Source organism: Oribacterium sp. NK2B42, assembly GCF_000424445.1.
Taxonomy (GTDB): domain Bacteria; phylum Bacillota; class Clostridia; order Lachnospirales; family Lachnospiraceae; genus Oribacterium.
Genome location: NZ_AUJX01000009.1, coordinates 1 through 106,610 on the forward strand (window position 1 = coordinate 1; position 106,610 = coordinate 106,610).

Annotated in this window: 92 protein-coding genes, 1 tRNA gene and 3 pseudogenes; 5 read left to right on the plus strand and 91 right to left on the minus strand. The window is 44.8% G+C overall.

Translation table 11 applies throughout. From position 1 onward, the window contains the following. Positions 1–852: 852 nt before the first annotated feature. Entirely contained in the window at positions 853–1,821 is a 969-nt protein-coding gene (locus G625_RS18420; RefSeq protein ID WP_049895721.1) for a hypothetical protein, read from the plus strand. Between the two features lie 169 nt (positions 1,822–1,990). On the opposite strand, the gene G625_RS18425 is transcribed toward G625_RS18420, so the two are convergent. After that, the gene (locus G625_RS18425; protein ID WP_049895723.1) at positions 1,991–2,236 is read right to left on the minus strand and encodes a nucleotidyltransferase domain-containing protein; all 246 of its coding nucleotides are present in this window, start codon (positions 2,234–2,236) and stop codon (positions 1,991–1,993) included. A 69-nt stretch (positions 2,237–2,305) separates the two neighbouring features. Continuing rightward, positions 2,306–3,409, minus strand: a complete 1,104-nt coding sequence (locus tag G625_RS0104925) for an ATP-binding protein (RefSeq protein ID WP_156885034.1) — start codon at positions 3,407–3,409, stop codon at positions 2,306–2,308. A 924-nt stretch (positions 3,410–4,333) separates the two neighbouring features. On the opposite strand from G625_RS0104925, the gene G625_RS0104930 reads away from it, so the two are divergent. After that, entirely contained in the window at positions 4,334–4,759 is a 426-nt protein-coding gene (locus tag G625_RS0104930; RefSeq protein WP_198014861.1) for a hypothetical protein, read from the plus strand. Positions 4,760–4,826: 67 nt separating this feature from the next. Here the strand turns inward: G625_RS0104930 and loaP are convergent, their stop codons facing one another. The 63 genes and pseudogenes from loaP to G625_RS23600 form a co-directional block, all read right to left on the minus strand. Beyond that, positions 4,827–5,402 carry an antiterminator LoaP gene (gene loaP / locus G625_RS21020; RefSeq protein ID WP_049895724.1) on the minus strand — a complete coding sequence of 192 codons (576 nt, stop codon included), beginning with the start codon at positions 5,400–5,402 and terminating at the stop codon, positions 4,827–4,829. 46 nt (positions 5,403–5,448) lie between these two features. Continuing rightward, positions 5,449–6,510, minus strand: coding sequence for a galactitol-1-phosphate 5-dehydrogenase (locus G625_RS0104940; RefSeq protein WP_029200224.1), 1,062 nt, complete (start codon positions 6,508–6,510; stop codon positions 5,449–5,451). A 131-nt stretch (positions 6,511–6,641) separates the two neighbouring features. Next, entirely contained in the window at positions 6,642–7,328 is a 687-nt protein-coding gene (locus tag G625_RS0104945; RefSeq protein WP_029200225.1) for an IspD/TarI family cytidylyltransferase, read from the minus strand. A gap of 161 nt (positions 7,329–7,489) precedes the next feature. Beyond that, positions 7,490–8,167, minus strand: coding sequence for a ribulose-phosphate 3-epimerase (locus G625_RS0104950; protein WP_044931670.1), 678 nt, complete (start codon positions 8,165–8,167; stop codon positions 7,490–7,492). Further along, positions 8,168–9,529 carry a hypothetical protein gene (locus G625_RS0104955; protein ID WP_044931673.1) on the minus strand — a complete coding sequence of 454 codons (1,362 nt, stop codon included), beginning with the start codon at positions 9,527–9,529 and terminating at the stop codon, positions 8,168–8,170. Positions 9,530–9,866: 337 nt separating this feature from the next. Beyond that, positions 9,867–10,595 (minus strand): hypothetical protein, encoded by a 729-nt coding sequence (locus G625_RS0104960; RefSeq protein ID WP_049895726.1) that lies wholly within the window; start codon positions 10,593–10,595, stop codon positions 9,867–9,869. 125 nt (positions 10,596–10,720) lie between these two features. Beyond that, complete coding sequence (locus G625_RS0104965; protein WP_198014862.1) at positions 10,721–11,647, minus strand: C40 family peptidase; 927 nt, start codon at positions 11,645–11,647, stop codon at positions 10,721–10,723. A 95-nt stretch (positions 11,648–11,742) separates the two neighbouring features. Beyond that, a complete protein-coding gene (gene aroD, locus G625_RS0104970; protein ID WP_029200230.1) occupies positions 11,743–12,567 on the minus strand; it encodes a type I 3-dehydroquinate dehydratase in 825 nt (274 codons plus the stop codon). Positions 12,568–12,638: 71 nt separating this feature from the next. Then, a complete protein-coding gene (gene nrdR, locus G625_RS0104975; protein WP_029200231.1) occupies positions 12,639–13,106 on the minus strand; it encodes a transcriptional regulator NrdR in 468 nt (155 codons plus the stop codon). Between the two features lie 49 nt (positions 13,107–13,155). Then, positions 13,156–14,574 carry a DUF975 family protein gene (locus G625_RS0104980; RefSeq protein ID WP_029200232.1) on the minus strand — a complete coding sequence of 473 codons (1,419 nt, stop codon included), beginning with the start codon at positions 14,572–14,574 and terminating at the stop codon, positions 13,156–13,158. A 172-nt stretch (positions 14,575–14,746) separates the two neighbouring features. Continuing rightward, a complete protein-coding gene (locus G625_RS18435) occupies positions 14,747–16,819 on the minus strand; it encodes a methyl-accepting chemotaxis protein (RefSeq protein WP_049895728.1) in 2,073 nt (690 codons plus the stop codon). 27 nt (positions 16,820–16,846) lie between these two features. Then, positions 16,847–18,928 carry a methyl-accepting chemotaxis protein gene (locus tag G625_RS21025; protein WP_049895729.1) on the minus strand — a complete coding sequence of 694 codons (2,082 nt, stop codon included), beginning with the start codon at positions 18,926–18,928 and terminating at the stop codon, positions 16,847–16,849. Positions 18,929–19,219: 291 nt separating this feature from the next. Then, positions 19,220–19,777, minus strand: a complete 558-nt coding sequence (gene nrdG / locus G625_RS0104995) for an anaerobic ribonucleoside-triphosphate reductase activating protein (protein WP_029200233.1) — start codon at positions 19,775–19,777, stop codon at positions 19,220–19,222. A 154-nt stretch (positions 19,778–19,931) separates the two neighbouring features. Then, complete coding sequence (locus tag G625_RS22290) at positions 19,932–20,081, minus strand: hypothetical protein (RefSeq protein WP_156885037.1); 150 nt, start codon at positions 20,079–20,081, stop codon at positions 19,932–19,934. Continuing rightward, entirely contained in the window at positions 20,068–20,850 is a 783-nt protein-coding gene (gene tatC / locus G625_RS0105005) for a twin-arginine translocase subunit TatC (RefSeq protein WP_044931675.1), read from the minus strand. The genes G625_RS22290 and tatC overlap by 14 nt, the downstream gene beginning before the upstream one ends. Beyond that, positions 20,834–21,040 carry a Sec-independent protein translocase subunit TatA/TatB gene (locus G625_RS0105010; protein WP_029200235.1) on the minus strand — a complete coding sequence of 69 codons (207 nt, stop codon included), beginning with the start codon at positions 21,038–21,040 and terminating at the stop codon, positions 20,834–20,836. Before G625_RS0105010 ends, tatC begins: the two co-directional genes overlap by 17 nt. A 126-nt stretch (positions 21,041–21,166) precedes the next feature. Continuing rightward, positions 21,167–21,802 carry a twin-arginine translocase TatA/TatE family subunit gene (locus G625_RS23595; protein ID WP_049895731.1) on the minus strand — a complete coding sequence of 212 codons (636 nt, stop codon included), beginning with the start codon at positions 21,800–21,802 and terminating at the stop codon, positions 21,167–21,169. 617 nt (positions 21,803–22,419) lie between these two features. Beyond that, entirely contained in the window at positions 22,420–24,660 is a 2,241-nt protein-coding gene (gene nrdD / locus G625_RS0105020) for an anaerobic ribonucleoside-triphosphate reductase (protein ID WP_029200236.1), read from the minus strand. A 741-nt stretch (positions 24,661–25,401) separates the two neighbouring features. Next, on the minus strand, positions 25,402–26,358 hold the full coding sequence (locus tag G625_RS0105030; RefSeq protein ID WP_029200238.1) for a MetQ/NlpA family ABC transporter substrate-binding protein: 957 nt from the start codon (positions 26,356–26,358) through the stop codon (positions 25,402–25,404). Positions 26,359–26,446: 88 nt separating this feature from the next. Continuing rightward, positions 26,447–27,109, minus strand: coding sequence for a methionine ABC transporter permease (locus G625_RS0105035; protein ID WP_029200239.1), 663 nt, complete (start codon positions 27,107–27,109; stop codon positions 26,447–26,449). Then, complete coding sequence (locus G625_RS0105040) at positions 27,109–28,134, minus strand: methionine ABC transporter ATP-binding protein (RefSeq protein ID WP_029200240.1); 1,026 nt, start codon at positions 28,132–28,134, stop codon at positions 27,109–27,111. The genes G625_RS0105035 and G625_RS0105040 overlap by 1 nt, the downstream gene beginning before the upstream one ends. Before the next feature lie 202 nt (positions 28,135–28,336). Next, positions 28,337–28,420 (minus strand) — tRNA-Leu (locus tag G625_RS0105045). A gap of 257 nt (positions 28,421–28,677) precedes the next feature. Further along, positions 28,678–30,072, minus strand: a complete 1,395-nt coding sequence (locus G625_RS0105050) for a Sapep family Mn(2+)-dependent dipeptidase (protein ID WP_029200241.1) — start codon at positions 30,070–30,072, stop codon at positions 28,678–28,680. 13 nt (positions 30,073–30,085) lie between these two features. Further along, the gene (locus tag G625_RS0105055) at positions 30,086–31,678 is read right to left on the minus strand and encodes a peptide chain release factor 3 (RefSeq protein WP_029200242.1); all 1,593 of its coding nucleotides are present in this window, start codon (positions 31,676–31,678) and stop codon (positions 30,086–30,088) included. A gap of 231 nt (positions 31,679–31,909) precedes the next feature. Beyond that, positions 31,910–33,196, minus strand: a complete 1,287-nt coding sequence (ftsZ, locus tag G625_RS0105060; RefSeq protein WP_029200243.1) for a cell division protein FtsZ — start codon at positions 33,194–33,196, stop codon at positions 31,910–31,912. A 222-nt stretch (positions 33,197–33,418) separates the two neighbouring features. Next, on the minus strand, positions 33,419–34,222 hold the full coding sequence (locus G625_RS18450) for a cell division protein FtsQ/DivIB (RefSeq protein ID WP_242826594.1): 804 nt from the start codon (positions 34,220–34,222) through the stop codon (positions 33,419–33,421). Between the two features lie 124 nt (positions 34,223–34,346). After that, on the minus strand, positions 34,347–35,474 hold the full coding sequence (locus tag G625_RS0105070; RefSeq protein ID WP_029200244.1) for an FtsW/RodA/SpoVE family cell cycle protein: 1,128 nt from the start codon (positions 35,472–35,474) through the stop codon (positions 34,347–34,349). Positions 35,475–35,509: 35 nt separating this feature from the next. After that, positions 35,510–36,865 (minus strand): UDP-N-acetylmuramoyl-L-alanine--D-glutamate ligase, encoded by a 1,356-nt coding sequence (gene murD, locus G625_RS0105075; RefSeq protein ID WP_029200245.1) that lies wholly within the window; start codon positions 36,863–36,865, stop codon positions 35,510–35,512. Positions 36,866–36,983: 118 nt separating this feature from the next. Next, positions 36,984–37,940, minus strand: coding sequence for a phospho-N-acetylmuramoyl-pentapeptide-transferase (gene mraY, locus G625_RS0105080; RefSeq protein WP_029200246.1), 957 nt, complete (start codon positions 37,938–37,940; stop codon positions 36,984–36,986). A gap of 233 nt (positions 37,941–38,173) precedes the next feature. Continuing rightward, positions 38,174–40,339, minus strand: coding sequence for a peptidoglycan D,D-transpeptidase FtsI family protein (locus G625_RS18455; protein ID WP_242826595.1), 2,166 nt, complete (start codon positions 40,337–40,339; stop codon positions 38,174–38,176). A 79-nt stretch (positions 40,340–40,418) separates the two neighbouring features. Beyond that, positions 40,419–40,949, minus strand: coding sequence for a hypothetical protein (locus G625_RS0105090; protein ID WP_029200247.1), 531 nt, complete (start codon positions 40,947–40,949; stop codon positions 40,419–40,421). A gap of 312 nt (positions 40,950–41,261) precedes the next feature. Then, complete coding sequence (gene rsmH / locus G625_RS0105095; protein WP_029200248.1) at positions 41,262–42,206, minus strand: 16S rRNA (cytosine(1402)-N(4))-methyltransferase RsmH; 945 nt, start codon at positions 42,204–42,206, stop codon at positions 41,262–41,264. After that, positions 42,203–42,631 (minus strand): division/cell wall cluster transcriptional repressor MraZ, encoded by a 429-nt coding sequence (gene mraZ, locus G625_RS0105100; RefSeq protein WP_029200249.1) that lies wholly within the window; start codon positions 42,629–42,631, stop codon positions 42,203–42,205. The genes rsmH and mraZ overlap by 4 nt, the downstream gene beginning before the upstream one ends. Positions 42,632–43,460: 829 nt before the next feature. Further along, positions 43,461–44,558: a redox-regulated ATPase YchF gene (gene ychF, locus G625_RS0105110; RefSeq protein WP_029200251.1), complete on the minus strand. Its 1,098-nt coding sequence runs from the start codon at positions 44,556–44,558 to the stop codon at positions 43,461–43,463. A 211-nt stretch (positions 44,559–44,769) separates the two neighbouring features. Then, positions 44,770–44,922, minus strand: a complete 153-nt coding sequence (locus tag G625_RS23295) for a hypothetical protein (RefSeq protein WP_330364974.1) — start codon at positions 44,920–44,922, stop codon at positions 44,770–44,772. A gap of 53 nt (positions 44,923–44,975) precedes the next feature. Beyond that, positions 44,976–45,374, minus strand: a complete 399-nt coding sequence (locus G625_RS18460; protein ID WP_330364975.1) for a hypothetical protein — start codon at positions 45,372–45,374, stop codon at positions 44,976–44,978. After that, positions 45,367–45,561 (minus strand): hypothetical protein, encoded by a 195-nt coding sequence (locus G625_RS0105120; RefSeq protein ID WP_029200252.1) that lies wholly within the window; start codon positions 45,559–45,561, stop codon positions 45,367–45,369. Before G625_RS0105120 ends, G625_RS18460 begins: the two co-directional genes overlap by 8 nt. 174 nt (positions 45,562–45,735) lie before the next feature. Further along, complete coding sequence (locus G625_RS18465; RefSeq protein WP_049895734.1) at positions 45,736–47,364, minus strand: response regulator; 1,629 nt, start codon at positions 47,362–47,364, stop codon at positions 45,736–45,738. Between the two features lie 3 nt (positions 47,365–47,367). Further along, positions 47,368–48,870, minus strand: a complete 1,503-nt coding sequence (locus G625_RS21035; RefSeq protein ID WP_049895735.1) for a histidine kinase dimerization/phospho-acceptor domain-containing protein — start codon at positions 48,868–48,870, stop codon at positions 47,368–47,370. Between the two features lie 233 nt (positions 48,871–49,103). Further along, positions 49,104–50,456: an MATE family efflux transporter gene (locus G625_RS0105130; RefSeq protein ID WP_029200253.1), complete on the minus strand. Its 1,353-nt coding sequence runs from the start codon at positions 50,454–50,456 to the stop codon at positions 49,104–49,106. A 113-nt stretch (positions 50,457–50,569) separates the two neighbouring features. Next, positions 50,570–51,484 carry a prolipoprotein diacylglyceryl transferase gene (lgt, locus tag G625_RS18470; protein ID WP_044931684.1) on the minus strand — a complete coding sequence of 305 codons (915 nt, stop codon included), beginning with the start codon at positions 51,482–51,484 and terminating at the stop codon, positions 50,570–50,572. Between the two features lie 18 nt (positions 51,485–51,502). Then, positions 51,503–53,098 carry a hypothetical protein gene (locus G625_RS0105140; protein ID WP_198014863.1) on the minus strand — a complete coding sequence of 532 codons (1,596 nt, stop codon included), beginning with the start codon at positions 53,096–53,098 and terminating at the stop codon, positions 51,503–51,505. A gap of 18 nt (positions 53,099–53,116) precedes the next feature. After that, positions 53,117–54,895, minus strand: coding sequence for an MBOAT family O-acyltransferase (locus G625_RS0105145; RefSeq protein ID WP_029200255.1), 1,779 nt, complete (start codon positions 54,893–54,895; stop codon positions 53,117–53,119). 205 nt (positions 54,896–55,100) lie between these two features. Beyond that, entirely contained in the window at positions 55,101–57,080 is a 1,980-nt protein-coding gene (gene ligA / locus G625_RS0105150) for an NAD-dependent DNA ligase LigA (protein ID WP_029200256.1), read from the minus strand. Between the two features lie 12 nt (positions 57,081–57,092). Further along, positions 57,093–57,926: a pseudouridine synthase gene (locus tag G625_RS0105155; protein ID WP_029200257.1), complete on the minus strand. Its 834-nt coding sequence runs from the start codon at positions 57,924–57,926 to the stop codon at positions 57,093–57,095. A gap of 141 nt (positions 57,927–58,067) precedes the next feature. Further along, positions 58,068–59,114 carry a tRNA preQ1(34) S-adenosylmethionine ribosyltransferase-isomerase QueA gene (gene queA / locus G625_RS0105160; protein ID WP_029200258.1) on the minus strand — a complete coding sequence of 349 codons (1,047 nt, stop codon included), beginning with the start codon at positions 59,112–59,114 and terminating at the stop codon, positions 58,068–58,070. A gap of 194 nt (positions 59,115–59,308) precedes the next feature. After that, a complete protein-coding gene (locus tag G625_RS18475) occupies positions 59,309–60,247 on the minus strand; it encodes a hypothetical protein (protein ID WP_049895736.1) in 939 nt (312 codons plus the stop codon). Then, entirely contained in the window at positions 60,240–61,277 is a 1,038-nt protein-coding gene (locus G625_RS0105170; RefSeq protein WP_029200259.1) for an N-acetylmuramoyl-L-alanine amidase family protein, read from the minus strand. Before G625_RS0105170 ends, G625_RS18475 begins: the two co-directional genes overlap by 8 nt. Positions 61,278–61,705: 428 nt before the next feature. Further along, positions 61,706–62,899 (minus strand): elongation factor Tu, encoded by a 1,194-nt coding sequence (gene tuf / locus G625_RS0105175; RefSeq protein WP_029200260.1) that lies wholly within the window; start codon positions 62,897–62,899, stop codon positions 61,706–61,708. Positions 62,900–63,117: 218 nt separating this feature from the next. Continuing rightward, a complete protein-coding gene (gene fusA / locus G625_RS0105180; protein ID WP_029200261.1) occupies positions 63,118–65,238 on the minus strand; it encodes an elongation factor G in 2,121 nt (706 codons plus the stop codon). Between the two features lie 15 nt (positions 65,239–65,253). Further along, positions 65,254–65,724 carry a 30S ribosomal protein S7 gene (rpsG, locus tag G625_RS0105185; RefSeq protein ID WP_029200262.1) on the minus strand — a complete coding sequence of 157 codons (471 nt, stop codon included), beginning with the start codon at positions 65,722–65,724 and terminating at the stop codon, positions 65,254–65,256. A 176-nt stretch (positions 65,725–65,900) separates the two neighbouring features. Beyond that, positions 65,901–66,320, minus strand: coding sequence for a 30S ribosomal protein S12 (gene rpsL, locus G625_RS0105190; RefSeq protein ID WP_029200263.1), 420 nt, complete (start codon positions 66,318–66,320; stop codon positions 65,901–65,903). A 254-nt stretch (positions 66,321–66,574) separates the two neighbouring features. Then, the gene (gene rpoC / locus G625_RS18480) at positions 66,575–70,255 is read right to left on the minus strand and encodes a DNA-directed RNA polymerase subunit beta' (RefSeq protein WP_044931686.1); all 3,681 of its coding nucleotides are present in this window, start codon (positions 70,253–70,255) and stop codon (positions 66,575–66,577) included. Positions 70,256–70,268: 13 nt separating this feature from the next. Then, positions 70,269–74,396, minus strand: coding sequence for a DNA-directed RNA polymerase subunit beta (rpoB, locus tag G625_RS0105200; protein WP_029200264.1), 4,128 nt, complete (start codon positions 74,394–74,396; stop codon positions 70,269–70,271). Between the two features lie 632 nt (positions 74,397–75,028). Then, a complete protein-coding gene (locus tag G625_RS0105205) occupies positions 75,029–75,532 on the minus strand; it encodes a hypothetical protein (RefSeq protein WP_044931690.1) in 504 nt (167 codons plus the stop codon). A gap of 96 nt (positions 75,533–75,628) precedes the next feature. After that, complete coding sequence (locus tag G625_RS0105210; RefSeq protein WP_029200266.1) at positions 75,629–76,039, minus strand: DUF1934 domain-containing protein; 411 nt, start codon at positions 76,037–76,039, stop codon at positions 75,629–75,631. 307 nt (positions 76,040–76,346) lie between these two features. After that, complete coding sequence (locus tag G625_RS0105215) at positions 76,347–77,426, minus strand: D-alanine--D-alanine ligase family protein (protein WP_044931721.1); 1,080 nt, start codon at positions 77,424–77,426, stop codon at positions 76,347–76,349. Between the two features lie 402 nt (positions 77,427–77,828). Further along, the gene (locus G625_RS21040; protein WP_029200268.1) at positions 77,829–79,289 is read right to left on the minus strand and encodes an XRE family transcriptional regulator; all 1,461 of its coding nucleotides are present in this window, start codon (positions 79,287–79,289) and stop codon (positions 77,829–77,831) included. Between the two features lie 292 nt (positions 79,290–79,581). After that, on the minus strand, positions 79,582–79,878 hold the full coding sequence (yajC, locus tag G625_RS0105225; RefSeq protein WP_029200269.1) for a preprotein translocase subunit YajC: 297 nt from the start codon (positions 79,876–79,878) through the stop codon (positions 79,582–79,584). A gap of 658 nt (positions 79,879–80,536) precedes the next feature. Beyond that, entirely contained in the window at positions 80,537–81,268 is a 732-nt protein-coding gene (locus G625_RS21045; RefSeq protein WP_029200270.1) for a hypothetical protein, read from the minus strand. Positions 81,269–81,530: 262 nt separating this feature from the next. Further along, complete coding sequence (locus G625_RS0105235) at positions 81,531–82,505, minus strand: hypothetical protein (protein WP_029200271.1); 975 nt, start codon at positions 82,503–82,505, stop codon at positions 81,531–81,533. A gap of 42 nt (positions 82,506–82,547) precedes the next feature. After that, positions 82,548–83,522 carry a UDP-galactopyranose mutase gene (locus G625_RS0105240; protein ID WP_330364977.1) on the minus strand — a complete coding sequence of 325 codons (975 nt, stop codon included), beginning with the start codon at positions 83,520–83,522 and terminating at the stop codon, positions 82,548–82,550. 159 nt (positions 83,523–83,681) lie between these two features. Then, positions 83,682–83,843, minus strand: a pseudogene (locus G625_RS23600) (NAD(P)-binding protein); the annotation flags it as partial. Between the two features lie 193 nt (positions 83,844–84,036). Here G625_RS23600 and G625_RS0105245 point away from each other — a divergent pair. Together G625_RS0105245 and G625_RS21050 are read left to right on the plus strand one after the other, a co-directional pair. Beyond that, on the plus strand, positions 84,037–85,056 hold the full coding sequence (locus G625_RS0105245) for a diacylglycerol/lipid kinase family protein (protein WP_049895737.1): 1,020 nt from the start codon (positions 84,037–84,039) through the stop codon (positions 85,054–85,056). Positions 85,057–85,330: 274 nt separating this feature from the next. Next, the gene (locus G625_RS21050; protein WP_198014864.1) at positions 85,331–86,179 is read left to right on the plus strand and encodes a hypothetical protein; all 849 of its coding nucleotides are present in this window, start codon (positions 85,331–85,333) and stop codon (positions 86,177–86,179) included. Positions 86,180–86,435: 256 nt separating this feature from the next. Here G625_RS21050 and G625_RS0105255 read toward each other — a convergent pair whose 3' ends face one another. The 24 genes and pseudogenes from G625_RS0105255 to G625_RS0105360 form a co-directional block, all read right to left on the minus strand. Beyond that, on the minus strand, positions 86,436–87,101 hold the full coding sequence (locus G625_RS0105255) for a hypothetical protein (RefSeq protein ID WP_029200275.1): 666 nt from the start codon (positions 87,099–87,101) through the stop codon (positions 86,436–86,438). Between the two features lie 499 nt (positions 87,102–87,600). Continuing rightward, the gene (locus G625_RS0105260; RefSeq protein ID WP_029200276.1) at positions 87,601–88,986 is read right to left on the minus strand and encodes a sugar transferase; all 1,386 of its coding nucleotides are present in this window, start codon (positions 88,984–88,986) and stop codon (positions 87,601–87,603) included. A 307-nt stretch (positions 88,987–89,293) separates the two neighbouring features. Further along, complete coding sequence (gene rd / locus G625_RS21840) at positions 89,294–89,449, minus strand: rubredoxin (protein ID WP_029200277.1); 156 nt, start codon at positions 89,447–89,449, stop codon at positions 89,294–89,296. 20 nt (positions 89,450–89,469) lie between these two features. Next, complete coding sequence (locus G625_RS0105270; protein WP_029200278.1) at positions 89,470–89,808, minus strand: desulfoferrodoxin family protein; 339 nt, start codon at positions 89,806–89,808, stop codon at positions 89,470–89,472. 25 nt (positions 89,809–89,833) lie between these two features. After that, a complete protein-coding gene (rbr, locus tag G625_RS0105275; RefSeq protein ID WP_029200279.1) occupies positions 89,834–90,397 on the minus strand; it encodes a rubrerythrin in 564 nt (187 codons plus the stop codon). Positions 90,398–90,466: 69 nt separating this feature from the next. Further along, positions 90,467–91,552, minus strand: a complete 1,086-nt coding sequence (locus tag G625_RS0105280) for an NAD-dependent epimerase/dehydratase family protein (RefSeq protein ID WP_029200280.1) — start codon at positions 91,550–91,552, stop codon at positions 90,467–90,469. A 12-nt stretch (positions 91,553–91,564) separates the two neighbouring features. Beyond that, a complete protein-coding gene (locus G625_RS0105285; RefSeq protein ID WP_029200281.1) occupies positions 91,565–93,043 on the minus strand; it encodes a nucleotide sugar dehydrogenase in 1,479 nt (492 codons plus the stop codon). Between the two features lie 295 nt (positions 93,044–93,338). Then, the gene (locus G625_RS0105290) at positions 93,339–93,734 is read right to left on the minus strand and encodes an RrF2 family transcriptional regulator (protein ID WP_029200282.1); all 396 of its coding nucleotides are present in this window, start codon (positions 93,732–93,734) and stop codon (positions 93,339–93,341) included. 104 nt (positions 93,735–93,838) lie between these two features. Beyond that, positions 93,839–94,300, minus strand: coding sequence for a Fe-S cluster assembly scaffold protein NifU (nifU, locus tag G625_RS0105295; protein ID WP_029200283.1), 462 nt, complete (start codon positions 94,298–94,300; stop codon positions 93,839–93,841). Then, entirely contained in the window at positions 94,297–95,490 is a 1,194-nt protein-coding gene (nifS, locus tag G625_RS0105300) for a cysteine desulfurase NifS (protein WP_029200284.1), read from the minus strand. Before nifS ends, nifU begins: the two co-directional genes overlap by 4 nt. A 60-nt stretch (positions 95,491–95,550) precedes the next feature. Then, positions 95,551–95,676: a toxin-antitoxin system HicB family antitoxin gene (locus tag G625_RS23605; RefSeq protein ID WP_084152770.1), complete on the minus strand. Its 126-nt coding sequence runs from the start codon at positions 95,674–95,676 to the stop codon at positions 95,551–95,553. A gap of 191 nt (positions 95,677–95,867) precedes the next feature. Continuing rightward, the gene (gene bsh / locus G625_RS0105305; protein ID WP_029200285.1) at positions 95,868–96,857 is read right to left on the minus strand and encodes a choloylglycine hydrolase; all 990 of its coding nucleotides are present in this window, start codon (positions 96,855–96,857) and stop codon (positions 95,868–95,870) included. Between the two features lie 31 nt (positions 96,858–96,888). Beyond that, entirely contained in the window at positions 96,889–96,984 is a 96-nt protein-coding gene (locus G625_RS23610) for a toxin-antitoxin system HicB family antitoxin (protein ID WP_084152771.1), read from the minus strand. 13 nt (positions 96,985–96,997) lie between these two features. Continuing rightward, positions 96,998–97,630, minus strand: coding sequence for a flavin reductase family protein (locus G625_RS23440; protein ID WP_029200293.1), 633 nt, complete (start codon positions 97,628–97,630; stop codon positions 96,998–97,000). A gap of 189 nt (positions 97,631–97,819) precedes the next feature. Beyond that, positions 97,820–98,767 (minus strand): annotated as a pseudogene (locus G625_RS23445) (Rieske 2Fe-2S domain-containing protein); the annotation flags it as partial. Between the two features lie 116 nt (positions 98,768–98,883). Beyond that, a complete protein-coding gene (locus G625_RS22300; RefSeq protein WP_156885038.1) occupies positions 98,884–99,054 on the minus strand; it encodes a hypothetical protein in 171 nt (56 codons plus the stop codon). 53 nt (positions 99,055–99,107) lie between these two features. Next, positions 99,108–99,587 (minus strand): DNA-deoxyinosine glycosylase, encoded by a 480-nt coding sequence (locus G625_RS0105325; protein ID WP_029200286.1) that lies wholly within the window; start codon positions 99,585–99,587, stop codon positions 99,108–99,110. A gap of 177 nt (positions 99,588–99,764) precedes the next feature. Continuing rightward, entirely contained in the window at positions 99,765–100,109 is a 345-nt protein-coding gene (locus G625_RS18505; protein WP_156885039.1) for a hypothetical protein, read from the minus strand. 103 nt (positions 100,110–100,212) lie between these two features. Continuing rightward, positions 100,213–100,693 (minus strand): annotated as a pseudogene (locus tag G625_RS18510) (DUF4869 domain-containing protein). 242 nt (positions 100,694–100,935) lie between these two features. Then, complete coding sequence (locus tag G625_RS0105340; RefSeq protein ID WP_029200287.1) at positions 100,936–101,676, minus strand: hypothetical protein; 741 nt, start codon at positions 101,674–101,676, stop codon at positions 100,936–100,938. A gap of 274 nt (positions 101,677–101,950) precedes the next feature. Beyond that, positions 101,951–102,322 (minus strand): helix-turn-helix domain-containing protein, encoded by a 372-nt coding sequence (locus tag G625_RS18515; RefSeq protein ID WP_044916923.1) that lies wholly within the window; start codon positions 102,320–102,322, stop codon positions 101,951–101,953. A gap of 76 nt (positions 102,323–102,398) precedes the next feature. Beyond that, positions 102,399–102,656 (minus strand): hypothetical protein, encoded by a 258-nt coding sequence (locus G625_RS0105350; RefSeq protein ID WP_029200288.1) that lies wholly within the window; start codon positions 102,654–102,656, stop codon positions 102,399–102,401. 212 nt (positions 102,657–102,868) lie between these two features. Further along, positions 102,869–103,186, minus strand: coding sequence for a type II toxin-antitoxin system RelE/ParE family toxin (locus tag G625_RS0105355; RefSeq protein WP_029200289.1), 318 nt, complete (start codon positions 103,184–103,186; stop codon positions 102,869–102,871). Next, entirely contained in the window at positions 103,183–103,449 is a 267-nt protein-coding gene (locus G625_RS0105360; RefSeq protein WP_029200290.1) for a hypothetical protein, read from the minus strand. The genes G625_RS0105355 and G625_RS0105360 overlap by 4 nt, the downstream gene beginning before the upstream one ends. A gap of 302 nt (positions 103,450–103,751) precedes the next feature. On the opposite strand from G625_RS0105360, the gene G625_RS22305 reads away from it, so the two are divergent. Continuing rightward, positions 103,752–103,910, plus strand: a complete 159-nt coding sequence (locus tag G625_RS22305) for a hypothetical protein (RefSeq protein ID WP_156885040.1) — start codon at positions 103,752–103,754, stop codon at positions 103,908–103,910. Positions 103,911–104,082: 172 nt separating this feature from the next. Here the strand turns inward: G625_RS22305 and G625_RS18520 are convergent, their stop codons facing one another. Together G625_RS18520 and G625_RS0105375 are read right to left on the minus strand one after the other, a co-directional pair. Further along, a complete protein-coding gene (locus tag G625_RS18520) occupies positions 104,083–104,343 on the minus strand; it encodes a hypothetical protein (protein WP_044931698.1) in 261 nt (86 codons plus the stop codon). Positions 104,344–104,455: 112 nt separating this feature from the next. Continuing rightward, positions 104,456–106,063 carry an ATP-binding protein gene (locus G625_RS0105375; protein ID WP_029200291.1) on the minus strand — a complete coding sequence of 536 codons (1,608 nt, stop codon included), beginning with the start codon at positions 106,061–106,063 and terminating at the stop codon, positions 104,456–104,458. Positions 106,064–106,610 lie beyond the last annotated feature (547 nt).

The following is a 106,610-nucleotide window of genomic DNA, read 5'->3' on the forward strand; positions in this document are numbered from 1 at the left end:
ATTGCTATGATTTTTTCTTCCTGTTTTCCCATGACTGTTTCTCCTGAAAAAAGTATAGCAAAAAGCTCGATTTTACGCGAATTTCAAGGATTTGACATTCCGTCAAAATGACATGTGTATAAGCTTATGATTCGTCAGAAACCGAAAAAAATCGGACATGGATTTCCACATTTTCTGACATATGTACCAGAATAAACCGCGAATTGTGGATTACACAGATGATATAGGAGTTAATTTAAAAAATCCGAGAGGCTGTCCACAACAGCGTCTCGGATCCTTTGAAAAATATATTTTTAAATTCAGCGTTTTTAACAATATGAAATAGTAGGGGTGTGAACAGTAACATGGAGAGTGAGTATAAGGATGATGGCACACCTGTTATCATTGACAATGTACAGGATTCATAGTATTATTCATTTGAGAGGAGCAGAATCTGAGGACGGAACAGGCAGCCGTCACGCCCTTGTGGCCTTAAAGAGATGTAGATTGTCACCTACCTATTTTGTTTTCTTATAGAATTTCCGTCTAAGCTATAGGCGGTTTTTTTATTGTCCTGGAACTGGTTTTTGGACTCCGGGTACCAGTATACAGAAATGCACTATGTAGTCTGAATTTAGACGATATGCAAATCTTTCAGGCTGTGATATGATGCTCAGGTCAAAAGACATGCAGTTCTTTTCAATCTCAAAATATCTTATTCTTCATCTTAGCTTTATGCATCATTTTAATAGATTCCAAATTTAAATCCATCCTTTAAAAGTACAAAACCCGATCATTAAAAATGACGGCTGTCTTTTTCGTAATGAAATGAACTGCATATCATTATTTTTCCGGAGGTGCAATTACTATTATATGGGAAAGAAAGATGTTCTTACTAAAATGTATCTTGGGCAGAACGAAATCTTTGCTGATGCCTTTAACTATTATTTGTTTGATGGAAAGCCCTTGATCAAAACATCGGATCTGTCAGAGAAGGATATCACAGAACTATCCGCCATCTATAAAACCGGCAAATTATTTGACAGTCAGAAATTCAGAGATGTTCTGAGGCTTTCTAATATCAAGCGTTATGGGCAAACCACTCTTGTCCTTCTTGGTATTGAAGGTCAGGCAGATGTGCATTATGCAATGCCGGTGAGGGATTATCTGTACGATGCATTAAACTATGCAGCTCAAGTTGACGATATAAAGAGGGATCACGAAAAGGCGAAGGATCTAAGTGGTGCTGAAAAAATATCCGGATTTTCCAAAGAAGATCGTATATTGCCGGTGATCACACTTTGTATATGTTTTGATAACAACGCATGGGACGGTCCCAGGTCTCTTTATGATATGTTTGATGATATTCCGGAGGAAATATTGAAATATGTAAACAACTACAAACTCAATCTTATAACTCCAAATGAAATCAACGATTTTGGGAGATTCAACAGTGAGCTCGGTACCGTTTTAAAATTCATACAGATTTCAGATAACAAAACAGCAACTCGTGATATACTGAACTCAGGTGAATACGAAAATATCAGTACAGATACTGTAAATATGATCAATGAATATACCGGTGCTAAGATTTCTACAGAAAACGCAGAAGGAGGACATGTTAATATGGGTAATGCATGGAAAGAATTAATGGATGATATACGTACAGAAGCTCTTACAGAAGGGCGTACAGAAGGGCGTATTGAAGGTCAATCTAAGGGGGAAGATATGCTCGCCAAGCTTCTAAAGAAGCTTGATCCGGGAAGTGCTGAATTCATTAAGGCTTTAAACGCTACATCCAACGAAAGACAGGAAATGTATATAAAATACGGCATTAAATAACAGCAAACACAAGCAGGGTCGATTTCTGTTACCCTTCAAAACTCAGGACTATAGCATCCAATGCTATAGTCCCTTTGCTTTTAACCTGTAACGATCCTTGCCATATTCTCCCGATCATATCTGTCTTCATTTCGAAGCTGATCACCTGACATTCGGGTGCCTGTCACCCTTAAATGATATCCAACAACTTGTCATACATTGCCTCGTCCTCATTTACGATTATCATGGCAATATCAACGTCGGAATCTTCATCTGCCGTTCCGCGAGCTACAGAACCATACAGTATTATGGATTTTAAATTATTTCCGTATATAGATTTGACTTCATCTACAAACCAATCTTTGATTCCGCTGCAGATTTTGCGCCCGACTATGATGAAAATCGGGTTATAGAAGCTATATTGGGATAGGGACAATTTCTGTCATTCTTCATCATAATCAGGTGCAAATTAAGAGTTTCCGATACTCTTATGGAGGTTTAGCCATCATTCAAACAGCTGCCACTTTTTAATTATCTCAGCAAATCTCGGCAGACAATATATGACTTTTCCATGACCATTTTCTCTGATGAGTCCTTTATCTATCAGCCTGCGTCGATAAACAGCCATTTGATTTGATTTCATATTTAGTTTCTCTCGAATCATAGATACATCTTCTATGCCTTCTGACATGATTATCAGGAATTCTCTGTCCCTATCCGAAAGTTCGCTCCAAAGCTTTGCATAGACATTCCTATCTAACTGATTATCATATTCATCAAGTACTTTTTCCCAAGGCTCACCATCATATTTCCACCTCATATATCCCAGTGCCTGAAATGCAAATGAATACCCTTTTGTAAGTTTGGCCATTTCCACTGCTTCTTCATCACTTATATTGAAGACCTTTTTATAATCCTGAGAAACCAGGTACAGTCCCAATGGTTCCAGTACTATCTTGGGCATTCGATAAAGAAACGTGAGGGTCTTTTCATTTTGCAGGTCGGAAATATTATCATATAGCCCTGTCATCAAGAGGTATATAGGAAGATCCTCACGGATATATATCTGATACTGACTGACAAATGGTCTCACAAACTCATTGTTTACAACCTCATCCAACATTATAAGAACACGTTTTCCTGCTGTTTTTATCAAAGATAGCATTTTCCCGACAGTTACAGCCATATGAACCGGGACATTTTCCTGGTGTATAGAAACTCCTGCAACAGCTATGGATATATTGATATCAGCTTTTGAGAATAAAGGCTTAAGGATAGGATTTTCATAAAGTGCAGACGCTATAGTTTGAAGTATATCTCTTTCCGGATTGACATTGATCATAATCCATCTTGAATAGTCCTTCATCTCTTTAGCTATAGAGGTCATTGCAACTGTTTTCCCGCATCCTCTTACACCCGTAAGAATACACGCCATGTATGGTGGTGTTTCAGAGTTAAATGTTGAAACTATTTCGTCAACCACTTCCGGTCTTGATATATATTGATTGGGTTTAATTCCAAATGCTATTGTGTATGGATTTTGTCCTTTCATTTCTACCTCCATCAAGATATCACCATATCTTTTTGCACGAGTGATGAAAAACAGCACATTATCATCACACCTCACATTTAAGACAATCAGCTTTTATATCCGAAAACATGCTTTATATTCCTTTATATATCTTTATATATCATTATTCCTTTTATATTTCAACACCTAATAATCTAAAACCATTGGGTGCCTGTCACCCTTAAGGTGACCTCTGTTTATCATAGAAATCTCTTATGAGAAATCTTACAAATGGAGGAACTTGCGTATGCTAACCATAAATGACCTAATCACAGTGCTTGCACTGTGTGCGACTTTCTACAGTCTTGGTTACATGCATGGAAAGCATGATTCCAAGACACAAAAATAACCGCCCACAAGCCTCAGAAACTTGAGCGGTTATTTTTTCAATAATCATCAACCTGGGCTAACCGTCTACCGGTAGCACTTCTTTTCAGTTACTATACTACCATCACTGCTCATTATCGTCAAACAGATAATCATTTATCCGGAAGAGCTGTAAAGTCCTTGCTTTATGGAAAAGTCATCCCTTTTCAACAAATCTTGTAAGCTTATACTTTTATTTTCGTCATAAAAAGATTCTTTCATAAGAGGAACAGAATGGCATGCAGAAAAACGCCATGTAGTCTGAATTTAGACGATATGCAAATCTGTCAGGGTGTGATATGATGCTCAGGTCAAAAGACATGCAGTTCTTTTCAATCTCAAAATATCTTATTCTTCATCTTAGCTTTATGCATCATTTTAATAGATTCCAAATTTAAATCCATCCTTTAAAAGTACAAAACCCGATCATTAAAAATGACGGCTGTCTTTTTCGTAATGAAATGAACTGCATATCATTATTTTTCCAAGAAAGATCGTATATTGCCGGTGATCACACTTTGTATATGTTTTGATAACAACGCGTGGGACGGTCCCAGGTCTCTTTATGATATGTTTGGTGATATTCCGGAGGAAATATTGAAATATGTAAACAACTATAAACTCAATCTTATAACTCCAAATGAAATCAACGATTTTGGGAGATTCAACAGTGAGCTAGGAGCAGTCTTAAAATTCATACAGATTTCAGATAATAAAACTGCTACTTGTGATATACTCGATTTAGTTAAATACGAACAAATCAGTACAGATACTGTTAATATGATTAATGAATATACCGGTGCTAAAATTTCGACAGAAAATGCAGAAGGAGGACGTGTTAATATGGGTAATGCCTGGAAGGAATTGATGGAAGATTTACGTGCCGAAGGTCAATCTAATGGTGAAGAAATGCTGGCCAAACTTCTAAAGAAGCTTGACCCCGGAAGTGCTGAATTCAATAAGGCATTGAACGCTACTTCCGTTGAAAGACAGGAAATGTATATAAAATACGGCATTAAGTAATCGAAAATACAAGTGAAGGGCTATGGCATGTTTAGATGCCATAGCCCTTCCATGTTAATCAACCAACCTAAGCCTTCACGATCTTAGCCATCTTCTCTGTATCAAATTCATCGGCGGTCTCAAGCTCATCTTTTGAAACAGACTTCACAATTTCAAGTCCGATGTTTACTTCCACCTCTCGTCCCATCATGGTAACGCAGATGGTGGCTCTTCTTTTATGGCGGTCAAGTTTTCTGATTTCGCCTGTCCAGCCTTTAAAGGAGCCTGAGGTTATCTCGATCATATCGTCTACACGATAGCCTTCCGAATTCCGAACGATATGCTCTTCTCCACCAAGTCTACTGAGGTATTCCTCCTCTTCAGGTTTTATTGGTGTGATTATGTCATCCACCCGGAGCAGCTTCAGAGGATGTTTTTCTTTTCTTAGCCTATAATCAAAATCTTCGGCTTTTTCAGCATTGATATCAACAAATATATATCCCGGAAAAAACGGATTTGTGTCCTTGATCCAGCTGCCTTTTACCTTATATTCCATTTCATTTTCAAAAACGAATACGGGCTCATCTTCTGCTGCCACATCGCATCGGACTTCTTCGGCAGCCTTGTACTCTTTGCCTTTCATTGTCTGGATCACGTACCACATTAACCTTTCCCTCCATGAGTCATGTATCTAATCAGCAGTCAAAAATTCATGGCAGTACCATTATCTTAATGTAGTCTTCTTTCTTATCACGCATAACAAGAAGTCCTTTTTCAAGCTCAGAAAGCTGTAACTCATGGGTTATGAGCTTTTCGGGATGAATGTTCCCTGCCGCAAGACTTTTAAGCACATAATGCCAGTCATCCTTTTCTGCCTCCGGATCATCCCCAAGATAAGAGGAGTTCCAGGTACCTCTTATACGGAGCTGCTTTCTCAGGATCTTCCAGTAGTCCCCCTGGATTAATGTCATATCCCCGGCCGGATTGCCAACCAGGCATAACTGTCCTCCGGCTTTCACCATGCCAAAGCCTTGCTCCGCGGTCTCGTTCCTACCCACACATTCAAAATAAGCATCAGCTCCGAGACCTGAAGTCTTTTCCTTTACCCATGCTTTCGCATCCCCGCTTTTGATGTCAAAATAGTGCTCTTCCGGTAGTCCGATATCAAGAAGTGTCTTTTTCTGGAACTCCTTATTTCCCAGGGCATACACCTTCTTTATTCCTCTATCAAGAAGGAACATTATAAGCAATTGCCCTATGGTTCCCGCGCCGCATACCAGCACACTATCGTCACTATCCAACTCAAGCTGCCTCATGGCATGAACTGCCACCGCCATGGGTTCCAGCATGGCCGCCTGCTCAAAGGAAACATTATCCGGAAGCTCTATGAGATTCCACTTCGGTACTGCTGCGTATTCAGCAAAGCCCCCGTCAGTTCTCGAGCCGAGATAACTGTAGTTCGAACACATCTCATATTTTTTTGACAGACACGCAGGGCACTTCTTGCAGGGTATCAGCGGGAATATCCCCATCCTTTTTCCGATGAGTTCTTTATCCACGGGATCCCCGGTCTTCTCCACCACTCCGGAAAACTCATGTCCTATTATGATAGGCATCTTGTGGGCGCCGTTCTTATAGACTCTCGGCACATCCGAGCCGCAAATGCCGCAGGCCTTCACCTTTACCAGCACCTGATCCGGTGCCAATGCCGGCTCCGGCACATTCTCGTAAAAATTTATATTTCCGACACTATCCAGCTTCCAGGCTTTCATTTCTGTCTCCTCATCAATCAGCGCTGTTTTTGAGCCTTAATATCTGACACACAGATGCACATCTGACCGGCTCTATAAACGTATACTTTTCGAAGTTCATTTTATCCGTATTTCGAAATACAGGTGTCACCTCAGCATTCCGCTCTGAATCTCTCCAGATCTTTCTTAGTTGTGATTTTATAATTATCCTCATCCCCCGGGATAGTCACGATATCCATCCCAGCAAGAAAAGCAGGTTCTGTGGAACCGTTAATGCTCCCCATCCTGCCATCTTCAATCATCTTCTCATTAGCCTTAAGGTATTTTCCGTAAAGAAAAAGCTCCGGAGCCTGCCCCGCCATGATTTCTTTTCGTTCAAGGAGAGCTGCTATTCTTCCGGTCTCATCTACCTTATATACGGTATCCTTCATTGAAAGTACCGGAAGCACTCCGTCATAACCCGTTAAGGCATTACTCATATTATTTATCAAAGCTTCCTTCAGCTTCGGTCTTGCGGCGTCATGAATGAGTACGGAATCGTCAGCATTGGTCTGACCCTTCATACGGAGAAGCCCGTTATATATGGACCACTGTCTGGTCTCACCGGGAAGGGCGAAGCCGGAAAATATGTGCCGGTCGTCATACTTACTGAAGACGTCCGCTATTGCCTCATGCCACTTCTCGCCTGCCACTATGACCATGGACTCTACTTCCCTGCATCGGGTCAATGTCTCGATGCTGTACTCGATGATCATCCTGTCATTCACTTTTAAATATTGTTTCGGGATGTCCTCCCCAAGTCTCGTGCCGGTTCCACCGGACAAAAGAATTGCCCTCATAAAATAGTCCTTTGATTTCTATATGGTAGCGCACTATTCTCTATCCACTTTTTGCTATATACACATTATTTCCTGGGATTCACATTAAAGAACATTCTTTTTCCATTAACTAAAAAACGTCCTTCAATTCTCCTCGCCGGTAAAATATTCAATTAACTTCTTCACTCTTTCCCCGAACAGCAACACTTCAATTTTCTAACGTCAGAAATGATGTCCTTATAGGGTCTGCCTTTTCCAAAAAGAATATTAGTACCCAGGATGAAGCCATCCACTCCCTTCGGTCCATATGTTTCCACCTTGTCATAGGTACAGGCTCCATCCCAATACATCTTGAATTTCATTTCATCTTTAAGCTCCAGAAGTCTGGTTATCTTGAAATCCACATAAGGAAGATACATCTGTCCTGCATTACCGGGGTTCACGCTCATTACCAGGATTTTGTCAACAATTCTCAGCATTTCAAAAACCGTCTCCACACTGGTTCCGGGATTAATGGCTATGCCCGGTATCATCCCGGCATCTATGATATCCTGAAGAGTTGATGAAGGATGGTACTCCGCCTCAGGATGAATGTAGACCGTGTCACCTTTTCTGAGTTTCTTTAGAAACATCTGAATCACGTTTCTTGGGTGCTCTATCATGAGATGTACATCCAGAGGCTTCTCTGTGGATTTAGCGATACAGTCAAGATCATATAATGACATGGCAAAGTTAGGGACATATCTTCCATCCATTATATCGATATGAAAAGAATCTATGTCCGCTTCTTCGAGTGCCTTTACTTCATCATACAAATGTCCGAAATCCGCACACATCATAGATGCATTAAACTCTATCATTTAGTCTCCCCCTTCACTTATTACCATGGCATTCTGTATCATGATCGGCATTTTTATAGCTTTGCACAGTGTCACAAGACTGCTTGGATCACCATAATACGCATCCGCCATCACCAGTGCCCTGTCAAGGTCCGGAGTGTCATCGTAGATGCCGATTTCATTATACTTATAATACTCAACTATCTTATCATAGGCTTCCCGAAGCTGTGGCATCATAGAACTTATCGTTGCCTTGAGAAGCGGATGCGGCCTCCATAAAAGCGCCACCTCTTCTCTGTTCTCATCAAATACCCTGAACACATCCCGGATCTTTTTCAGCATCTGCTCCGGGTTCTGAAGAAACGCCGTGAGACTTGTGTTGTAAACAATGATCTTTTTGCGTATTCCATCAGATTTATAGATGAATTTTTTCCATTCTTCCGGCAGAGTCACATCCTCCATAGTCATGGATTTTATCTTTTCTATCTTTGGAGAGCCGGTACCCTTAATCTTTTTTTCATAATATTCACGATTCTCTTCACCGGCATACATAACCATACATTCGATGTATGCCTTCCGCATATTTTCAGACTGTACGATCACTTCATCTGCATTGAATACCGCAGGAAGCTGAACAAAATGCTTCATTCCTTCAAGAGCACATTTATTATTGCTGTCCGGCTCCTCAAGAACAAAATACGGAATATAAATAAGCTTATCCGTATATTTTTTCAGATTCTTCGAATAAAAGAATGGATGAATGCTTGTTACGAAATTCTTGTCATCATAAGGATTGTGAATATATATCTCGTCCGGATGGTTCGCTTCAAGATTATATTTTTCATAGGAGATCACCGGCACATCCCCGGGAAATTCATCCCCTTCATAGTGCATCTCTCCATAGGAACCGTCCGGGTTAATGTCATAGTACGGAATAGGTATGACCTTAGCCTCCACCTCCGGGTCTGCGTCAGCCTTTTTCCACACAGTTTCCAAAGAATCCCACATGGAAGCTTTGTAGGGAAGAAAGACAACCTCTTTTATTTCCGGGAGGTCATTTTGCATCCTGTAGTTGATCTCAAAAAGACTTTCCCTAAGCTTCTTATAAAGCTTATCCACAACATAGGTTTCGCCATTTACAAGCTGGTTATATATCTGAAAGATCAGCTCACAATATTCTTCCAGAGCCTTCACCGAGGTGGTTCCCTCTCCCTCAGAATCATCGATCCTCTGCCCAACAGCTATGGCGGTATTCTGACAATCCAGAAGGCAGGTGACAGCAGATTCCATATCCCCATTGTTTAGACATTGAACCAGGTTTTCGTGTGCCTCGGAAAGAAGCTCAACAAGTTCCATCAGCTGCTTTTTCAGATGTCTTTTCATGTTGCGGCTCCTCCCTTCCATATTTGTACAACACACCGTCTCGTACTTAATTTCGACTTTACTATATTAAAATATAACATTTTAGGACGTATATGTTGTAGATCAGACCCGGCAGACATCCGGTTTCAGCAGATGGACCATCGATCAAAATCGAACCCCTAAGAGACACCATGGCACTCTTAGGGGTAACAGTTCAGCCTATAGACCGGAGAGTGTGAACCGGGGGGACGGGGTTGGTGGCCCATTTTTCAAAGATAATGGGCTACCAACCCCGTCCCCCCGGTCCACACTCTCCGGTTCTTCAGATGAACTGTTATGTATAAATCAGATTAAAAAATCATGCTCCATGCTGCTTATAATAGTCATCAAACAGCTGATTTGTCGCCTCAAGGGTCTTCTTGCTGATCTCCGGAAGCTCTCCGCCCCATGCCTTGGTAGCCTCGTTATAGCCGGCCGTAACGGCGGATTGAAGATTCTTCATGAGCTCAACATTATCACCTGCAAAGGCTGAAACAAAATCGAAAATTCTCTGGGAAGTGTTCTCTACGCTGAAATAGCCCCCATCGGAAATTGCTTCCTGGGCCGCGGCCTTGGTCTCGGCATCTACGGTATAATTACCGCTGGCAATGAACTTCCAGATACCATCTCCGTCCTGTGTGAGCTGAGCATTGGCCGCACTCCACTGACGGAACTGCTCTCCCAGGGTTCCTGAGGTCATCTTCTGAAGGAACTTCGCCTGGATAGCTTCCTGCTCGTCCTTAAGCTGGGAGATGATCTCGGATCTTTCGGATTCACTTAGCTTTGTGACTCCATACTTGTCGGCCTTTGATACATCGACAGCCGACGATTTCTTTCCGGAAGAACGGCTCTCAGACAAATCGCTGTCTTCCGAGGATTTTGATCTCACAAAGGAATCAACAGATATATTGAGCTCTGCTGCCTCGGTCGAGACATTATCCTGACTCTGCAAAGATGATTTCTGCGACTTCCCTGTCTCTTCGGTCTTCTTCGTAGAGTTTGTGCTTCTTAAAAGCATACTCGATGAATTGTCTATACGGGATAACATCCTTGTCTCCTCCTGTAAACTTATCAATTCTGTTGCAAATGGATAGACTTTCACACTATCCTTTACATGTTAATCGACATTTTCAGGGCAATATATAAATCCTAAATGTTAAAAGACAATTAATTCTAATTCGCTATGAATCTCCCATATGCGTACGGTCGCTTGTAGTCATAGCGGTTAACTTTAATTCCCGCCTTTCGATTTGCGGCATGCACGATCATATAGTTCCCTGCATAGATGGCCACGTGATTTATATAACCGGTCTCATCCGCATAGAAAATAAGGTCCCCCGGCATCACTTCCTTGCCCTTGAGGTACACACAGTTTGCATACTGGTCACGGGAGGTTCTGCCTGTGATAATGCCGAAATGCCGGAACACTTCCTGCACAAATCCCGAACAGTCGCAGCCGTTAGTGAGAGAGGTGCCTCCCCAGACATAGGGATTACCTACAAACTGCATGGCAAAGCTGATAAGTGACTGCCTTGCTCTGGTGGTGTACTCACTTTCATTGGTGAATTGCTGAAGTACATTGTAGTCAGCATTGATATAATTTTGTATGGATACTGTGTCGAGAACCTCTTCCTCCTGCTGTTTTGTCATCACATCCTCGGGGTCGGTCCTCACGGTATCCGAGGTGCTGCCAGCCGGCTTATTGTTAATAAACACAGTGGTCACGGTCTGATTCTTTGCCACAGATCCCGAGGAGCTGCTTTGCTCCGCATCCAGCGGTTTTGGATCCGGGTCGTCTTTTTTCTTTTCGATAACCACTTCACCGGTGATACCGTACTTTACTGTTGTATCGGAGGCATAGCCTGCTGCCTCGGAACCGGTATTGTCATCAGATTTTTCTTCGGCATTCTCCGCCCCGGTTTCTTCTCCGGAAGCATTCCCTTCACCGTCTTCATTTGATCCTTTTGTTTTTGAAGACGAGCCGAATACTTCCTTTGCATCCTCCCCGTTTGCAAGCCTCATAAAGTCATTCACGGTCATGGAGGCATTACCCTCAAACATCTGTCGGGTCCCGGCGGCAAAAACAGGTGTCGCTGCCAACACAGCCACACCTAAGGACAACGCAATAATGCGTATAAGTTTATTCAGTTTATTTGGCTTCTCTAAAATACCGTTATTGTCCAAATTACTATACCTCAGGGGAGCACCTCCATCATCTCAAGTACCTTTTCCATGGGCATCTGGCCCGGGGCGCTGGTTTCTCCAACCGTTGCAAATGTATAGTCCGAACCGAACACCGCTCCGCTCACACGGCTTATCTTTCCCATATCCCCCATGGACATGGTAATCATTTCATGCTGCCCTTTGTCTTCTTCCTTAAACTTCGCAGTAGCATACAAAACCGCTGCCACATCCTTTGGAGTCACCGGCATAAAAGCAGTCTTTAAAATGTCCGCGCCTGAGCTTCTCAGAATCATAAATTTATCTATAATTTCATCCACGCCCGGGGTGAAGGAAAAGTTATGATATGAAGCAATGGTTCTGACTCCGTATTCTTTGGCAAGCGTCAGTATGCGTCCGAAACTGTCCGCAGCTACCGTATCCTCCAGGTCCACGAGGCCAATGTCTCCGCATTTAACAGCATCACTTACAAGCCTCTCATAAACCTCCGGATTATCCGGAAACTCTCCGCCCTGACGCTTTGTCCTGATGGTGAAAAGCAGTTTTTTTCCTTCAAGCGCCTCGGCAAGCTCTTTCAACACCTTCAAAAGATTTTCGGAAGCTTCGTCTACGGAAACCTCCTCAGGTTTTGTGGCAGTATCAATGGAGTAAAGCTCCTTCGCAAGATCAAATCTCCACTCAACACAGTCCGCCTCAGTTTCCGCAATTGCTGCCGCTTCTTTCAATATAGCCTCTTCATCCGCCCCCGTCACAGGAACAATAATTTTGACATTATGCTCGTTCATCTTCAGGTCTCCTCTGTCAACGTCGTTCTCGCTGTCTATATCCAGTGGTATCATGTCAATCTACCCTGCTTCTGTGTCAATGTAATCTTTTATACACTTATTTCTGAAACACAGCTACAATTTGATCACTTCCCGTTTTTCTGAGTTTTCAGCAGCTTGCCTATCTCATCCACAAAGGTATTAACGTCCTTGAATTCTCTATAGACTGAAGCGAACCTTACATATGCTACCTGATCAAGAGCCTTCAGCTTGTTCATAACAAGCTCGCCGATTTCAGAGGTGGTTATCTCGCGGTCTCCCATTGAGAAGATTTCATTCTCGATCTCATCCACAACATTACTGATCTCAGAAGTAGATACCGGTCTCTTGTGACAGCTTCGCAGGATACCTGCCTCGATCTTTGAACGGTCATAAGGGACACGGCTCTGATCTTTTTTGATAACCATCAGAGGAATGGTCTCAAGCTTCTCATAAGTGGTGAACCTCTTTCCGCAGGTCTCACACTGACGTCTTCTTCTGATGGCGGTATTTTCATCAGCCGGTCTTGAATCGATAACCCTTGTATCTTCTGCATTACAAAATGGACACTTCATAATTACCCCCTTATACTCCTCTACGGTGCTCCCCTAAATATAATATGCGTTACTCCTCACCATCTGCATTGTCATTCCGGTTACCATTATGGTGAATGTTGTGGAATGGATCCGGATTATCAATTGTGATGCCATGATCCTTTTTCCACTGCACATATGCAGAATAGGCATCCTCTTCGGTATCGTAGTTTTTCTTTAATCCGTCACCTGATGACGCTTCTGTACTAACCTCAGAAGCACTTCCGGTTTTAACCTCCTCCGATGCTGCTTCTCCTACTTCAGAAGAACTGTAAGTTTTCACTGAATCTATTGCTTTTTGCTGAGCTAATGCCTCTTCCCGGCCTGCATCAAAAGAATTTCCCGCGTCTCTATCTCTTTCATTTAGGAAACTACTAATTTCGTCTACGCTTTCTGTCGTACCGCCATCAGCACCGGAAGCATTTGCATCATTTTCGTTGTATTCGGCAGATGCATCCATCTCATCACTTCCGAAATCCGTGAACTCACTTCTCACTTCCTCGAAGCTTCTCCTGCCGGTTTTAGCCCTCTCTGACTCTGATTCCATCGAACCGGCATCGTCAGACTTATCTGAAGAGGAACTCGCCATCTCCGCCTCAGCTACACCCGGCTTAACTGCATCTGACTTCACTGAATCCGGCTTTGCATCCCCCCTTACATAAACATCCTTCGGAGTACTGATGTAGTCCTGACCATAAGCGCTCAGATAAAAGATACTGAGAGAAGTGTTGAAGTAAGGAATGATCCAGAAACCGGCTATACCAAATGTAATGACCACAAACACAAACCAGCCCAGGAAGCTTAGCTCCAGACACATAAACTTAAACTTTCTTTTCCTCATAAGATGAAATGAAACGCCGATAGCCTTCCATGCGCCCATTTCCGGATGATCGGCAGAGGCGAAACATGACATGCTGAGAAAAAGCGCAACGATATATGTGATAAAAGTTGTTATGGTACTTGTGATTCTGTAATCCGATGAACCTTTGCCGGAAATGATAGCGATAACCGTTTCCGGAACCATGATCAGAAACTGTATGAAATAAATGATGAGAATAACCCAGAAATAATGCTTAAGCTGTTCACCATTCGAGAAGCCCCTGAACACATCGAAAGCCGAAACTCTTCTGCCCTTAGCGATATTAAGGTAAAGCTTCTGACTGCCAAGCATCAGCCCGGAATAAAGATATATTCCCAGAAACAGCAGTGAAGCAATGATGATGCCCGTCCCCACATAAAACAGAAGCTGCAGTCTCTCATTCCTTGCCAGTTCCGGAATCACAAACCTGCCCGTAGAAGGTCCGATGATACCTACAAAAACAACAGAAAACAGCGCCGAACACCAAAGCATCGTGCAGATAAAAACCAAAATCATGGCCCCCGCCGCCGCCAGCTTGTTTCCTCTCAGCTGCCTCTTCGCAAAAGTTTTAATTTGAGTAATAGTCATCATATATGTTAACCCTCCAATCCCTGTCGCTTCAAACATTATACCATATATAGTAGTTGTATTGCATCAACAGATAAGGAAATAACAATACCAAGTACAACAGCGGGCAGCCGGCAGGGCTCATAGTTTAACCCATGAGCCCTGCTGGCTGCCCGCTGTCGTACGTATTATTTCATTACGGTAACTTGAAGTGTTCCACCAGCTCGTATAGCCGCTTCGCCTCATTTGCAAGCTCGATACTTGCGGCAGCGCTCTCCTCAGCGGTTGAAGAGTTGTTCTGTACAACCTCGGAAATCTGTCCGATACCGATACTGATCTGTTCAAGCGCCTTCGCCTGATTCTTTGATGCCTCGGAAATCTGTCCGATCATCTCGTTGGTCTCATCCGCAAAGCCCGAAACCTTTTCAAGGGCATCCGCGGTATCATCAGTGATACCCTTACCATTGTTTACAGCCTCTGTAACCATCTGGATAAGGTCACTTGTGCTCTGAGCCGCTTCCTGACTGCGCTTCGCAAGATTACCTACCTCATCGGCAACAACCGCAAAGCCTTTTCCTGCCTGACCGGCTCTTGCAGCCTCGATGGCAGCATTGAGAGAAAGGATATTGGTCTGGAAAGCGATATTATCGATGATGCTGATGACATCCTGAATCTTGTTGGAAGCCTCCTCGATCTCATCCATGGAAGAGGTAAGCTTGTGCATTTCCTGATTACTCTCGGTAATGGCATCCTTGGTGCGCATGGCAATCTTGCTCGCCTTTTCGGCATTGGCAGCATTGGTCTGCACCTTGTCGTTTACCGAACTGATGGTGGAGCTAAGCTCCTCAACGGAACCCGCCTGCTCGGTGGCACCCTGGGCCAGAGCCTGGGAGCCATCGGAAATCTGTGAAGAATTATCTGAAACCTTTCCCGCGGTAACACTTATATCCTTAAGGGTTCTGCCAAGGGTAGACTTGATGGTATTCATGGAGTCGAGGGCTGTCCTCATATCCCCCACATAATTCCCGGCGCAGGTACTTTCTACAGTGAAATCACCCTGCGACATGGTAGAAAGCATGAATCCGAGATCGTCTATGATCCTCTTGAGATTTTCTGCCATATGCGTAAATGTCCCTGCCAGCTCACCGATCTCATCATTGGGATACCTGTATTTATCATCCACCTCACTAAGCCTGAACTCGCCCACATTCTCCGCTATCCTCATAAGAGGCTTAACCGGAGCGAGGGACCTTCTGACCACAATTGAAGAGATCACCACAAGTGCCGCAACTCCTATGATTCCTATGATGGCAACGATCAAAAGTGACTGGTAAACCGCTGCTCTCACTTCATCTTTATGAACGATACTGGTAAGAACCCAGTTGATATCAGTTCCTGTCATCTTCACCGGCACGAAAATCGCAAAGGAATCCTTTCCGCCGATGTTGTCTTTAACTGATTTAATGAGTCTCTGTCCGCCTGTAACGCTTTCAATGATGGAATCCGAAAAATCAGCCGCCGTGCCAACTGTCTTAGGATCTCCCGAATTTGCCAGATAGGTCTTGTTGGAATCATTAACAGTTACATAGGCACTGTTGTAACCGCCATTGGAGTATTCCAGATTTTCCATGGAACTAAGCTCCACATCACAGTTTGAAACTCCGATAAACTTTCCATTATCCATAATAGGAGTTGAAATCGTGATCAGATGGAGAACCGAACCATCTTCACAGGTCCACTCATAGGGATCTGTTATATGGGTGAGGCCTTTTTCCTTAGCGGGAACGTAATAGTCGGCACCACCATAGCTGTCATAATCATTAAGGATATCCGTTCCCAGACTGCCTCCGCTCTTGTAAACATAGTAGGAAAGTCCGTTCGGTGTGTCCGGGAAGAAAGCATTAGGCTCAAATGCATAGTAGGCAGAAAATACCTTTCCGGAATTAACGGCCTCTTTCATGGCCTCAAGGATAGCCTCCTCGCCCTTTTCTTTTCCCATCTCGCGGTAATTCATTATACTGTCGCCAAGAGAGCTTGCATAAATCTCGATACCGCTGACATATTTCTGTACCGTAACCACGTTCTGATCCGCGATGTTTTCTATCTGGGCCTGAACCATAGTGTCAATGTTTTTGAAGGTCACTATTCCGAAAACAATACACATTATGGCGATAACTACAAATACGGTAATTGCCAGCACCATGGGTATCTGCACTGCAAGGCTCATGTATGGTCTTTTTTTATTTTTATCATTTCTTATATTAGACATACTCTTTTCACCTCTTGATACTTTCCACTACCTGAGTCTGAAGGGCTTTACGATTTCCTTCAGATCATTTGCTTCATTGGCAAGCTCAATGCTGGCTGCCGCGCTTTCCTCAGAGGTTGAGGAATTGGTCTGGACTACTTCTGCTATCTGGCTGATGCCGATGCTTATCTGTTCAAGAGCCTCCGACTGGTTCACAGATGCATCTGAAATCTCTTTGATCATGTCATTGGTCTCATCCGCATAGCCCGAAACTCTTTCCAATGCTTCTGCCGTATCATCGGTGATGCCTTTTCCTCTGTCTACAGCCTCTGTAACCATCTGGATGAGATCGCTGGTACTCTGAGCCGCTTCCTGACTGCGTTTTGCAAGGTTCCCAACCTCATCCGCCACAACTGCAAAGCCTTTTCCTGCCTGACCGGCTCTGGCAGCCTCTATGGCTGCATTAAGTGAAAGAATGTTGGTCTGGAATGCGATATTGTCAATGATGCTGATGACATCCTGAATCTTATTGGAGGCTTCCTCTATAGAATCCATGGATGCTGTAAGCTTGCTCATCTCTTCGTTACTTACAGCAATGGCTTCCTTGGTGCGGAGTGCTATGCTGCTGGCGTTTTCTGCATTGGCCGCATTATGTTTAACCTCTTCGCTTACATCATTAATGGTGCTGCTAAGCTCCTGAACTGAGCCCGCCTGCTCGGTAGCGCCCTGTGCCAATGCCTGTGATCCGTCAGAGATCTGAGATGAATTCACTGCCACCCTCTCAGCAGATTCACTTATATCCTTAAGAGTATTCCCCAGGGTATCCTGAATGGAGTTAATGGAAATCAGGGCATTTTTCATGTCCCCAACATACTTTTCCGGACATGAGCTGTTTGCAGTAAAGTCTCCTTCTGCCATTCCGCCGAGAACCGCACCCACATCCGTAATTATGGCCTTCAGGTTATCAGACATGGAAAGGAAGGTCTCCGCCAGCTTTCCGAATTCATTGTTTGGATAATCATAATCATTCCGGGAGTCAGAAAGCCGGAATTCTCCCACATCCTCCGCAGTTTTCATAAGCGGCTTTATAGGCGCAAGGGAAGAACGGACAACTGTCAAAGCAACAAATCCGAGAACTACGATGCCCACTAAACCTATCACTACGATTATCAGTATAGATGTATAAACCGGGCCATATACTTCCGAGTTATGAACTATATTTGTAAGAACCCAATGAAGATCCGATCCCTCCAGCTGCACCGGAGCAAATACTACAATGGCTGATACTCCGTCAATCTTATCCTGGACATGGGGCTTTATTACTGTTTCTCCACCTATAACACGCTTGACTATTGCTTCATCAAAATCCACAACCTGTCCAACCATTTCAGGTAACTTGGAATGAACAATGTATGTATTATTCTCATCTGTCACAGTCATATAGGAAGTCTTGTAATCGCCGTTTGTATATTCAAGATCCTTTAACGTGTCCGCAAGCATATCGCAGTTTGCGACACCGATGAATCTGCCGTTTTCAACAATTGGAGTACTTAAGGTTATGAGCCAGACTACAGTTCCGTCTGACAGCTCATATTCATACGGATCCGTAAGATGCGTACTGAGGCTTGCCTTGGTAGGTGCATAGTAATCCGCCCCGCCATAGGAATCGTAATCATAAAGGATATCCGTTGCCGTTCCGGTTCCGCTTTTATATACGTAATACGATAATCCTTTATCTGTACCACTGAAAAAAGCATTAGGCTCAAAGGCAAAATAGGCGGAGAAAATCCTGCCGGATTCCACAGCTCTTGTCAGTGCCCCTACTATTGCTGCTTCTCCATCTTCTCTTCCCAGCTTCCTGTAATTCATTACGCCGTCCCCAAGGGTATCAGCATACATCTTCATACCATCCATATATTTCTGGATAGTAAGAACATTTTCCTTTGCAACATTGCTGATCTGTTTCTGTGCAAGCTCATTGATGGATCTCGTAGTTAAGATACCAAAAGCTATGCAAATGATCACAATTACGACAAGAACCGCACCGACAACGACGGTGGGTATGCGGACAGCAAGGCTCACAAATTTACCATTGCCGTTCTCTGTCTTTCTCTTTCCTGATTTACTCATACTGCCTCCTGCCTGGTATGAATTTTTGCATTTCTGCTAAGATTTTTACACTGTCTATTTCTCATATCGGCAGCATTTAGTTTTTATTAAGTCTATATGGGGAATTTATATTTTGATTACAATTTTAATAAAAAATACGCCAGAGCCGGCGGGTATCTATTTAAAACCGGGGCGCGTCGTCGGACGAACCTGAAAAAAGCCACCTTAGTTGTTCTAAGGCGGCTATTTTCGAAACTTTATATTTTAAAATAAATACTCTCCGGCTATATATACATTACATTAAAACAAATTTTACAGATGAGATGTTTTTGAAACTGTGAGGTTGTCTCCCGGGTTCCAAAGGACGATGTGTCCTTCTTTGAGGGACTTTTGGACATCAATGGTTCTCTGGTTTGAGGAACCCTTGTAAAGAAGTGTGATATCCTTAAGCTCCTGTTTGAATTCGCCGTCCACAAGAACGTCGGTTCTTTCAAGGATTTCTCTGGTTTCGGGAACCTGTGACCACATACGTCCCAGCATATCTTCATCAAAGAGGTAACCGGAGAAAATCCAGAGATCCTTTTCCGGATATCTTTCCTTAAATCTTTTTACGAGGGATACAAGCCCTTTTTGGTTCTGAGGCTCAAAGGGTTCTCCGCCTAAAAGCGTAAGACCCTGATAAGCTTCATCGGATAATTCATCCAGAATGCTGTCCTCAACTTCTTTAGTGAATTCTTTTCCATAATCGAAAGACCAGGCAATCCGGTTAAAACACCCCGGACATGCATGAGTACAGCCGGAGACAAAGAGACTGAGTCTGACTCCGGGTCCGTTTGCTATATCAAAATGCTTTATCTCCGCGTAATTCATATTAATACCCATTCCGCCGCCTTTGGTCGGCGGCACAAATAGTGATGAAAACTATTTTTCACACTAATCCTCATTCCGCCGCTTTCAAACGGCAGCACAAATAGTGATGAAAACTATTTTTTACAATAGATCCTGTATATTCTTTGAATCCCAATCAGTCTTTTCGTTTCTCGATTTCGTGTTCATTTGCCCAGACAACTGTCCCTTCAGGAGTCTCAAGTCTGTACATCACAGCCTCTCTGCCTGGGATTCTGTCAATCTTTGCTTTTATGTATACTTCTTCACCAACTTCAAACTTCTCCATCGCCATCCTCCGAAGATTCCTCAGCCGGTTTCTTTTTGAAGACTCCGAATATGGTGCAAAGGATAACGCTGAGCTCGTAAAGAAGGATCATGGGCAGGGCCACCATTACCTGGGATACTACATCCGGCGGTGTAACGATAGCTGCCATGATAAAGATCACAACGATCATTACCTTGCGGGCTTTTTTCATCCACTCTACTTTCAGTATTCCCATCTGAGTGAGAAGTACCGTGACTACAGGGAACTCAAATATCACCGCAAAGATGATAAAAATGGTCATGAGGAAGGAAATATAATTTCCGACACTTATGGCTGCCGCGACGCTTACGCCTTTACTCATATCCAAAAGGAAGTAAAGCATAAACGGAATCAGTACTTTGTAGGCAAAAAGTATTCCCAAAAATCCAAAAACGATTCCGAAGATGATAGCCAGAAGAAAAAACAGCTTTTCGGATTTCCTGAGTCCCGGACTCATAAATGCGTATGCCTCATAGAATATGAGAGGAAGTCCTATAAGTGCCGCAAATATAAGGGAGATAGAGAAAAACTGGATCAGCATCTCCTGAGGTGCCAGATATACAAACTGATATCCCTTGGCTCTTCCGATATCGAGGAGCGCCGACACGATCTTCTCGGCCTGTCCCAGTCCTATGAACATCGCTATCACCAGCACCACTACTATGACGATAATGCGGTTTCTAAGCTCCGTCAGATGACCGCTCAGAGTCATCTCACCTTCGGCCTGCTTTCTTTCAGTCTTTCTTTTCATCAGTTGCTGCCTTTGTCTCGCTTACTGTCTTATCCTTGTCCTTGTTCTCTTCCTCTGAATCAGCTATACCGTCTCTGAAGCTCTTTACAGACTTTCCGAACATCTTTGTAAGCTTGGGAAGCTGTGTAGGTCCAAATACGATTACAACAATTGCAAGTACGATTAATAATTCCTGGGTTCCGATTCTCATGATTTTCTCCTTTTATAAACGCATGTTTTTGCCGTTTATCTCTGACATACGGATGCAGATCTAATTGGCTCCTTTTATAAAACAAAATACTCTTTAATTAACGACTGTAGCAGTTTTTCCGGTTTCTCAGATGACCTGACCTTTCTGTGATGTTTCAGCCTTAGCTGCTTCAGTTTCCGCCGGAGCAGATTTCGAGGATGAACCTTCTTTATTGTCTGTCACATCTGATGCCTCTGAGGAAGCACTGTCAGTCTTCTCTGATATCTCTAAGACATCAGTTGCAGATGCGTCAGCCTGAACATATTTTCCCTCTGTCTTTTCAGCATCCGCTGAAGCTGTCTCAAACTCTTTTTCCTCTTCCTTTTCAGTGTCTGTCACAGCAGATTCTTTTTCTTCAGATTTCTCCTCAGCCTTCTCAGTTCCGGTCTCAACTGACTCAGCCTTCTCTTCAGCCTTTGGCTCCGGCTTCACTGAAGAAGGTTTTCCGATGTCATTCACCGATTTCTTTACATCATCGATATTCTTCTTGATCTCATCTGCCACTTCGGTAACCGGCTGCATAGCTTCCTTTATGGGCTTCTGTGCCTCTTCCAAAGGTTCTATCACCGATTCCCGGATGTCCTTTGTCAGATCGTTTGAAACATTCCTGAATGCTTTGAGTGATTCTCCCAGTTTTTTAGCATATTCAGGAAGCTTATCAGGACCGATGACGATGAGCGCCACAACGAAAATGATGATTAATTCTGAAAATCCTATTTTCATAACTCGATTCCTTGATCTTTCCTTCTATATTTTCTATAACTTGTTTATTATAATTGTTCACACGCATATAATGCAATATCAAATCAAATAAGACACATTTTTCACCTATCAACCGGTAAAAGTAAAAGTTCAGCCGGTGGACCAGGGGGACGGGGTTGGTTCTCGCCGGCAAGACCCATCCCCGGTGGATATGACTCATATCATTAAATATCTCAAGTGGATCAATTATTTTCGAGGTCCTATATGACTCTGATAATGTAATTGCCAAGATAGGTCAATGTTCGCAGGGTGTTTCTATGACCGCATTTGAATCAACCATGAATCAAGTCACCTATAGAGATGAAATTTGTTGACTGCAAACCAGTTGTTTCAGATATAAGTCATTTCATGAGCTTATTATCATTGACCTCTATTCAATAAATCATCCCGAGAGTCAACCATTTAGTTTTTGGCCAAAAGAAAAGCTCCAACCTTCAAAACGAGGTCGGAGCTTTTCCGATTGGGGTGTATGTCTAAAATTTTTTTGATTTAATGGTGGCAAAATTATTTTTCATCGGTTTCAGTTTTAAAAAAATTTTCGTCAAAAAATTTTTTCATTTTTCCTCGTTTAAATTTTTTTACAGATGAAGCACTCTGTCCTTAATCTCCTGGGTACGACCCTGGTTCCAGTACTGTGTGCCTATGTATCCGCAGGTTCTTCTGGCAACGGACATCTTACTCTGATCACGGTTTCCGCAGTTAGGGCACTCCCAGACAAGCTTGCCCATATCGTCCTCTATGATCCTGATCTCGCCGTCATAGCCGCAGCACTCGCAATAATCAGACTTGGTGTTAAGCTCAGCATACATGATGTTATCATAGATGAACTTGATGAGACTGAGTACTGCAGGAATGTTGTTCTGCATGTTGGGAACCTCTACGTAAGAGATAGCTCCTCCCGGTGAAAGCTTCTGGAAATCAGCCTCAAACTTAAGCTTGGTAAATGCATCGATCTCCTCACGAACATTTACGTGATAAGAGTTTGTTACATAGTTGTGATCCGTAACACCCTTGATGATTCCGAATCTCTTCTGAAGAGCCTTGGCAAACTTGTAGGTTGTGGACTCCATCGGTGTGCCGTAAAGTGAGTAGCTGATATTCTCTGCCTTTCTCCACTCTGCGCACTTATCATTCATGTGCTGCATTACCTTCAGGGCAAATGGCTTAGCCTCAGGATCTGTGTGTGACTTTCCTGTCATGCGTACGCACATCTCGTAAAGGCCTGAATATCCGAGAGAAATTGTTGAATAGTTGCCATAAAGGAGTTTGTCGATCTTCTCGCCCTTCTTAAGTCTTGCGAGAGCTCCGTACTGCCAGAGAATAGGTGCAACGTCTGATGTTGTTCCCTTAAGTCTCTCGTGGCGGAGTCTCAATGCCTTGTGGCAGAGTTCAAGTCTCTCATCGAAGATCTTCCAGAACTCATCCATATCTCCGTGAGCTGAACACGCAACGTCTACAAGGTTAATGGTTACAACGCCCTGGTTGAAACGTCCGTAGTACTTGTGCTTTCCTTCTGTATAGGTCTTGCTGTTGGACTTGTTGCCTGCATCGCAGAGCCCTTCTGCAAGTGACTCATTATCCGGTGTAAGGAAGGATCTGCAGCCCATGCAAGGATAAACATCGCCCTTATATTCCTTCATCTTCTTAGCGGAGATGTAATCCGGAACCATTCTCTTGGCTGTGCACTTGGCAGCAAGCTCTGTAAGGTAATAGTATCTTGACTGAGGGTAAACATTATCCTCATCAAGCGTGTAAATGATCTTCGGGAATGCCGGTGTGATCCAGACACCCTTCTCATTCTTAACCCCCTTCATTCTCTGCTTCAGAACTTCCTCGATAACCATCGCAAGGTCATCTCTGGTCTGTCCCTCAGGAACCTCATCGAGATACATGAACATGGTAACGAATGGAGCCTGGCCATTGCAGGTCATGAGAGTGATGAGCTGATACTGTATGGTCTGAACGCCTCTTGTGATCTCCTCGTGAAGACGCTTTTCTACGATCTTTCCGATCTGCTCGGCTGTCATCTGAACGCCGGCCTCAGCATTCTCCTCTTGAACCTGGCTTCTGATCTTCTGACGGGAAATGTCTACGAATGGAGCAAGGTGTGACAATGTAAATGACTGTCCGCCGTACTGGTTGGAAGCAACCTGCGCGATGATCTGAGTTGTGATGTTGCAGGCTGTGTAGAAGCTGTGTGGCTTCTCGATCATGGTCTGTGAAATAACCGTGCCGTTCATCAGCATGTCCTCGAGGTTTACGAGGTCACAGTTATGCTCCTTCTGAGCGAAGTAGTCAGAATCATGGAAGTGGATAATGCCTTCGTCGTGAGCTCTTACCACATCCTCAGGAAGAAGAAGTCTCTTTGTAAGATCCTTGGAAACTTCACCTGCCATGTAATCACGCTGTGTAGAATTGATAACAGGATTCTTGTTGGAATTCTCCTGCTTCAGCTCCTCGTTTGACTGATCGATAAGTGAAAGGATCTCATCATCGGTTGTGTTTGACTTACGTGCGATCTCTCTCTTGTAACGATAACGCACGTACTTCTGAGCAACCTCATAACCACGCATCTCCATGATGCCGGTCTCAACCATATCCTGGATCTCTTCAACCGATACTGCTCTGTTAAGCTTTGCGCACTTTGCGGCAACATTCTCGGAAATGCCCATGATCTGGTACTCATTCATCTGATAAATAGGCTCTACCTCATTGTTTGCCTTACGGATAGCGTTAGAGATCTTTGAAATATCAAACTGAACTTCCTTGCCGTTACGTTTGATAACATTCTGTTTTACGACTTCTGTTAAAACTTCCATATCTGCTCCCCCTTTATTTACATCCACACCGCGGAAAGAATTTCAGACCGGTTCCCTTTAACCCGAACCTCGAAAATCTTTATTATATTTTGTTCCCGGGCCAATGCATCGGCCTCGCGTCTTCTGATGATTTCGTAATTTCATCAGCTTAAGTGCATTTTCAAAAATATATTTCTTCTATAGCATTTTTACCAAATATTGTTTTTCTTGTCTCTAAAAACACTATATCTTGTGTGCAGAAATACTATACTACTATTTCCACCGAATTTAAATACCAAATATCCAAAAGTCAATTTTTTGTAAAAAACGGAGAATTTTAGCAATTTCCACCTAAAAATCCACCCACGATTTCTCTTAGATTACAGGGGTATAAATCAAGTAATATCGCGGTCTCCGTGGCATTCGCCTGTTTCTAAGATGTTTTGTTGAAAATTCCAACTTGATTTTTAGGAACTTAATAAACCTCTTAAATTTTGTCATATATTTGTTTCTGCGTTAAAAATCAAATTGAATCGCAAGTACATACAATCACTAGATGTAGTGATGATATCCTCCCCTATACATATATAGAGAAAGCGTAGATTTGAACAGAGCCGGAGGGCATCAATTTGAATACGTGGAGCGAGAACGAGAAAAATAAAAATCGGACCTCTTAGAGGTCCGATTTTATATTTTTCCGCCGCAGCGACCCGCATTCAAATTGATGCCCTCCGGCTCTGTTCCACCACGTAGTGGTAAATATTACTTCATCGGGATAACTCCACCCTCATAAGTATTTGTGATGTACTCAGAAACCTTCTCAGACTGAAGCACCTCAACAAGCTTCTTAGCCCACTCTGAATCAGCGTCAGAATCTGATACTACAACAACATTGGCATAAGTCTGGGCAGCCTCTGAAGATGCATCCTCCTGAGCAAGCGCATCTGAAGGCTTGAAGCCGGCTTCGATAGCATAGTTACCATTCATGCAGGCAAAATCAACTGACTCGATAGATCTCGGGATCTGAGCAGCCTCAACCTCAAGGATCTCAACATTGTGAGGATTCTCAACGATATCCTGCTTTGTAGCTGTAAGACCTACACCATCCTTAAGAGTGATGATGCCGTTAGCCTGAAGAAGCTGAAGTGCACGAGCCTCATTGGTTGTATCATTAGGAACGGCGATCTGAGCCTTGTCAGCGATGTTTGAAAGATCATTAGCCTTTCCTGCATAGATTCCGAACGGCTCATAGTGGATAGCGCCTACTGATGTAAGGTGTGTGCCGTTCTCAGCATTGAAATCATCAAGATATGGCTGGTGCTGGAAGTAGTTAGCCTGGATCTCGCCCTGATCTGTAGCGAGGTTTGGTTGAACGTAATCATTGTAAACAACGATGTCAAGGTTAATGCCTGCTGCTGCAAGTTCATCCTTTGCCTGCTCGAGGATTTCTGCGTGAGGGCTTGGTGTTGCACCGATTTTAATGTCTACTGCCTCTGCAAGCGGCTCTACGGCACTGCCTGCTTCAGCGGCAGCCTCTGTTTCCTTAGCAGCTTCTGTCTCACCTGCTGTCTCTGTCTCCTTTGGAGCCTCTGTTGCTGCGGCTGTTGAAGCTGCTTCTGTTGCTGCAGCTGTTGTTGCCTTGGTCTCTGATGAGCCGCAGGCTGCAAGTGATGCTGCCGCAAGAACTGCTGCAAAAACTACTGTTAAATTCTTTTTCATAATGTTCCTCCCTTTTACCGATGTCTGGATCGGATGTTTTTTATTTTAAGCCGGGTTTTTTATTAAAACACCGGCAAAAAAATCACTGTCAGTTCCTTGCTCTCTTATCCGTAGCCCTGGAAACTCTCATCCAGAATTCCTGAATGATCTGCACAAGCACCACAAGAATCACAACCGCGATCATCATGATGTCTGTCTTGTAGCGGTAATATCCGTAGTTGAGAGCGATGGCACCGAGTCCGCCGCCGCCTACAAAACCTGCCATAGCCGAATAACTGAGGATGGTTGTGATACAGATTGCGGCCCCCACAAGAAGGCTTGGCTTTGCCTCCGGGATCAGCACCTTGTAAATAATCTGCCAGTTGCTGGCACCCATTGACTTTGCGGCCTCGATAACGCCGGCGCTTACCTCTTTAAGTGAGGATTCCACCATTCTTCCTATGTAAGGTGCGGAAGCAATGATGAGGGGCGGAATGATGGCCTTGGGTCCCAATGTTGTTCCCACCAGGAATTTGGTGAGCGGCAGAACCATTACCAGAAGTATCAGGAATGGAATGGATCGGAAGATATTGATCACCACGCCCAGGGCCGTGTGCACCGGATTGCAGGGTGCGATGCCGTCCTTATCCGTCACCACCAGAATCACTCCCAGAGGGATGCCTATAAGATATGAAATAGCGCTGGAGATGAGTGTCATGTAAATGGTCGCCCAGGTCTCCTCTAAATACATGGAAATTGATGACGCGTCCATCAGTTCACCTCCTCAAACTTTATACTGTTGTCCTTAAGATAATGCAGGAGCTTATCCGCATCCTCTTCTTCACCGGGAAGCTCTACCACCATCTGCCCCACTGCCTGACCTTCAACCTCCTTAGTGTTTGCCAAAAGGATGTTTACCGGTACCTTGCAGGTGAGCACCAGATCCGAAATAATAGGCTGGTGAGCTGAATGGCCGTCAAAAACGATACGTATCTTCCGGTTGGTATCTGCCCCGAAATCCACAGGCTTCACGGAGTCAGCATTACCATCCCCAAGGATAAGCCTGCGGCCGATTTCCGTCTTCGGGTTGCTGAATACCTCCGCCACGGGTCCGCTCTCTGCGATGTGGCTGTGGTCAATGATGGCCACGGAATCGCAGATGGCTTCGATAACCGACATCTGATGGGTAATGACTATGACGGTAACTCCCATCTCCTGATTGATCTGCTTCAAAAGCTCAAGTATCTGAGTTGTGGTCTTCGGGTCCAGGGCCGAGGTCGCCTCATCACAAAGGAGCACCTTCGGATTTGTGGCGAGGGCTCTTGCGATAGCCACTCTCTGCTTCTGACCTCCGGAAAGCTGTGCCGGATAGTTTTTAACTCTGTCTTCGAGACCTACAAGTTTGAGCAGTTCCATGGCTCTCTCCCTGGCCTTCTTTCTGTCCGTCCCTGCGATTTCCAGCGGGAAGGTAACATTATCCAGAAGATTACGCTGATCCAGAAGGTTAAACTGCTGGAAGATCATACCCATGTTTCTTCTGGCTTCGCGAACCTCCCTGTCGGAAAGATCACCGAGGGACTTGCCCTCGAAAATAACTTTACCGCTTGTGGGTATCTCAAGATAGTTTATACATCTTACAAGTGTTGACTTTCCCGCGCCGGAAAGTCCGATGATTCCCTGTATGGAACCCTCCTTTATATCCAAATTAATGTCATCAAGCGCAACAACATCCCCGGAACTTGTGTGGAATACCTTGCCCATGTTGACCAATTGGATGATTACATCACCCTTTGCCATTAAGTTCCTCCAATATATATCGAATATTCAATATGCATAAAATTTTAGTACACGGTTGGGATTTAATCAATTAAATTAAAACGATAATGAGTTATAAAGAGAAGCTATAGCAGAGATTACCGGGATGGCTGTTAAAGAGATTCATTCAGCGCCTAGGCCACGATAAAAAAAAGAGCACCAGAACCAGCCTGTTGCTCTCTACTGCGGAGGATGGGACTTGAACCCACACGTCCTACCGGACACAAGATCCTTAGTCTTGCCTGTCTGCCAATTTCAGCACCTCCGCGCGACTTGTTTAATATACAGTATTTAAATAGAAAAGTCAAGAAGAAATTATCACACCGGCTTGACATCGCCGTTTATTAAATTACGGTCATGAAACCACAAGAATTGTCACTACGATGGCTTCTTAATATTATCCTTAATTGAAATCCCGATACTTCCTCATCAGTAAACTGTGAATAAGTATCGGGATATGTTAAAGGATTCCTGTTTGGAATCTTAGAATGTCTTTTGTAATCTTACGAGCAAAGCTCCTTGATCTTACGAGCAAAGCTCCATGATAGCCTCTGCATACACCTTTGTAGCAATCACGATGTTGTCCAGGTCGAAGAACTCGTCGGCACCGTGCATGCGGGTGTCAACACCCGGAAGGACTGCACCAAAGGCTACGCCGTTCTTTAGTTCGTGAACGTAGGTACCGCCGCCGATGGCCATGGCTTCGCCCTTAAGACCGGTCACTGTCTCATATGACTTGAGGAGCTTCTGAACGAACTCTGAATCAGAAGGCACCACATGAGGAGGAACGATTCCATTGCTGTCAAACTCAAGGTCCAGTGCCTCAATGCTCTTTCCGGCAACGTCCTCACAATTCTCTTTGGTTGCCATAACCGGTGTGCGGCTGTCGAACTTCACATCAAGCTTAGTGGTTGTGATATGGAACATATCAAGGGTGCAGGTAAGGTCGTGGGACTCTTTATCGCACATCTTTATTCCGAGGCCGGAGCCATCTGTAACTCCGTAAGGGAACAGCTTAAGCACATTCTTTATAGCCTTTAACTGCTCACACTCGGGGAGAGGAAGCTTTGCAACCAGCATAAGTGCTGCGATACCGGCATTCTTTCCAAGCTCCGGAGTTGATGCATGAGCAGACTCACCGATAACTGTTATCTCGTTCATACCGGTCTGCTCGCAGGTCACTCCGCACTCCTTTGCGATCTCGTTCATGGGAGCCTCTGCAAGATTCATATCGAGACCCTCAAGTCTGATGACTGCCTTCTGGGGCACAGCATTAACAGCCACCCCTGCTTCAAGTGAAACAAGTCGCGGTAATGTCTCAGACTCGGCAAAGCTCTTTACGATTCCGGCTCTGAACTGTCCTTTTTCTATATTTATAAGAGGAAACTCCGCATCCGGAGAAAATGTCATCTCTGCCTCAGGCTCCACTGCATAGTACTTTTCAATGTCGGTGGAACCGGTCTCCTCATCGCAGCCCATGATGAGACGAACACCCTTCTTAAGAGGGATTCCGCACTCCTTGATGGCGCGCATTGCATAGAGCGCGCAAAGAAGAGGTCCCTTATCATCGGAGGTTCCGCGTCCGTAGATCCTTCCGTCCTTTACTACAGGCTTAAAAGGCTCTGAAACCGTCCAGCCTTCACCTGCGGGAACCACATCACAGTGTGCAAGCATATCAAGGCTTCTCGGAAGCTCCGGATCAAAATCCGCGGTTCCCACATAGCTGTTGTAATTCTTAACTGAAAAACCGTATTTGTCACAAAGATCAATAGCAAAGTTCAGGGCATCAAAAGGACCGTCTCCAAAAGGCTTTCCCTGCTCATAAGACCCCTGTACAGAATTAATAGAAACAAAATCCTTCAGATCCTCTATAAGATTGTCTAAATGTTCCTCTATCCACTTATTTACTGATTCGTTCATATATTTATACCTCTTAGTTCTTTCCAAACTCAGTAAGCCTGAGATCCTTATTTCTGTCAAGCACCATGCCAACAGACCACTCATGTGCGAACAGCAGCAGCGGGCGATCCTTCATATCCTTTACGATCTTCATATCGGAAGTTCCCTGAATCTTGTCAATGTTTATCTCGGTATAGTTCTCAACCCAACGCAGATGCTCGTATGGCAGCATATCGAGCTTAACCTCAACATTGTACTCATTCTTGAGACGGAAGGTGAGAACCTCAAACTGAAGCACACCTACAACGCCGACGATGATCTCTTCCATACCGGTGTTGTACTCCTGGAAGATCTGGATAGCACCCTCCTGGGCGATCTGGGAAATACCCTTCAGGAACTGCTTACGCTTCATGGTGTCCACCTGACGGACTCTTGCGAAGTGCTCCGGTGCGAAGGTCGGTATTCCTTCATAAGCAAACTTCTTATTTGAAAGCTCCAGGGTGTCACCTATGGAGAAAATACCCGGATCGAAAATTCCGATAATGTCTCCGGCGTAGGCCTTTTCAACTATCTTACGCTCATCCGCCATCATCTGGGTAGGCTGGCTGAGCTTCACCTTACGTCCGGTCTGCACGTGATTAACTTCCATTCCGGCATCGAATTCGCCGGAACATATACGCATAAAAGCGACACGATCCCTGTGTTTTGGATCCATATTGGCCTGGATCTTGAAAACAAAGGCTGAGAACTGCTCATCCACTGTATCGATGACACCCTTATCACTGCTTCTGGGAAGAGGTGGTAATGTCATCTTCAGGAAGTGCTCAAGGAAGGTTCTTACACCGAAGTTTGTAAGAGCTGAACCAAAGAATACAGGTGTAAGCTCTCCCTTATTTACTCTTTCCTGATCATAATCGTCAGAGGCTCCGTCAAGAAGCTCCAGATCCTCCTGAAGCTTGTCATAATATTCAAAGCCCACAAGATCCTTTAACTTAGGATCATCCAGTTTTACATCCTGCTCCTCAACAGCCTTGGTGCCGCCGGCATTGGCAGTAAAAAGCTCGACAGTTTCTGTCTCACGGTCGAAGACGCCCTTGAAGTTACGTCCGCAGCCGATTGGCCAGTTAACAGGACAGGTGTGAATGCCGAGAACACTCTCAATCTCATCAAGAAGCTCATAGGGATCACGGGCCTCACGGTCAAACTTATTTACAAAAGTAAAGATCGGAATGTGACGCATTACGCAGACCTTGAAAAGCTTGATGGTCTGGGGCTCAACACCCTTTGCGCCATCGATAACCATGACGGCACTGTCGGCAGCCATAAGTGTACGATAGGTATCCTCTGAGAAATCCTGGTGACCAGGAGTATCAAGGATATTGATACATTTATCTCCGTAATTAAACTGAAGCACTGAAGAAGTAACGGAAATACCTCTCTGCTTCTCTATCTCCATCCAGTCTGAAACTGCGTGCTTGGTCGCCTTACGTCCCTTAACGGTACCTGCAAGGTTGATAGCACCTCCGTAAAGAAGGAACTTCTCTGTTAATGTTGTCTTACCTGCATCCGGGTGTGAAATGATCGCGAACGTACGTCTCTTCTCAATCTCTTCTTTTAAATTTGCCATGTCTTCTCCAAATATAAATGTATCCTTAGGTATCCCGGGCGGATCATATATAACTCTCCACCTTTGATTTCCATTATTTATACATCAAACTATTTTATTCCGCGTTGCATCTTAACATAAAAGAGACTATGCCGTAAAGACATAGTCTCTTATTTTCCCAATATATACCTTTTATATCCTCGTTTTATCGGATACTTCTGTCATTTAATCCATAATAAGATTAAATCAGCTTTATCTCTTGTTTCTCAGGAACTCAGGAATGTTGATTGACAGATCCTTGTTCTGCTGAGGACGGTAGCTTGGCTGAACTGAAGGAGCCGGCTCCATGCTTGGCATAGCCTGCTGCTGAACCTGAGGTGCAACTGAAGGAGTCGGCACAGAAGGTGCAGCCTGATTCTGCATTGTATATCCTACAGACTGAGCCTGTGTGTTGAGAAAGCTTGGAATAGGCTGTCTCTGAGGCTGTACCGCCTGTGTCTGTGGGTGAACAGGAACCGCCTGACGTGGTGCAGCCTGAGGTGCAACTGTCTTCTCCTTAGGAGCATCGAAAACTGATGCAGTTGCATTCTCATCCTGGATACCTGTAGCGATAACTGTGATCTTGCACTCATCCTGTGCGCTCTCATCATACATAGCACCGAAGATGATGTTTGCATTATCACCTGCAAGCTCCTCTACATAAGAAGCTGCCTCGTTTGCCTCAACGAGAGAGATATCACCTGAAATATTAATGATAACATCTGTAGCGCCCTGGATAGTTGTCTCAAGGAGCGGAGATGAAATAGCCATCTTAACAGCCTCAGTAGCCTTCTCATCACCCTTTGCTGCGCCGATACCGACATGAGCGATACCCTTGTCCTTCATAACTGAAGATACATCGGCGAAGTCAAGATTGATAAGACCCGGAACATTGATAAGGTCTGTGATACCCTGAACAGCCTGCTGGAGAACTTCATCTGCCTTCTTAAGTGCATCCGGCATAGTAGTTCTTCTGTCAACGATCTCAAGAAGTCTGTCATTAGGAATAACGATAAGTGTATCAACGGATTCCTTAAGCTGCTCGATACCCTTGATAGCATTCTGCATACGCTGACGAGCTTCAAAACGGAAAGGCTTTGTTACTACACCGACAGTAAGGATACCCATATCCTTTGCAATCTTAGCAATGATAGGAGCTGCACCGGTTCCGGTTCCGCCTCCCATACCGCAGGTAACAAATACCATATCTGCGCCCTGTAAAGCAGAAGTTATATCTTCTGAACTTTCCTCAGCTGCCTTGGCTCCAACCTCAGGTCTGCCTCCGCAGCCAAGTCCCTTTGTAAGCTTTTCACCAATCTGCATTGTAGTTGGTGCCTGACTGAACTGTAAGGCCTGCTTATCTGTATTAACGCCGATGAACTCAACGCCGACAATGCCATCAGTCACCATGCGATTCACCGCGTTATTACCTGCGCCACCAACACCAACAACGATAATTCTTGCAGCTGCCTCTGACTCAGGAAGTTTGATCTCAAGCATAATCTTCCTCCTTCAACACTATATCATCCCATAATGTAGCTTGAAATTGCATGACCACATACGCTTATTTTTCCAAATCTCATCTAGTTCGGTCATACACCCTAATTAAATATACATATTTATTTAACTATTATCAATAGCTTAACAGATTTTAGCACGCCGATACGCGTTTCTATCCTAAGGTTTTTTCACTTATTTCTTACATTTTTATGACAATATTTCTTAATTCGATGATCTGAAAATATAGCTCTCATGATCGGTACTTTCATTGTAATCCGACAGATTAAGCGTACCCTTCATGCCTTCAAGGTTAGGAAGTATATCCTTAAGGGTATATATCTTCATTTCCATATCCTTGTTGCTTCCGAGATATACCTGGATGTCACCCATCTTTAAAGTAGCATTCAGAAGCTCATCATATGCGATCTCGTCACATTTGATCTCATTATCACTGAGAGAACCCGTAAGATTCAGTATGTCATTAAAGACATGCATATTCTGAACCGGAAGCTCTTTGTAGAGAACTATGGATCCGAAGGTAAGTCCCGTTATCCTGGGTATGCCCTCAAGATTCTCTGTTGTGGACTCCACAACTATACCATCCTTATCAAAATACATATGGCTTGACATGTAATCAACATATCCCACTATATTTTTCTCATACACGGTAATGCTTACATCCAGCGGTCCCTCCCAGTTGATATCATATCTCTGGACAAAAGGGATCTGCTTATGCGGCTTTGTCTTGTCCTTCCAGAAACAATAAAATGCATTCGTATCCCATCGATCGGAAAAGACCTTGGACACCATCTCCTCACTGGTGTATTTGTTATTTCCTATAACCTTAATGGTCTTTATCCTGGCACTTGCAAGTATCACTGCCACAAGAAGTATGATGATCACAAATCCTCCGAGGATCATATGCTTTGCTTTCTTTTCCCGCTCGTAGCTGTATTCGTCCTCGTAGCCTTCATCATATTCATCTTCGTAAAAATAATCGTCTTTATCAAATCTATCTTTTTTCATACGTTAAATTATACAAAAACGCGATGTCATTTCAACAACATCGCGTTTATTTCTTTTGCAGACCTGAGGGTTGGACCCGTCCCCCCCGGGTCCAACCAAGTCCACTGTATTCATTTATTCAATATCATGTTTCCAGTCTTATCTGTCTCGACACCGAAAGTGCGATTCCCATCTCTCCCATCAGAATAAGGAGTGAAGTACCTCCGTAGCTTATGAAAGGAAGTGTAACACCGGTGTTCGGAATCGTATTTGTGGCAACGGCAATATTGAGTATTACCTGAAGTGCAACGTGGCACATGATTCCGATGGTAAGCATTGAACCAAAAAGGTCTCTGGCATTTCTTGCATCATCATAGAGTCTGTAGATGATGAAGGCATAGATCAGTATGATGGACACTGCTCCGAAAAGTCCCAGCTCTTCGCAGATGATGGTGAAGATCATATCATTCTGCGCCTCCGGCATGAGGAACTTCTGAACCGATTCACCGAGACCCTTTCCGAAGATTCCTCCGGAGCCTATGGCATAAAGTCCCTGCAATGTCTGGAAGGTTTCATCCGCATAGCTGGAAGGGTCTTTCCAGGCAAAAATTCTCGTAAGCTGATACTCCTGAAGGATGTTCAATCTTTGCAGGAGTCTCGCCACAGGATAGGCAAAAATGTAAACTGCGGTTCCCGCCACACCTGCCGCAATGAAGGGAACCACCTTTTTACTTGATATCCATAACATGAAAAAGGTTATACCCAGGATGATCATAGCCGTTGAAAGATTTGATATGGCAATGAAAACTCCCGGAAGTACTCCCACTGCAGCAACCTGGAAAATGGTTTTCCATTCATGCATATGGTAGATTCTCTTCGTTATCAATGTTGACAGCATGATGATAACCGCAACCTTCGTGACCTCCGAAGGCTGGAATCTGACTCCCGCAAGGTTGATCCATCTTGCGGATCCATGGGAAGCAACTCCGATAACCAGCGTTCCGATCTGAAGCAGGCAGGCAGCCGCAAAGATAGGTATACTGAATTTGGCATACAGATGATAGTCTATAAAGGACACCACCAGCATAAATGCTACGCCGCCCGCTGCAAAGATTGCCTGTCTCTTCAGGAAATACATTGCGTCATTCATGGAATTCTGTGCACTGTAGCCCGATGCCGAGTACATCAGCAGAAGTCCGAATCCTGTGATGAATATGATCGTAGACATCAAACTGAAGTCAAAGAAGTGTTTTATTTTCTTTTTCTTTCCCAAATATTATTCCCCCTCTGACCAATCGAGTCTGCTCTTCAGAGCGCATTCACACATTCCTTGAAGATGCGGCCTCTTTCCTCGAAGTTCTTGAACATACCCCAGGATGCGCAGGCAGGGCTCAGAAGCACGTAGTCTCCGGCCTCGGCATATGCCGCGCTGGCCTTCACTGCCTCTTCCATATCCTCCGCAAATACAACATTGGTGAAACCGTATTTCTTAGCGCAGTCTGCGATAATGTTTCTGGTCTGACCTATGAGTATAAGATATTTAACTCTTCCTTCGAAAAGCTTGCACCAGTCATCAAACGGTATCTCCTTGTCATAACCTCCTCCGATAAGAATCGTAGGTCCCGGCATGGCAAGCAGTGCCTTGATTGCAGCATCAGGATTTGTGCCCTTGGAGTCATTATAATATCTTACTCCGTTTCTTTCTCTCACAAATTCTATACGGTGCTCAACCGGCTTGAAATTCTTAACCGCCTTCAGAATCTTCTTCATGGGAACATCCATATGCATGCATACGGCAATGGCACACATGATATTCTCATAGTTATGCGCTCCCAGAAGATTTGTCTCATGGACATCCAGAAGAACCTCATCGGTTCCGTCATTAACATAATGGATATTCGGTTCTTTATAATATAATCCCTGTTTCAGTATATGTGAAGTACTGAACCAGATAACCTTCGGCTTTAACGACTTTCTCTTTCCAAACTTCTTAAGTTCCGGATCGTCATAATTTAAAACAATATAGTCCTCCTCTGTCTGATTGAGGGCTATATCCTCCTTGACTCTCGCATAATTCTTCATGGTCTTATGCCTGTCAAGGTGATCCGGGGTAATGTTGGTAATGCAGGAAACATGTGGATGGAAATCCATGATCGTCTCCAGCTGGAAGGAGCTTACCTCAAGAACAGTGGCAGAATCATCCTTTGTTTCAAGGGCCTCCGCTGTATAAGGGTTGCCAATGTTTCCGCAAATATGCGTATCCGCGTACTCTTCCTGAAGGATCTCTCCGATGAGAGATACCGTAGTTGTCTTTCCGTTTGTTCCGGTTACCGCACAAAGCTTTCCTTTGCTTGACTGGTATGCCAGCTCTATCTCACCCCAGATAGGGATCTTGGCTGTATCAAGCATTTTCACAAATGGCTTGTCAAGAGGTATTCCCGGACTTATAACCGCAAGATCCACCTGTATGAGATCCGCAGGTTTCAGCTCACCTGCTATAACAGTAACCTGTGCTTTTTTGTCAAAATTTTTCAGGAGCTGCAGCTTATCAAGCTCCGCATTTGAGTCATAGAGGATAACCTCTCCTCCCAGACTAAGGATCTGCTTTGTTGCACAGATCCCGCTCTTTCCCGTGCCCAGCACGAGCACCTTCCGACTTTTCATACTATTCACCCCGCCTAATTTTTCACGCTTAATCTTATCTCATTTTGATGTACAGGAATCCTTCAAGGCATCCTTCAGCCCGCAGGCAGTCAGCATTAAACCCTGATTCACTCACTCTTTACATCCCAAGTGCAGCAATAAGACAAAGCAATATCGTAATTATTGTAAACACTGTCACGACCTTAGTCTCAGACCATCCTCCCAACTCAAAATGGTGGTGTATCGGTGCCATTCGGAAGATACGCTTACCATGAGTTGCCTTAAAATAAGTCACCTGAATAATGACTGACAGTACTTCCACGAGATAAATCAGTGCAAAAAACGGTATAAAAAGCGGGATTTCCATTTCAAATGCAGCCGCCGCCACAAAACCACCTAAAGCGAGAGATCCGGTATCTCCCATGAATATCTTTGCCGGATGACTGTTGTATACCAAAAAGCCGAAAAGGCTGCCGCAAACCGCGCCTGCAATGGGTACAAGTCCTCCATCGCCCTTGAACATGCTGACAAAGGCGATAAACATCGCTATAACTGCCGTAACGGAGCTTGCAAGTCCGTCGATGCCGTCTGTAAAATTGGCACCGTTGTCTGTTCCGAGCACTATAAAAAGAAGTGCAGGAACATAGAGCCATCCCAGATCCAGATAGAAATCCGTAAAGGGAACCCTCATGAGATTTCTGTAATCCGGAGAAAGGTACAGATATATGCCGAAGATCAGAGTGAATACAAACTGGCAGGCAAATTTCTGTTTCGGATTGAAGCCCTCGGACTGGTGCTTAACCACCTTTAAATAATCGTCTATAAAGCCAACGATTGCAAAACCCACTGTAAGAAGCAGTACAGGAAGGATCTTCGGATAACGTACCGCATAAATACCACTTACAATGGTTATGGCCAGTACGAAAACGATACCTCCCATGGTGGGCGTACCCTGCTTTTTAAGATGTGACTCAGGTCCGTCGTCACGAACCTGCTGTCCGAACTTCAGCTTATGAAGCTCGGGTATGGCAAAGGGCATGACAGCTGCAACTATCAGAAAGCCCAAAAATACCGATATTACCAGATCAAGATACATACTAATCTCCATTCCGCCACCTTTGGTCGGCGGCACAAATAGTGATGAAAAGTATTTTTCACACTAACCTCCATGAGTCAAACACAAGTCTGATTTTATCCTGACTTGTATCTGACCCACCAAATAAGTTTGAAATAGCTCCAAACTCTTCACTTTAATTGTTGAAACCCTGAAACCCAGGCATTAGCACAGCCCTTGAGTTCAAGTCTTATTATAATGACATTTCTGCCTGATTAATCTTCTGCTTCCTCAGCTTCTCCCGTCTCCTCACCGCTGTTCGGAACCGCGTCGGGGATCTCGAAGCCCTCATCATCACCGGAGATCACCTCATCGGTAACGGGTGGTGCCTGAGTACGGACGATGGCATTACCCTCTTCATCAGTTTCGGCTGTCTCGGACTCTCCGCCCTCGTTCTCAGCATCTGAACCGGTAGTCACCTGCTCCCCCATAGCTTCATTTGAAATACCCTCTGAACTGTTCGACAGCTTCTTGTTAATGCTGTCTTCCGGATCAGTATCACTTACAGGAGGGATATTCAGGAACTGAAGGGCATCGTTCATGATCTTTCTTTCTATGAAGATCGCAAAAGATGCCGTAGCCTGTGCCTCACCCACAAGATTCGGAGTATCTACTATAACATATACAACAATTTGTGGATCCTCAACCGGCGCAAAGCCAATAAAGGAAACAAGATAGTTCTTTGCGGAACGGGGGATCTTCTCCGCTGTTCCGGTCTTTCCGCCTACGTGATAGCCCTGGATTTTCGCCTTGGTACCGGTACCGCCTTCAACGGTCTGGTACAGAGCCTCCCTCAGGAAATCACTGGTAGACTTTGAACAGGTGGTTCTAAGTATCTCAGGCTTCACATCCTGGATCACTGTGCCGTTTCCGTTAAGAATCTGCTTAACCACATGAGGCTTATAATAATTACCGCCGTTCACGATACTGCAGTAAGCCGCAGCCATCTGAACCATGGTGACGTTGTAGTTCTGACCGAAAGAGTTTGTGGCAAGAGTCGTACGTCCGAGACCCTCTGCCGGATAAACAAGAGTTGAAGTATCAGCTTCAGCAGGAAGATCGATTCCGGTCTTTTCTCCAAAACCGAAAATATGCTGGTACTTAACGAAATTCTCGGCCCCAAGTGCAAATGCTGTGTTCATGAGGTAAACATTACAGGATCTCATAAGACCTGTCTGTGCGTCGATAATGCCGTCACCGTTATGATTATGGCAGCGGATTCTCCAGGTATGGATACCGTCGCTGAGAGCTATGAAGCCTTCACAGTTAAAGGTGGTTGAAGGAGTAATGGCTCTCTCTTCAAGGGCTGCCGCAAGAGTAATGGACTTGGCGGTTGAACCCGGCTCATAGGTATCGGAGATCACAACATTTCTCCATACCTGGTTCCAGGCAACCTGTTTACCAAAGGAAAGGATTTCATCCTCTGAGAAATACTTTCCAACCTCATCCACGGAAATCTTTTCTGCATCGGGATTCTGTCTTTTATAAACTCCCACTGCCTCTTTTCTTCCAAGCTCCATGAGATCAGAGTTTGTGTACTTTGACTCATCCAGCTCTCTCGGATTATTAAGGTCGAACTGGTTGGTGGAACCCATGGCAAGGATCTCACCGGTCTTCGGGTCCATAACGATGGCACCTGCCACCTTGGAACCTACGTCGTCATTCTGCCACTCATTGAGATACTTCTCAAGGGACATCTGAATATTTGTATTGATGGTGGTGACCACAGTCTCACCGTCTGTCGGCTCCTTAAGGACAGACTTGAGCTTTGTATCGTTGTCCAGATACCCGTACTCACGGCCATTGATCCCCATGAGAGTTTCATTATAATACTGCTCCACACCTCCGGTTCCCACAGAACCGTCAGCGCTGGAGAAACCGATGACATTGCAGGCGAGTGAGCCGTAGGGATACATTCGCTTGTACTCGTCCTCAAACCATATGCCTCGGACACGGGCCTTCTCACCCTTTTTCACATAAGTAGCGTTCTGATTTTTGATATACTCTTCAAACCCCGACTTTTCATCATAGGAAAGCTCCTTCTTATACTTAACATAAGACTTGTCAGCCTTCTCTTTGATGAGTGTCCGTAGTTCACCTTCATCATAACTAAAGTAGGATACCAGAGCCTGAATAGTAGGCTCCACATATCTGTCTCCCTCACCGGAATGGATGACCTTGGGATCCAGGATAAGATTATATACCTTCTGGCTTGTGGCAAGCACTGTACCGTTCCTGTCCATGATGTCTCCGCGTCTGAAAGGAATGGTACGGGAGTCATAGGACGCCTGTCTCTGTGAAAGAACTATCTTATTATACTCCTCGCTGTTATTTTTCACCAGCATGTATATCGCCACGATAAGGGCAATTAAAGCTAGCATTATCACACCAAGTGTGACGGCTAGCTTTCTCTGCATAAAAGGGGAAAGAATCTTTCCCCTTTTTACTTTTCTTTCATTATCAGTATTTTGGGATGTTCTCATATTGTCTTACGTACTCGCTTTCAGTCTTATCATATACTATGGTCTGACTGTCATCAGCATAAACCATACCTAACTCCTGAGTTGCAACACGGTAAATCCTGTCAAGATCCAGTGAAGTATCGATACTGTTCTGAAGAGCATCGTTTTCGGACTTAAGCTGATCAAGCTGCTGCTTCATAAGCTCTATGGAATGAATCCTCGTATTTATATTTGTCTGCAGGCGGATGTAAGAAAAGCACATCAAAAGCGTGCACGTAAGAGCAATCGTAAGAGTCGCGATGAATGGTGCATCCATCTCCACTGTCTTGTTTCTGAGTCTCTCCTGCTGGGCTCTGTACTGCTTCTCTCTATCCTGTAATATCTTTTCACGCTCAAGGGCCTTCTGCTGCTTACGCTTTTGACGCAGCGCCTCCTGACGTCTTTCCTGTACCTTACGTACAGTATTTCCATCCACATAAGTTCTGGCTATTCCAGATGTTGTCGCTGCACCCTTACGTACTCGTGCCATAACTACTCCTCCCCAAAATTCCTAACGGCCCCTCTTACCGCATATAACAGGAACTATATAAAAGCCATCCCTGGCTGTGCGACCAATCCATGGCCAAAGGCTGTCCTTCGGCCGGTGCCCTTTGTTTCTGTCTGATGCTAATGTCTGCAAGTTGTAAACTATGCTGTCCGTTTTACAAGTCTCTGTGTTTCCTGTTTCTGTCTGCTGCTGATGTCTGCCTGTTGTAAACCACACTGTCCGTTTTAGTAGTCTCAGTTTTCTTTATCTCTGCCGGATGCTTATGTCTACATGCCGTAAACTCTGCTGTCCGTTTTATGATTCTGTGTGTTTCTCGAAAATTCTGAGCTTTGCGCTCTTGGATCTTGAATTTTCCAAAAGCTCCTGTTCACTTGGAAGTATCGGCTTCCTGGTGATAACTCTGCCTTTTGATTTCCTTCCGCAGGTGCAGATCGGAAACGACCGCGGGCAAACGCACGGCTTCTCGGCTGTGCGGAATTTGTTTTTTACTATTCTGTCCTCTAAAGAATGGAAGGTGATGATGCAAAGTCTTCCGTCCTCCTCAAGGGCATCGATCATCTTGTCTATGGAATCCTCAAGTACATCCAGTTCCCGGTTCAGTTCGATACGTATCGCCTGAAAAGTTCTCTTTGCGGGATGTCCCGAGGTTGCCCTGATCCTTGCGGGAATGGCTCCCGAAATGATCTCTGACAGTTCAAATGTTGTCTCTATGCGCTTCTTCTCACGATACTGACAGATATGCTTTGCGATATTCTGTGCAAATCTGTCCTCCCCGTAGTTTTTGATCATGTGAAAGAGCTGAGACTCAGTGTAATCATTAACAATATCAGCTGCAGTTATGGGATTTCTGTCGTCCATCCTCATGTCCAGCGGCGCATCCGCCCTGTAGCTGAAGCCTCTCTCCGCGGTGTCAAGCTGATAACTTGAAACTCCGAGGTCGAGGTAGATACCATTGACCTTGCTGATTGAAAGATCCTGAAGCACTTTGTCGATGGCTTCGTAGTTGCTTCGAACTATGGTGACCTTGTCCTTGTGGTCCTTCAGTCTTTCTGTTGCTGCCGCTATGGCATCCTTATCCTGATCTATACCGATAAGTCTTCCTTCCGATGATAATCTTTCACAGACAAGTGATGCATGTCCGCCGCCGCCCAGGGTTCCGTCTACATAGATTCCGTCCGGTTTAATGTTAAGTCCATCTACTGTTTCATGTAAAAGAACGGAATAATGTTTAAACATCAGATACCAAGGCCTTCCCAGTCGGCTTCAAGAGCTTCCTCATCATCAAAATTGTACTTTTCGTTGTAAAGATCAGCGTTCCATATCTCAATGTGGTCTCCCACGCCGAGTAATGTAATGTCCTTATCGAGGTTCGCTTTGTCTCTGAGAACCGGTGGAATAAGGATCCTTCCCTGCTTATCTAACTCGCAGGTGTTGGCAGAACCGAGGAGAAATCTTTTAAGGCCTCTGGCCTTCTCATTTGTCATAGGAAGAGCATTTAACTTGTTTTCAAGGATTTCCCACTCCTTAGCTGCATACATGGCAAGACATCCGTCCAAGCTTCTTGTAACCGTGAACTCCGTTCCGAGCTGGTCTCTGAACTTGGCGGGAATAATAAGTCTGCCCTTGGCATCTAGGTTGTGGTGATATTCTCCTGTAAATGACATATCCCTTTCCTACCACTTTCTACCACTTTCTACCACTTCTATAAATATAATGCAATTTTTTACCATGGGTGTCAAGCTAAGATACCGTAATAATGGGGGTAAGATTCCAGAATTTTATAATGATTTTTTATGGGATTTTTATATTAATTTATTCTTTTTTTCTGGGGAATTTTAATTGTATTAATGGGGAGTTTTCGAAAATTTTAGAGATTTTTGGCGGAATTTCGCGAGTTTTTAGGGAGGGATTCCGGGGCGGCGGGTTCGCGGCTTCGCTTCGCGTTTGCCGGTGGGGGAAAGTGGGAAGGTAAGAATAGTATCTTTTTTTGGGGTAAAAATTGCAAAAAAAACGGTGGAGGGAAATCCCAAAACTATGGGATTTCCCTCCACCGTTTTTTGAAATGGTACGGAAAATGGAAGGGACGCGTGACGGCTCACGAAGTAATAAGGAGAAAATGCCATTTAAATGCGCTACGCGCAGGCATTTTCGCTTGATTTCGGCTTACGCCGAAACAGCCTCGTCGCCTGGGGGCATCAGCATTTCTCACGAAACGCTGATAAGGTTCGCAAGCCTAGCCACACATCCCTTCCATTTTCCTCACTTTACGAAAGGCGGTAGTAGAATAGTCTTAAGCATTGCTTTCTTTACTAAAATCGCATTTATGTCAAGAAGTACAAGAAGCAGCAAAGTGCTTTGTACACTTTACTGCTTCTAAGCTTACTTTTTAAACTACAGGAAGTTCGGAATGTAGCAAGGCGCTATACCTCAAATCTCTACTGAGTTCACCCTTATTAATCAAACTCCGGAAATTTCGAAAGAAGGCAAAATGCTTTAGACATTAAATCTAAATTCAACTACATCACCGTCTTGCATGACATATTCCTTGCCTTCCATGCGGACAAGACCTTTTTCACGAGCGGCGGAAGTGGAGCCGCAGTCCAGGAGATCCTGGTAGTTTATGACTTCTGCTTTGATGAAGCCTCTTTCGAAGTCGGAGTGGATCTTGCCGGCTGCCTGAGGGGCTTTGGTTCCCACTTTGATGGTCCAGGCTCTGGTTTCCTTTTCGCCGGCTGTCAGGAAGGACATGAGACCGAGGAGGCTGTAGGATGCGCGGACGATCTTGTCGAGTCCGGACTCTGTCATGCCGAGGCTCTCAAGGTACTCAGCCTTTTCGTCGTCTTCGAGTTCTGCGATTTCTTCTTCGATTCTGGCACTGATTACGAATACTCCGGAGTTGTTGGTTTTTGCATATTCGCGAACCTTCTGGACGTAAGCATTGGAAGCGCCATCGTCAGCAACGGAATCTTCGTCAACATTAGCCGCATAGATTACAGGCTTTCTGGTGAGGAGGTCGAGGGAATCTACGAAGGCGTTCTTGTCGTCGTCACCGGAGTCGTAGGAGATGGCGAGCTTGTCTGACTCGAGGTGTGCGTGAAGCTCCTCGAGAAGTGTGTACTCAGCCTTTGCGTCTTTGTCGTTGTTGGCAAGCTTTTTGGTCTTTGCCATACGTCTGTCAAGAAGGTCAAGATCGGAGAAGATGAGCTCCAGGTTGATGGTCTCTATGTCTCTGATAGGATCAACTGAACCGTCAACGTGCACGATATTGCCGTCGTCGAAGCAGCGAACCACGTGAACGATGGCATCTGTCTCTCTGATGTTTGAAAGGAACTGGTTACCGAGTCCTTCACCCTTTGAAGCTCCCTTTACAAGTCCTGCGATATCCACAAACTGGATAACTGCGGGTGTGATCTTCTGTGAGTTGTAAAGTGCAGCCAGCTTGTCGAGGCGCTCATCCGGTACTGCTACTACGCCGACATTCGGCTCGATGGTACAGAAAGGATAGTTCGCAGACTCAGCTCCTGCCTTTGTTATTGCGTTAAAAAGTGTTGACTTACCAACGTTCGGTAATCCCACGATTCCTAATTTCATAATGTTTTATATCTCCTTAAAAAGTGTTGGTTTTCATTATTTCAGGATAATTCCATTTAAAGAATCTCTGATACAGCGCACCTAGTGTACCATGTCAGGATAAATTTGTACATTAACAACTTTTCATTCTCATCATAATTCTATGGAAGTCGCTATAATATTCTACATAACTCAAAGCGAAATAAAAGGGTATTGAGATTTTTCAGACTTTCTATAAAACCTTCAGGAACTGTACCAGTTTATGGCCTTGTTCTCTTTCAGTCTCTCTGACATCAAAACGTTTAAAGCCATTTTTCTTTTCATAAAACTCCAATAGCTTTTCTTCATTCTCTGCCTCAAGAAAGCAAACCATTCCGCCTGCCATGTACTGTAATTCCTTTATCGTCTCTATGGCAGCCTGTAGTAACTGGGTTCCGGTTATTCTCTCATTACCCCATCCGCAAAATTCTTACCAAGCTGAGCTACAAGATATGCTGATAATGTATAGGTATTGCTTTCCTCATCAAGTTGACTGACTCTGGCAATTCTCCTCTTTATTGTGTTACTGAACTTATCTGCACTCACACTTATGGGCTTAACCGCCAGTGTAAAGTAGCCTACCAGAGAAGCATCTTCATTATGAAAAACGAGATATGTAACCGATTGGTTCTTTTTGGTGAATTCTATAGCATTCGATTTCAAAAAATGTTCAACATCCGTGTTTTTTAAGCAAGAAAAATCGGAGAGGATTTCTGATAAATCTTCCTCTCCGAGATCATTATCGTTTTTTCCTGACAAGTACTCGCGGATGTTAATAACTGTAACATCATCAAGCATTTGATTTATTCCTTTTCTGCATGAATTTTTTAATTTCATCTGCGCCATGCAAATGTCTTACTTTCAGATCAGGTGCCTGAACATTTTCTAACGACTCCTGAAATGATTCTTCAATTGCGTTGGCGAACATCTCTACCTGTTCCTCGCCGGAAACGACAAAATTCTTTGTAATACTTGATGTAGCCATTCGGGACACCTCCTTCTTTAATATCTTTTACCTATATAATACATCGACAGAAATCTGCAATACATTATATCTTTTGATTCGCCGCATCGAAGCCCTGATACAGCGCACCTAGTGTACCATGTCAGAGCAGATTTGTACATCAAGAAATCTCTAGTCTCTATAAGGGCAATGCCATTACGATTCCTTTAATATTTCACTCATCAGTTCCCACTCGAACTCGTCTGCTGCATCAGAGAGTCGCTTCAGGCGGTCTCGTTCCTTTGGCGGGAGGTTGTATCGGGATAATGATTCAAGGATGCCGGTGAGCTCATTGAAGTCGTACTCCTCTACAGCATGCTTCAGGGCTTCGTAGGCTTTCCGGAGTCCTGCCGGATCTATCTCTCCCATGCCTCCGGTTTTTCCTTCCTCAAAGTCATATTCATAGGACATTATCTTCTTTGCAAGAAGGAAAAGTTCCGGTACCTTTTCTTCTATATCTTTAAGATCTCCCGCATCTCCGTCCTTCTCAAGAATAGCACACAGGCGGCTGAGTCTCACGAACCCAACCAGGTAGGAAGAACTCTTGAGAGCATGTACCTTTATGGTGAATCCCTTGATGTCCCGGCTGTCATAAAGACCCTGTATCTCTTCTATCGCAGCGGGGAATCTCTTTATGTATTCCTTAAGGCTCCTCACAAACATCCTGGGGCCGGCACATGCATTGAGAGCATGATAAATGTCCAGCTCTTCATTCATGAAAAGCGAAGCCGGATATGGCGGGCCGACAACATTACCCTTTTCATCCGTTTTGATCTCGGTGGGACCGCCCTCTTCATCCACAGGTTTTGCCGGAACCTCCTTAATATTCACAAGCTCCTTCGGAAGATACTGAACGAGAACCTTCTCAAGAAGCTGGGGATTGATGGGTTTCGTCACATAGTCGTCGAAACCTGCCTTCAGGTATTGCTCACGGGCGCCGGTCATGGCATTGGCAGTAAGGCAGATAACCGGAACCGTTGCCCTCCAGCCTCCAAGCTTTCGGATCTCGTGAAGGGTTTCTATGCCGTCCATCTCAGGCATGCGGTAGTCAAGAAGTATCAGGTCATACCGGTTCTGCTGGATCCATCCGAGACAATCCGCTCCGCTGACTGCCGTGTCAAGCTGCAGCTCCGTTCCGTCCAGCAGTCCTTCCACTACATGAAGATTCATGGGGGCATCGTCCACCACCAGAATCTTTGCCCCAGGGGCGGTAAAGCCCGGCTTGTACACCTGACTCTGTTTCCTGTCCTTACTGATCAGAAGTGCATAACTGCCCACCGGTGACCAGTCCACAACCTCCTGCTTTAAATCGAAGCTGAAAATGGAGCCGACACCGTAGATACTTTCCACCTCCAGATGGCTGTCCATGGCCTCAAGAAGCTTCTGGGTAATGTTTATGCCGAGACCCGTTCCCTCCACGGTACGGTTTCTTTTCTCCTCAATGCGGTCAAAGGCATTGAAAAGCCTGGGGATATCCTCCCGCCTGATGCCGATGCCGCTGTCGATGACATTACACCTGAGCACAACTTCCCCGGCTTCTCTGTCCATCTTTGTAAGAACCGCGCGTACCAGAATGTAGCCATAGTTTGTATACTTAATTGCATTGTTAATTATATTGAGAACGATCTGCTTCAGCCTGATGACATCACCGCGCATGATGCAGGGAATTCTGGGATCCACCTGTACCCTCAGGTCGAGGCCCTTGTCCTGGGCACGTTTTTTAACCATGTTGATGAGATCGTTGAGAGTCGATCTGGAATCATATTCCACCGGGATGATGTTCATCTTTCAGGCTTCGATCTTCGAGAAATCAAGTATGTCGTTCACGAGAGAAAGCAGGATATTTCCGGCATCCTGAATGTTCTCGGCATACTTGCGGGTCTTTGGTTCCTCAGTATCCCTTAGGATCATCTCGTCCATTCCCAGGACAGCATTGATAGGGGTGCGGATCTCATGAGACATGTTGGACAGGAAATCCGACTTTGCCTTGTTGGCCTGCTCTGCAATATGGGCCATCTCGTCGTACTCGTTGGTGGTGACCTCCAGGAAGTTCAGGAGTCGCTCATTAAGGGGCACGATGTTTCGCTTTCCGGAATCGCTTTGAAGCTTAAAAAGCGCATTCTCTACTTCCGTATCCTTCTCGCCCTCTCTCATGGCAACCGCCACCAGGGTTCCGTTCTGTATCTCTCCCCTTCCTTCAAAGCGGTAGATTTCTCCCATTGCGTAATAGTAATTAAGACCCACACAGTTTCTGAGATAGCGTTTTATCTCTTCACCGCTTTTTTCTTTGAGTATCATCTTATGGATATAGCACACAAAGATAAGCAGTCCCTGTGCACCAAGGGCATCGATGGCCTGAGACCCTTCATCTGCTTTTCTGAGAAAGTCCTCGGGGTTTCCGTAACCAAGTCTCAGCTTGTCGCCGTCACTTATACCGCCGTTGTAAAACAGTTCGCCGGAGTCATTGAAATCCATGGGAATGTTTACATACTTGTCACCATTATGGTTTACGATAAGCGGAAATTCCCTCACATTCTGGAGGAAGTATTCATTAAACTCTATCCCCAGGTAGTGTTTGTAAATGTCCACAGGTAATTTATCATCAAGACTTGTGAGGCAGAGATCCGCAAGCTTGTTCTTTTTCGTTATATCGATCCTTGCGGTAAGCTCACGTCCTACAGCCTTCCATGGCAGCTGCTGGTTCACCATGATGTGGAGGTCTTCTCCGAAAAATGCGGCAAGGGCAATGCCTCTGTCCGTCATAGTATCCGTCATGACAAAACCTGACTGATCCTCCGGAAGCTTGAAATCCACCGGGTCTCCCGCAAGGCCGCCGAAGAAGGGCACCTCCGGGAAGGCCTCGGAAACTTTCTCCAGAAAATCTCTTGTGCCGATATCTCCGCCGATGGGCATGATGCAAACGCCCTTCAGATGTTCATGTGAATTGAGGAACTCCTTTACACGGTGGATGATTTCATCTCTGGTTATGGTGTTATAGTCAAGGGTGCAGGTTTCCACCTCCGCCTCATCAAAATAGAAGAAGCTGATCCTTACGGTACATCTTTCTTTATCTCCATCATTTACTGCCTGTGAGCATGCTATCAGTTTGATTCCGGGATAGGCGCTTTTCAGCACTCTGCCCACCTGCTGCATCTGGATATGCGTCGCGTTGGAGCAACTTAAAAAGGCAAAGGTGCTCCTTGCATTCTGGTACAGGGAATACAGCTTTGCGCTTGCAAGTAATTCAAAGGTCTCACTTTCGTCATGTACGATGAAGGTCTTCTGGATCATGGTTTCTCCGTATTCGAGGGCAGCAAAAAACGCCGGACATAATGCAACTTATCCACATTAAATGTCGGCGTTTTGGGTGCGGATATAAATTAACAAGAAGATTCTTACCGTAAAGTGTATGTCAGACAGTGATGGTAATGAAATTAATCCCGCAAATGTTCTCCTTATATACATTTCCGGCTGTCCCGTCCCGATAGTGTATACATATTAATAAATAGCTAAACGTGAACTATTTATTTATTTGGATTCTGTGCAAGTATCCTGGGGAATGTGATGAAAAATATCGTCATGCAGCTTAAAGCCGCAATGATATCCGCCACGGCCTCAGCCCCGTATATGCCCATTACTCCGAACCAGTGAGGAAGGATCATGGCAAGGGGGATAAGCAGGAATATCTTCCTGAGAAGCGCGATAAAAATAGCGGTCCTTGGCTGATTAAGGGCTACAAACGTGGTCTGACAGGCTCTCTGCATCCCAAATATGGTCATGCCCGCCATAAACACCGGCATTACCTTTCCCACAGTGTCTATAAGCATTGCATCACTGGTGAATATTCCGGCAAAAACCTTTGGCATAAGCATGATGCAAAGGGTCACTATAAAGTTCCAGGCTGTCATGACCACGAAGAGTATGCGGAAGCCCTCCCTTAAACGACCGTCATCGCCATTACCGTAGTTGAAGCTAAGTACCGGAGTAGCTCCCTGGCTGAACCCTGTAACCGGCACGGCGCTGAACTGCATTGTACTCTGCATGATAGCCAGGGCGCTTACATATACATCTCCGTAACGTGAAAGGCCTCTGTTCATGATGAGACCTATAAGGCTCTCTGTACTTGCCATTATAAACGGAGAGATGCCCAGTGCCAGCATAGCTGAAAGGATGTCTATTGATGGCCTCAGCCTTGAAAGCCTAAGCCTCAGAAAGGTGCTTTTTGATGTAAGGAACCTGAGTATCCAGCAGGCACTGACTGCCTGTGATATCACCGTAGCAATGGCTGCGCCCCTTACCCCCATGTTAAATCCATAAATCAGAACGGGATCCAGGATGATATTAATGGCAGCTCCTATCACAACAGACAGCATCGCAGTCTTTGGGCATCCCTGGGCATTCACAAAAGGGTTCAGGCCTATGGTTATCATCACAAATACTGTTCCAAGAAGATACACTGAGAGATATTCATGTGCATAGGTAATGGTATTGCCCGAGGCACCTATGGCATAAAGAAGGGGATCCATGAATAAATAAAGCGGCACCGTCAGTAAAAGTGCAAGCACCAAAAGCACCAGCGCACCGTTTCCCAGCATTGCTTCGGCATGATTCTTTTTCCCGGATCCTAAGGATATGGCCGCAAGTGGTGCCCCTCCGCCACCTGCGAACTGGGCAAATGCAGCCACTACTATGATCACGGCATTGCATACACCTATGCCCGCCAGAGCCTTAGATCCTATATCCGGGATATGGCCTATATAGATACGGTCCACGATGCTGTAAAACATATTGACCAGCTGAGCCATAATGGACGGAGCCGCCATTTTTATCATAAGCGGAAGCATAGGCGCATCCGAGAAAGAATTATTTGTTTCCATGAATCAAACCTCTTTTATGATATCCACCAGCCTGGGCATGCATGCCGGAGCAGGAGGGCATCCATTTCGAACCGGGTCGCTTCGGTGGAAAATGGATGCCCTCCTGCTCCTGATTAACTGTTTATCAGGGCTGCTCTCTCTGCCAGGAGTACCTTGTCCGGACCCTGTTTTTTGACTCTGGCAAAATTGTAGAGGAGGAGTCCGGCTCCGAGGATGGCGAGTATGGCGGATAACGCCTGGGATACTGCGATGTTGGTTCCCCAGAGGTAGAGGGAATCCGTGCGAAGTCCTTCGATCCAGAAGCGTCCGATCCCATAGGTGAGAAGGTACTGGAATATGATCTGTCCGGTAAACTTCTTTTTGGGTGCCATCAGGAAGAAGACTATCACCGTGCAAAGATTCCACATGGACTCATAGAAGAATGTGGGATGAACCTGTATGAACATCTCATTTCCTATCTTTACCGCATGCTCCAATACGTCCTGATTCAGCATGTTGGGATTTACGATAGCCTCCTTTATCCTCATGGCAAACAATGAATCGGTATATCCTCCGAAGGCTTCAGTGTTGAAGAAATTGCCCCATCTTCCCACGCTCTGACCCACCAGAAGTCCGAGAACCGCGGAGTCCATCATGGAGAGGACATTAATCTTCCGAAGCTTACAGAAAAGAGTGCAGCCAAGGATCCCCACTGTTATGCCTCCATAGATTGCAAGTCCGCCCTGACGTATATTCAGGATTTCATTAATATGCTGTGAATAATACTCCCACTCAAAGGCAACATAGTAGGCTCTCGCACCCAGGATGGCAAAGACGATGGTGTAAAGTCCCATATCCTGAATGTCATCCACCTTTAGGCCCCGGCGTTTATAGTCATAGCTTGCGATCAGGAATCCCAGGATCATTCCGATGCCGATTATGATCCCGTAAAAAGCTATGCGGAATCCGAAGATGTGTATGTCGTTTTTCAGATGCTCTATTCCAACCCCGAGGTGAGGAAAATATATATCGAAATTATCTGTATTCATTGATGTCCTTTCCGTTTGTCACTGAAGAAATACCTTATCCGCCACCACTTCACCGGTGCCGCGAAGCCTTACTATCATCCTTGCAACAGGTGTAGTAAGGGTTGAAGCATCCGGTTCTGTTCCCAGAGTCTGACCGTCCATATCATAATAGCAGGCCATCTGCCCTGGTTCCAGGATGAAGCCTTCAGAGGCTTCCCGATATTTACCTATAATTATACGGTCGCCGTGCTCCTTTATGAGCTTCCCGCAAACCTCATCCGGCTGATAATGCTCTGTCACCTGAAGCTCTGTTTCATATTCGGGGTAAGCCGAAAGCATGAGGCAGGTCTTGAAATCCGATTGAAGCTTCATGTCTATGTTCAGTGCAGGAATGTAAACCTTCTCGAAATCTTCATTCCAGTTGGCATAGTCTGGATCTTCTCTCTTATCTGTAAAACCGTAAACCCTCTTTAACCATTCCCCCAGGAAGAGGCTGACCTTGTAGGCGCCGTAAGCATTTAGATGGGCATTGGGGTCCACCAGGTCGGTGTCCCAGTCCACCACAGTGGAACTGAGTTTTCCATTATTTGCTGTCGCTCCGGTTCCGTCTGAATCCGCATTCAGCTGCATCTCATCTGTGCCTGCAGCCTGAGCGGTATCCTCTCCGGTTTCGGATGAATTTGCATTCTGCTGCATCTCATTTGTGCCTGCAGCCTGAGCGGAATCCCCTCCGGTTTCGGATAAAATATCAGTTATCATCTGATCTTCGTCGACGCCGGAAATAACATCATTGTCATCTGCAAGTTCCGATGCACCTTCCACATCATACATCATATCAATGACTTCGATGCCCAGCTCCTCCGCCAGCTTCATAACTCTGTTTTCGGCACGCTGGTTTTCAACCGATGCAGGATAGGGCACTCTCATGAAGCAGACCTGAACTCCCGCATCTTCGCATATCTTTACAAAACCTCGGATGTAATTGTCTGCACCTTCGGAGCCTTCCACCATATCATCAGATGGCACTCTGTCGATATCCATGGGCACCGCCACGCCGTATCTTGCCTCGGAGCCATAGTAAGGATTGAAATAATCATCGCTGAAGGACTCCTTGAGAGACTGCTCCGTCACCTCATTCCATCTGCTGTGATACACGGAAAACGGGAAAAGCAGCTCCGTCTTCTCCCCTGTGCTCCTGCCCCGAAGGAGATCCCGGACAGCCTCAATCTTTAACCTGTCCAGGGGGTAAGCATCCAGAGAATAATGCATAAAGCTCACATCCATGAAGGGCTGGTCAAAGGCATACATATCGTAAATGTCAAGTACCGCAAGCTTCGGCTTATGGTACCGGAGGCTCTCACGGAGCACCCAGTAGGACATTCCGAGAGATGCTGCGTGCCCCGCCAGATTATAGCTGGTGATACCGTATTTATCCCAAATCTCCATGGGCTGAAGTCCGCTCAGCACATGGCTGGAACCGTAGAACAGCACATCATATTCTTTTTGTTCAGAAAAAAACTTAATGTATTTTTGCCGGCTCACTGTTCTTTCTGTCACTCTGTTCCCGAGATAAATGCCTCCTGAGACGAAGCACAGAATCAGAATGACAGAAAAAATTCGTTTTAATAATTTCATGCTATGATCCCAATTAAATCAGTATTGAAAATATATAAAGCTTGAAGCGTTGTAAGCATTACCCCAGATCCCGAAGATCAGGATGACCAGTATGAAAAGGGCAAGGATAAGCTCCCGGAGGATCATGGGTCTCTGAAGCACCCATCTCCCCGGGTCACCTCCGTGATACTTGATAAGATCAGCTATAAAAAGGATTCCTGTCGAGATGATCAGAAGCAGGAAATTCTTCATGTCAAGCCCAAAAGAGTAAAGGTACTCGGGACTGAATTGCGATGCCCCGAAGTTACAAAATATCTGCTTCAGCATCAGCACTGCATCCCTAAGTCCCGCTGCCCTGAAAAAGAGCCAGGCAAAATCTATAAGGCAGAAGGTGACGAAGATTCTCAGAAGCTTCAGAGCCGTCATGCCGGGATCTACTAAACCGGACTTTGCTATACCTGACGTTGCTGTAACCTTCTTTGCCGCCAGCCTCACGCTTCCGCCCATGGCAGGATTTTTCTTCAGATCCAGAACCTCCCTGTCAAAGCCGAAAATGCCCAAAACCCGGGTTCTTACAGGAAGCAGAAGGCTTGCCATTATCTGGTAAATTCCATTCAAGGCTCCCCACACAATATAGCTCCACTGGCTTCCATGCCATAGACCGCTAACTATGAAGACTACCATGATATTCAGGTACCGCCTCAAAGCATTACAGCGGTTCCCTCCCAGAGGAAAATACAGATAATCCCTAAACCAGCTTGATAGGGATATATGCCAGCGGCGCCAGAAATCCTGAACCGAAACACTGAAGTAAGGACAGTTGAAATTGTCCATCAGCCGGATGCCAAGCATTTTTGCCGCGCCAATGGCTATGGTGGAGTAGCCGCAAAAATCGCAGTAAATCTCCACAGCATATATCACAGTGGCTGCCACTATGGCTGAGCCATAGATATCGTGATACCCGGCGTAAACATTATTCACAAATATGGCTGCCCTGTCCGCGATCACCAGCTTCAGGAAAAAGCCCCAAAGCATGAGAAGAAAACCCTCCGAGACTCTGTCCCAGTCAAAGCTCCTTGGCTTAAGATACTGTGGAAGCAGCGACGGTGCCCGCCCTATGGGACCGGAAAGAATGGATGGGAAGAAGCTGACGAAAAGGGCGTAATTGATAAAGTTTTTCTCGGCCGGCATCTTTTCCCTGTAAATGTCTATGAGGTACCCGGCCGACTGAAAAAGGAAGAAGGAAATGCCAACGGGCATCACGATGTCGAGCCGGTTCACGGGCATAGTAATGGAAAGTCTTGCCAACAGGCCGGAGACATTGTCCAGCAGGAAGTTCGTGTACTTGAAAAACGCCAGGAGACTGAACACCACGATCAGGGCGAATGTCAGGATTCCCTTCCGTTTCGAAATCCCCTGCTCCATATTGAGGTCGGTTTCTATCCCGCTACTCACCTCGGAATTCACCCGGCTTGCCATGGATATACTGCTTTCCCCTGTTTCATCCTGAGATCCCAAAGTTCCCTGGTAAGGCTTCACATGATTAACATCGGATTCGGAACGAGAGTCATATTTCACTTCTCTGCTCTCCTGCAAATCCTCTCTGTCTTTCTTTGAATATTTCCCCAAAGCAAATCCACATATATATGTGAATACAGTAAACAACAAAAGCAACAACCCGTACCTGGGATTCCAGCTCATGTAGAACCAGTAGCTGGTCAGAAGCAGCCAGAAATTCTGCAGCCCCTTGGGAACTATATAATATATGATCAGCACGATGGGAAAAAATACCAAAAATCCCAAAGAGTTAAAAACCATGCAATTCTCCTGTTATGGCTTGGATTCATTTTCCTGAATCAAAGTCTTGTTATACTTGAGCATTCCGGACGAGTCTAACAATAATCAAATCCCTCAATAAAATAATTCACGTCAAAGAGCAGAGACAGACTACATACCAGCCTTAATACTGTTTTCCGAATCCCCTCTGGGAACTGCTCCTCTGTCTCTGCATACTTCTTAGTAATTACCTTATTCCTAAAATCTCCAGGAACTGCTCCTCTGTCACGATGGGAACCCCCAGCTCTTTCGCTTTCTTGTTCTTGCCGGAGTTTGAAGTAATATCGTTGTTCACGAGGTAAGCGGTTTTCGAGGAAACGGAGCCTGCCGCCCTTCCACCGGCTTTCTCGATAAGGTCCTGAAGCTCCTTACGGTTTGAGAAATGTGTCAGGGAGCCGGTGATAACCACGGACATTCCTTCAAGTGTCTTCGGGGTATCGTCCTCCTGATCCTGCTTTTGAATAGTGAGCTCCTGCAGAAGACCCTCAAGCTCCTCCATTTTTTTCTCATCGCCGAAGTACTTTACGATATTCTCCGCAAGCACCTGTCCGATGCCTTCGATTTCCAGAAGCTCTTCCACCGTAGCCTTACGGAGTCTGTCAATGTCCTGACCGAAGAATCTGCACAGGACCTTGGCATTGGCGAGACCGATACCTGCGATGCCGAGACCGTAGATCAGTCTGTAAAGCTCGGTATTCCTGGAGTTATCGATGGCCTTTGTGAGATTCTCATAGCTTTTCTCGCCGAAGCCCTCCATGGAGACGATGTCATCACGGTATCTGTCGAGATGGAAAACATCGCTGTAGGTATGGATAAATCCGTGGCCGATGAATTTTTCCAGAGTCTGCTCGCTGAGGCCGTCAACGTTAAGGGCATCACGGCTTACAAACAGGGAGAAATTCTTTATCTTCTTGGCAGGGCACTCGGGGTTCCGGCAGTACAGGAACTTAGCCTCGTTGTCCATGCGGATTTCGGTTTCGTGACCACATGCGGGACACATCTTCGGGGACTGAAGTCCGCCGGTTTTTGTGAGATTGTCCGCGATCTGTGGGATGATCATGTTTGCTTTATAAACAGTCACCCTGTCGCCGATTCCCAGATTCATGTCTTCACAATAGGAAATATTGTGAAGGCTTGCCCTGGTAACGGTGGTGCCCTCAAGCTCCACAGGGTCAAAGATGGCCACCGGATTGATAAGCCCGGTACGGCTGGGTGACCACTCAACATCCCTAAGGGTGGTTTCCGCCTGCTCGTCACTCCATTTGAAGGCGATGGCGTTTCTCGGGAACTTTGCGGTACGGCCGAGGCTTAGGCCATAGGCGATGTCTTCATATATAAGTACAAGTCCGTCGGAAGGGAAATCGTTTGTCTTGATCTCTTCAGAGAACCACTTAACGGTATCAGCGATGTTATCCTTTGTGACCTTTTTATAGCCCACCACGTCGAAGCCGAGATTCATCAAAAACTGATACTGGGCTTCTCTGGAATTTCCGAAATCAACCTCTGAGCCGTCCGCCTCCACAGCACTTACCAGTGCAAATGCCATCAGCTCCACATGGCGGCTTTTCGTCACTCTTGCGTCAAGCTGACGTACCGATCCCGAGCAGAGATTTCGCGGGTTCTTGTACTTTGCGTCCGCTTCGGAAATGGTCTCGTTTATTTCATTAAAATGGGAATAGCTGATGATGGCTTCGCCTCTCAGAACCAGTTCACCCTTGAAGCTTATCCTGGTGGGAACATTGTCAAATGCTTTTGCATTCTGAGTAACCACCTCACCTATCTCGCCGTTTCCTCTGGTGACAGCTTTCTCAAGTGCGCCTTCTCTATAGGTAAGAACCACGGTAAGTCCGTCCATCTTCCAGCTGAGAAGACCTTCCTTGTCCTGAAGCCAGGCAGCCAGATCCTCTACGGATTTTGTTTTGTCGAGAGAAAGCATGGGGCTTTTGTGAGCCTCCTTGGGAAGCTCCGACAGAACCTCGTAGCCGACTCTCTGGGTTGGAGAACCGCTGAGTACAACCCCGGTCTCTTCTTCGAGAGCCTGAAGCTCGTCATAGAGACGGTCATACTCGAAGTTGGACATGATTTCATTACCCTCAACATAGTAAACTCTCGCCGCCTCGTTCAGGGTTTTGACCAGGTCCTTCATTCTTTGGTTTGAATCAGCCATACCTTTCCTCCATCACAAATTCTCAATATCATCCGTCACCTCACTGATCTCGATCTCCCTGTACTGCCCGGGCTTCAATCCGTGCAAAGTGAGATCCATGATACGGATCCTCTTAAGCTTCTTAACCTTATAACCGTAAGCCGCGCACATCCTTCTGATCTGGCGGTTCAGTCCCTGGGTAATGACAATATGGAACTCATGCTGCCTTACCTTCGGTGCCAATGTCATGTCCTGCCAAACCTCACAGGGCCGGGTGGTGACATTAAGCTCCTTGAGATAAACTCCGTCCGCAAGCTTGTCCAGGAATTCCTTTGTGAGAGCCTTGTCGGTGGTAACCACATATTCCTTTTCATGATAGTTCCGGGCACGATTAATGCGGTTCACCAAATCTCCCTGGTTGGTCAGAAGTATAAGTCCTTCGGACTCCTTGTCCAGTCTTCCGATGGGGTAGACTCTGGTGTGGTAGTTGATGGCTTCTATAATATTGGTAGCCTTGTCCTTGTCTGAGGTTGTGCAGACCACTCCACGGGGCTTGTAATAGGAAAGAAGCACCGGCTCCGGCTTGTCATAATCCTTGCCGTCCCTGGAAATCTGTTCTCCGTATCTCTCCATCATCTTTGTGGATTCAGTCGCCAGAAGGAAACGCTCCTCAGGATTTTTGGCATTGGCATTTAAGGCATGGGGATTCACACAGGTACCGTCAAGCTCGATGGAATCAGCCTCCGTAACCTGCTGTCCCATCTCCGCCGGCTTCCCGTTCACGGTGATGCGGCCGGCCTCCACCAGACGGTCCGCCTCTCTTCTGGAGCAAACCCCAAGCTCAGATAATCGTTTATTAATTCTCATTTTGACACCTGCTTTTCAGTCGTGCCATTTTTCTTTTCCATAAAAACGGCTTTTATTTACATTCTTCTCATGTATAAACACATGTTGTTTTCAGTTTTCTCTGACATACAGATACAGATCTGATCAGCCATATTTTAATGTTCACCTAAGCTTGTCTTTAAGATCTGCAAAAAAGCAGGCATCACCGAAACTGAAGAAACGGTATCTTTCCTTTACTGCTGTACTGTATGCATTAAGCACATGCTCCCTTCCGGCAAATGCTGACACCAGCATCACAAGTGTGGACTCCGGCAAATGGAAGTTTGTGATGAGTGCATCCATACACTTGAACTTGTAGCCGGGATAGATGAAGATATTGGTCCATCCGGAAGTTGCGGGCATGGTTCCGTCGGGAAGTGCCGCAGACTCAACGGTTCTGCAGGAGGTGGTTCCCGTGCAGATGACTCTGTGTCCCTCCGCGTGGGCCTTGTTTATCTTATCCGCCTCGGACTGCTCCACAACATAGAACTCGCTGTGCATATGGTGCTCCTCGATCTTCTCAGCCTTGACCGGTCTGAAGGTTCCGAGCCCGACATGCAAAGTAACGTGGGCGATCTCTACACCCTTCGCCTTCACTGCCTCCAAAAGCTCTTTGGTCCAATGCAGACCTGCTGTAGGTGCAGCGGCTGAACCGTCATTTTTTGCATAAACGGTATTGTATCTTTCTCTTTCCTTTAACTGGTGGTGAATGTATGGCGGTATAGGCATTTCCCCAAGCTTGTCCAGGACCTCTTCCCAGATTCCCTCAAACTCAAAGCGGATAATGCGGTTTCCGTCATCAATTGTCTCGATGACTTCACCTCTCAGGAGTCCGTCGCCGAAGGATACTCTCGCTCCGTTTCTCATTTTCTTTCCCGGCTTTACGAGGCATTCCCAGTCTGTTGCGGACTTTCTCTGTAAAAGCAGAACCTCCACATGAGCTCCGGTCTCCTCCTTGACACCGTGAAGTCTTGCAGGGATAACCTTTGTGTCATTGATAACCAGGCAGTCTCCCGGCTGAAGGTAATCGATAATGTCATAAAAGTGTTTATGTTCAATGTCTCCGGTATTTTTGTCCATCACCAGAAGTCTTGAGTCTGATCTCTTCTCAAGAGGGTCCTGGGCAATGAGTTCTTCCGGCAGGTCATAGTAAAAATCTTTTGTATCCATCTTTAAATCTCCTTTGTAATGGGATCATCAGCCGATAAAAATTCGACTTCGTCGACGGCTGACGCTACATGCCAGGTTTCCTCCGGAAAACCTGACACAACAGTCTCACGACAAATTCAATATATTATATACTACATGTCAACTTCTTGCCATCAAAAAAAGTGTGGTTCCATTTCGGAACCACACTTTTTCTATTAACTCTGACTTTCCGATTCAGATTCCGCTTCTGTTTCAGCAACGGATTCAGATTCTGTTGCGGGTTCAGTGGCTACCTCGTTACCGTCGATGGCGATGAGGGAAACCTGGCTGTCGATAGCTTCCTGGCTGTCGGTGTAAATACGGCCGCTCTGGAAGGCGTCATAGATTACTGCAAGACGCTCATCACCCGAGATTGCCTGAAGAAGATTTGAGTTTGAAGTATTGATCAGCTCCTGAACCTCTTCATGGCTGGTAATGTATTCATTTACAAACTTTGTCTGATCCGGGCTCAGATTTTCGATGATTTCAAACTGGTTGGAGTCATTTACCTTTACATAACAGTACATGATTCCCGGTGCCAGTGTATCGACTCTTCTGAATTTCACGTCGTAGGTCACGAATACAAGTCTCGAGTTTTCCTCAAGTGCATTCACTGCATACTGTCTGATGTTTGAGTAGGATTCAATGTAGCCTGCCTGAGTCTGAAGCTGGGATTTCAGAAGCTCACTCTGCTCAGGTGTCTGATTGGAAACTCCTGTCATTTCATAAAGAGTATCAACGTCTGCATTGAGACGCGCTTCGAAAAACTTCTCAAAAAATGCTGTCAGATATTCATCGTGATATTCACGGACTATAGTAGGATCTTCAGTCTCCTCTACGGTAGTCTCGGGAACAGCCACAGTTTCGGTCTGGGTCTTCGGAACATTGGCTTCCTTAACCTCAGCAGATGGATCTTTGTCGATTATCACTATGATGACCATCAAAACAAGCACAATAGCGGGAATAACAAGCATTCCCTTCAGCTCATCGATGTCAAAAACATCATTATGCATGGCTGTGTGGCGGCGGCCTTTTCTCATCTCGGTCATTTCCTCCGCCGGTTTTTCCTCAAGTACCTTATTTACATCATTAAGGTCTCTAAGCTTTTTATCCATTTGTTAATGCTCCATCTGCTCCGTAGTAATATCCGTTTACCCAGTTGTTCTGAACCCTGGAACCGTCATGCTGGATATAATAGAATTTGTTATCAACTGTGATAAGTCCCGGTCCCTGAAGAACACCGTCATTGGTATTGAAATAATACCATTTGTTATTGATCATCTGCCAGCCGGTGCACATTTTTCCGTCAGCGCCTGAATATCTCCATCCATTGCTTTCAAGTACCCAGGTATTTACCTCAAGATATCCTGAAGGATTGAAATGATAATAAGCTCCGTCGATAAGTCTCCAGCAGCTTACCGGATAAGTTCCGTCATCATAAAGATACCACATGCCCTGCTGTTCAAACTGCCAGCCTGTTTTAAGATATGTAAAAGCTGATACATACTTTGTATTGGCAACAGTTGAACTGGAGCTGTAAACATTGTTTATTGTAGGATTCATGGAATTGGGATCATTAAGCTTTGCAAGACCCTGGGACGCAATATTTCCTGCAGTCGGGCCATAGGTTGCCGTATTATACAACGTTCCCTGGCTGTTGTAAGCAGTATTTCCTCCGGTGTAATTCTCTGTATAAATCACCGTTCCTGTACCGCTTGGACTAACGTATGAAGTACCGCCACTTGGATCATGGGTTCTGGATTTCACATCATCGCTTGTAACAGTAACCCTGCTGCTGGCTTCAGACCAGGAATGCCATTTATTGTTTACATCCCTCATTCTTACTTTAGCATAGTAGTAGCCCTTACTACTCACGCTGGTATCAACACTTGTATCATCACCGTCAACCGATAAAGTTTTGGCTTTGGTATCAGCACTCTCTTTTTTTGTTGAATCCTTAACCTTGTAAACCTGTACCTGATATTTATCAATTCCGTCAAAATCAGGCGCATTCCAGTTGATAGTAAAATCACATCCGCTCTGTTCTATGCTGACGCCTGTGGGTGTGTCACCCGCAAAAGCCCAAAATGAAAACATGGCACTCATGGCCGCTGTCAGAAAAAATGCTTTCCTAAATAATTTCATACTCTGCTCCTCATCTATAAATGCTTGCTTTACGCCGTTTATTTCTGACACAGATGTCAATCTAATCGGCTCTATAAACAAATGTATTTCGCTGTTTTTCTGCGACATACTGATGTCGACCTAATCGACTCTATAAACAAATGTGTTTTGCCGTTTTTCTGTGGCAAATTGATGTCGACCTTACCGTCTTCATTGTTACTAACCTCCGTATCAAATAATGTAGGGATCTACAGCTTTGATACTTCAGGCTGACTACATTTATACATAGTTGTACGAATATAGTTTACAATATCCCACTACAAGAAAAAAGGCAAAAGTCTTGTCGCTTTCTTTACTTTCCCCTTATTATTTTATAACGCAAAAAAGAACGTAGAGAAAATCTCTACGCTCTTTTAAAAATTCATCTAGTGAAACTAGGAATCGAAGAATTACTCTATGATAGAAACAACTCTTCCAGATCCTACTGTTCTACCACCCTCACGGATAGCGAAACGAAGACCCTCTTCCATAGCTACTGGGTGGATGAGCTCTACAGTCATCTCTGTGTTATCACCAGGCATGCACATCTCTGTACCCTCTGGAAGGTGGCAAACACCAGTAACGTCTGTTGTTCTGAAATAGAACTGAGGTCTGTAGTTTGTGAAGAAAGGTGTATGACGTCCACCTTCATCCTTTGTAAGTACGTAAACCTGAGCAGTGAACTTGCTGTGGCACTTTACTGAACCCGGCTTGCAGAGAACCTGACCTCTCTCGATCTGATCACGGTTGATACCACGAAGGAGAAGACCTACGTTATCACCAGCCTGAGCATCATCAAGAGTCTTACGGAACATCTCGATACCGGTTACAACAGTCTTCTGAGTCTCCTCAGAAATACCTACAACCTCAACTTCATCATTAAGGTGAAGAACACCACGCTCTACACGGCCTGTAGCAACAGTTCCACGACCTGTGATTGTGAATACGTCCTCAACAGGCATAAGGAAAGGCTTATCTGTCTCACGTGCAGGAGCAGGAATGTACTCATCAACCTGCTTCATAAGCTCAAGGATCTTGTCGCCCCACTCACTCTTAGGATCCTCAAGAGCCTTAAGAGCTGAACCCTGAACTACAGGAATCTCATCGCCTGGGAACTCATACTCGTTAAGAAGATCTCTAACCTCCATCTCTACGAGCTCAAGAAGCTCAGGATCGTCAACCATATCGCACTTGTTAAGGAATACAACGATAGCAGGAACACCTACCTGACGAGCAAGAAGGATATGCTCTCTTGTCTGAGCCATAACACCATCAGTTGCAGCAACAACGAGGATAGCACCATCCATCTGAGCAGCACCGGTGATCATGTTCTTTACATAGTCAGCGTGACCCGGGCAGTCAACGTGAGCATAGTGACGATTCTCTGTCTCATACTCAACGTGTGCAGAGTTGATAGTGATTCCTCTTTCTCTCTCTTCAGGAGCCTTATCGATCTGATCGAAAGGAACAGCTGGATCAAGTCCGAGTCTGTCAGCGAGAACTGCTGTGATAGCAGCTGTAAGAGTTGTTTTACCGTGGTCTACGTGACCGATGGTACCGATGTTAACATGTGGCTTAGTTCTTTCGAAATGTGCCTTTGCCATTTTTCAATTCCTCCTGGAAAATGTAATACAACGAATATCATGTCAAGCACCATGCATGCGCTCGCATGCTCCGTGCAGTACATTACGCCAATTGCAAAGTATCTCCCTGCAATCAGCAAACATGATTTTATCATTGTTGGATTATTTTATCAAGTATTTTTGGGCATTCAGATAGTTATCTTAGCCCAAAAATACTGACTTTTTTTAAATATATTTAATTATTTGCCTTTTTTCTCTTTGAGAACAGCTTCCTGAACGTTCTTAGGGCACTTCTCATAGTGATCGAAGAACATTGAGTAGTTTGCACGACCCTGTGTCTTTGAACGAAGGTCAGTTGCATAACCGAACATCTCTGCAAGAGGAACAAAGCTGTTAATCTGCTTGCCTGAAGGGATGTCCTCCATGCTCTCGATACGTCCACGACGAGAATTTACATCGCCGATAACGTTACCCATATACTCTTCAGGAGTTACGATCTCAACCTTCATGATAGGTTCAAGAAGAACAGGATCTGCCTTCTCCATAGCTGTCTTGAATGCGATTGAACCGGCGAACTCGAATGCACGCTCGTTAGAATCGACATCATGGTATGATCCATCGTAAACATTAGCATGGATACCAAGTACAGGATAGCCGGCAAGAATACCTGACTGAGCTGCGTTTCTGATACCCTTCTCGATAGCAGGAATGTACTCCTTAGGGATAGAACCACCGACAACAGTAGACTCAAACTTGAAGGTCTCTTCAGCGTTTGCATCCATCGGCTCGAACTTAACCTTACAATCACCGTACATACCTGAACCACCGGACTGGTGAACATAACGGCCCTGTACATCAACAGCCTTTGTAAATGTCTCCTTGTAAGCAACCTGAGGAGCACCAACATTAGCCTCTACGTGGAACTCACGGAGAAGACGGTCAACAATGATCTCAAGGTGAAGCTCACCCATACCAGAAATGATTGTCTGTCCTGTCTCTTCATCAGTTCTTACACGGAAGGTAGGATCCTCTTCAGCAAGCTTTGCAAGAGCATCTGTCATCTTACCCTGTGAAGCCTTGGTCTTTGGCTCGATAGCAACAGAGATAACAGGCTCAGGGAATTCCATAGACTCAAGAATGATAGGGTGCTGCTCATCACAGATTGTGTCACCTGTTGTAGTTGTCTTGAAACCTACTGCAGCTGCGATATCACCTGAGAATACTTCATCAAGTTCCTGTCTCTTGTTAGCATGCATCTGAAGAAGACGACCAACTCTCTCCTTCTTATCCTTTGTAGAGTTCAGGCAGTAAGAACCGGTCTTAAGTGTACCTGAATATACACGGAAATATGCAAGCTTACCTACGAACGGGTCAGTCATGATCTTGAATGCAAGAGCTGAGAATGGAGCGGAATCTGATGAAGGTCTTGAAGCCTCGTTTCCATCCATATCTGTACCTGTAACATCAGGAACATCTGTAGGAGCCGGGAGATAATCAATAACAGCATCAAGAAGCTTCTGTACGCCCTTGTTTCTGTAAGCTGTACCGCAGAGGCAAGGAATCGCATCACCTGCAATAGTAGCCTTACGAAGAGCCTTCTTCATTTCTTCAATAGTAAGCTCTTCACCCTCAAGGTACTTCTCCATAAGATCCTCATCAAGCTCAGCAATCTGCTCTACCATCTTTGTATGGTACTCTTCAGCCTGATCCTTCATATCATCAGGAACATCTGTGATCTCGATGTCTTCGCCCTTGTCATCTCTATAGTAGTAAGCCTTCATCTCCATAAGGTCGATGAGACCTACATAAGTGTCCTCACGTCCGATAGGAATCTGAACCATAACGCAGTTCTTACCAAGACGATCAATGATAGTCTGAACAGAATGGAAGAAATCAGCACCTACTATATCCATCTTGTTGATGAATGCCATTCTGGGTACATGATATGTATCAGCCTGTCTCCAAACGTTCTCTGACTGTGGCTCAACGCCGGACTTAGCGTCGAACACACCTACAGCACCGTCAAGTACTCTAAGTGAACGCTCAACCTCAACAGTGAAGTCTACGTGACCCGGAGTATCAATGATGTTGATTCTGTACTCAGGAGCACCTTCAATCTTCTTGTGCTGGAACTCCTGTGTCCAGTGGCATGTAGTAGCAGCGGATGTGATAGTGATACCACGCTCCTGCTCCTGCTCCATCCAGTCCATGGTTGCTGTTCCTTCATGTGTGTCACCGATCTTGTGGTTAACACCTGTGTAGAAGAGGATACGCTCTGTCAGTGTAGTCTTACCGGCATCGATATGTGCCATGATACCAATATTTCTTGTATGCTCAAGTGAATATTCTCTGGTAGCCAAAGTGTTTCCCTCCTATCAGAATCTGTAATGTGCGAATGCCTTGTTAGCCTCAGCCATTCTATGCATCTCTTCCTTACGCTTAACAGCTGCACCGGTATTGTTTGCAGCGTCCATGATCTCGTTAGCGAGTCTCTCAGCCTGAGTCTTCTCAGATCTCTTACGTGAGAACTCTGTAAGCCAACGAAGACCAAGTGTCTGACGTCTCTCAGGCTTAACCTCCATAGGTACCTGATATGTGGCACCACCGATACGCTTAGCCTTAACTTCAAGAACAGGCATGATGTTGTTCATAGCCTCTTCAAATACTTCTGTAGCTTCCTTGCCGCTCTTCTCTGCGACGATGTCGAATGCACCATAAACGATCTTCTGTGCAACACCCTTCTTACCATCAAGCATGATGGAATTAACAAGCTTTGTTACAATCTTTGAATTGTAGATTGGGTCTGCGAGAACGTCTCTGTGCAGAGTATGTCCTTTACGTGGCACGTTACTTCCCTCCTTAAAAATTTGTTTTAGATCATCGGTACTCTACGCAACTGCTACTTAAATGTAGTGTTTTGCGAGTTCATGCGGACAAGGACACACCTTATATAAATAATGAGTTCCATTATCCGTCATTTTAACCATGTCTTAATTGCTGAATCTTACTAAGGTAATATAAATTACTTCTTAGCCTTAGGTCTCTTTGCGCCGTACTTTGAACGGGCCTGCATTCTGTTTGCAACGCCGGCTGTGTCCAGTGTTCCACGGATGATATGGTATCTTGTACCAGGAAGATCCTTAACACGGCCACCACGAATCATAACAACAGAGTGCTCCTGAAGGTTATGTCCCTCTCCCGGAATGTATGATGTAACTTCGAAACCGTTTGAAAGTCTTACTCTGGCGATCTTACGAAGAGCTGAGTTAGGCTTCTTAGGTGTAGCTGTCTTAACAGCTGTACATACACCACGCTTCTGAGGAGCGGAAATGTTAGTTGCCACCTTCTTTAAAGAGTTGAATCCTTTCTGAAGTGCAGGTGCGGTAGACTTCTTCTTCTGAGAAGTTCTGCCCTTTCTTACTAACTGGTTAAATGTAGGCATTTGGTTCTCCTTTCGTTAGGTTTATGATATGTGTATTTTTTACTCTGAAATACTAAAACAGAGCGTGCTTTTTACACACGCCTAAGTACTATACTTCAATCAAATTTTCTTGTCAATCGAATTTATATATTTTTTATAGAGCAAAAGGGACCGCAGCAAGCCGCGGTCCCTTTCTACTAATATTATTGTGCATTCGCAGTATCGACTCGGGATTGCAAGCTGACTTGCCACCCCTGTGGTTTCAGTGAAACGCTTTAAAGTACGTTATTCTTCTGGTTCTCGATTCTGTGACGGGCTGCGATTCTCTCAACGCCTTCAGCATCGATGTCAAATGCCTCATCAGGTGTGAAGAGCTGCTCTGTCTCGTCCTCGATATCCTCAATATCCTGTGAAAGCTCTACATTTCTGTAACGCTTCATGCCTGTACCGGCAGGAATGAGCTTACCGATGATAACGTTCTCCTTAAGTCCCACAAGGTTGTCTCTCTTTCCGTTGATGGCAGCCTCGGTAAGAACCTTGGTTGTCTCCTGGAAGGATGCAGCTGACAGGAAGGAATCTGTTGCAAGAGATGCCTTGGTGATACCAAGCATGATTCTTGTTCCCTCTGCCGGCTTCTTGCCTTCTGCGATAAGTCTCTCGTTCTCATCCTCGAAATCAAGACGATCAACGGTTGTACCCGGAATGAAGTGTGAATCACCTGCATCGTTGATTCGTTCCTTCTTCATCATCTGATGAACGATCATCTCGATATGTCTGTCCTGAATCTCAACACCCTGGAGACGGTATACTCTCTGAACTTCAGAGATCATGTAATCCTGTACTGCCTTGGTGCCCTTGATCTTCAGAAGATCATGAGGGTTAATGGAACCTTCTGTAAGTACGTCACCGGCCTCAAGAACCTGACCGTTCTGCACCTTAAGTCTGGAACCGTATGGAATGAGGTATGTCTTTGACTGAGCATTAGCAGAATCAGTAACAACAACCTCTCTCTTCTTAGCGGTTTCCTTGATTTCAACCACACCCGGGATCTCTGTAAGAATTGCAAGTCCCTTAGGTTTACGAGCCTCGAAAAGCTCCTCAACTCTCGGAAGACCCTGTGTGATATCACCACCGGCAACACCACCGGTGTGGAAGGTTCTCATGGTAAGCTGTGTACCAGGCTCACCGATTGACTGAGCAGCGATGATACCAACTGCCTCACCAATCTGAACCGGCTGACCTGTTGCAAGGTTTGAACCGTAGCACTTAGCGCAGACACCATTCTTTGAACGGCATGTAAGTACGGTTCTGATCTTGATGGTCTTTCTGCCCATGTTGTTAAGAGCCTTGATAACACGTGGTGCACGCTTAGGTGTAACCATGTGATCAGCCTTAACGATAGTCTTGCCTGTCTCAGGATCTACGATATCCTCAGCGATGTAACGGCCTGTGATACGATCCTGAAGTGACTCGATCTTCTCCTGTCCGTCAGAAAGCTCTGAAATCTCAAGGAACGGAATCTTGTCCTTATTTGCCGAGCAGTCAAGCTCACGGATGATGAGATCCTGTGTAACGTCAACCATTCGACGTGTAAGATATCCGGAATCGGCTGTACGGAGCGCAGTATCGGAAAGTCCCTTACGGGCACCGTGTGCGGAAATGAAGTACTCCAGTACGTCAAGACCTTCACGGAAGTTTGACTTGATAGGGAGCTCGATGGTACGTCCGGTTGTATCAGCCATGAGTCCACGCATACCTGCAAGCTGCTTGATCTGCTTATCAGATCCACGGGCTCCGGAATCAGCCATCATGAAGATGTTGTTGTACTTATCAAGACCACTGAGAAGGTCATGAGTAAGCTGATCATCGGTCTTCTTCCATGTATCGATAACTTCCTGATATCTCTCTTCCTCTGTTACGAGACCACGACGGTAGTTACGTGCGATCTTATCTACAGTCTTCTGTGCTTCATCAAGGAGCTGCTGCTTTGATGCAGGCACTGTCATATCCGAAATGGAAACGGTCATGGCTGCAATTGTAGACTGCTTGTAGCCCATGGACTTGATGTCATCAAGGCTTAATGCTGTCTGTGTTGCACCGTGAACGTCCATTATCTTTTCAAGGATCTTCTTAAGGTTCTTCTTCTTAACGATCTCATCGATTTCAGGAAGGATCTCATTGCCCGGGATTGAACGGTCAACAAATCCGAGATCCTGAGGGATGATCTCATTAAATATGAGACGACCTACAGTTGTATTGATAACACCTTCAACAGTTCTCTCGGTACCGTCCTCGTTCTTGAGGATCTTCTTGATACGTACCTTGATTCTTGTGTGCATGGTGATGTAGCCATTTTCCTTTGCAAGGATAGCCTCGTTAATGCTCTTGAAGAACATTCCCTCGTTAGGCTCACCCGGTCTCTCCTGTGTGATGTAGTAGATACCAAGTACCATATCCTGTGAAGGAACAGCAACAACACCACCGTCTGAAGGCTTGAGCAGGTTGTTGGGCGCGAGAAGCATGAATCTGCACTCTGCCTGAGCTTCCTGTGTAAGAGGAAGGTGGATAGCCATCTGGTCACCATCGAAGTCAGCATTGAACGCTGCACAAACGAGCGGATGGAGTCTTATCGCCTTACCTTCTACAAGTGTGGGCTCGAATGCCTGGATACCGAGTCTGTGAAGGGTCGGGGCACGGTTAAGCATAACCGGGTGACCCTTGATAACGCCTTCAAGGATATCCCAAACCATAGGATCAAGTCTCTCGACCATCTTCTTGGCATTCTTAATGTTGTGTGCCTTACCTGTATTTACAAGCTCCTTCATTACGAAAGGCTTGAAAAGCTCGAGAGCCATCTCCTTAGGAACACCGCACTGATAGATCTTAAGGTCAGGTCCTACGACGATAACAGAACGTCCTGAGTAGTCAACACGCTTACCGAGAAGGTTCTGTCTGAAACGTCCCTGCTTACCCTTTAACATATCTGAAAGTGACTTCAGAGCTCTGTTTCCGGGACCTGTTACAGGACGTCCGCGACGGCCATTATCGATAAGTGCATCAACAGCTTCCTGAAGCATACGCTTCTCGTTACGTACGATGATCTCAGGTGCGCCAAGCTCGAGAAGACGGGCAAGACGGTTGTTTCTGTTAATGATTCTTCTGTAAAGATCGTTAAGATCCGATGTAGCAAAACGTCCGCCGTCAAGCTGTACCATAGGACGAAGATCAGGCGGGATAACAGGAAGCTCTGTAAGGATCATCCACTCAGGAAGGTTTCCTGATGAGCGGAATGCCTCAACAACCTCAAGTCTCTTTACGATTCTTGCTCTCTTCTGACCGGAAGCATCATCAAGCTCCTGTCTTAATTCTGTATACTCCTTTTCAAGGTCAATGCTCTTAAGGAGCTCAAGTACAGCCTCTGCACCCATTCCTGCACGGAAGGAACCATAGCCATACTGTTCGATCGCATCTCTGTACTCCTTCTCGGAGAGAACCTGCTTGTACTCAAGCTGTGTCTCACCCTTGTCAAGTACGATATAGCTTGCGAAATAGAGAACTCTCTCAAGGACACGGGGGCTGATATCAAGTATCAGACCCATCCTTGAAGGAATACCCTTAAAATACCAGATGTGGGAAACAGGAGCTGCAAGAGCTATATGTCCCATTCTCTCACGTCTTACGGAGGACTTTGTTACCTCAACACCGCAGCGGTCACAAACAACACCCTTATAACGGATCTTCTTGTACTTTCCGCAGTGGCACTCCCAGTCTTTAACCGGTCCAAAGATACGCTCACAGAAAAGTCCATCCTTCTCAGGCTTCAGAGTTCTGTAGTTGATTGTCTCAGGCTTCTTAACTTCGCCGTGAGACCACTCCAGGATCTTCTCCGGAGAGGCAAGGCCGATCTTGATCGAATCAAACTGAACAGGCTCATTTATTTTATCAAGCTGTGCCATGTATTCCTCCTAATTATACTTCATCGTCGTCTGAGAAATCGTCAGACTCCGAAACGATATCTTCACTATCCTCATAGAAATCTTCTTCCTCTGAAGAATCATCCCCGAAACCATCATCCATGAGATCTGCGCCTAATGCTGACACAAGCTCATCATCGCCATCCGAGAACATCTCTACGCCCTGTTGAGACATGCTGTCATCCGCATCAACAAGCTCACCGTTCTTAAATTCCTGAGCAGCGAAGCCGTACTGGCCAAGGTTCTCATTCTTATCGTAACGGTTGTCTCCGCCTGAAAGCAGACGGTGCATATCCTGGTTAGCATCGTAGAGATCCTCTGTAATCTCAATCTCATTCTGCTGATCGTCAAGTACGCGTACGTCGAGACAGAGTGCCTCAAGTTCCTTAAGCATAACCTTGAAGGACTCAGGCACACCCGGAGCAGGGATATTCTGTCCCTTGATGATAGCCTCATAGGTCTTGACACGTCCTGCAACGTCATCGGACTTCATGGTAAGGATCTCCTGAAGTGTGTATGCAGCACCGTAAGCCTCGAGGGCCCAAACTTCCATCTCTCCGAAACGCTGTCCACCGAACTGTGCCTTACCACCAAGTGGCTGCTGTGTAACCAGTGAATACGGACCGGTTGAACGTGCGTGAATCTTATCATCTACAAGGTGATGGAGCTTGAGATAATGCATGAATCCGATAGATGTCTTGCCATCAAACGGAAGTCCTGTACGTCCATCCCGGAGCTGCACCTTACCGTCAGTTCCGATAGGTACACCCTTCCACTCCTCTCTGTGATCGAGATGAGCGCCGAGATACTCATAAACCTCAGGATCAAGCTCTTCCTTGTGTAATTCTGTAAACTCTTCCCATGACTTGTTAACGTAATCGTTTGCAAGGATGAGGGTCTGTCTGATATCAGGCTCTGTAGCACCATCAAAGATAGGTGTTGAAACGTCGATACCGAGAACCTTCGCAGCAAGAGAAAGGTGTAACTCAAGCACCTGTCCGATATTCATTCGGGAAGGCACGCCTAGAGGATTAAGCACGATATCAAGCGGACGTCCGTTAGGAAGGTATGGAAGATCCTCTACAGGGAGAACTCTTGAACATACACCCTTGTTTCCGTGACGGCCGGCCATCTTATCGCCAACACCGATCTTTCTCTTCTGTGCGATATAAATACGAACTGACTCTGAAACTCCCGGAGCGAGCTCGTCTGAATTTTCTCTTGTAAATACCTTGGCATCCACAACAACGCCGTATGCGCCGTGAGGTACCTTTAACGAAGTGTCACGAACTTCTCTTGCCTTCTCACCGAAGATAGCGCGAAGGAGTCTCTCTTCAGCTGTAAGCTCTGTCTCTCCCTTAGGAGTAACCTTACCAACGAGAATGTCACCGGCACGAACCTCAGCACCGATACGGATGATTCCGCGCTCGTCAAGGTTCTTTAATGCATCGTCACCTACACCGGGAACGTCAGAAGTGATCTCCTCAGGTCCGAGCTTGGTGTCGCGGGCTTCACATTCGTACTCTTCAATATGTATAGATGTATAAACATCATTCTGGATGAGCTTCTCTGAAAGGAGAACCGCATCCTCGTAGTTGTAACCTTCCCATGTCATGAATCCGATAAGAGGGTTCTTACCGAGAGCGATCTCACCCTGACAGGTTGAAGGACCATCGGCGATAACATCACCCTTCTTTACATGATCACCTGCAAATACGATAGGCTTCTGGTTGTAGCAGTTGGACTGGTTGGATCTCATGAACTTTGTGAGCTTGTACTCATCAAGAGTTGCATCGGAATCACGACGGATCACGATCTTGTTTGAAGCAGAGATCTCAACTACACCATCATACTTTGCAACGCAGCAAACACCTGAGTCAACGGCAGCCTTTGCGGAAATACCGGTATCAACTGCTGCTCTCTCGGTAACCATAAGAGGCACGGCCTGACGCTGCATGTTTGATCCCATGAGGGCACGGTTAGCGTCATCGTTCTGGAGGAACGGAATCATGGATGTAGCAACCGAGAATACCATCTTGGGTGATACGTCCATCATATCGATAGAGGCCTTAGGGAATGCCTGGGTAGCCTCTCTGAAACGGCCGGAAACATTGTCATGAAGGAAATGTCCGTCTGCATCAAGCGGCTCGTTTGCCTGTGCAACTACGTAGTTATCCTCTTCATCGGCAGCAAGGTATACAACGTCTTTTGTCACCTTAGGATTCTGAGGGTCAGACTTGTCTACCATACGGTATGGAGCCTCTATAAAGCCGTACTCATTGATACGGGCATAGGATGCGAGAGAGTTGATAAGACCGATGTTAGGTCCTTCAGGTGTCTCGATAGGGCACATACGTCCATAGTGTGTATAGTGAACGTCTCGAACCTCAAATCCTGCACGGTCTCTTGAAAGACCGCCCGGTCCGAGGGCTGAAAGTCTACGCTTATGTGTAAGCTCTGAAAGCGGGTTGTTCTGATCCATGAACTGTGACAGCTGTGATGAACCGAAGAACTCCTTAACAGAAGCTGTTACGGGCTTAATGTTTATGAGGCTCTGAGGTGTGATCTCCTCGATATCCTGTGTTGCCATACGCTCGCGGACAACACGCTCCATACGGGAGAGACCGATACGGTACTGATTCTGGAGAAGCTCTCCCACAGCACGGATACGACGGTTTCCGAGATGATCGATATCATCCTTGGTTCCGACCTCTTCCTCAAGATGCATGCAGTAGTTAATGGAAGCAAAGATATCTTCCTTAGTGATGTGCTTCGGAACAAGCTCATGCATATCCTTCATGATGGCTATACGGAGAGCTCTCTGATCGTCAGCATTCTCCTCCATAAGTCTTGCAAGCTCAGGATAGTAAACGAGCTCATCAGGCTTATCCTGGTCGATAAGTGCCTGCTTCTCTTCGAGAGTAAGGGCATCCCAAAGCTTCTTCTCAGCCTCTTCGCTTAATGATGCATGTGTGCGGTCAGCCTGCTTTTCAAAGTACTCCTTAACGTGCTCGTACTCCTTGGCCTCATCGTAATCGATCTCCGAAGCGTCGAAAGTAACGTACTTATCAAGGTCTACCTCCATAGCTGAAAGAACCTTTACCTTACGTGTAGGGCCGTCGATCCATACGTAAGGAACTGCTGCATCCTGGATCTCGATAGCCTTCTGACGGGAGATCTGCTCTCCTGCCTGTGCGATAACTTCACCTGTTGACTCATCGATAACATCCTCAGCGAGAGTATGTCCCTTGATACGGTTCTTGAAGTGAAGCTTCTTATTAAATTTATAACGTCCAACCTTTGCAAGATCGTAACGGCGCGGGTCGAAGAACATGCCGTTAAGAAGTGAGCTTGCCGAATCAACCGAAAGCGGCTCACCCGGTCTTATCTTTCTGTAAAGTTCAAGAAGACCACCCTCGTAGTTCTGAGCCTCAGGTGACTCCTTCTCGAAAGAAGCCATGAGCTTAGGCTCTTCACCGAAGAGGTCAATGATCTCGGCATTGGAGCTGATACCAAGCGCACGGATAAATACAGATACAGGAACCTTACGGGTTCTGTCTACACGTACGAAAAATACGTCATTGGAATCTGTTTCATACTCGATCCATGCACCACGGTTAGGGATAACTGTACATGAGTAAAGCTCTTTACCGATCTTATCGTGATCCTGACCATAGTAAATGCCCGGAGAACGAACGAGCTGTGATACGATAACTCGCTCTGCACCGTTAATAACAAATGAGCCGGTATCTGTCATCAGAGGCAGATCGCCCATAAATATCTCATGTTCGTTGATCTCTTCCTTATCCTTGTTGATAAGACGTACTTTCACCTTGAGAGGTGCTGCGTAAGTCGCATCACGCTCCTTGCACTCCTCGATGTTGTACTTCTTCTCATCTTCGCAGAGCTTGTAGCCTACGAACTCAAGGGAAAGGTGTCCAGCAAAATCCTGGATCGGAGAGATGTCATCAAATGCCTCGCGGAGGCCGTCTGAAAGGAACCACTCGTAGGAATCCTTCTGGACTTCAATCAGGTTTGGCATCTCCAGCACTTCTTCGTGCTGTGCAAATGTCATTCTGATGTTTTTGCCGTTTTTAACGACACGCATCTTGCTTTTTTCCATTGACCGTTCACCCCATTGCGGGAAACCCGCTTGATCTTTGTGATTCATAGAAAGATGTGGATGTTCTCAAAATGTGCATTCATCGTTACGAGCATTGTATTTCGATGTATCAACATTTCAATGAATCTGGTTTAATGTTTCCTATAGTTACATGTATTTTGGAGACCGAAAAATGGGCGCAATATGCCTAGGGCCCCAAAATAGGTATCATATATACTATCGCAGGTAGAGGACTCAAGTCAAGGGGTGCATTTAAAAAAATAATTTTCTCATAAATATACAAAATCTGTGACACTTTTGTGACATTGGTCGTGATAACTTATACATATCAAAAAGAAAAAGCAATGTACTAAACTAAACCAGATAGATGCATAGCATTTTTCATAAACAAATCTCATAATTACTTCCTTATGAAAGCCTCCGACCCACTGCAATGGGTTGGAGGTTTTTCATTGTATCAGGAGGTTGAGCGTGGACGAGAGACCCGGAGCAGCGTGAGGCGAGGGAGAAGAAGTGATGTGGCGAACCCGGGCAGGTCGGTGTGTGACGTAGAAATGAGGCGAAGCGCTTGGGCAGATTGGAGAATCAAAAAAGCGGCTCACCGGGAAGTGAACCGCTTTGTATGATCTGTATTATTTCTTCGACTCATTGAGCTGCTGCTCTGCCTTTTTTCTGAGACCTGCCAGGAAGCCCTTCTTCTCTGGTGCCTTGGGAATTGCGCCACCGCGAACGGAAAGAATCTTACGGATATAGATTCCGGCAACAGCCACCTTACACTCTTTGTGTAAAGGGATCTGATCAAACACGCTCGGATCAGCCATAAGTGTCATGATCTGTGGACCAACCTTTGCCTTAACAACTGGAAGCTTGCTGAGCTTTAAGTAAACCGGAGTCTGCTCCTCAACCTGCTTGGGAAGTCCCGCTGCCACAGCTTCCTTTATGGACATCTTCTTTTTATCGATAACGAGAAGTGTTACGTTCTGAGTATTGGCATCGATCATAGGCTGCTGTTCTGCCTGCTGCTGACTCATCTTACGTCCGAAATAGTAAAGAACTCCCAGAATAACAAGAAGTATCAGGAGTATGATGAGAAGCACTTTTCCTACAGCACCCATTTCTATAGCCATTAAAAACATATATAAAATCCTCAACTTTCAAAAAATTACATGGTGGCGGATAAACCGCCGAAGCTAATATTACTATTTGAACTGTCAAAATGCAAGGAAAAAACATTATGCCTTCGCAATCCTGATCTCTATCTCATTTTCCGAAACCGGATTACCGTACTGTGTGATGCTGTAGGAAAGAAATATGTTCATCACAAGTTCCGCATGAACCCGGTCGATCTCGACGCGCTTTGTGTCAAAGCCAAGCTCCATGTAGCCCATGGGGGTTTCGTAATTCATTATGTGTTTTGTGTTTTCCTTATAGCGGAAAGCATTATCATGCTTCCAGTTCCTGACAACTGTCACTTCTTTTCCGGCTGTGTCCACGCGCATTTCATTGTGAACGCCGTCCTGAAAGTAGGTCAGGATCTGTGTGCCGTCCCCGACTTCTCTTAAGATGCCGTCTGAAACCGTATCAAAAATATCTGTATCGCCATCCACTGTCTGGCGTGATTTCATCTCTATTCTGACCCTCATTTTTCCTCCTTAAGACTTTATAATCAAAAACCCCGGTCAACGACCGGGGCTATCTGAAATCTTAAACATTTAAAAGGATAAAGGATTGTGTATTTCGTACATTTATTATGTGAATACTATAGCACCGGCTGCACGAAAGTGTTTGAAGGAATCCAAAAGTAAAAGTTAAGAATTTCTTAGGGTCGTTAACCCTTTGTAGTCGGTCACGAAGATGCAAATGGTATTTAAACCAATTCAAACGACGCATCAACCTTGAGTTGCCGGGCATGTAAGTGCAACCAGCAAATAAACCTTTTCATGCAACGCATCAGCCCTGGGTTGTTGGGCGGGTAAATGCCGTATCTATGAGGGCCTGCACAAGTCGCGGCTTGTCGATTCCCTTTACTTCCCAAAGCATCGGATACATGGAGATGGCAGTGAATCCGGGAAGAGTGTTGAGCTCGTTGAAAACCGGACCGTTCTCTGTAAGGAAGAAATCGATTCTTGCAAGGGAGAATCCGTCAACTGCATCGAACACTACCTTTGCGGCTCTGCGGATGAGTTCCCGGTCGTCTTCATTAATATCTGGGTCAGTATCGGTTTCGGACTGCGGATTGTTGTACTTCGCATCGTAGTCGTAGAAATCTGCTGCTGCCTTTATCTCGCCGACACCACTGGCCTTGATGTTTCCGTCAATGTCTCTGAACACGGCGCACTCAACTTCGCGGCCAACGATGGTCTCCTCGATGAGAACCTTGTAGTCAACCTCGTAGGCTTTTTTAATGCCGTCGATGAGCTGCTCGCGGTTGTAAGCCTTGGTCACGCCGCAGCTGGAGCCGGCGCTGGAGGGCTTGACGAAAACGGGATATTCAAATGCTTTCTCAACACGGCGAACACATTCGTCCATATCTTTGATCTCATTGCCAACAACGGAAACATACTCGGCCTGACGAACGCCAACCTTCTTGAGGGGCTCGTTGCAGATGATCTTGGTGTAAAGCTTGTCCATGGAAACTGCGCTGGCAAGAACACCGCAGCCCACATAAGGAATTCTGGCAAGCTCAAATAGTCCCTGAATAGTTCCGTCCTCACCGTTTTTTCCGTGAAGGGCCGGGAAGATAACATCGATCTTTCTGAGGGAAATATTTCCGGCCTTATCCTTTATAAGAAGGGAATGGAGCTTTGCATCCGGAAGAAGGCAGGCTTTGATGCCGGATTTGTACCAGCTGCCATCTATGATTCGGTCGAGAGACTCGGCCATGAGCCACTCTCCTTCTTTGGTGATGCCCACCAGGAGCACGTCGTATTTTTCTTTATTTATGTTCTTAACAATGTTCACTACGGATTTGCAGGAGACCTCATGTTCTGTGGATCTTCCTCCAAAAACCGCCATTAGAGTCTTCTTCATATCTTGAATGGCATCCGGCCGTAACATTGAGACCGGAGCGTTCCTTTCTATAGGGTAATGTTTAAACAGATTTTACTACAATGTTGCGTCAATGCAAGACGGAGTTTCTGCCGGAGGCATCTATAAAGACACATCATGGCTAAATATAAATAAAAAAAGTGCGCTGAGATCATGTAGGAGAAAGGCTCAGATCTCAGCGCTTGGAGAAAAAGAGGTTTTAGGTATATTCTCAGTTGTCAGAATCTTTTCAGATCATAACAACCAATAATCAATTTAGTTTACTTCTTCAGCCGGCCCAGCTCGCCGCGCTTTAACTTGAAGAGTATGTCTTTTTTCAGTTAATTAGTTTCAGCCGGCTCAATTCGTCTCGCTTCAACTTGAAATGAACGTCTTTCTTGATCATTATTTCAGCCAGCCCAGCTCGCCGCGTTTTAGTTTGAAGAGCATGTCTTTCTTTTTGTCATAGATGGAAAGAAGGACTCTCACCTGTTCAGGTGTACGGTTGGAGCTTGCCAGAACCTTGCTGAGCTCATCATTAGTCAGAAGCTTATCCATTTCCACAATAGAAGGGTCCTTGACCAGCCTCAGCAGGCCGAATTCATTTTCAGCAAAGCTGTCTACCGGAATGTTATTGAGCTCGAGGGTTCCGTGATTCATATCGAGATCGTAAAACATGGAATTTCCCGAATCAAAGATGGGAGCCATCTTCACGAACTTCAGGGACTCTGCATCTCTCAGCACTCCGAAGTTGTCATAGTTCCTGTCAGTGTTGCTAATGATAAAATCTGTCAGGATCTGGTAATCCAGAAATGCTTCTACCTGTTTCCTGGGGATACCGCCGTCCTCACAGGCACTTACAAAAATGTCGTAGTCCGATGCACCTTTATGCGTCCTCCTTCCGGCCTCTATAAGTTCTCTCGCAGAGACAAACTCAAGGTTCTCAGAGGTGAATGCTTCGGCACTGACTCCGATTTTCTTACCGTAGCCGTAATCTATAGTGTAGAACTCGTAATCCACAAAGTCGAACTTCTGCTGTTTTCTGTGGATATAAGCACCAACAACTTCATTGAAAATCTGCTGGGTTTTGTTGCCCTCTGTGCCCTTGACGAGAAATCTCTTCCCTTCCACGCAAACCCAGGATTTGGGAACATTACCCTTGGTGGACCCGCTTGGGAACAGTTCCTTGGTGATAGCAAAATCCTCATCCACGGGAAGTCCGGTGAAATGGCTCGCGCCCACAACATCGTCGAACTCATTCTTATAAAGACTTACGTCGTCCCACCTCAAACTGCTGCCCCGGGGTTTAAGCCAGTAGTCATCATTGAGGGACAGTCCCATGTTCCTCAGAAGGTATGCCTGAGGGGTCAGGAATCCGAGCTTTTCCAATGTAGACGCCAGGTTCCCCTGTGTCACAGGCACTGCTCTATGGTGCCACCATGCCTTCAGGAATCGGTCCTCCCCGACCGTTCCCAAAGGCATAAAATGCTGATCCATCACGCGGGCAACTTCAACGATCGCGCCCGTCACTGATTCAAGTACAAGATCGGCAACCTCCCGGTCTTTGTGCATCAGAATGAAGGAACCCTCACTCCTTGCACTCAGTACTTTTGATCTTGAATTCTCGTCCGATACCATCTCTTTAAGCTCACTTGGCTTTAAGGAACCCAGATCGAAATCCGAGATAAGATCCTCCATGGTGCAGCCCAATGCCCCGGCCATCTTCAGGATCGTCTCCGCCTTTGCCGAACTAAGCTCTTTATGACCCTGCTCATAGTCCTGTATGGAGCGGAAGGATATCCCCGTCATATCCGCAAGCTCTTTTCGACTTATTCCTTTCAGCTCTCTAAGAGTCTTAAGATTCATTGCCACCGCCTTAAATCACTAAATCTATCTAAGTCCTATGTTACGCTATTTGACGTATAGTAACAATCAATTACGTTTTACGTATTTATTACGAATTTCGGTCACGCCGCAAGGGTGATGCCACCGGGGACGGTTCTCGCCGGCAGGGTCGCTTGTCGCCGGCAGAGTCGGTTGTCGACTAAGAGAACCATCCCCGGTGGATAAACAGGTGGATCAAACAAAGGCGGGCAACATGCGGATCGATCCGCGTGCTGCTCGCCTTTGTTTTTTATTATTCTATTGTAAAAAGATTTTATTTCTTATCGCCGCTTGAAGAGCCTGAATTTGGCTTCTCGATCTGAACGATAGCAACCTTCTGCATAGGGATACGGCAGTTCTTATTGTTACCGAACTCTACGATAACGGTATCATCTGTCATATCAATGATAACTCCGTAAAAACCTGAGCTTGTAAGAACCGTATCTCCCACAGCTACAGAAGCAAGAAGCTCCTGCTGCTTTTTACGTTCCTGCTGTGAAGGTCTGACACCAATAAAATAAAACATTGCAACGATTGCAACTACATAAATTATCCAGCCCACTGCGTTCATAAAACATCCTCCGTAGTTTTAAATATATAACTCACAAGGAGAAATTCTATCATAGTGCCGGGTAAATATCCAGTGGATTTCTCATTTAATGATTTAGTAGCCGGTCAGAAAATGTAGCCGCTCTGCCGGGTGTGCCCCGGAAAGGAGTTAGTGGGTCAATCAGGAAAAATGACCCACCGGCTCCGTCCCATGGGTACATCAACCGCGACATGACATGGATCGGAGCCGTTCGAAATTTCTTAATTTTTTCTTTCGGTTGTGACACTTTTGTGATGAACAGTGAGTTATATTATAGTCAACAAAGATAAATCCGAGGTAAGAATGACGCCAACTTCTTATTTCGACGATACTTGTGAATACTATTAATTGAAAAGCGGGATTCCATCAATTTCCGCTTCAATTCCCTTCATTAGTAATTAACTCCCTTCCGAATAGCAGGATGATCGATAACGGTCATTCTGCTATTCGATTTAGAAAAACTCCCCTGCTTTCGCAAGGGAGTCATCATCATTTTCTGTAAAGACTAATAAAACAAATCCATTAAATCTTATTACAAATATTCTGTTTTCTTCTCATCCATCAACGCTGCCTTAGAAAGCCTTCATAGATGTCATAGGGATAAATATCTGATGGGCTTAATCAAAAGCGTGCCGGATTATCAATCCTCTCCCGTACCGTCTGAAGCCTGTCCATCAGGGCCCGGAACTAAAACAGTTGAAGTATCTGTAAGAGGTGCTACTGAATTCGAAACAGCTCCTGCAGGAACGCTGGGACCATTGGTATCGTAGCTTGTCTTGCTCATATCAGGTCCGTCATCCTCTTCTGTGTTTACACCAATGCCTGCGGCACCCTCAGTTATTGTCTTCTTGATATGCTTGTTCACTACGAGATCGCTTGAATTGATATGCGTCGAGAGCTGACCAACCTTTAAGACCTTGTCCTCCGTTGTTATGTTTGTCTTGATACCATTGATGGCATCAACTGCGCTCTTGCTTGCCTTGTTATTGCTCTCAGCGATCATCTGTGCTGTCTTTGCTGCAGCATCAACAATTGCATTGGTATCAAGATTCTCTAAAGCCGTACGTGCTACAGCGACACCGTTCTGGATCCATGATCCGTCTGCTGCGGTTGTGTAGCCATCAGGTGTTGTTGTGCTTGAATAAACATAACCGTTCTCATCAAAGCCATAGCAAAGGAACTGTCCGTCTCCATCTGCATCAATCCACTGCCAAACACTCTTAGGAAATGTTCCGTCGTCGTTCTTGTACCAGATGCCCTTTTCATCCTGGATAAACTGTCCTGCAACAGCTGTTCCTGCAAACATTGAAACACTGAGTGCCGCGATTGTTGCGGTTGCTACTATTTTTTTAATCAAGTTCATTTTCTTCATTTTTTCTCTCCATAAAATTCGGCTTTGTTTTAGCAAATAACCTTTACGTAGACATACTATACCACGTATTTTCCAAAAGAGTATGACATTTTCAATTGTGAAAATATTAAAGTTTTTTGTATTTAATTTTATAGTGAATTTAGAATTTTGGAAAAATGAGCGTATATTCTCGCGTGATTCAGCGACATTCGTAAAACCAAGATTAATATATCATAACAAAACTCTATCTTTCTTTTTAAAAAACGGCGAAAAACGCACATTATTAAGTCTTCGAAAGATGATCCGTCATCATGGTCACGAAGTCGTCCATGTAGGCCTGGCCGTCGGTGTCGTACTCGAAGAAGCTGATCGCGAGGATGGACCGTTCGTCGGCATTCCACAGAAGTTCCAGGCAGGCGGTGACAGCTTTGTCGTCGCGTTGTCCCCTGAACACGGATTCGCGCAGCTTAAAATCGCCGATGGTGAAGCTGGTGCGGGTCCGTTCCTGATAGAAGCCCTCCAGATCCTTCCGGTAAGCGTCGAGGATCCTGTCCTGATAGTCCTTGTAATTGTCGGCGGTCAGCTCCTCGCCGTCTCCCTCAGTGAAGCTCATGAAGCTGATCTGCGGGTAGGAGGAGTTGCTGAAGACATAGAAATGGTCGTAACCCAGGTCATCCGTCTGGTAGTAATTGTAGTACCCGGGGACCAATGCTTTTATCCCGGCTTTTGCATTGTAATAAAATCCTAAGTCCCCGTCGTGGTATCTTTCCTCTCCCACGTCACTTGTCAGGTTGTGAATGGCGCCTTCGTCGTGGATCAGCTGCACGTGACCGTAATCCGTGGTGAACCCGATCAGGTCATCGGGATTGATAGTCAGAATCTCCTCGTGGGGCTCGGTGTCACCGCCCGGCTTACCGTCACCTGCACCTTTTCCTTCGCTAATGTTTCCGGCGGTGGCGATGTCACTTCCGGTTATCCCATTTTCCCCGGACGCATCATGGGCACCGTTTTCGCTCAAACTGTCCAGCAACATATCCGAACCGTCCTCTTCCCCGGGAATGGTGCCGGTAATGACTTCAACGCGGCGCTCCTGTGAAGCGGCGGTTGATGATTGTTTTTTATCGGAAGATTTTCCTTTTGAATTGGATTTGCCGCAGGCGCTGAGGAGGACGAAGGCCACAGAAGCCAAAGCAATCGCAGCAACTCTCAGCACTTTTCTTTTGATTTTTGGAGCTGCACCCCCGTCCCCATAGCCCATAACAATACTATCTCCATTTCTCACTTATTTCTTTGATGTTAGTTATTTTCCAAGTTCTCTCTCGCACATGTCGAGTGCGGAAGCAATAACCTTGTCCATGTCGTAGTATTTGTACTCGCCGAGGCGGCCGCCGAAGATCACGCCGGTTTCTGCGTCTGCAAGTTTCTTGTACTCCTCGTAAAGCTTGCCGTTCTTCTCGTCGTTGACAGGGTAGTAAGGCTCGTCGCCGGGCTTCCACTCGCTGGAAAACTCGCGGGAGATCACGGTCTTCGGGATGTCATTACCCTCATCGTCCTTACCAAACTCAAACCACTTATGCTCAATGATCCTGGTCCAGGGAGTCTCACGGTCAGTGTAGTTGACGGCAGCATTACCCTGGAAATTCGGTTTGTCAAGGAGTTCATTCTCGAACCTGACCGAACGGTACTCAAGGTAGCCGAGCTTATAGCCGAAATATGCATCAATGGCGCCGGTGTAAACCACTTTGTCGGCGATGGATCTCAGGTCTTTTCTGGGTGCGCCGGACTCATCGAAGAAATCCACTCCAACGTGAACCTCGATGCTTCCTGATCCGACATTCGCCCCGCTCTTGCCGGAATTCCCGCAGACCGAAACATCGGCAGCAGCAGTCTTGTTCTGACCGAAATCTTTTCCGATCTGAACATCGGCAGCTACAGCAGCTGCGTTCTTGCCAAAATCCTCGCCGGTCTGAACTACGGCACCACCAAGCATGGCGGCAACCATCTTTGTGTAGCCTCCGACAGGAATGCCCTGGTAGAGAGCATTGAAATAGTTGTTATCAAAGGTGAGCCGCACCGGAAGGCGCTTAATGATAAAAGCCGGAAGTTCGGTGCAGGGGCGGCCCCACTGCTTCTCGGTGTAGCCCTTAATGAGCTTCTCGTAAATGTCTGTGCCCACCAGGGAAATGGCCTGCTCCTCGAGGTTTTTGGGCTCGGTAATGTCGGCCTCGCGGCGCTGGGACTCGATCTTCTCTGCAGCCTCCTCGGGAGTTACCACGCCCCACATCTTATTGAAGGTGTACATGTTGAAGGGAAGGGAGTAGAGCTCGCCGTGGAAATTGGCAACCGGGGAGTTGGTGAAGCGATTGAACGTAGCGAATTTCTGTACGTAGTCCCAGACTTTTCCGTCGTTTGTGTGGAAGATGTGGGCACCGTATTTGTGGACATGGATCTTCTCTACGTCTTCGGTGTAGACATTACCCGCAATGTTCGGGCGCCGGTCGATGACCAGGACTTTTTTGCCGGCGGATGCGGCTTCGTGGGCGAAGACTGCGCCGTAAAGGCCGGCGCCGACTACCAGATAATCATATTTTGACATGGGTTAGTTCTCCTTATTCATGTTATTTTAGCTCATAGTATAGCACAAGGAAGGGGAATTTACACCTGTGCCGGGCGAGCAGTGTTACTATACAGGGTTTTCATTTCATGAAGTTGCCTTTTTTATCATAAAACATCTATAATGATAGATATACACAAGAAGATCGTTCCGACATGCAAGTGAGGTAACAAGTATGGGCAATGGATCAGAATCAAAAGAAACCAGTTCAAAAATTAACGAATCCAATTCAACCAGCCTGACCAAAATTCCGCAGGTTACTGAAAATCAATGGAAGAAGCCGCTTAGGAAGGCGCTTGTTCTGGTGAATCAGAATGCGGGGACGGGGAATGCAAGAGACAAGGTGTTCCGGCTCATAAGTGAGCTTGTGAAGCTTGACTATGAGGTGATAACCTACCCCATCATTCCGGCCAAGAATATCACTTCCGAGAACATCATCAGGGAATATAAAAAAAAGGTGAAGCTTGTGGCCTGCATCGGCGGCGACGGGACGCTCAATCATGTGGTGAATGCCCTCATGGAGGCAACCGACAAGGGGAAAACCAGCATTCCGGTGCTTTACATTCCAAGCGGCACCACCAATGACTATGCAAAGACTCTCGGTCTCAGCGGGGATGTGACAAAGATCATCCACGGAGTGAAGAAAAGCAGAGTTTACCGCCTGGACATAGGCTCCTTCGAGGATAAATACTTTAATTACGTTGCTGCCTTCGGGGCTTTTACCAATGTGAGTTATGCTACGCCTCAGGATCAGAAAAATCTTCTCGGTTATCTTGCTTATCTCATCAATGGTGTAGCATCTGCTCCGGCTTCCCTTCAGTCACGCCATCATCTAAAGGTAATCCACGACGGAGCCTCCGAGGAAGGGGACTATATCTTTGGAGCTGTTTCCAATGCAACCTCCGTGGGCGGCTTCAAAACTCCGGCTCTTGCCGATGCTTCCCTTAGCGACGGTCTTTTCGAGGTCATCCTCATCAAGGCACCGGATGCCCTTCCGGATATCGGCGAGATCCTCATGGCAGCCGGCGATGGTAATTTTGACAATCCTCATATAAAGATCTTCCGTACCGGTGAAGTGACCTTCATATCAGACAGTGACATGGACTGGACCCTTGACGGGGAATACGGCGGCGCAAGGAAAGAAGTTACTGTTTCGGTCATTCCGAAGGCCATCAGGATATATGCGGAGGATTGACCACTAACTCCGGCCTGACTTCCCGTATGCCCTTCAGATCCCCGGAATCTTTTCAGAATATTGTAATCCGAAAGCAACGAAGCTCATGCTTCGTTGCTTTTTGTTCTTCAAATCCTAAAATAACTCTAAAACCCTCTACAAAAACCTTAAGACTTTGAAAACTAAATTTCATCTTATTCCGGGGGCGAAAATGTTATATTTGGTCTGAAAAAAAGCGAAATATCATTAAGATAAAATTATGAAAAAAAGATCAGAGTTCAGCGAGGAAACTGTTATGAGAAATCGAAAATTGTTTAACTTTATAAGAACCGGCATCGCTTGCATTTCGGTGAGTGCCGCCTGCACTCTCACCGGGCTTGCGGGGCACTGGATGGCGAATGAGACCGGCTACTGGTATGTTCATGACGACGGAACCTACCCTCAGAACGCCTGGGAATGGATAGACAATGACGGAGACGGGATATATTTGTGCTACGCCTTCGACGAAAGGGGATACCTCTACACCAATACAGTGACCCCGGACGGTTATGTGGTGGGACCTGACGGTTCCTGGTACTCAGGAATTGTGCCCATGACAAGAGCATTTATCCATGGAGCCTCCATCGTTCCCACATCCATGGGCACCAATGTTAATACCGCTAATGATTCCTACGTTTATTCGGCGGATGGTATGCAGCTGATCACACAGAGGTATTCAACTCCGAAAAAGAAGGGGTCAGGCAGCTCTGATGATACCTCGACTTCTACGTCAACGAAATCATCAAAGAGCTCAAGTTCAAGCAATTCTAAATCATCGAAGTCAACTATAAGTACCGGTGTTTCATCATCGGAAATTGTTGCAACGATATATAAAACAGCAAAATCCAACACAGGTTCAGGTTCGTCTGCTTCAGACGATGCCTCAGCAAATGCAGGCAGTTCGACATCAAGTACGTACTCTGAGCCTGATGTTAATAACACCAGTAATGATTCCTTTGGTCCCGGCGGAAACATTCCTAAGAACTATTCATCCCAGACCGTTTCTCCTACAGCAGACACCAGGGAATATGCTCCCAAGAGCAACGTAATCGAGCGCGATGGATATGAGGATGAAGACCAGAGTGATGACGAGGAAGAGGAATGATCAGAAACGAAGGAACAGCATCAACAAAATATTCTTAATTTCGTAATGGAGTTTGACTTACACAAAATATCAATCACAAAAGAAATCCACCGTAGACGGTTCTCCTGTGGGAACCATCTACGGTGGATTATTTTACAGTTTTATCGTTGTAATACCAAGCAGGCATGTCCGTTGAAGGTGCCGGAAACTCAAAATACGTTATACTAAGTAACTCAGAGCCTGCTGAGCTATTACGGCTTGATCCCCCTTGCGAAAATCAGTCAAAGAGCAGGATTCCTGCGACCTGCTTTTTTAGGCCTTTCAGCTTTTGAAGCTGGGTGCTGAGATTCTTCTTGGAGGTATTTCGGTCAGCAGCGAGGAGTGTGTACTTTACATCGCGGATGGCATTGATGGCTGCGGCGTCTGTAATGATGTCACCTGCTGCCTTTACGGTTTCGTCACCGTTTATAGTATTTACAGACCTTGCGATGTTGCTGAGGGCGTCGGGATCGATCCTTCCGATAAGGGAAATCTCCTTTATATCCTCATCCTTGAAGGCTGCCACAAATGTTTTTATATTGGCAGCGGCTACTTCGTAGAACTTATCTTTATCCGGAAGTGCATCCCCGTAAGATAGCTTGTAAAGCATGCTGTCGATAGCATTGGCGCGAAGTTCTGAATTGCCTGCTCCAGCGGTACCGGCAAACTTGGGTCCGGCGATAGCATTGGACTTGCCAAGGGACTTATAGTCGCCGAAGATGCGGAGACCGAAGAGATAAGTGATCTCACCGGCATTAGTGATCTTATCTTCAACGATTGCCTTAAATACGATAAAGCCTGCGGCTAAGAAGAAACCCAGGATCAGGCCAATGATCCCGAACTTTACACCTGACTTAAGAGCCTGGGATCTTGTGATGCCGTTTCCGCCACTACTGCCGCTCACCTTATTATCGGCAAGAGCTGTGTAACTGTTGTAGAAAGCTGCGATCTGATTAGCAGAAACGATTATTGCCTTTTGATTGACTTAATCTCTTTATGGCATCATCTGAGTCATGTGATGATCTGTGTGTGAATGACTTAAGTTCTGGTTTCCGTTATCTGAGTCATACATAGGACTAAGCCTGAATGACTCAAATTTGGGTTTCCGTTATCTGAGTCAACATTTTTTGAATTCCTGTCTGACCGCAATTTAAAATAATCCTAAATGGGTCAAACATGTAGTTGTGAATCATTGACTTAAACATAGTTTTTACGTTAATGAGTCAGTCGAGTCCTTTTTCTGATATGACCTAAAATTGCATTATGGGACATTAGGTCAAACATGAGTACTTATCATGTTGACTGCAAATACAGAAAACAGCAAAGAAGTCAACCAGCGGTACCGAATTGTCCTAAAAACCTAATTAACTTTGTTCTTCATTAAACAAGGGTCGGCTGAACTGTTACGACTGATCCTCATCCTTGCTGCTTTCCAGTGCTGTGATCTGGTCTTCGGAAATGCCTTCCGAGCTTTCGGGGATAAAGACGATCTTCAGGGTGTAGAAAATGATCCTGAGGTCAAAAAGCACTGACCTCTGGGAGATGTAGAGCAGATCCAGCTTCAGTTTATCCAGAGGAGTGGTGTTGTACTTGCCGTAAACCTGGGCGTATCCGGTGAGGCCTGCCTTAACCTTGAGCCTTAGGCTGAATTCCGGGATTTCTTTCTCGTACTGCTCTGCTATCTCAGGGCGTTCGGGTCTCGGACCGACTACGGACATATCGTTCTTCAGGATGTTGAAGAGCTGAGGGAGTTCGTCGATCCGGAGTTTTCTGATAACCTTTCCCACAGGGGTGATTCTGTCGTCGTTTTTACTGGCGAGACGGGCGACGCCATTTTCAGAATCCACCTTCATGCTTCTGAACTTATAAATGTCAAAAACTCTGCCATCCTTAGTGAGGCGCTTCTGGCTGTAAAGGACCGGACCTCCGTCATGGGTTTTTATGAGAATGCTCGTGATGATGAGGATGGGGGACAGAAGCATTATCCCGAGGAGGGCTATGATGACATCGGCGGTGCGCTTGACTCCGGCATAGTACCAGGCCTCCGGCATTTTCCTGTTCCTGAGATACGGGGTATCGAAGGTGTGGGATACCTCGTGGCTAAGTTTCAGTAGGTCAGACATATCCATGGACATATGCATATCTTTATGATGAGCATCACAGAAGATCGTCACTTTTTTTTCCAATTCCCCGGAAACATCGCAAAGGTAAATGTCTTTGCATTTTCTCAGTGTCCTGAAAATGATCTCCGGATCCGTCGTGTCCTCAAAGGTTCCCAGGATCTGGTAACGGTATTTTTTCTCCTTCATCTTTTTCAGTAGTCTGTGATAGTCCTGTGAACCGTAAACGATCATTATCTTTCGCGGTTCATCGAATCTTGCATAGAGACGGTTACAGACAAAGGTCACAAGACCTATAGTTGAAAACTGAAGCACGAAGCCGAGAAGGAAGAATCTCAGGCTTATGCGGCTGAAGTTGTGGAACCAGAAGAAGGTAGCCACGAAAAGGCAGAAGTCACCGATGCTGAAGGAAAGCATTTGTGAAAAAGCCAGCTCCTGGAGTCGGTAAAGGCCGATCTTGTGAGCGTCGTACATCTTTGCGAAGAAGAGATATACCACAGAAAACATGATTCCGACCAAGGTAAGGGTTCTGTAGCCGAAGAATCCCTCCACCCAACCGGGGGCAACGTTCCAATACCATATCAGCGCCGCTGTAACGAATGCTATAACCAGACTTATGAGGGTATAGACCTCTTTTATTATGTTTTTGAATCGTTCTTTTTTCGTCATATTACCCTTCGTCCAGTCCTTGGTTTTGTTAGCGCCATATGTAACTTATTCCGGTTTCAGAAACGGTATATCATATTTGGAAACCATATACAGCGGCTTATATCTTTTATCACGTTAGTATACAGCCTCTTTTTGACTTATGCAAATCTATAGGAGAGAATCCTTACCGATTCCTTTTAACAGTCGTAACAGTTAAACCGGATGCCCGCCGGCTCGACCCAGCCTGTGCCACGGCTAAACTGTTACTAACCATCAAAGATGTGCAGAAAAAAGGCAGGTGCCGCTGCACCTGCCTCAGAAACTCTTCTTACTGTGGTGAGAACTGATCCTTACCCACACCACATAAAGGACAAACATAGTCCTCAGGAACGTCTTCCCACTTTGTTCCTGCTGCTACTCCGTTATCAGGGTCTCCGTTCTCTTCATCATAGATAAAACCGCAAACATTACAAACGTACATCATATCTTAACCTCCCGGATTCATCAAACAGTTGCCTTCCACAAACCGTGGAGATTGCAGTACTCATAGGCTGCAACAACCTTCTCGTTTACCTCGAAAACAGCTTCCGGCTTCATGCCCGGCTTCAGATAATGGATCTGGAAGCCACACTCTGTTTCAAGAAGAACCCATCCGATAAAATGCTCCGGCAGCATGGGGTGCTCAACTGATCCAACACATACTGTAACAGTATTGCCATCCTGACTGATGACAGGAACATGCTTTTCGTTGGCTGCATCAGTTGTATTGGCAACCAGCTCTTCACCTACCGATAAGCTCTTGTCTGAAATCACGACCTGATCTTCGAGTTTGTAAAATTTCATTTCTCTGTACCTCCTTGCGATAATATTAATAATTCTCGGGCTTCAGCTGGAAATAATCTCTCGGGTGATTGCATACGGGGCAGACCTCCGGAGCTTCTTTTCCGATGACGATGTGTCCGCAGTTACTGCACTGCCATACGCAGTCGCCGTCACGGGAGAATACAAGCTTATCTTCAACGTTCTTAAGAAGCTTTCTGTACCTCTCTTCATGTTCCTTTTCAATGGCAGCGACGCCCTCAAAAAGCTCAGCTATTTCATCAAAGCCCTCTTCTCTTGCTTTCTTTGCGAATGAAGGATACATTTCCTTCCACTCGTAGCCCTCACCATCTGCTGCTTCCTTCAGGCAGTCAACAGTGCTTCCGATGCCGGTCAATATCTTGTACCAGATTTCAGCATGCTCCTTCTCATTGGCTGCTGTCTCTGCGAAAATATTGGAAATCTGGACAAAGCCCTCCTTCTTTGCTTTTGAGGCGAAGAAGGTATACTTGTTTCTTGCCTCCGATTCTCCGGCGAAAGCAGCCTGAAGGTTCTTTTCAGTCTCTGTGCCCTTCAGGTCCTCTGCTCTGCATCTCCATTTGTTATCTGCCATGGTGCAATCTCCTTTCTGTATATACACGCAACAAAATATTTATATAGGTACAGTATATCATATGTAGCTTCAACCATAAAACTCTTTATACCACTCTGCGAACTTCCTAAGCCCTTTCCTGATGCCAATGGCCGGCCTGAAGCCATAGTCTCTTTCCAAGGCTTCACTGTCCGCATAAGTCACAGGCACATCCCCGGGCTGCATGGGTACAAGCTCCTTGTGGGCTTCAAAATCATAATCAGCCGGCAGGACTCCCGCACGGATCAGCTCCTCCTGAAGCACGGTGATATAATCAAGAAGATTCTCCGGAGTGCCGCCTCCGATGTTGTAAACCGCATAGGGCGAAACAGGCAGTCCATCCTCGCCAACTGCCTTCTCAGGCGCTCCCTGCATTACCCTCAGAACTCCCTCAACGATGTCATCAATATAGGTAAAATCACGTTTACAATTACCGAAGTTGAAGATCTTTATATTCTTCCCGGCACGAAGATTGTCAGTGGCACTGAAATAGAACATATCCGTTCTTCCCGCAGGACCGTAAACCGTAAAAAACCTGAGCCCAGTCGAAGGAATATTGTAAAGCTTGCTATAAGAATGAGCCAGAAGCTCGTTGCTCTTTTTTGTAGCCGCATACAGAGAAACCGGGTTATCCACCTTGTCATCCGTACTGAAAGGAACCTTTTTGTTTCCGCCATATACGGAAGAGCTTGATGCATATACCAGATGCTCAACTCCGGCCTCACCGCCATCATAGGAATGACGGCAGGCCTCCAGGATATTGTAAAATCCAATGATATTACTGTTAATATAGGTGTCCGGATGATCAATGGAGTACCTGACGCCTGCCTGAGCCGCAAGGTTTACAACAACAGAGGGTTTATATTCTGTAAATACATCTGACACCGCCTTGCTGTCCGAAAGATCCGCCTTGACAAAAACCCACGTGTTTCCGGTTTCATCCGCAGCCTTCCCAACCTCCTTAAGCCGCCACTCCTTAAGTTCAACCGGATTATAATCTGTTATACAGTCAAAACCCACTACTGTAACATCAGCAAAATCCCTTAGAACCCTGATGGCAAGATTCGAACCTATAAAACCGGCCGCCCCGGTGATAAGTATTGTTTTTCCGTTTAAATCTATCTTTTCCTTAGTCATAATCTGTCACCGTCAATCCCTTCCAAAAAGATCCCTTGTATAGACCTTATCCTTCACGTCATCAAGGCACTCATTATATCTGTTTGCAATGATGGCGCCGCTTCTCTTTTTAAACTCCGAAAGGTCATTTACAACCTCAGAGCCGAAAAAGGTCGTTCCATCCGGAAGTGTAGGCTCAAATACTATTACCTTTGCACCCTTTGCCTTGATCCTTTTCATGATACCCTGAATAGATGACTGCCTGAAGTTGTCGGAATTGGATTTCATGGTGAGGCGGTAAACCCCCACAACTACCTCATGCTCCTTATCAGGGTCAAACCCCTCGGAGTTTCCATAAGCTCCCGCGATATCGAGCACTCGGTCGGCAATGAAGTCCTTACGGGTCCTGTTGGACTCCACGATGGCCTCGATCAGATTCTCCGGAACATCCTTATAGTTTGCAAGAAGCTGCTTTGTATCCTTCGGCAGGCAATATCCGCCATAGCCAAAGGAAGGATTGTTGTAATGCGTACCGATCCTTGGATCCAGGCTTACACCATCGATGATGTCCTTTGTATTAAGTCCCTTTGATTCCGCATAGGTATCAAGCTCATTAAAATAGGAAACACGAAGCGCAAGATAAGTATTGGCAAAAAGCTTTACAGCCTCAGCTTCCGTGAGACCCATGAAGAGGGTGCTTATGCCCTTCTTGATGGCACCCTCCTGAAGAAGTGCCGCAAAAGTATGGGCTGCCTCAACCAGTCGTTCATTACCCTTGTCAGTTCCGACGATGATCCTGGAAGGATACAGATTGTCATAAAGAGCTTTTGACTCACGAAGGAATTCCGGGCTGAAGATAATGTTTTCGGTGTTATATTTTTTTCTTACCGACTCGGTGTAGCCAACCGGAATGGTGGATTTGATGACCATGATGGCATCGGGATTCACCTTGAGCACCAGTTCTATCACCGCTTCAACAGCGCTTGTATCAAAGAAATTCTTCTTTGCATCATAGTTTGTAGGCGCCGCAATGATAACAAAATCCGCATCCCTGTAAGCTGCCTCTCCGTCAAGAGTCGCCGTAAGGTCAAGCTTCTTTTCCGCCAGATACTTCTCTATATATTCATCCCGGATCGGGGATTTCCTGTTATTGATAAGCTCTACCTTCTCAGGGATGATATCTACCGCAGTAACACGGTTATGCTGTGCCAGCAGTGTGGCAATGGAAAGCCCCACATAGCCTGTACCCGCCACCGCGATATTCATAGGAGATCTCGCCTCTAAGTTCATGGAACCATCATGATCCAGAAAAACCTCCGTAGGGTCAAAGCCCAGGACAGACCCCATCTTTTCAAGCTGCTGTATGGAGGGTACATACTCCATGGACTCAATATGGCTTAACATGGCGCGATTAATGCCTGTTGCGTCCGCAAGCTGCTGCTGTGTCATTTTCTTCTCTTTACGCCCGGAGTTCACAAGCTCCGCAAGCTTTTCCTGTGATAATGTCTTCATACTGTACACTCTCCTTATTGTGTTATTTAAAATAACAAAAACAGTTTTCTATAAAAGTAAAGTCAGTATAAGACATCGCCAAAAGTTTTGCAATATATTTTACATTTTTATGCGTGTAATCACCCTGAACAACGAAAGTCGGCAGGATAATGTTATTTATAATAACATTATCCCGCCGAATCTGTTGCCATATTAAAATAAATATACAAAATAGATAGTTTTTATCAGAATATTTTTTCAAAAAACCACCGGAGACGGTCCTCACAGTCGGGAACTGTCTCCGGTGGTTCATTTTTTACATTAGATCCCTAAGTGTCTTCGATTCAAGATAATCCTTTATGACCTTGTCCAGGCCCTCCCAGAATCCAATTGTCCTGCAGCTTGACCTTCTTTCACATTCAGCCGCCCCTTTGGTAAGGCAGCTTACAGGCTCAAGCTCCTTTTCGGTAAGCTCCAGAATCTCGCTGATCCTGTATTCTTCAGGCTTTCTCGTCAGACGGTATCCGCCGCCTTTGCCCTGCAGCCCCACTATAAGTCCGTTTTTTGTCAGGGGCGGTAAGATCTGCTCCAGATATTTCAGGGACAGCCCCTGTCTCTCCGCCACATCCTTCATGGGCACATAACCGTCCCCCTGGGTCAGTGCTATGTCCACCATAACCCTTAACGCATAACGTCCTCTTGTTGAAATCATAAAAGTCCTCCGATATCAAAACTTACGCTTTATTTTAAACCAATGCCGCCGGCGCAGGCATCGCCCTGCACAGATTCAATAAAGCGTCAGTCCCTGCCGGCGCTTTATTCTCCCTGCATCTTGTAGAACTCCTCCGTCTCGTCGATGTCATTGACAGGCGGTTTAAGTCCCTCTATCTTTATATCATTTTTTTCGGCATAATCCCATAATGCAGCGTGAATTGCCTGTTCGGCAAGAAGAGAACAGTGTACTTTCACAGGTGGAAGTCCGTCCAGGGCCTCCATAACTGCCTTGTTGGTGACCTCGAGAGCCTCCTGCACAGTCTTTCCCTTGACAAGCTCTGTAGCCATGGAGCTGGTGGCTATAGCAGCACCGCAGCCGAAGGTCTTGAACTTGGCCTCCCTAACCACCTGGTTCTCGTCGATATCGAGATACATTCTCATAATGTCTCCGCACTTGGCATTACCAACTGTACCCACACCTGCTGCATCCTCTATCTCTCCCACATTTCTCGGATTTGAAAAATGATCCATTACCTTTTTACTGTATTCTGTTACCTGGCTCATACGCCGGCCTCCTTATTCTTCTTAACAAAATCCTCGTACAGTGGTGACATCATTCTGAGTCTTCCCACTATCTCCTTTAAGCTTTCCACAACATAGTCGATGTCTTCCTCGGTGGTATCCTTTGATAAAGTCAGTCTCAGGGAACCGTGTGCTATCTCATGCGGAAGTCCGATGGCCAGAAGCACATGAGACGGATCCAGGCTTCCGGAGGTACATGCAGATCCGGAGGATGCACAGATGCCCTTCTGGTCAAGCAGGATGAGCAGTGACTCTCCCTCGATGAATCTAAAGCAGAAATTCACGTTGTTGGACAGTCTGTTTGTGAGATCTCCGTTAACACGTGTATATGGAATCCCTGCTGTCACACCTGCGATCAGCTTGTCCCTGAGTCTGCTCTCATAAGCCACGGTCTTTTCCATATCTTTTACCGCAAGCTCTGCAGCCTTGGCGAAGCCGATAATGCCGGCGGCATTGGTGGTACCCGCACGCTTTCCGGATTCCTGTGCGCCGCCGTGGATCAGATTTGTGATCTTTACGCCTTTTCTTATGTAAAGAAAGCCGATACCCTTGGGACCGTTTATCTTGTGTCCGCTTGCTGACATAAGATCAATGTTCATTTCATTAACATCTATCGGAAGATGTCCGAAGGCCTGAACCGCATCTGTGTGGAAATAAATGCCGTGCTCATGGGCTATCCTGCCGATTTCCTTTACAGGCTCAACAGTACCGATCTCATTGTTTGCAAACATAACCGAAATAAGAACGGTTGTTGGTCTGATGGCCTTCCTGAGGTCAGAGACATTGACGAGACCTTTATCATCCACAGGAAGATAGGTGACCTCGAAGCCCCTCTTCTCCAGAAATTCGCAGGTATGAAGAACCGCATGATGCTCGATCTGAGTGGTGATAATGTGATTGCCCTTTTCACGGAGAGCATCAGCAACACCCTTTATGGCCCAGTTATCCGACTCACTGCCTCCGCTGGTAAAAAATATCTCATTTTCCTTTGCTCCTATGACCTTTCCGATGGCTTTCCTGGCTTCAGCCACTTTTTCTGCTATCTTTCCGGAAAACTCATAAGCACTCGATGGATTTCCAAACTGCTCACAAAAATACGGCTTCATGGCGTCAAACACTTCCTGAGTGACCCGTGTAGTCGCAGCATTATCCATATAAATATATTTAGACATGATCTAAGTTCCTTTCGCCTAGTTATATGGTAGGTATTATAGTTATAATTTCCTACTTAGTCAATAGGTTTTATCGATGATACAGGGTGCATCCTCAATAAAACTGTTTAAGCTTTGATTATGTGAGATAGCATAAATGGCTGCACGTCTGTGAATGTTATGCTGCTCATCATGTCTCTTTGGCAGACGTGAGAGGCATTATTATCAAAATTTCTGACGGAATCTGGTAAAAATGTCGACGATAGTCTTTTCATGAGTATGGATGAATTATGTTCTCCTATGCGGCTTTCTGGTTTTCCAATCTGTTTCCCATCTATCCGAATCAGGTATATATGCTGTGATCAGATATATCATTTCATCATTTATACTTGCGAAGGCTAATTCTCCCACCTTATCTGCTGCCCTTTAACAAGCTCATATATCACAACATGAACGCCGTCCAGATCCTCATGATACATATCCACAGCAGTTATCTGACTGTTCTCATAGGTCGTATAGTAATAAATCCCCTTATCGGTATTACAGCATGAGCTGTAAATGGTGTATTCACAAACCGGTGAACCATCATCATTCTTCCCCAGCCGGCAGCAGCCCTTTTGCTGTTCAACAGAACCCAGTATCTTAAAGAACTGTGAAACACTTGCAGACTCATCATCTGTCGTGTACGAATTAAGCCTTGTAAACGCAACCTTGACAAACCTTGAGGCAGAAGAAAGATCTCCGGGGATCCCTATGCCGCCCATGCCACGGCTATATCGTTTCATGGCGATATCACCCGCAAAAACGTTCTCAGGTTCAGAAGCAGAACAACTCATATAATCCGAAAGATGAGTAAGCTGATAATCAAATGCAGGATTGTTCGTCATCACCTTCGCCGGATTATCATATATATGCCCGCCGGATACAGTCTGCTCAAATACGATACACTCCTTCGAGTCCGCAATCATCCAATGTAAAGGTGACGGGGGAAGCTTTTCGCTGAAGGCATCCGAAGTTATGTTGATCTTAGACAGCAGTTTCTTCGCATCTCCCACTGTTTTACAATTGGACATAATCCATGGAATCAGTTCAAATGAAGCAACATTGTCCTTCCCATCCATCGGACTGTTATAATGTGCATTTTCCGGAAAATTCAGTCCTGCGATACTGACACCATATTCATTGGAAGCCTCGTAATACAGCGGATAATCATTCACAACATAAGCCATGCCGATCATTGCCGGATGCTCTTTGATGACACCCAGGTGCCGGAAATAAAACTGCTTTTTCCTTGGTGTCACCGTAACTGTCTCATGATAGGAAAATTCAAGATCCAGGTTTCTTCCAAAATAATGATTTTTCGTCTTATATGATACCGCTGTACACATGGTATTCCCTCCTCTTTTACTTAATGTTGGCTCATACACGCGCCAATTTTTCCTCAACCGCATCCTCAATAAAACTGTTTAAGCTTTGATTATGTGAGATAGCATAAGTGGCTGCGCGTCTGTGAATGTTATGCTGCTCATCATCTTATTATCTTTTCAAAATCTGCTTTTGGATGCTTGCATATCGGACAAATGAAATCATCCGGCAGCTCTTCCCCTTCCCATTCGTATCCACAGATGGTACATCTCCATACAGTCTTCCCTGTTGCTGTTTTTCCAACAGGCTGGGGCTTAGGTTTGATGTTCTTCTGATAATACTCATAGGTGCAGGAAGCAGCATCCGACAGCACCTCCATCATGACCGGTTCACATATAAACAAGGTATGGGAGCCTAGATCCACGGATTCTTTCACTTCCAATGAGAAGTAAGCATTGGTTCCCTTTGTTATATAAGGAATATCATTTTCCGCAATCCTGTAATCCTTCGCATTGAAGCTCTCGTCAAACTTATCAACATCTCTTCCGGATTGAAAACCGAAGTGTTTGAAAAGCTCGAACTCCGCTTCTGTACTTATGACAGAAACATTGCAGCGACCTGTTTCTTTCAGCATGTCATGGGTGTAATTTGCCTTGTTTACCGCAATTGAAATCCGGTTAGGCGAAGATGCCACCTGAATCGCAGTATTGATGATACAGCCATTGGTCTTTTTGCCATTCTTCACAGTACATACAAAAAGACCATAAGAAAGCCTGTACATTGCCTTGGTATTCATCTCAGCTTTTCTGCCAGGTTCATTGCCATCAGTTACAATGTTGTTTTCAGACATAATCACATCTCCTTTCTGAAAACTCAATTTCCTCAAAAACTCATGATCAAAAGTTCCGGCTCCAACATTTGATTTATCATCAGAAGAAGCCGATGCATAAGCATCATACTTCACTGTACTTTCCTTCTGAAGTTCAGCCCTTCTCCTTCTGTATTCAAGTATGGGCAGATCCGACGCCAAAAGACATTCTCCTATGAACATTCCGGTTTTCTTCGGAAGCTCAGTCTCTACGATCCGTTTATCCTGCCGTTCAACGATTCTGTTGGCAATACTTCCTAATATGGCTATCACCCTGTCTATAGCCTTAATTCCCGTAAATCTGTTGTAGAATCTCAATGCGATAATTGCATGTTCATCGTCAACCGGTATAAAAAATGCAAGTATCATCAGCTTATCGGTGACATGATTAAGCCACATATTGGGAAACTTAAATGTCAGATTTGTACTTTTTAGCACGCTCTCTTCAGAAGATTTAGGAGTCTGTCCCACATCATCTTCATTGTCGGCACTGGTCTCAAGTGTGTTTCTGTCAATCCATACCACCTTCGGTCCGTTACACAGTGTTTTATTTCCACGTCCAATGGTATCACGATGAACAAATGCAAGATGCGAAACATCAAGCTGATTCTCTATGACCCTCGAGTAGTCAACAGACCAAAAGTCCTCCATATGATCATAGCTGTAGGATGAATCCTTAATCACATCAAATACATCCGGATCTTTATCAGGTTCTCCCTCACCATACCATACAAAGATGATACCACCTATCTCCCTTGTATGATAATGTCTCATATGAAATCTTGAATGGTCATAAACCGAAGCTCTTCCTTCAGCCGGAACATACACACATTTACCATTAATATCATATTCTATGCCGTGAAACGGACACTTGATATGTTCATTACTGATCCAGCCTTTTTCAAGAGAGGCTTTCCTGTGCGCGCACCTACTGTTAAGACAGCCTATCTCTCCACTCTCTGTCCTGAAAAAAACTATATCCTCACCGAATCTCCTGACGCCTATAATCTTTCCCTTCCTGAGTTGATGAGATGAAAGAACTGCATACCATTGATTTTTAATCATATGTAATCCTCCATTTTGTAAAGCCTATTGTTTAATGACTACTGCCTTTCATACCATCTTATGATGGCTTTTCCCCTTTAACCTCTGATACATTTTAATTGAATCTATCAACAACGCTACATTATCTCCAAAATAATCTCTGTAAAATTTTGAACTATTATCATATTTTCTTTTATCAATCCCGTCCTATCGCCATAGGCGTAAAAGACTCCATCAATTTCCTTTTCTATCTGTTTAACGTCTGAAGAACTCCCTGACCTCAGATTAGCACGGATAAAACTTTCCATTCGTTCATCTTGATTTTTCTTAACCTAACACTCATACTTTCGCATGGGGGGTATTACTCCCACTTTGTTACTTTCCATGCATTAATCAACCTGTCAATGCTCCACGAAGCATTGGCCGGGCTTGTTGAGGGCAGGCAAAAAGCTTTGATTCCAAGAGTCTTTTCTATATATTTCTTATAATACTTTTCTGCAGTCTTACCATTCACAAACACTCTTTCAATATGTGCTGCATCAAGTATGATACTAAGATCATTTGGCATAACATTCTTTATACTTGAATCCGATGAGCCTACAATCTCACAGGAATGAATAACATCCCACAGAGCAACATGATTCCTCAAAAGAAAATCACGTTTTTCAGAAACTGTATCAGGTACTCTTTCATGAAAAACAGCGGCCATGACCTTCCAAAATCTGTTTTGTGGATGCCCGTAAAAAAACTGTGCCTCTCGTGATTTAACTGAGGGAAAGCTGCCGAGAATAAGCACTTTCGAGTTTTCATCGTACAAAGGAGGTATCGGATGTATAATCATTTGCTATCCTCTATAAACGTAAATATATGGCTACGTGATATTAAGGTTCTGTAAAGCACAGAAACCACCTATTTATTTGTCCATGCTTCCGAATATCTTAAGCGTCCTGTAAGGGGAACTGATTATGTTATGGGTCCACCCAAAGTAATCATATGTACACTCCCCTCTTCAAACATCTCAATATTCCTTAGCCGGATCAACATACATCCTATCAATTTCAGTATATATCTTTTTCAGGCTTTTATTCTTTGCACCTGCCACTTCATATATCTCATCAACACTTATTGGCAGCTGCTCCAGATAATTTCTCGTAATTAGCAGATAATAATTATCACTTCCTTTAACGGTATCTGCAAAATCCTTTGACCTTATAAATCTGCTATCCTCATCTATAACTATGTTTTTTCCGGGATTACTTTGAATATTTTCTTCCCACCGATCACCTTCAATAGCCAAAAGCTCTCTATCGCACGAAATACTTACACCGCTTTCCTTCCCGTACCTGTTATATTCTCGTATCATATCGAAAAGTGTTGTCTTGCCTCTGCCGCTCTCACCTCTAAGGACGGTAAGATTACGTTTTAATGAAAAAGAGTAGCTGTTTCGACTATTCTTGACCCTGATCTTATACTCTCCGCGCATTTATTTCCTCCGGTTTTGATCTTCGTAAATAATCTGCTCCGGCAAGCAGGAACTCCTGCATATTATGAACTATCAAATCCCTGTGATTCAAAATCCTGATATCAAATTCACCGGGTCCGAAATCCATAACATGAAAGAGATTTATCGTAAAGTCCCGCTCTTCTCCAAGCTTAAGTATCCATTTTGAACAATTATCTCCACAATTAGATGCGTTGAATATCTTACCCGGAAAATGTTTCATAAGTATCAGTGCTTTGACTCCTCCCGATAACTGAAGTGGCGAAATATTACCGAGCACAGGACTTTTAATGCTATTTGCATCAATCATTTCTGAATGATCTACGTCCAATATGACCTTTTTTACAAAGTCATCGGTTATCCAATCATCCATATATCTGTTTTTAAAAAAAAATTGATGTGTTGTATATAGTGTTTTCCCTATCTCCAAACCATACTCTTAGCATGTAATCACCTCAACTCCAAAATCTCTATATATCTTCCGCCTTTTAACTTTCCTTGAAACTTTTTTTGCAAAAGGGGCACTCCACGGTTTTGGTCACGGGTTTCTGAAAATCAGGGGATTTTGGCATATTATATCGACTCCTACTCTGTACGTCTTATTTTAATTCATCATTTATCAATACGTGATTATAGTATATCACTTTACTATATGGTATGGAAATTCATGATTACAACCTACAGACATCTATCCTTTCCTCAACAACGGCCTCTTAACCTCCATCTTTCCTGCAGCTGCCTCTGGCACTTCTATAACTCCAAACCGATACAACATCGGGTAAATATAAGACACGCCCCTGATATCCCCCAGAGCCTTGGGTCGCAAAACAATCTCCCCCCGTAATTCAACCGCCTTTTCAAATGCCCTCATCACAGAACTCCAAACAATTGTCTTACTCTCGCTTCTTCTGTCTATAATAAGTTCTCTGTTGTAATCACCATTCCGGCCTTTCTTTAATTCATAGGTAAAAGGCAGTCCTGTTACGGTATGGAAAGGATACTTTTGGAATGCCACAACCGCATCCCAAAGAGCATGTTCGCTCATACACTCCATCAGATTCCTTACCGCCTGCTGCCTGCTTCGATATATACTAATCCGCTCTGCATTTATCGACAATTCTTCCGCCTTATATATCGACTTCGTATACGGCAGATATCCGTTTACAGATGATTTCTTAAGGCCCGTAAGCTCCTGAATATCCGCTATACTCTTCCCGGCGGCACGCAAATCATTTACTTCTTTTGATATTTCATTGCTGTATGCTCCGGATGTAATAAGCAGCTTTCGGATCTTCAAAGGTGACATATCAAATTCAGCTGTCGTCTGTTTCAGCTCTCCGGTTTCCTCATATGATTCAGTTACCGCATCCAACAGATTATTCATAATCTTATCCAGATCATAATGTGGTCGTTTCTTAGGTCTGGCCATTTGCTAACACTCCGATTATTTTCACAAATGTTGTCTTACGTAAACAATCAATTTAATGTCATTTCAATCCAACTTATCTCTATGAATTCCACGGATCCGCGCCGGAATTCAAAACTCTTTTGGCATAAATCCGTGGTTTTTTATTATAATGTCTCCGGCCCGAGCTCTAGTACAATAATAATCACACCGGATACCATATTCTCTTCTTTCTGCTCATATTTCTCCCACTATACGGATTCTGACTGCAAAAAATCTTGGCTTAAGAATCATCAAATCACTGTTTTCCCTCTTTTTTCTCTTTCATCATCCTTGACATAGCCTGAGCATAACCCAGTATTCTAGCCTGCATTTCGGCATCACACGAATTATAAGTGGAAATTAATTCTCCCGCTTCTGTACGTCTATCGACCGCAATGATTGAAGCCGGATTACTCCTTGTCCCATTCACTTCAATACCACTCAAAAGCCATTCCGGGGTCACATTAAGGACCTTACATATTACAAGGATCTTATCTGATGTCGGGTTTGTCTTTTTCTTCTTCCAGTCACTAACTGTTGTCTCAGGAATACCGGTCTTATTGGCAAAATCCTTCTGGGTCATGTTCATCTCAGTAATTTTTTGAAAAATTCTGTCTCTTATATTCATTTTCGTTTTCCTTAAGCCTTCATTGCTTTATCCAGGCCTTGTACATCATCAGTTACTATAACCTTATAGTTCCCCTTCATAATCCGTACTTTTCCCTAATATTCGCAGATGCCCTATGTCCTTCCATGACTCTGCCTTCATCAGAGTGTTTTTTTGCAATAGCCAATTGTTCTATAACTTCTTCTCTGGTTAAGGGTTTATATGGATTATACATTTCTTTCCTAATCTCATCTTTTGATGTGATACGCTTAATAAATTCTTTAACGAGTAACAACTCATTATCAGGAAGATCTCGAATCATAGAAACAGTTGCCTCATATGTACTCATTTCCATCTTACGTTCCTTTCACTCATAACTGATTCATCTGTTGTTTTATTCATAACGTCATCCAATAGCAAATCTATTTAAAAATATACTATTTTTCGGATTTTATATTTAAGCAATTCCTTCGTCAATAGCCCAAAACAAAAAGTTTATAAAATTTTTATGGTGACAGGTAGCAATGTGTGGTACAGCTGGGCGGCTCAGCCGCACAAGAATATCCATTAGTTCAACTTGTTCTCATAGTCTTCCAGTGAATGAAACATGTTGATAATCGACACTATATCACCATCAATTCGATATAACAGGAAATAATCGTGTTTCAGAAAATTGATCCTTTTTAATCTCTTTTGCTTCAGTTTCTCACTTTCCGGATCTTTCAAACTGTCTGCTACAGTCTCCAGTTTCTTTCTGGTCTCTCTATAATCATTAACCAGATTCCTTGCTGCCTGACTACTCTTTTTGACATATATCAGATAATCCCGATACCTCCGAAAATCCTGCTTGGCATCATCAGTAACAACTACTCGATACGTCTTCATTCCGGAATCCCCGCAAGCATCTCTTCTTCAAATTTTTCCGAATCCGTAACTAATCCGGCTTCGATTTGCGCAATGGAATGATCAATTCTTGCCAACAACTGTTCCTCCGTCTGAGGTCTAAATGGAGAAATTTTACCAGATACACTACCGGCAATATTCTTATTCAAAAAAGCTATAATCACAGCCTGCACTGCATTCAGTTCTTCTTCTGTAAGACCTGAAAGTAAGCCATATGTATAATCCAATTGGACATCCTTAAGCATCGTTTAATTCCTCCATGATTATTTTAAAAATTTCGTATTCTAGTAATTTGGCTGTTCAATTTTATGAATCATAATTAAAAATATCTATTTAATCGAGACAGGCACTCCCCGTCCCTTCTCAAAATCCTCTAGATTACCTTATTCATTATAACATCAAATCTACATTTCTAAAATCGGCATTCACAAGTTAATAAAAATATACTATTTTTCGGTACTGCAAATAATCCTCCGTATGTCAACCTACCAAAACAAAAGTTTATAAAAAATTCCCGATACACGGTTCACGATTTGTAAGCCAAATAATGGGTGAACTTGAAGCTGATGTGGCAATTATGGAAACTGTGATGATCAACGGCAAGAATGAGTACGCTAACAGGAAACTGAACGATGCCATTCAAGAAATAAGACATGCTTTGTCGGACTTGTCAGATGCAATGTTTGATGTTACAACGGGACCTTGAGGAGTGTAAGAACTTGACTTGAGGGTTAAAAATCTTAGGAAGTTAAGATTAAGGTCACCTATTTCCTGAAGATGAAATAAAGTGCTTCTGGCAAATGAACTTGCTGTGTATAGTACTCGATTGGAATCTACAATTGAATCCGGATTTGATGAGAAGAGATCAGTCATCCGAATCACCTATTTTCAAGATACTCTCTCGACATCTCATCTATAGTCTCAAACGAAAAACACTCAGCACAGCCATCAGGAATTTCCTCAAGTCTTTTAACAAACTCTCTAACAAGTTCTACCGCCTCTGAACTATGCTTTCCCTCTTCCGGTTTCTCATGTGGCGGAAGTTCCAATAAAGTTTTATCCACCAACCAAGGCTCGTTTATGTATAGTGCTTGCTTATCCCTTGGTAATGTATATGGGTCAATATCGTGATGCTCCATTTATGGGTACCTCCACTCTTTATTCCTAATATTTCAGCCCGTCCTGATCAGCTCATATACTGTAAGCAACAATATTTCAGTCAGAATTTTTTAAATATTACTTCCATCGGCTTCAAAATATCGCTCTTTCAAACAAGTAATTATCAATATTTCTCACTTTCTCACTCGACGAAAAATTCATACCTATCTTAATCAAACTATATCCATTCAAGCAATCATTATAATACTTATCGCCATATCTTTTGTCATTAATCTGTTTCAATGCCTCTTTTGCCGTTTTGTCAATTTTGCACTCTATAACATAGATATACTTGCCAACTTTCAAAGATGCATCTATTCTGCCGTTATTTGTCATTTCCTCAGGACTTACTTCCATCCCACACATCTTAAATATAAGATATATAAGGGATTGATAATATTTTTCATATTTCAACTGAATTCCATAAGGGACACTGGCAAGTGTGCTCTTTAAAACATCAATCATGCCATCCACGTTCCCTTCATGTGCAAATTTTTGCAAATTTGAGGCAATAATTCCTATTTCAGAAATAGATTTACCAGAATACACCGAAGCCAAATCCGTTTCGAAAGACAACTGTACTTCTTTATTGGGATAAACAAGCCTGTAAGATGGAATATTATTTTGTTCCTCCCGATCCCCAAATGTCAAATAACCCGTCTGCAATAATAGCAACGTAATCATCTGAGAATCAACATCTTTCTCACTTAATGCTCTGATATCAAATGAGTTTAAAGATATATCTGTGACTATTGCATTCTCAATACTTTCAAGCGTGATTTTCTGCTTTTTGGCAAAATTAACAAGAAGCACAGGCGTTGCAGTCGCATACCAATAATTGCTAAATTCAAAATTCTCGTTAAAAAAACGCCCAATAGAAACCGGATTATAAACCTTCACTCCATCATAGGAAAATTTAAAACCATCATACCACATGGCAAGTTTCTCTTTCATTTCTTCAAATGAACAATTGTGTTTTTTAGTCGCTTTTTCTATATACTCGCCAAAATAGTCTTCTAATTCTGTGGCATTGTAGCCAACGGCATCTGAATAATAATTGTTTCTGCTCAAATCTACAAGATTATTTAGCTTACTAAATATTGAGACCTGACTAAGACGTGTTATTCCGGTTATAAAAACAAATCGCTCCATGGCCTCATAGCCTTTAATCATCTGGTAAAAAGCTTCCATAATACGACTTATTTGCTTTATTCCCTTACCATCTTCAATGTTATTAGTAATGGGACGATCATATTCATCTACAAGTATTACAACCCCCTTTTCGCATTTTGAATACAATGCTTCTATTAATTCTCCAAACATCAATGCCGGAGAACTTCCAGTTATCTTGACTTCATATTTGTTTGCAATACCAACTAGCTTTAGTTTTATTCCCTCTTCTAATATGGAAACCGTTGAACTATCAATCCTACTAAAGTCAATATGAATTATTGGATATTCTTCCCATGTATAAGGTTTCTCATAGATATCCAATCCTTTAAAAAGGTCTTTTTTTCCAGAAAAGAGCGCCTCTAATGTACTTACAGTAAGACTTTTTCCAAATCTTCTAGGCCTGGAAAAAAAATACTGCCCAAAAGGTTGCTTTACCATTTCATATATATATTTGGTTTTATCAACGTATAAATATCCCGCTTCAATAATATTTTTAAACGTTGAAATAGATGTGCTAATCTCCTTCATAATTCATCCTCAAAAGCAATTTTTTACTTAACCAGTAAATCCATTTTTCTTCAGATTCTTAGTTTGTGTCTTTGCTCTACCTGGGAACGCAACCATCCTCATTCCCAATTGCCTCAAGTGTTCCCCTTGAAGAAAATCTTCAAAATTATATACCGGTGCAACGATAGCCGACAGCAGAAACTTATCTTGATTCCCTTTTTCACCTTTCAACAATCTCTGTTTTGCATCATGATTTTGTTGCAAATCACAGGCCTGTGTCAAAACAATTGCATACGGAAAATGTATTTTCGAAACCTCTATGGTATCATCACTCTATATTAACTATTCACCCATATCTACACTGATTCAAATACCTCATATGGTCTGCAAACTCGTAACCAGTTTTCTTTTATGTCAACTTGCAAAATCAGCCTACTGGCTGTTTCACACATCGTCGCCTTGTCTTTATTATCTCTTAACTTCCTAAGATTTTTAACCCTCAAGTCAAGTTCTTACACTCCTCAAGGTCCCGTTGTAACATCAAACATTGCATCTGACAAGTCCGACA

Coding starts and splice junctions, on each gene's coding strand:
- rbr (WP_029200279.1), bottom strand. CDS start 90,397: ATGGCAGATAACAAATGGAGATGCAGAGCAGAGGACCTGAAGGGCACA.
- G625_RS0105050 (WP_029200241.1), bottom strand. CDS start 30,072: ATGAACGAATCAGTAAATAAGTGGATAGAGGAACATTTAGACAATCTT.
- G625_RS22305 (WP_156885040.1), top strand. CDS start 103,752: ATGGGTGAACTTGAAGCTGATGTGGCAATTATGGAAACTGTGATGATC.
- G625_RS0105285 (WP_029200281.1), bottom strand. CDS start 93,043: ATGAAGACATTATCACAGGAAAAGCTTGCGGAGCTTGTGAACTCCGGG.
- G625_RS0105145 (WP_029200255.1), bottom strand. CDS start 54,895: ATGGTTTTTAACTCTTTGGGATTTTTGGTATTTTTTCCCATCGTGCTG.
- G625_RS0105290 (WP_029200282.1), bottom strand. CDS start 93,734: ATGATTTCAACAAGAGGACGTTATGCGTTAAGGGTTATGGTGGACATA.
- G625_RS0105055 (WP_029200242.1), bottom strand. CDS start 31,678: ATGGCAAATTTAAAAGAAGAGATTGAGAAGAGACGTACGTTCGCGATC.
- G625_RS0105375 (WP_029200291.1), bottom strand. CDS start 106,063: ATGAAGGAGATTAGCACATCTATTTCAACGTTTAAAAATATTATTGAA.
- G625_RS0105130 (WP_029200253.1), bottom strand. CDS start 50,456: ATGGAAACAAATAATTCTTTCTCGGATGCGCCTATGCTTCCGCTTATG.
- mraY (WP_029200246.1), bottom strand. CDS start 37,940: ATGTATCTTGATCTGGTAATATCGGTATTTTTGGGCTTTCTGATAGTT.
- loaP (WP_049895724.1), bottom strand. CDS start 5,402: ATGTGGTACGTGATCCAGACAATGAAAGGCAAAGAGTACAAGGCTGCC.
- G625_RS0105210 (WP_029200266.1), bottom strand. CDS start 76,039: ATGAGGGTCAGAATAGAGATGAAATCACGCCAGACAGTGGATGGCGAT.
- G625_RS0104940 (WP_029200224.1), bottom strand. CDS start 6,510: ATGAAAGCCTGGAAGCTGGATAGTGTCGGAAATATAAATTTTTACGAG.
- G625_RS0105270 (WP_029200278.1), bottom strand. CDS start 89,808: ATGAAATTTTACAAACTCGAAGATCAGGTCGTGATTTCAGACAAGAGC.
- G625_RS23595 (WP_049895731.1), bottom strand. CDS start 21,802: ATGAAAATAGGATTTTCAGAATTAATCATCATTTTCGTTGTGGCGCTC.
- yajC (WP_029200269.1), bottom strand. CDS start 79,878: ATGAACGCAGTGGGCTGGATAATTTATGTAGTTGCAATCGTTGCAATG.
- G625_RS0105350 (WP_029200288.1), bottom strand. CDS start 102,656: ATGGAAATGAGTACATATGAGGCAACTGTTTCTATGATTCGAGATCTT.
- G625_RS18455 (WP_242826595.1), bottom strand. CDS start 40,339: ATGCTAGCTTTAATTGCCCTTATCGTGGCGATATACATGCTGGTGAAA.
- G625_RS0105030 (WP_029200238.1), bottom strand. CDS start 26,358: ATGAAAAAGAATTTAACAGTAGTTTTTGCAGCAGTTCTTGCGGCAGCA.
- G625_RS0105010 (WP_029200235.1), bottom strand. CDS start 21,040: ATGAGAATCGGAACCCAGGAATTATTAATCGTACTTGCAATTGTTGTA.
- G625_RS21035 (WP_049895735.1), bottom strand. CDS start 48,870: ATGATCCAGAAGACCTTCATCGTACATGACGAAAGTGAGACCTTTGAA.
- nifS (WP_029200284.1), bottom strand. CDS start 95,490: ATGTCTAAATATATTTATATGGATAATGCTGCGACTACACGGGTCACT.
- G625_RS22290 (WP_156885037.1), bottom strand. CDS start 20,081: ATGGAGAAGTTTGAAGTTGGTGAAGAAGTATACATAAAAGCAAAGATT.
- tuf (WP_029200260.1), bottom strand. CDS start 62,899: ATGGCAAAGGCACATTTCGAAAGAACTAAGCCACATGTTAACATCGGT.
- G625_RS0105360 (WP_029200290.1), bottom strand. CDS start 103,449: ATGCTTAAGGATGTCCAATTGGATTATACATATGGCTTACTTTCAGGT.
- mraZ (WP_029200249.1), bottom strand. CDS start 42,631: ATGTCATTTACAGGAGAATATCACCACAACCTAGATGCCAAGGGCAGA.
- G625_RS21025 (WP_049895729.1), bottom strand. CDS start 18,928: ATGAGTAAATCAGGAAAGAGAAAGACAGAGAACGGCAATGGTAAATTT.
- G625_RS18460 (WP_330364975.1), bottom strand. CDS start 45,374: ATGCTTGATGATGTTACAGTTATTAACATCCGCGAGTACTTGTCAGGA.
- ftsZ (WP_029200243.1), bottom strand. CDS start 33,196: ATGCTTGAGATCAAACTTCCTGAGTCAGAGGCAGCTGCAAGAATTATC.
- G625_RS18515 (WP_044916923.1), bottom strand. CDS start 102,322: ATGAATATAAGAGACAGAATTTTTCAAAAAATTACTGAGATGAACATG.
- G625_RS0105205 (WP_044931690.1), bottom strand. CDS start 75,532: ATGTTTTTAATGGCTATAGAAATGGGTGCTGTAGGAAAAGTGCTTCTC.
- G625_RS18505 (WP_156885039.1), bottom strand. CDS start 100,109: ATGATACGAGAATATAACAGGTACGGGAAGGAAAGCGGTGTAAGTATT.
- rpsL (WP_029200263.1), bottom strand. CDS start 66,320: ATGCCTACATTTAACCAGTTAGTAAGAAAGGGCAGAACTTCTCAGAAG.
- G625_RS18520 (WP_044931698.1), bottom strand. CDS start 104,343: ATGGAGCATCACGATATTGACCCATATACATTACCAAGGGATAAGCAA.
- queA (WP_029200258.1), bottom strand. CDS start 59,114: ATGGATACAAAAGATTTTTACTATGACCTGCCGGAAGAACTCATTGCC.
- lgt (WP_044931684.1), bottom strand. CDS start 51,484: ATGAATACAGATAATTTCGATATATATTTTCCTCACCTCGGGGTTGGA.
- G625_RS22300 (WP_156885038.1), bottom strand. CDS start 99,054: ATGGAAAGTTTTATCCGTGCTAATCTGAGGTCAGGGAGTTCTTCAGAC.
- G625_RS0105035 (WP_029200239.1), bottom strand. CDS start 27,109: ATGGACGCGTCATCAATTTCCATGTATTTAGAGGAGACCTGGGCGACC.
- G625_RS0105090 (WP_029200247.1), bottom strand. CDS start 40,949: ATGGCACGAGTACGTAAGGGTGCAGCGACAACATCTGGAATAGCCAGA.
- G625_RS0105340 (WP_029200287.1), bottom strand. CDS start 101,676: ATGGCCAGACCTAAGAAACGACCACATTATGATCTGGATAAGATTATG.
- G625_RS0105245 (WP_049895737.1), top strand. CDS start 84,037: ATGGGCAATGGATCAGAATCAAAAGAAACCAGTTCAAAAATTAACGAA.
- G625_RS0105120 (WP_029200252.1), bottom strand. CDS start 45,561: ATGGCTACATCAAGTATTACAAAGAATTTTGTCGTTTCCGGCGAGGAA.
- G625_RS18475 (WP_049895736.1), bottom strand. CDS start 60,247: ATGGATAAAAAGCTTAGAGACCTTAATGATGTAAATAAGGTACTTGAG.
- G625_RS18435 (WP_049895728.1), bottom strand. CDS start 16,819: ATGTCTAATATAAGAAATGATAAAAATAAAAAAAGACCATACATGAGC.
- murD (WP_029200245.1), bottom strand. CDS start 36,865: ATGAAAAGTCGGAAGGTGCTCGTGCTGGGCACGGGAAAGAGCGGGATC.
- aroD (WP_029200230.1), bottom strand. CDS start 12,567: ATGATACCACTGGATATAGACAGCGAGAACGACGTTGACAGAGGAGAC.
- G625_RS0105215 (WP_044931721.1), bottom strand. CDS start 77,426: ATGAAGAAGACTCTAATGGCGGTTTTTGGAGGAAGATCCACAGAACAT.
- G625_RS21040 (WP_029200268.1), bottom strand. CDS start 79,289: ATGAATCTTAAGACTCTTAGAGAGCTGAAAGGAATAAGTCGAAAAGAG.
- G625_RS0104945 (WP_029200225.1), bottom strand. CDS start 7,328: ATGAGGGCAATTCTTTTGTCCGGTGGAACCGGCACGAGACTTGGGGAG.
- G625_RS21045 (WP_029200270.1), bottom strand. CDS start 81,268: ATGAAGAAAATGAACTTGATTAAAAAAATAGTAGCAACCGCAACAATC.
- G625_RS0105355 (WP_029200289.1), bottom strand. CDS start 103,186: ATGAAGACGTATCGAGTAGTTGTTACTGATGATGCCAAGCAGGATTTT.
- rpoB (WP_029200264.1), bottom strand. CDS start 74,396: ATGGAAAAAAGCAAGATGCGTGTCGTTAAAAACGGCAAAAACATCAGA.
- G625_RS0105325 (WP_029200286.1), bottom strand. CDS start 99,587: ATGATTATACATCCGATACCTCCTTTGTACGATGAAAACTCGAAAGTG.
- G625_RS0105140 (WP_198014863.1), bottom strand. CDS start 53,098: ATGAAATTATTAAAACGAATTTTTTCTGTCATTCTGATTCTGTGCTTC.
- bsh (WP_029200285.1), bottom strand. CDS start 96,857: ATGTGTACAGCGGTATCATATAAGACGAAAAATCATTATTTTGGAAGA.
- G625_RS21050 (WP_198014864.1), top strand. CDS start 85,331: ATGAGAAATCGAAAATTGTTTAACTTTATAAGAACCGGCATCGCTTGC.
- G625_RS23440 (WP_029200293.1), bottom strand. CDS start 97,630: ATGAATACCAAGGCAATGTACAGGCTTTCTTATGGTCTTTTTGTATGT.
- G625_RS0105260 (WP_029200276.1), bottom strand. CDS start 88,986: ATGACGAAAAAAGAACGATTCAAAAACATAATAAAAGAGGTCTATACC.
- G625_RS0104980 (WP_029200232.1), bottom strand. CDS start 14,574: ATGATGACTATTACTCAAATTAAAACTTTTGCGAAGAGGCAGCTGAGA.
- tatC (WP_044931675.1), bottom strand. CDS start 20,850: ATGAAAAGAAAGACTGAAAGAAAGCAGGCCGAAGGTGAGATGACTCTG.
- nrdG (WP_029200233.1), bottom strand. CDS start 19,777: ATGAATTACGCGGAGATAAAGCATTTTGATATAGCAAACGGACCCGGA.
- G625_RS18450 (WP_242826594.1), bottom strand. CDS start 34,222: ATGAAAAAAGATAGATTTGATAAAGACGATTATTTTTACGAAGATGAA.
- nrdD (WP_029200236.1), bottom strand. CDS start 24,660: ATGGAAGTTTTAACAGAAGTCGTAAAACAGAATGTTATCAAACGTAAC.
- G625_RS0104960 (WP_049895726.1), bottom strand. CDS start 10,595: ATGTTATCCCGTATAGACAATTCATCGAGTATGCTTTTAAGAAGCACA.
- G625_RS0104950 (WP_044931670.1), bottom strand. CDS start 8,167: ATGATAGAGTTTAATGCATCTATGATGTGTGCGGATTTCGGACATTTG.
- ligA (WP_029200256.1), bottom strand. CDS start 57,080: ATGGCTGATTCAAACCAAAGAATGAAGGACCTGGTCAAAACCCTGAAC.
- G625_RS0105040 (WP_029200240.1), bottom strand. CDS start 28,134: ATGGCAAAGGGTGATGTAATCATCCAATTGGTCAACATGGGCAAGGTA.
- nrdR (WP_029200231.1), bottom strand. CDS start 13,106: ATGAAGTGTCCATTTTGTAATGCAGAAGATACAAGGGTTATCGATTCA.
- rd (WP_029200277.1), bottom strand. CDS start 89,449: ATGATGTACGTTTGTAATGTTTGCGGTTTTATCTATGATGAAGAGAAC.
- G625_RS18465 (WP_049895734.1), bottom strand. CDS start 47,364: ATGAACATCATCCCGGTGGAATATGATTCCAGATCGACTCTCAACGAT.
- rpoC (WP_044931686.1), bottom strand. CDS start 70,255: ATGGCACAGCTTGATAAAATAAATGAGCCTGTTCAGTTTGATTCGATC.
- G625_RS0105170 (WP_029200259.1), bottom strand. CDS start 61,277: ATGAAATTATTTAGGAAAGCATTTTTTCTGACAGCGGCCATGAGTGCC.
- G625_RS0105280 (WP_029200280.1), bottom strand. CDS start 91,552: ATGACTAAGGAAAAGATAGATTTAAACGGAAAAACAATACTTATCACC.
- G625_RS0105155 (WP_029200257.1), bottom strand. CDS start 57,926: ATGAGAATTAATAAACGATTATCTGAGCTTGGGGTTTGCTCCAGAAGA.
- nifU (WP_029200283.1), bottom strand. CDS start 94,300: ATGAGCCAGGTAACAGAATACAGTAAAAAGGTAATGGATCATTTTTCA.
- G625_RS23295 (WP_330364974.1), bottom strand. CDS start 44,922: ATGGCAGGCGGAATGGTTTGCTTTCTTGAGGCAGAGAATGAAGAAAAG.
- ychF (WP_029200251.1), bottom strand. CDS start 44,558: ATGAAATTAGGAATCGTGGGATTACCGAACGTTGGTAAGTCAACACTT.
- G625_RS0105235 (WP_029200271.1), bottom strand. CDS start 82,505: ATGGGCTATGGGGACGGGGGTGCAGCTCCAAAAATCAAAAGAAAAGTG.
- G625_RS0104955 (WP_044931673.1), bottom strand. CDS start 9,529: ATGAAAAGACATCTGAAAAAGCAGCTGATGGAACTTGTTGAGCTTCTT.
- G625_RS18420 (WP_049895721.1), top strand. CDS start 853: ATGGGAAAGAAAGATGTTCTTACTAAAATGTATCTTGGGCAGAACGAA.